The organism is Acinetobacter amyesii, from assembly GCF_023499985.1.
In the GTDB taxonomy this organism is placed as follows: domain Bacteria; phylum Pseudomonadota; class Gammaproteobacteria; order Pseudomonadales; family Moraxellaceae; genus Acinetobacter; species Acinetobacter amyesii.
The window spans coordinates 230,687-325,152 of sequence record NZ_JAMCOU010000032.1; the positions used below are offsets into that span (position 1 = coordinate 230,687).

General features: G+C 40.6%; 90 protein-coding genes, 6 tRNA genes, 1 other RNA gene, 3 pseudogenes and 1 riboswitch (1 of these 101 cut by a window edge). Of the genes and pseudogenes, 45 read left to right on the plus strand and 55 right to left on the minus strand.

All coding sequences use genetic code 11. The annotated features are described in order from the left end of the window. The 3 genes from M5F03_RS10975 to M5F03_RS10985 all read left to right on the plus strand — a co-directional run. Nucleotides 1–510 carry the 3' end of a glutaminase gene (locus M5F03_RS10975; RefSeq protein WP_249680436.1) on the plus strand. The gene continues 768 nt to the left of window position 1, outside the view, so the window shows 510 of its 1,278 coding nt (coding positions 769–1,278); the start codon falls outside the window, past its left edge; it ends in the stop codon at nt 508–510. A gap of 90 nt (nt 511–600) precedes the next feature. Then, a complete protein-coding gene (locus tag M5F03_RS10980) occupies nt 601–1,641 on the plus strand; it encodes a molecular chaperone DnaJ (RefSeq protein ID WP_249708334.1) in 1,041 nt (346 codons plus the stop codon). Between the two features lie 197 nt (nt 1,642–1,838). Next, the gene (locus tag M5F03_RS10985; RefSeq protein ID WP_249708335.1) at nt 1,839–2,213 is read left to right on the plus strand and encodes an endonuclease domain-containing protein; all 375 of its coding nucleotides are present in this window, start codon (nt 1,839–1,841) and stop codon (nt 2,211–2,213) included. A 106-nt stretch (nt 2,214–2,319) separates the two neighbouring features. Here M5F03_RS10985 and M5F03_RS10990 read toward each other — a convergent pair whose 3' ends face one another. From M5F03_RS10990 to M5F03_RS11000, 3 genes are all read right to left on the minus strand, one after another. Further along, nucleotides 2,320–3,315, minus strand: coding sequence for a 5'-nucleotidase (locus M5F03_RS10990; protein ID WP_249708336.1), 996 nt, complete (start codon nt 3,313–3,315; stop codon nt 2,320–2,322). Between the two features lie 2 nt (nt 3,316–3,317). After that, nucleotides 3,318–4,247, minus strand: coding sequence for a RipA family octameric membrane protein (locus M5F03_RS10995; protein ID WP_249708337.1), 930 nt, complete (start codon nt 4,245–4,247; stop codon nt 3,318–3,320). A gap of 63 nt (nt 4,248–4,310) precedes the next feature. Continuing rightward, nucleotides 4,311–7,205, minus strand: a complete 2,895-nt coding sequence (locus M5F03_RS11000; RefSeq protein WP_249708338.1) for a valine--tRNA ligase — start codon at nt 7,203–7,205, stop codon at nt 4,311–4,313. Between the two features lie 184 nt (nt 7,206–7,389). Between M5F03_RS11000 and M5F03_RS11005 the strand changes: the two genes are divergently transcribed. From M5F03_RS11005 to M5F03_RS11015, 3 genes are all read left to right on the plus strand, one after another. Continuing rightward, on the plus strand, nt 7,390–8,061 hold the full coding sequence (locus M5F03_RS11005) for a hypothetical protein (RefSeq protein WP_249708340.1): 672 nt from the start codon (nt 7,390–7,392) through the stop codon (nt 8,059–8,061). Nucleotides 8,062–8,105: 44 nt separating this feature from the next. Beyond that, nucleotides 8,106–8,912, plus strand: a complete 807-nt coding sequence (locus tag M5F03_RS11010) for an SDR family oxidoreductase (RefSeq protein ID WP_249708342.1) — start codon at nt 8,106–8,108, stop codon at nt 8,910–8,912. Between the two features lie 74 nt (nt 8,913–8,986). Then, nucleotides 8,987–10,003 carry a hypothetical protein gene (locus tag M5F03_RS11015; protein WP_180129190.1) on the plus strand — a complete coding sequence of 339 codons (1,017 nt, stop codon included), beginning with the start codon at nt 8,987–8,989 and terminating at the stop codon, nt 10,001–10,003. Nucleotides 10,004–10,036: 33 nt separating this feature from the next. Here M5F03_RS11015 and M5F03_RS11020 read toward each other — a convergent pair whose 3' ends face one another. The 8 genes from M5F03_RS11020 to sdsA form a co-directional block, all read right to left on the minus strand. Then, entirely contained in the window at nt 10,037–10,480 is a 444-nt protein-coding gene (locus M5F03_RS11020) for a YbjQ family protein (protein ID WP_249708344.1), read from the minus strand. Nucleotides 10,481–10,483: 3 nt separating this feature from the next. Next, on the minus strand, nt 10,484–10,840 hold the full coding sequence (locus M5F03_RS11025; RefSeq protein WP_078192212.1) for a YbjQ family protein: 357 nt from the start codon (nt 10,838–10,840) through the stop codon (nt 10,484–10,486). A 150-nt stretch (nt 10,841–10,990) separates the two neighbouring features. Then, a complete protein-coding gene (adeK, locus tag M5F03_RS11030; RefSeq protein ID WP_249708381.1) occupies nt 10,991–12,445 on the minus strand; it encodes a multidrug efflux RND transporter AdeIJK outer membrane channel subunit AdeK in 1,455 nt (484 codons plus the stop codon). Further along, nucleotides 12,445–15,624, minus strand: coding sequence for an efflux RND transporter permease subunit (locus tag M5F03_RS11035; RefSeq protein ID WP_111885287.1), 3,180 nt, complete (start codon nt 15,622–15,624; stop codon nt 12,445–12,447). The genes adeK and M5F03_RS11035 overlap by 1 nt, the downstream gene beginning before the upstream one ends. Nucleotides 15,625–15,636: 12 nt before the next feature. Then, complete coding sequence (locus M5F03_RS11040) at nt 15,637–16,902, minus strand: efflux RND transporter periplasmic adaptor subunit (protein WP_249708345.1); 1,266 nt, start codon at nt 16,900–16,902, stop codon at nt 15,637–15,639. Between the two features lie 42 nt (nt 16,903–16,944). Further along, the gene (locus tag M5F03_RS11045) at nt 16,945–17,541 is read right to left on the minus strand and encodes a phosphatase PAP2 family protein (protein ID WP_180025810.1); all 597 of its coding nucleotides are present in this window, start codon (nt 17,539–17,541) and stop codon (nt 16,945–16,947) included. Between the two features lie 152 nt (nt 17,542–17,693). Further along, a complete protein-coding gene (locus M5F03_RS11050) occupies nt 17,694–19,745 on the minus strand; it encodes a site-specific recombinase (protein ID WP_078192207.1) in 2,052 nt (683 codons plus the stop codon). A gap of 31 nt (nt 19,746–19,776) precedes the next feature. Continuing rightward, nucleotides 19,777–20,754, minus strand: a complete 978-nt coding sequence (gene sdsA / locus M5F03_RS11055; RefSeq protein WP_078191391.1) for an All-trans-nonaprenyl-diphosphate synthase — start codon at nt 20,752–20,754, stop codon at nt 19,777–19,779. 459 nt (nt 20,755–21,213) lie between these two features. Between sdsA and rplU the strand changes: the two genes are divergently transcribed. The 11 genes from rplU (at nt 21,214) to M5F03_RS11125 (ending at nt 29,995) form a co-directional block, all read left to right on the plus strand. Then, the gene (rplU, locus tag M5F03_RS11060; RefSeq protein ID WP_078191390.1) at nt 21,214–21,525 is read left to right on the plus strand and encodes a 50S ribosomal protein L21; all 312 of its coding nucleotides are present in this window, start codon (nt 21,214–21,216) and stop codon (nt 21,523–21,525) included. A gap of 19 nt (nt 21,526–21,544) precedes the next feature. Then, complete coding sequence (gene rpmA, locus M5F03_RS11065) at nt 21,545–21,799, plus strand: 50S ribosomal protein L27 (RefSeq protein WP_067764378.1); 255 nt, start codon at nt 21,545–21,547, stop codon at nt 21,797–21,799. A gap of 181 nt (nt 21,800–21,980) precedes the next feature. Beyond that, entirely contained in the window at nt 21,981–22,151 is a 171-nt protein-coding gene (locus M5F03_RS11070; RefSeq protein WP_180034466.1) for a hypothetical protein, read from the plus strand. 92 nt (nt 22,152–22,243) lie between these two features. After that, the gene (locus tag M5F03_RS16650) at nt 22,244–23,362 is read left to right on the plus strand and encodes a YadA family autotransporter adhesin (RefSeq protein WP_283773884.1); all 1,119 of its coding nucleotides are present in this window, start codon (nt 22,244–22,246) and stop codon (nt 23,360–23,362) included. 232 nt (nt 23,363–23,594) lie between these two features. After that, entirely contained in the window at nt 23,595–24,290 is a 696-nt protein-coding gene (lolA, locus tag M5F03_RS11095; protein WP_111885313.1) for an outer membrane lipoprotein periplasmic chaperone LolA, read from the plus strand. A 161-nt stretch (nt 24,291–24,451) separates the two neighbouring features. After that, entirely contained in the window at nt 24,452–25,243 is a 792-nt protein-coding gene (locus M5F03_RS11100; RefSeq protein ID WP_249680430.1) for an RsiV family protein, read from the plus strand. A 117-nt stretch (nt 25,244–25,360) separates the two neighbouring features. Next, complete coding sequence (gene serS, locus M5F03_RS11105; protein ID WP_249708346.1) at nt 25,361–26,632, plus strand: serine--tRNA ligase; 1,272 nt, start codon at nt 25,361–25,363, stop codon at nt 26,630–26,632. Between the two features lie 73 nt (nt 26,633–26,705). Further along, nucleotides 26,706–28,100: a siroheme synthase CysG gene (gene cysG / locus M5F03_RS11110; RefSeq protein WP_180171224.1), complete on the plus strand. Its 1,395-nt coding sequence runs from the start codon at nt 26,706–26,708 to the stop codon at nt 28,098–28,100. A 3-nt stretch (nt 28,101–28,103) separates the two neighbouring features. Continuing rightward, nucleotides 28,104–28,808, plus strand: a complete 705-nt coding sequence (locus tag M5F03_RS11115; protein WP_111885294.1) for a hypothetical protein — start codon at nt 28,104–28,106, stop codon at nt 28,806–28,808. A 38-nt stretch (nt 28,809–28,846) separates the two neighbouring features. Continuing rightward, nucleotides 28,847–29,326 carry a tRNA (cytidine(34)-2'-O)-methyltransferase gene (locus M5F03_RS11120; protein WP_111885295.1) on the plus strand — a complete coding sequence of 160 codons (480 nt, stop codon included), beginning with the start codon at nt 28,847–28,849 and terminating at the stop codon, nt 29,324–29,326. Nucleotides 29,327–29,494: 168 nt separating this feature from the next. Beyond that, nucleotides 29,495–29,995, plus strand: a complete 501-nt coding sequence (locus M5F03_RS11125; protein ID WP_078192201.1) for a hypothetical protein — start codon at nt 29,495–29,497, stop codon at nt 29,993–29,995. 92 nt (nt 29,996–30,087) lie between these two features. On the opposite strand, the gene M5F03_RS11130 is transcribed toward M5F03_RS11125, so the two are convergent. Together M5F03_RS11130 and M5F03_RS11135 are read right to left on the minus strand one after the other, a co-directional pair. After that, nucleotides 30,088–31,719, minus strand: coding sequence for a PT dipeptide repeat lipoprotein (locus M5F03_RS11130; RefSeq protein ID WP_249708347.1), 1,632 nt, complete (start codon nt 31,717–31,719; stop codon nt 30,088–30,090). A 70-nt stretch (nt 31,720–31,789) separates the two neighbouring features. Continuing rightward, on the minus strand, nt 31,790–32,185 hold the full coding sequence (locus M5F03_RS11135) for a hypothetical protein (protein WP_180129210.1): 396 nt from the start codon (nt 32,183–32,185) through the stop codon (nt 31,790–31,792). A 152-nt stretch (nt 32,186–32,337) separates the two neighbouring features. Here M5F03_RS11135 and M5F03_RS11140 point away from each other — a divergent pair, with 152 nt between their 5' ends. The 3 genes from M5F03_RS11140 to M5F03_RS11150 all read left to right on the plus strand — a co-directional run bounded on the left by M5F03_RS11140 (nt 32,338) and on the right by M5F03_RS11150 (nt 35,029). Next, complete coding sequence (locus M5F03_RS11140) at nt 32,338–33,534, plus strand: cupin-like domain-containing protein (protein WP_249708348.1); 1,197 nt, start codon at nt 32,338–32,340, stop codon at nt 33,532–33,534. Between the two features lie 66 nt (nt 33,535–33,600). Continuing rightward, a complete protein-coding gene (locus tag M5F03_RS11145; protein ID WP_249708349.1) occupies nt 33,601–34,413 on the plus strand; it encodes a DUF6502 family protein in 813 nt (270 codons plus the stop codon). Then, nucleotides 34,391–35,029, plus strand: a complete 639-nt coding sequence (locus M5F03_RS11150) for a hypothetical protein (RefSeq protein WP_180023220.1) — start codon at nt 34,391–34,393, stop codon at nt 35,027–35,029. The genes M5F03_RS11145 and M5F03_RS11150 overlap by 23 nt, the downstream gene beginning before the upstream one ends. Before the next feature lie 61 nt (nt 35,030–35,090). Here the strand turns inward: M5F03_RS11150 and M5F03_RS11155 are convergent, their stop codons facing one another. The 6 genes from M5F03_RS11155 to rpoD form a co-directional block, all read right to left on the minus strand. Next, complete coding sequence (locus M5F03_RS11155; protein WP_180106140.1) at nt 35,091–36,512, minus strand: APC family permease; 1,422 nt, start codon at nt 36,510–36,512, stop codon at nt 35,091–35,093. Nucleotides 36,513–36,777: 265 nt separating this feature from the next. After that, nucleotides 36,778–37,962, minus strand: a complete 1,185-nt coding sequence (locus M5F03_RS11160; RefSeq protein WP_249708350.1) for an iron-containing alcohol dehydrogenase — start codon at nt 37,960–37,962, stop codon at nt 36,778–36,780. Between the two features lie 3 nt (nt 37,963–37,965). Continuing rightward, nucleotides 37,966–38,499 carry a hypothetical protein gene (locus M5F03_RS11165; protein ID WP_180011534.1) on the minus strand — a complete coding sequence of 178 codons (534 nt, stop codon included), beginning with the start codon at nt 38,497–38,499 and terminating at the stop codon, nt 37,966–37,968. Nucleotides 38,500–38,574: 75 nt separating this feature from the next. Next, nucleotides 38,575–39,234, minus strand: coding sequence for a lipoyl(octanoyl) transferase LipB (gene lipB / locus M5F03_RS11170; protein WP_249708351.1), 660 nt, complete (start codon nt 39,232–39,234; stop codon nt 38,575–38,577). Between the two features lie 142 nt (nt 39,235–39,376). Continuing rightward, complete coding sequence (locus tag M5F03_RS11175; RefSeq protein WP_078192402.1) at nt 39,377–39,664, minus strand: YbeD family protein; 288 nt, start codon at nt 39,662–39,664, stop codon at nt 39,377–39,379. Nucleotides 39,665–39,791: 127 nt separating this feature from the next. Further along, complete coding sequence (gene rpoD, locus M5F03_RS11180) at nt 39,792–41,681, minus strand: RNA polymerase sigma factor RpoD (RefSeq protein ID WP_078192191.1); 1,890 nt, start codon at nt 41,679–41,681, stop codon at nt 39,792–39,794. A 399-nt stretch (nt 41,682–42,080) separates the two neighbouring features. On the opposite strand from rpoD, the gene M5F03_RS11185 reads away from it, so the two are divergent. Further along, nucleotides 42,081–42,290: a PA3496 family putative envelope integrity protein gene (locus M5F03_RS11185; protein ID WP_078191373.1), complete on the plus strand. Its 210-nt coding sequence runs from the start codon at nt 42,081–42,083 to the stop codon at nt 42,288–42,290. 67 nt (nt 42,291–42,357) lie between these two features. Continuing rightward, nucleotides 42,358–42,882, plus strand: coding sequence for a YecA/YgfB family protein (locus tag M5F03_RS11190; protein WP_078191372.1), 525 nt, complete (start codon nt 42,358–42,360; stop codon nt 42,880–42,882). 80 nt (nt 42,883–42,962) lie between these two features. On the opposite strand, the gene M5F03_RS11195 is transcribed toward M5F03_RS11190, so the two are convergent. From M5F03_RS11195 to trhO, 5 genes are all read right to left on the minus strand, one after another. Further along, nucleotides 42,963–43,379 (minus strand): ABZJ_00895 family protein, encoded by a 417-nt coding sequence (locus M5F03_RS11195; RefSeq protein WP_180023224.1) that lies wholly within the window; start codon nt 43,377–43,379, stop codon nt 42,963–42,965. Between the two features lie 124 nt (nt 43,380–43,503). After that, nucleotides 43,504–43,914 carry an ABZJ_00895 family protein gene (locus M5F03_RS11200; protein WP_078191370.1) on the minus strand — a complete coding sequence of 137 codons (411 nt, stop codon included), beginning with the start codon at nt 43,912–43,914 and terminating at the stop codon, nt 43,504–43,506. Nucleotides 43,915–43,935: 21 nt separating this feature from the next. Further along, the gene (locus M5F03_RS11205) at nt 43,936–44,547 is read right to left on the minus strand and encodes a DedA family protein (RefSeq protein WP_111885305.1); all 612 of its coding nucleotides are present in this window, start codon (nt 44,545–44,547) and stop codon (nt 43,936–43,938) included. 362 nt (nt 44,548–44,909) lie between these two features. After that, entirely contained in the window at nt 44,910–45,206 is a 297-nt protein-coding gene (locus M5F03_RS11210; protein ID WP_249708353.1) for a hypothetical protein, read from the minus strand. A gap of 194 nt (nt 45,207–45,400) precedes the next feature. Continuing rightward, entirely contained in the window at nt 45,401–46,333 is a 933-nt protein-coding gene (gene trhO / locus M5F03_RS11215) for an oxygen-dependent tRNA uridine(34) hydroxylase TrhO (RefSeq protein WP_249708354.1), read from the minus strand. Between the two features lie 188 nt (nt 46,334–46,521). Between trhO and M5F03_RS11220 the strand changes: the two genes are divergently transcribed. Together M5F03_RS11220 and M5F03_RS11225 are read left to right on the plus strand one after the other, a co-directional pair. Further along, the gene (locus tag M5F03_RS11220) at nt 46,522–47,010 is read left to right on the plus strand and encodes a DUF1289 domain-containing protein (RefSeq protein ID WP_168378110.1); all 489 of its coding nucleotides are present in this window, start codon (nt 46,522–46,524) and stop codon (nt 47,008–47,010) included. Nucleotides 47,011–47,072: 62 nt separating this feature from the next. After that, nucleotides 47,073–47,683, plus strand: a pseudogene (locus M5F03_RS11225) (LysE family translocator). Nucleotides 47,684–47,771: 88 nt separating this feature from the next. On the opposite strand, the gene ribB reads toward M5F03_RS11225, so the two are convergent. Continuing rightward, entirely contained in the window at nt 47,772–48,431 is a 660-nt protein-coding gene (ribB, locus tag M5F03_RS11230; RefSeq protein WP_249708356.1) for a 3,4-dihydroxy-2-butanone-4-phosphate synthase, read from the minus strand. A 103-nt stretch (nt 48,432–48,534) separates the two neighbouring features. After that, nucleotides 48,535–48,688: riboswitch (FMN riboswitch) on the minus strand. A gap of 171 nt (nt 48,689–48,859) precedes the next feature. Between ribB and M5F03_RS11235 the strand changes: the two genes are divergently transcribed. Further along, nucleotides 48,860–50,701: a DUF2157 domain-containing protein gene (locus M5F03_RS11235; RefSeq protein WP_249708357.1), complete on the plus strand. Its 1,842-nt coding sequence runs from the start codon at nt 48,860–48,862 to the stop codon at nt 50,699–50,701. Next, nucleotides 50,701–51,312 (plus strand): GDYXXLXY domain-containing protein, encoded by a 612-nt coding sequence (locus M5F03_RS11240; RefSeq protein WP_249708358.1) that lies wholly within the window; start codon nt 50,701–50,703, stop codon nt 51,310–51,312. The genes M5F03_RS11235 and M5F03_RS11240 overlap by 1 nt, the downstream gene beginning before the upstream one ends. A 131-nt stretch (nt 51,313–51,443) precedes the next feature. On the opposite strand, the gene panD is transcribed toward M5F03_RS11240, so the two are convergent. The 11 genes from panD to M5F03_RS11295 all read right to left on the minus strand — a co-directional run bounded on the left by panD (nt 51,444) and on the right by M5F03_RS11295 (nt 57,585). Then, on the minus strand, nt 51,444–51,824 hold the full coding sequence (gene panD, locus M5F03_RS11245; protein ID WP_078191363.1) for an aspartate 1-decarboxylase: 381 nt from the start codon (nt 51,822–51,824) through the stop codon (nt 51,444–51,446). A 150-nt stretch (nt 51,825–51,974) separates the two neighbouring features. Next, nucleotides 51,975–52,550 carry an aminoacyl-tRNA hydrolase gene (gene pth / locus M5F03_RS11250; protein ID WP_078192180.1) on the minus strand — a complete coding sequence of 192 codons (576 nt, stop codon included), beginning with the start codon at nt 52,548–52,550 and terminating at the stop codon, nt 51,975–51,977. Nucleotides 52,551–52,570: 20 nt separating this feature from the next. Beyond that, entirely contained in the window at nt 52,571–52,867 is a 297-nt protein-coding gene (gene rplY, locus M5F03_RS11255; protein ID WP_249708359.1) for a 50S ribosomal protein L25, read from the minus strand. Nucleotides 52,868–52,965: 98 nt separating this feature from the next. Continuing rightward, on the minus strand, nt 52,966–53,919 hold the full coding sequence (locus M5F03_RS11260; RefSeq protein ID WP_078191360.1) for a ribose-phosphate pyrophosphokinase: 954 nt from the start codon (nt 53,917–53,919) through the stop codon (nt 52,966–52,968). A gap of 37 nt (nt 53,920–53,956) precedes the next feature. Then, nucleotides 53,957–54,031, minus strand: a tRNA-Gln gene (locus M5F03_RS11265). A 91-nt stretch (nt 54,032–54,122) separates the two neighbouring features. Continuing rightward, nucleotides 54,123–54,197: transfer RNA gene (locus M5F03_RS11270), tRNA-Gln, on the minus strand. Nucleotides 54,198–54,225: 28 nt separating this feature from the next. Further along, nucleotides 54,226–54,300: transfer RNA gene (locus M5F03_RS11275), tRNA-Gln, on the minus strand. Between the two features lie 38 nt (nt 54,301–54,338). Then, nucleotides 54,339–54,413: transfer RNA gene (locus M5F03_RS11280), tRNA-Gln, on the minus strand. Nucleotides 54,414–54,416: 3 nt separating this feature from the next. Continuing rightward, nucleotides 54,417–55,256 carry a 4-(cytidine 5'-diphospho)-2-C-methyl-D-erythritol kinase gene (gene ispE / locus M5F03_RS11285; protein WP_249708382.1) on the minus strand — a complete coding sequence of 280 codons (840 nt, stop codon included), beginning with the start codon at nt 55,254–55,256 and terminating at the stop codon, nt 54,417–54,419. A 28-nt stretch (nt 55,257–55,284) separates the two neighbouring features. After that, nucleotides 55,285–55,863 carry a lipoprotein insertase outer membrane protein LolB gene (lolB, locus tag M5F03_RS11290; RefSeq protein ID WP_180034449.1) on the minus strand — a complete coding sequence of 193 codons (579 nt, stop codon included), beginning with the start codon at nt 55,861–55,863 and terminating at the stop codon, nt 55,285–55,287. A 9-nt stretch (nt 55,864–55,872) separates the two neighbouring features. Then, complete coding sequence (locus M5F03_RS11295; RefSeq protein WP_249708360.1) at nt 55,873–57,585, minus strand: tetratricopeptide repeat protein; 1,713 nt, start codon at nt 57,583–57,585, stop codon at nt 55,873–55,875. Nucleotides 57,586–57,663: 78 nt separating this feature from the next. On the opposite strand from M5F03_RS11295, the gene hemA reads away from it, so the two are divergent. After that, nucleotides 57,664–58,947 carry a glutamyl-tRNA reductase gene (gene hemA, locus M5F03_RS11300; protein ID WP_249708361.1) on the plus strand — a complete coding sequence of 428 codons (1,284 nt, stop codon included), beginning with the start codon at nt 57,664–57,666 and terminating at the stop codon, nt 58,945–58,947. Nucleotides 58,948–59,002: 55 nt separating this feature from the next. Here the strand turns inward: hemA and M5F03_RS11305 are convergent, their stop codons facing one another. Together M5F03_RS11305 and M5F03_RS11310 are read right to left on the minus strand one after the other, a co-directional pair. Beyond that, nucleotides 59,003–60,931: a DNA primase gene (locus tag M5F03_RS11305; RefSeq protein WP_249708362.1), complete on the minus strand. Its 1,929-nt coding sequence runs from the start codon at nt 60,929–60,931 to the stop codon at nt 59,003–59,005. A gap of 211 nt (nt 60,932–61,142) precedes the next feature. Further along, nucleotides 61,143–62,135: an outer membrane protein assembly factor BamD gene (locus tag M5F03_RS11310; RefSeq protein ID WP_249708363.1), complete on the minus strand. Its 993-nt coding sequence runs from the start codon at nt 62,133–62,135 to the stop codon at nt 61,143–61,145. A 71-nt stretch (nt 62,136–62,206) separates the two neighbouring features. Here M5F03_RS11310 and rluD point away from each other — a divergent pair, with 71 nt between their 5' ends. From rluD to M5F03_RS11330, 4 genes are all read left to right on the plus strand, one after another. Beyond that, nucleotides 62,207–63,259, plus strand: coding sequence for a 23S rRNA pseudouridine(1911/1915/1917) synthase RluD (gene rluD / locus M5F03_RS11315; RefSeq protein ID WP_249708365.1), 1,053 nt, complete (start codon nt 62,207–62,209; stop codon nt 63,257–63,259). Between the two features lie 44 nt (nt 63,260–63,303). Then, nucleotides 63,304–64,044 carry a peptidoglycan editing factor PgeF gene (gene pgeF / locus M5F03_RS11320; protein ID WP_180183103.1) on the plus strand — a complete coding sequence of 247 codons (741 nt, stop codon included), beginning with the start codon at nt 63,304–63,306 and terminating at the stop codon, nt 64,042–64,044. A 40-nt stretch (nt 64,045–64,084) separates the two neighbouring features. Beyond that, entirely contained in the window at nt 64,085–64,636 is a 552-nt protein-coding gene (locus M5F03_RS11325; protein WP_249708366.1) for a flavodoxin family protein, read from the plus strand. A 229-nt stretch (nt 64,637–64,865) separates the two neighbouring features. Then, entirely contained in the window at nt 64,866–66,215 is a 1,350-nt protein-coding gene (locus tag M5F03_RS11330; protein ID WP_249708367.1) for a hypothetical protein, read from the plus strand. Between the two features lie 54 nt (nt 66,216–66,269). Here the strand turns inward: M5F03_RS11330 and smpB are convergent, their stop codons facing one another. Continuing rightward, nucleotides 66,270–66,743, minus strand: coding sequence for an SsrA-binding protein SmpB (gene smpB / locus M5F03_RS11335; RefSeq protein ID WP_078191351.1), 474 nt, complete (start codon nt 66,741–66,743; stop codon nt 66,270–66,272). A gap of 137 nt (nt 66,744–66,880) precedes the next feature. On the opposite strand from smpB, the gene coaD reads away from it, so the two are divergent. The 4 genes from coaD (at nt 66,881) to M5F03_RS11355 (ending at nt 68,193) form a co-directional block, all read left to right on the plus strand. Then, the gene (coaD, locus tag M5F03_RS11340; protein WP_078191350.1) at nt 66,881–67,372 is read left to right on the plus strand and encodes a pantetheine-phosphate adenylyltransferase; all 492 of its coding nucleotides are present in this window, start codon (nt 66,881–66,883) and stop codon (nt 67,370–67,372) included. Nucleotide 67,373: 1 nt separating this feature from the next. Next, on the plus strand, nt 67,374–67,637 hold the full coding sequence (locus tag M5F03_RS11345) for a YfhL family 4Fe-4S dicluster ferredoxin (RefSeq protein WP_078191349.1): 264 nt from the start codon (nt 67,374–67,376) through the stop codon (nt 67,635–67,637). 26 nt (nt 67,638–67,663) lie between these two features. After that, nucleotides 67,664–68,043: RNase P RNA component class A (gene rnpB, locus M5F03_RS11350), an RNA gene on the plus strand. Nucleotides 68,044–68,116: 73 nt separating this feature from the next. Further along, nucleotides 68,117–68,193: transfer RNA gene (locus M5F03_RS11355), tRNA-Met, on the plus strand. 67 nt (nt 68,194–68,260) lie between these two features. Here M5F03_RS11355 and M5F03_RS11360 read toward each other — a convergent pair. Further along, a complete protein-coding gene (locus M5F03_RS11360; RefSeq protein WP_249708368.1) occupies nt 68,261–68,839 on the minus strand; it encodes a hypothetical protein in 579 nt (192 codons plus the stop codon). A gap of 163 nt (nt 68,840–69,002) precedes the next feature. Here M5F03_RS11360 and M5F03_RS11365 point away from each other — a divergent pair, with 163 nt between their 5' ends. Next, nucleotides 69,003–70,427: a KAP family P-loop NTPase fold protein gene (locus tag M5F03_RS11365; RefSeq protein ID WP_249708369.1), complete on the plus strand. Its 1,425-nt coding sequence runs from the start codon at nt 69,003–69,005 to the stop codon at nt 70,425–70,427. Nucleotides 70,428–70,431: 4 nt separating this feature from the next. On the opposite strand, the gene M5F03_RS11370 is transcribed toward M5F03_RS11365, so the two are convergent. The 5 genes from M5F03_RS11370 to carA form a co-directional block, all read right to left on the minus strand. Next, entirely contained in the window at nt 70,432–71,052 is a 621-nt protein-coding gene (locus M5F03_RS11370; protein WP_249708370.1) for a CatB-related O-acetyltransferase, read from the minus strand. Nucleotides 71,053–71,127: 75 nt separating this feature from the next. Next, nucleotides 71,128–72,000 (minus strand): class I SAM-dependent methyltransferase, encoded by an 873-nt coding sequence (locus M5F03_RS11375; RefSeq protein WP_249708371.1) that lies wholly within the window; start codon nt 71,998–72,000, stop codon nt 71,128–71,130. A gap of 191 nt (nt 72,001–72,191) precedes the next feature. Continuing rightward, nucleotides 72,192–72,668: a transcription elongation factor GreA gene (greA, locus tag M5F03_RS11380; protein WP_078192164.1), complete on the minus strand. Its 477-nt coding sequence runs from the start codon at nt 72,666–72,668 to the stop codon at nt 72,192–72,194. Between the two features lie 107 nt (nt 72,669–72,775). Then, nucleotides 72,776–76,006, minus strand: coding sequence for a carbamoyl-phosphate synthase large subunit (gene carB / locus M5F03_RS11385; RefSeq protein WP_078192163.1), 3,231 nt, complete (start codon nt 76,004–76,006; stop codon nt 72,776–72,778). Between the two features lie 13 nt (nt 76,007–76,019). Then, nucleotides 76,020–77,162 (minus strand): glutamine-hydrolyzing carbamoyl-phosphate synthase small subunit, encoded by a 1,143-nt coding sequence (carA, locus tag M5F03_RS11390; protein ID WP_078192162.1) that lies wholly within the window; start codon nt 77,160–77,162, stop codon nt 76,020–76,022. A gap of 309 nt (nt 77,163–77,471) precedes the next feature. Here carA and M5F03_RS11395 point away from each other — a divergent pair, with 309 nt between their 5' ends. Further along, complete coding sequence (locus M5F03_RS11395) at nt 77,472–77,957, plus strand: hypothetical protein (protein WP_249708372.1); 486 nt, start codon at nt 77,472–77,474, stop codon at nt 77,955–77,957. Between the two features lie 238 nt (nt 77,958–78,195). Here the strand turns inward: M5F03_RS11395 and M5F03_RS11400 are convergent, their stop codons facing one another. Further along, nucleotides 78,196–78,735: a DOMON-like domain-containing protein gene (locus M5F03_RS11400; protein ID WP_111883891.1), complete on the minus strand. Its 540-nt coding sequence runs from the start codon at nt 78,733–78,735 to the stop codon at nt 78,196–78,198. A 6-nt stretch (nt 78,736–78,741) separates the two neighbouring features. After that, entirely contained in the window at nt 78,742–79,065 is a 324-nt protein-coding gene (locus M5F03_RS11405) for a YhbY family RNA-binding protein (RefSeq protein WP_078191340.1), read from the minus strand. 195 nt (nt 79,066–79,260) lie between these two features. Here M5F03_RS11405 and rlmE point away from each other — a divergent pair, with 195 nt between their 5' ends. The 4 genes from rlmE to M5F03_RS11425 all read left to right on the plus strand — a co-directional run bounded on the left by rlmE (nt 79,261) and on the right by M5F03_RS11425 (nt 83,315). Continuing rightward, complete coding sequence (rlmE, locus tag M5F03_RS11410) at nt 79,261–79,911, plus strand: 23S rRNA (uridine(2552)-2'-O)-methyltransferase RlmE (RefSeq protein ID WP_078192159.1); 651 nt, start codon at nt 79,261–79,263, stop codon at nt 79,909–79,911. Nucleotides 79,912–80,047: 136 nt separating this feature from the next. Further along, nucleotides 80,048–81,946 (plus strand): ATP-dependent zinc metalloprotease FtsH, encoded by a 1,899-nt coding sequence (gene ftsH, locus M5F03_RS11415; RefSeq protein WP_078191443.1) that lies wholly within the window; start codon nt 80,048–80,050, stop codon nt 81,944–81,946. 112 nt (nt 81,947–82,058) lie between these two features. Continuing rightward, complete coding sequence (gene folP, locus M5F03_RS11420; protein WP_218946127.1) at nt 82,059–82,913, plus strand: dihydropteroate synthase; 855 nt, start codon at nt 82,059–82,061, stop codon at nt 82,911–82,913. A gap of 87 nt (nt 82,914–83,000) precedes the next feature. After that, nucleotides 83,001–83,315 (plus strand): DUF5713 family protein, encoded by a 315-nt coding sequence (locus tag M5F03_RS11425; protein WP_078191338.1) that lies wholly within the window; start codon nt 83,001–83,003, stop codon nt 83,313–83,315. A gap of 219 nt (nt 83,316–83,534) precedes the next feature. Here M5F03_RS11425 and M5F03_RS11430 read toward each other — a convergent pair whose 3' ends face one another. The 3 genes from M5F03_RS11430 to M5F03_RS11440 form a co-directional block, all read right to left on the minus strand. Next, nucleotides 83,535–84,044 (minus strand): hypothetical protein, encoded by a 510-nt coding sequence (locus M5F03_RS11430; protein WP_249708373.1) that lies wholly within the window; start codon nt 84,042–84,044, stop codon nt 83,535–83,537. An 88-nt stretch (nt 84,045–84,132) separates the two neighbouring features. Then, nucleotides 84,133–84,218: transfer RNA gene (locus M5F03_RS11435), tRNA-Leu, on the minus strand. 169 nt (nt 84,219–84,387) lie between these two features. Then, nucleotides 84,388–85,122, minus strand: a complete 735-nt coding sequence (locus tag M5F03_RS11440) for a hypothetical protein (RefSeq protein ID WP_180076754.1) — start codon at nt 85,120–85,122, stop codon at nt 84,388–84,390. Between the two features lie 195 nt (nt 85,123–85,317). On the opposite strand from M5F03_RS11440, the gene M5F03_RS11445 reads away from it, so the two are divergent. Continuing rightward, a complete protein-coding gene (locus M5F03_RS11445) occupies nt 85,318–85,824 on the plus strand; it encodes a hypothetical protein (RefSeq protein WP_078191335.1) in 507 nt (168 codons plus the stop codon). Nucleotides 85,825–85,917: 93 nt separating this feature from the next. Here M5F03_RS11445 and M5F03_RS11450 read toward each other — a convergent pair whose 3' ends face one another. The 4 genes from M5F03_RS11450 to M5F03_RS11465 all read right to left on the minus strand — a co-directional run bounded on the left by M5F03_RS11450 (nt 85,918) and on the right by M5F03_RS11465 (nt 90,308). Further along, nucleotides 85,918–87,258: a CitMHS family transporter gene (locus M5F03_RS11450; protein ID WP_180132946.1), complete on the minus strand. Its 1,341-nt coding sequence runs from the start codon at nt 87,256–87,258 to the stop codon at nt 85,918–85,920. 266 nt (nt 87,259–87,524) lie between these two features. Then, entirely contained in the window at nt 87,525–87,803 is a 279-nt protein-coding gene (locus tag M5F03_RS11455) for a hypothetical protein (protein ID WP_078192154.1), read from the minus strand. Between the two features lie 54 nt (nt 87,804–87,857). Next, complete coding sequence (paeA, locus tag M5F03_RS11460; protein ID WP_078192153.1) at nt 87,858–89,186, minus strand: polyamine export protein PaeA; 1,329 nt, start codon at nt 89,184–89,186, stop codon at nt 87,858–87,860. Nucleotides 89,187–89,315: 129 nt separating this feature from the next. Then, nucleotides 89,316–90,308, minus strand: a complete 993-nt coding sequence (locus M5F03_RS11465) for a LysR family transcriptional regulator (RefSeq protein WP_078191331.1) — start codon at nt 90,306–90,308, stop codon at nt 89,316–89,318. Between the two features lie 682 nt (nt 90,309–90,990). On the opposite strand from M5F03_RS11465, the gene M5F03_RS11470 reads away from it, so the two are divergent. Further along, nucleotides 90,991–92,595 (plus strand): isocitrate lyase, encoded by a 1,605-nt coding sequence (locus M5F03_RS11470; protein ID WP_078192152.1) that lies wholly within the window; start codon nt 90,991–90,993, stop codon nt 92,593–92,595. Nucleotides 92,596–92,734: 139 nt separating this feature from the next. On the opposite strand, the gene M5F03_RS11475 is transcribed toward M5F03_RS11470, so the two are convergent. Continuing rightward, nucleotides 92,735–93,109, minus strand: a complete 375-nt coding sequence (locus M5F03_RS11475) for a diacylglycerol kinase (protein WP_180076757.1) — start codon at nt 93,107–93,109, stop codon at nt 92,735–92,737. 372 nt (nt 93,110–93,481) lie between these two features. Between M5F03_RS11475 and M5F03_RS11480 the strand changes: the two are divergent. After that, nucleotides 93,482–94,213 (plus strand): annotated as a pseudogene (locus M5F03_RS11480) (MBL fold metallo-hydrolase); the annotation flags it as partial. A gap of 132 nt (nt 94,214–94,345) precedes the next feature. Then, nucleotides 94,346–94,466, plus strand: a pseudogene (locus tag M5F03_RS11485) (hypothetical protein); the annotation flags it as partial.

The following is a 94,466-nucleotide window of genomic DNA, read 5'->3' on the forward strand; positions in this document are numbered from 1 at the left end:
AGCGGTGTGGCCGGTGGCATCATGGGGGCTTTGCCAGGGCAGGTTGGGTTGGCAGTCTTTAGCCCGAAACTCGATACACATGGGAATAGTGTTCGAGGCGTCGAAATATTTGAACGACTGTCTAAGGACATGGGACTGCATGTGATGGAGGGAACACCTTCAGCGCAAACGATCGTCCAAAGTCGCTATACCTGCGGGATAGATCATTCTGTGGTGGTGTATGAACTGCGTGGTGTATTGCAATTTACTGAGTCGGAAATGTTGCTGCGGATCTTAGAAGATGAACCTGTTGCGACTAACCATATCGTTTTAGATCTGACCAATATTTCTTTGATACACGATGTTGGTGTTCGAATGCTCTTTGAAGGCGTAGATCGTTTAATTGCGGATGGTCATCGCGTGGTGGTGATCGACTCAGAGCATCTCTTGGAACAAAGTCGAAGTCATGCAGGGCATGAGGTGGTTGTTCGGGAAGAGTTGAGTCAATATTTACAACGGTTTGAGCGTTAATGGACCAAAATCCATTGTTGAGTCATATAAGGTGCTCATAAGTTTAGTACTTAGATCGGCTATAATTTTCTTTTTGCGTTAAATTTGCTTATGTCTTTTGAGTTAAAAGTCAGTTTACTCCCGAATGTTGAAGCTTTATCCTCGCAGCATAAAAAGCTGAATAAACTGATTGAGCAAATTGAACAGCAAAAACAAGACTTAGCGCTTTGGCAAAATGCCAAAAGTGAGTTTCAGAGTTATATTCAGTTAAAACTTGTACCGATCTATCGTGATTTGCATGCGGTGTACTACCGTCAACTAACTCAGCTTTGGCAACATCTACAGCAAGAAGACTTCGCCAAAGCAGATTTAGCTCAGCTGGATGCAAAGCTTACGAAACTGGCAAAGCAGTTGAAAAAATCCAATTACTTAAATACTGCCGAACTTGAAAAAGTCTCGGAGGTCGATGCTTTTTATCAGCAGCATCATGCGCATAATCAAAAGCCGAATAAAAAGGGCAAGTCAGCACAAGCAGAACAGCTAAACACATATAGTCATGTTGATATAGAACTGGACGCTGCAGAACAACATGAGTCTTATGGAGCGTGGGACAGCGAACAATATCAACGTGAGAAAGAAGAGCATCAGCGCAGACGCTTAGCGCAAAAGCGCGAGCAAGCTGAAAAGTTAGTGAACCAATCACTGAAAACCGTGTATTTAAAAATCACAGCCATGATTCACCCAGACCGTGAACCTGATGAAGCTAAAAAAGCGGAAAAAACTGAATTGCTGCAAGTGGTGAACCAAGCCCATGAAGCACAGGATTTATTTTATTTATTAAAGCTGCAATTACAGCTTGAGACCAATAAAGGCAAAAGCCCAAAAGCCTTAACAGATGAACATTTAAAGTTTTATAAAATGGCGCTTGAAGCGCAAAGTCAACGCTTAGCCAGTCAGATCGATGACATCACGGATAGTTTCCACTGGAGTGAAAAACCGAAGCCGAAAAATATGCAGGTGAAAGATGTGTTTAAGGTGATTGATGGCGATGTTTCGGTATTGAAAGAACAAGTGAAGTGGGAAAAAGAACGGCTGAAATATATGGAGAAGGTGAAAGGGTTGGAGGTGTTGCTGGAGAATGGGGTGCTTTGATACTTTTTTTATTAAAAGCATGTTTCCCTCATCCGCCTTGCGAAGCAGTGCTTCTCATCCCATAGGGAGAAGGAGCTGCATCTAATTAAATACCGTCAATCGGCTTAATAATGAATATTCCCTCTCCTTGTAGGAGAGGGCTAGGGAGAGGTTATAAAATTTGATAATCTAAATAAAATAATAAAAAGCAAAATGCAATGAACAATAAACTCGACCCCCAACTTTTAAAATTCGCCAAATCCATGCGACACACCGCCACCGATGCAGAACACCTGATGTGGCAAATTTTACGTGCCAAACGATTTATGAATCTTAAATTTCGTCGTCAGCATGTGATTCAGCCCTATATTGTAGATTTTTACTGCCATGAAATTGGTTTGGTGATTGAGCTAGATGGCGGTCAGCATGGAATGGATGATGCGATTGAATATGATGCTGAACGCACCAAGTTTTTAGAGGCTTTGAATTTAACGGTGGTGCGGTATTGGAATCATGATGTGTTGGATAGGAGGGATGTGGTGTTGGAGGATTTGTGGAATGTGTGTACTGAATTAAAAAATACCTCTCCCTAACCCTCTCCTAAAAGGAGAGGGAACTCACCTTTAAAATTTATGCAGGTATAAAATCAAATGCCGCTCCCTCTCCCTATGGGAGAGGGTTGGGGTGAGGGGAGAAAAATTAGTTTTCTTCCCTAGCAAGTTTTTCAGTGTTATTAGATACAGTAACTTGTTTAGATTCAGTTTTTTTATTAGCTATTCCAAATGGAATGTGAACAGAAGCAATACTTTCAGCGGTTCTTTCAAGATGAGTAACTTGATCATCAAAGAATATATGAGGTTGCAAAATTTCTAAAACTTTACGTTTTTCAATTCCACCTAAGAAAAAGGCTTCATTTACTGTTTCTATGCCCCAAGAGCGTAAAGAATTGATTACTCGTTTATGGGCAGGTGCATTGCGAGCAGTAACAATAGAAATTCGTAAACGACTTTTATAATCTAAATTTTGGGACTGATATTTTAGTTCCGCTTTTTGTAGAGTAGAGAGTTCTTTCAAAAGTTTATGTAATGGGCCTTTATTAGCAGGTTGATCCGCAAGGTTTTTTTCATTTTCAATAAATGCGCCAAGTCCACTTTCTTTGTAGACTTGTTCTGATGAGTCATCAGCAATAACTCCATCAAAGTCGAAAGCAATACGAAGTTCTTCATCATGCGCTACATCAAATATTTGTCCTTTTAGAATTAGACCAGCCGGATAGCCTGCTGTAATTGCTTGATTCACATCTGTTTCATTTGCTGAAAGAAATAAACTAATATTTAAGGCATCAATATATTTATAAGGCGTACGACCTTGCAAGAATATAGCTCTTTTAATACCTAGCCCATAGTGTTCTATTGAGTTCATAACACGTAAACCCGTGTTAGGATCATTTCGAGAAAGCAAAATGACTTCAACAAATGGTTTATCTTTCGGAAAAATACTATTTAAACTAAGTAAACGTTGAATAAATGGGAACGCTACACCCGGATCTAAAAGAGTATTTTCATGTTCACGTTGGTATTCTCGATACGCTAACTCGCCCTGAGTTCTATAAACTGTATCTGAGTCATCTAAGTCAAATAAAGCACTTGAAGCTAAACCAATAACAAGCTTTTGTTCTAAATCATAACCACTCATATTTATTTCTCTATGTTTTCTTTGCACCATTTAAAGATGCAATATGCTGAATCTTCTTCTTTATATCTATTATCATCGTAACCATCATCTCGATTAGGCGGTAGATTTTGATTGCGAATATCTATACTAGCTACGGATTTACCTGGGAAGCCCGTGAAGATACGATGTGATATCGTATTGTTATAAATCCAATCACCAATAAACGTAGACGATATAAATAAGAACAACCAGCTAATTAATAGTAATCTTCCGGTTTGTACAGGGATTTTACTAACCGATGGTTTTGTTAAAATTCGAGTTTTTGATCTAGTAAAAGGAAAGTATTTTATAAGAAAATCGACTATAAAATTTTTTTTCCAAAATTCGGCAGGCGCTTTAAAAGTTTTAATTGTAGTACCATCTATTATTTCTTCTTTCCAATATTTTGATTTTTTTTCTTTATCTTTATAGAAATTCGTATAGATACTATTTTTAACTTCAATTAAATCTTTATTGAATAGAGTATGAAAATCTGTAGTATTTTTTACATCTGCATAAAATTTTCTTAATCTTTCCTCAGCTTCATATACTTGAATCTCCCAATATTCTTGCCAGAATTTTGCCCCAGCGGCGATTTGCATTTGAAAAAATGATATAAAAACACCTACAAAACAAACAGCTGTATGTATAAATGGGACGGTATTATTTGAATAAATAATACAAGCAATTAGAACACCTTGAAAAATCATAAAGAAGTTATTTCGTTGAACTAATTGAGTAATCTCAAAATTACGGGTTTTAACAGCAATATAATAGAGTTTCTTTAGTCTTTCTTCCTGCTCTTTTTCTTTATCTTCGTTTGTTTCCCTTAACTTAGTAATTATTGTGAGTAAGTTATTTCCTTTTTTGAAAAATGGTGAGCTGAGATTAGATAAAAATTCAAATTTTTTCATTTAAAAAATAAAGGACTGAATAATCAGCCCTTTATACACAAATTAGATCAAACTAACAACACATTAAAGCGCCGCAATCTGCTCCATATTCGCTTTAATCTTCGCTAACTGGTCAGCAAATTCAGCAAGTTTCACTTTCTCACCTTCAACTACAGCAGCAGGTGCTTTCGCAACAAAACCTTCGTTAGAAAGTTTAGTCGCAATTTGGTCATGCTGTTTTTGAACCTTGTCTAAGTCTTTTTGTAGACGACCCAATTCCGCTTTAGGGTCAATTAAACCCTTCATTGGAACAAATACAGATACATGACCGACTACAGAAGATGAAGACAATGGCGGTTGTTCGCCGTCAGCAAGGAAAGTAATGCTTTCAACTTTAGCCAACGCAGTGAACAACGCTTCAATACGTGTGATCTGTGCTTTTTCAGCATCAGTCGTGTTTTGAAGTAGAACAGGCAACAAGCGAGCATTACCTAGACCCATCTCACCACGGATGTTACGCACCGCACCAATCAAACCTTGAAGCCATTGCATATCTGCTTCAGCTTGTTCGTTGATTTTCGCTTCATCTGCAACAGGGTACTGAGCCAACATGATGGTTTCGCCAGAAATGTTGAGTTTCGGCGCAAGTGTTTGCCAGATTTCTTCTGTTAGGTAAGGCATCAACGGATGAGCCAAACGTAAAGACGCTTCCATTACAGCAAGTAGGACTCGACGCACTTCAGCTTTACGCTCAACCGATACGTTTTCATCATTTAGAACAGGCTTAGTCAGCTCTACATACCAGTCACAGTATTCATTCCAAATGAACTCGTAAATCGCTTGTGCAGCCAAGTCTAAACGGTAAGTCGCAAATGCTGTTTGCACCGCTTGTTCCGCTTTTTGCAGACGGCTCACGATCCATTGTTCAGGCAATTCCCAAAGGTCTTGACGTACTTCTTGACCAATCACTTGCTCTTCGCAGTTCATCATCACGAAACGGGTAGCGTTCCAGATTTTGTTGGCAAAGTTACGGTAACCTTCAACACGTTTCATGTCGAACTTGATGTCACGACCTGTGTTTGCAAGCGCACAGAATGTGAAACGAACAGCATCTGTACCGTAAGATTGAATACCTTCAGGGAATTCTTTACGGGTCGATTTTTCAATCTTCGCGGCTTGTTTCGGGTTCATCAAACCTGTGGTACGTTTTTGTACTAAAGTTTCAAGATCAACACCGTCAATCAAATCTAATGGGTCAAGCACGTTGCCCTTAGATTTAGACATTTTCTGACCTTCGCCATCACGAACCAAACCATGTACATACACAGTTTTGAACGGAACTTGCGGTGTGCCATCTTCATTTTTCATGAAGTGCATGGTCATCATGATCATGCGGGCAACCCAGAAGAAGATAATGTCGAAACCTGTTACCAGTACATCAGTCGGGTGGAAAGTATTTAAGAAATAGTTTTCTTTATCTTTCGCAGCGTCGCCAGTCCAACCTAGAGTTGAGAACGTCCAAAGACCAGAAGAGAACCATGTATCAAGCACGTCTTCGTCTTGTTTCAATTCAACTTCAGGCGCAATGCCATTTTTCGCACGAACTTCAGCCTCGTCGCGACCGACAAATACGTTGCCTTCAGCATCGTACCAAGCAGGGATACGGTGACCCCACCACAATTGACGTGAAATACACCAGTCTTGAATGTTGTTCATCCACGCCATGTACATGTTGCTGTATTGCTCAGGTACAAATTTGATGTCGCCATCTTTAACCGCTTTAATTGCAGGCTCAGCAAGTGGTGCAATTTTTACGTACCATTGGTCTGTTAGAAGTGGCTCAACGATCACGCCTGAGCGGTCACCACGAGGTGGCTTCAAGGTATATGGTTGAATTTGGTCTAACCAGCCTTCAGCTTCCGCTTGAGCAACCAATTTTTTACGTGCTTCAAAACGGTCTAAACCAATGTAGTCCGCAGGTGCAGGAATGGTTTTAGAAATTTGCTCGCCCGCTTTTGCGATGTATTCAAACTCAGCAAGAACTTCAGCATTTTTGTTGAAGATGTTGATGATTGGAAGTTCACAGCGTTTGCCCACTTCATAGTCATTGAAGTCGTGTGCAGGCGTGATTTTTACACAGCCTGTACCAAATTCTTTGTCTACATATTCGTCTTTAACGATTGGAACTGCACGGCCTGTAATTGGCAAGATAATGTTCTTGCCAACAAGCGCTGCATAGCGTTCATCATCCAGTGCAACTGCAACAGCGGTATCGCCAAGCAATGTTTCAGGACGTGTTGTCGCCACAACGATGTGGTCTTTACCATCGTGGGTGCGGATTGATTTGTCTTCAAAGAAATATTTGAAGTGCCAAAGTGAACCTGCTTCTTCTTTATCAGACTCAACTTCTAAGTCAGAAAGGGCAGTTTGTAGTTTAGGGTCCCAGTTTACAAGGCGTTTACCACGGTAAATTAAGCCTTCTTCATGTAGCTTAACAAAGACTTCTTTAACCGCGTTAGAAAGACCTTCGTCCATGGTGAAGCGTTCACGTGACCAGTCTACAGATGAGCCTAGACGACGAATTTGACGGGTAATGTTCCCGCCAGATTGTTCTTTCCATTCCCACACTTTTTCGATGAACTTTTCACGGCCTAGGTCGTGACGGCTGATGCCTTCAGCGCCCAATTGACGTTCAACAACCATTTGCGTTGCGATACCGGCATGGTCAGTACCCGGCTGCCAAAGGGTATTTTTGCCAGACATACGGTTATAACGAGTCAACGCATCCATAATGGCATTGTTGAAACCATGACCCATGTGCAAGCTACCAGTGACGTTTGGTGGCGGAATCATAATACAGAATGAATCACCTTTTTGAGATGGCTTGAAGTAGCCTCTCTCTTCCCAAGTCTTGTACCATTTTTTTTCGATCTCGGTCGGATCGTAGGTCGTAGCAATATTTTGCGCTGAATCAGTCATAGTCTAAACAGATCAAAAGTGGATAAAAAATTAGATCTATTGTAGCAAAAAAAATGGTGAATTAGGGATGTTGGGCGAATGTTAACTTTTAGGATTTGGCAGTAAATAAAAGAGTCCGTATGATAGGACCTAAGATAAGAAGTATCCATTGATCCCAAAACTAAGATAAAAGGAGCAATATCAAATGACTTATTCTATTTCGTTAAAGATTCAACCTACGACATATCAACGTTTTGAGATGATTCATCAAAAACTCAATGCAGGTGAAACAGAAAGTCAGTCCAAAGCCTTAGGGGATAATTTAGCGGATATTGCATGTGAAATTTTAGATCAAGTTTTTGGCCAAATGGCGCGCATGAATAAGTCTGGAGACAATGAATCCGAAAAAATTATTCAGCAAATACGTGAAACGACCCGTAAATATATGCCGTGGTCGGTGTCTTTTTTCAGCAATGACCGCCTTGTACCGATGGTAAATTATTTATATGGACGTTTTTACAGCGAAGATGGTCAGCATTATATGCATTATCCGATCGATGCCTCTTTAGCCACCGACTTGCTTGCCTATGTCAGTCAAATGAAAGAAGGGCAGAATCAATATGTCCCACTCGCATTGAAGGCATTTACACAAGTGGTCGATGCCGGGGTGACGCATTTGGTGCGAGAACCGAAAAAAATGCTGAAATTTAACATGGTGGTGGATAAAACTTTAACCGGTGTCATCAATCTCACCACGCAACTCGGATATAAACGCTTCGATAAACTCGGCAAAATTTATGATGCACAATCGATGAGTCAGTATTTTGACCATTTTATGGTGTTTTTGAACAATGAGCCTGTACTACGTAAAGCATAAAATACATATAAATGAATAAATTAGTTATTTAAAAGGATGTCAAAATGGCAAAACGTGATGATTTGAACGGAAAAGTGGTATGGATTACTGGGGCATCGTCAGGTTTGGGTGAAGCTTTAGCAAAAGAATGTGCTTTGCAAGGGGCGCAGGTCATTTTGACCGCACGTCGTTTTGAAGAGTTGGAAAAAGTCCGGGTTTCATTATTACATCCAGATAAGCATCTTTCAGTGTGTGCAGATATTACCAATGAAGAACAAGTTCGCCATGCTTATGAACAAGTCCTTGCGCATAAAGGTCGAATTGACTGGCTAATCAATAATGCGGGATTGAGTCAGCGTGCATTGATTACGGATACGACTATGCAAACTGAACGTGCCATCATGGAAGTAGATTATTTTTCGCAAGTCTATTTAACCAAAACCGTTTTACCGACATTTTTAGCACAAAAGTCTGGTCGAATTGCTTTTGTTTCAAGTGTTGCAGGCTTATTAGGGACACAATACCGCGCGACCTATTCTGCTGCAAAAGCTGCCATTCATATGTGGGCGAACAGTCTACGTGCGGAAGTTGCGGATCAAGGGGTGGGCGTATCGGTGATATTCCCCGGATTTGTCAAAACCAATGTTTCATTTAATGCACTCAATGGTGTAGGCAAGCCACAAGGGCATCAGGATGAAGCCATTGAAAATGGTCTAGAAGCCAATGAGTTTGCCGAAACGGTGGTGCAATCTTTGCAACGTGGGGAAGAATACATCGTGGTGGGTGGTTCTAAAGAAAAGCTCGGTGTTTGGGTATCTCGATTATCACCGACAACGTTATATAAAATGATTCGTAAAACCAAAGTGAAGTAAATTTTATCAAGTTTAAATAGTTTAAAAGTCACTCTTAACAGTGACTTTTTTAATGAGTAACGAGATTATAAGAAATGAAAAAGAATAATTTTAACAAATGGGGAATAGCCATCAGTTTGTGCGCAATCATTGGTGCAATCGGTACAATGGCATATTTTTATTTTAAACAGAAAACTCAAAAAATTGAGCAGAAGTCAACGCTCGAAAAGCCTGAAAAAGAAATAGGAACTGTATCAGAACCCGTTATTGAATCTGTTGAGATTGAACCTAAAGTTGAAGCGGCGAGTGCAGAAGTTGTTATGCGAGGACCAAATGAGGGGTGGTTACCGATCGAAGCACTGTTTGATGAAAAAGGATTATTGAAGTCTGAGTATTACAGTCAAAATCCTCAAGATTCAGATGTTGATAAATTACCTTATAGCTCGAATAAAATTGGTGATTTTAAATGGCGAGCTGAATTTCATCCTGTTGATGATTTTAAAGGCGATCAGGCTAGATTCAAAGATCAATGTTTTGGATATTGTGTTTTAGTGAAAGGTAAGTTGCTGACCAGTGTTGAATCGACTGTATTTACGGGCGCATTTATTGCGAAAGATCATTTGATCGAAGTGATTGCACATAAGGGGAGTGGCGCATATATGCCTGTCAACTATAGCTTTATCAAAATCGATAAAGCTGGTAATGCAGAGTTAATCTCAGATGATCATAATTCTTACAAAGATCAATTGGCTCGTATCAATCATTCGGGACTCGAGATTGACTTAAAACCATTTAGAAAACTTCAATATTTTCTTCTAATGAATGAAAATGGTTTAAATGTGTCGATGCAAAAACCCAATAAGGTGGATGTCGAACCGACTCAGTGTAAAGAGTATTACGAAGGAACATTAGAGGCATGTCCAACTTTATATGGATGTAAAGCTGACATTGTGGTGCAAGATCTGGCACGTGCTTATGCTGGAGATGTTGCATTTAGTTATCATGATCCAAATATTGATGAAAAGAAATTTAATGAAGTTTGCTTTAAAGTTTGTCGCAATGAAAATGTGAGTTATGAAGAGTTTGAAAACACATTGTGTAAAGTAAATTAAATAGTAAAAATGAATTGGGGAGAAGTAGAGAGATCAGATGTCTCTCTTTTGAATTGCTGTTCCATACGCAAAGACTTCGACCATGCCGCCTTGCATACCCAACTCAGTGGTGCTTAAACGCAGGCCCATAATTTGGTTTGCGCCCATCTTTTCAGCTTCTTGCTTTAAACGCACCACGGCTTCACGACGTGTCCGATCGACGATGCTTTCATAACTGGTTAAACGTCCGCCAAAGAAGTTCTGAATATTGGCAATCACATATTTAAAATAATCATGTGAAATCACTACATTACTTGAAATCAGTTGTCCGAAATGTTCAGTAGTTTTAAAGCGGTTGTTGTCTATGCGAATATGCGCCAATCGCTTTTCTTGAGCTTCGAGTTCTTTGAGATGCTTTTGTTCGATATGGCGACCGAAGCCCCAACCAATACAAAAGAGCACCACAAAGATCAGGACTTTAAAAATAAAGGCATCCATGACTTAGTCCTGAGTTGGAAATGGGTCTGGGAGTTTTGCTGAGTTGGCTTCTACGCGAACTGCCGTGCCATACACAAATAATTCAGAGGCGCCTTGAGCAATATTTGAGGTTGAAAAACGGATACCGACGACCGCATTCGCGCCTAAGGCACGTGCTTTGTCAATCATACGGCTCATAGCTTCTTGACGGGATTCTTCGAGTAGTTCTGTATAACCTTTGAGTTCACCACCCACGATATTTTTTAGGCCAGCCATAAAGTCACGACCAACATGTTTACTGCGGACAGTACTGCCATAAACGACATCAAGTTGTTGTGTAATGGTATGACCCGGAACAGATTCAAGATTACTTAAAAGCATTTTTAGTTATCAATATAAAAAGGTGAATTGAAGATAGGAAACTCTTCAGCAAAAAGCAATATGTTCATTTTTATTTTGTAGCTCCGATCTAAAAATGAAAAAGCCCACCGAAGTGAGCTTTTCAAATATTACGGGCTAGGCTAAATCAAATTATTGTTTTGATGCAGCTTTACGCTCAGCAGTAGAAGGTTGGTATTGCACAGCATCAGAAGTGTTGGCTTTGATACCACCACCAAGTGTTTTATACAATTCAACTTGGTTGTTGAGATTTGCTTGTTCAAGCAACAACAAACCTTGCTCAGCTGCATAAGATGCACGCTGCGCATCCAGCACAGTTAGGTAGCTATCAATACCAGCACGGAAGCGGGCATTTGATAGTTTGTACGTTGTATTGGTTGCATCAACTAAACGGCGCTGTGCTGCAATACGGTCACCAATGTTTTGGCGAACTGCAAGCGCATCATTCACTTCACGGAAAGCTGACTGAACTGATTTTTCATAATCAGACAATGCAATTTTCTGGTCAGTTTCAGAAACTTTAATATTGGCCTGACGTGTACCCCAGTCGAAGATTGGAATATCTAGGCTAGGGCCAGCAGACCATACAAAGTTGCCTGATTTAAATAGATCACCTAAGTCCGTTGAAGCATAACCCGCAGAACCTGTCAGACTAATCGTAGGGAACAGACGTGCTTTAGCTGCACCAATGTTCGCACCAGCAGCAGACAGTTTATATTCAGCTGCACGTACATCTGGACGGTTGTTCAACAAGTCACTTGGAATACCAGAACCAATGGTATTGGTCGAAGTAATTCGACTGACACGTTGATTTGGCAGCAAGTTCGCAGGCACTTGTTGACCCACTAATAGGTTCAATAAGTTTTGCGCTTGAGCAATTTGAGTCTTGTAATTCGCAACATCATTACGTGCAGTTTCTACAGAAATTTGAGCCTGACGAACAGGAACTTCACTGTCAATACCGACATCAAAACGCTTTTTGTTGAGGTTGTAAGATTCAAGCTGAGCCTTTAAGGTTTGATCCGCAAGCTTCAAGTTTGAGTTAGCGTATGCATAGTTTAACCATGCTTGAGCCACTTGACCGATCAACGCAATTTGTGTTGCATCACGGGCACTTGCAGTTGCAAGGTAACTGTCTAAAGCATTGTCTTTTAAGCTACGTACACGACCCCAAAAATCAAGTTCATAGGCAGTGACACCTAAACCGACATTGTAAGAAGTTACAGGCTTTTGCGTATTCAACGTGTCTTGACGAAGTACGCTACCACTTGCACCAATGGTTGGTAATTGACCATTGGCAGTGATTTGATACTGTTGCTGTGCACGTTCAATATTTAAAGCTGCGGTACGCAGGTCACGGTTATTGGCTAAAGCTAAGTCAAGAACTTGTACCAGACGTTGGTCAGCAAAGAAATCTTTATATCCTTGTTCAGCAACAGAAGTACCAGAAGCACTTGCTGTGTAGCTTTCGGGGATATTGGTCTGAACAACCGGCTCTGGACCACGCATGCTTTGGCAGGCAGCCAAAGCAAGCGCAAGTGAAGAAACCGCAATGCTACGACCTGCAATAGACCATACATTTTGCATCACGATAAATGCTCCTGATTATTTTGTTGTTTTGGTTTGTACTTAAAGATACTTCGGATCCATACGTAGAACACAGGAATAAAGAAGATACCAAGTAGGGTAGAACTGATTACGCCACCCAATACACCATAACCTACAGAGTGCTGGCTACCTGCACCTGCACCCGAAGAAAGCGCAAGAGGAAGTACACCAAAACCAAAGGCTAAAGTGGTCATGATAATTGGACGTAGACGCATTTTAGCGGCATGCAAAGTTGCGTCAAACAGATCTTCACCTTTTTCTTGAAGTTCTTTGGCGAATTCTACGATCAAGATCGCATTCTTCGCGGACAAACCAATGACGGCAATAATAGCCACCTGGAAGTAAATGTTATTCGCCAAGTTTGGATTTTTGAAGAACACCATTCCAAGGAAAGTCAGTAATAACGCACCCAATACACCTAATGGTACAACCAGTAATACTGAGAACGGAATAGACCAGCTTTCATACAAGGCAGCAAGACATAGGAAGACGATTAACAATGAAAGTGCGTATAGGAATGGTGCTTGTGCGCCAGACTCACGTTCTTCTAGAGATAAACCAGTCCATTCATAGTCAAAGCCTTGAACGCCCATCGAAGGAAGTTTTTGTACAATTTCTTCCATCGCTTTCATCGCGTCGCCCGAACTTACACCTACACCCGGTGAACCTTGAATGTTCACAGATGCGATACCGTTATAACGTTCAAGACGTGGTGAACCATAAGTCCATTCGCCAGTAGCGAAGGTCGAGAATGGAACCATTGTGCCTTGGTTGTTACGGACATACCACTGGCTCAGGTCTTCAGGCATCATACGTGCCGCAGCTTCACCTTGTACATAGACTTTCTTCACACGACCACGGTCAACGAAGTCATTGATGTAAGAACCACCCCATGCCATACCCATTGTGGTGTTAATCTCAGAAATACTCACACCCATTGCACCAGCTTGAGCTTGGTCAATCGTGATTTTGTACTGTGGTGTATCTTCTTGACCGTTAGGACGAACACCCATGAGGCGTTTATCTTGAGCAGCCATACCGAGCACCATATTACGGGCATCGATAAGTTGTTGATGAGTTTGACCTGCAGAAGCTTTTAACTGCAAGTTGAAGCCGGCAGTTACACCCAATTCAGGCATTGCTGGTAATTGGATTGGCATGATGTATGAAGCATCCTTCACGATCATGTTCAATGCCATACCACGTTGAATAATCGCACCTACTTGAGATTCAGGTGATGTACGGTCTTCCCAATCTTTTAACTTGATGAATGCAAGACCTGCGTTTTGACCTACACCTGTGAACGAGAAACCGGCAACACTGAATACAGAATCGACATATTTTTCTTCGTTTTTCAGGAAGTAATCGGTCATTGCAGTGACAGTTTTATCCGTACGCTCAAGTGAGGCATTCGGTGGTAACTGTACCAGTGTCATTACAACACCTTGGTCTTCTTCAGGTAAGAATGATGATGGTAACTTTTGGAATAAAAGCACTAATAAGCCGATTACAACTGCATAAATCACACCAGAGAAAATCTTGTGGTGTGTCATGAAGTTCACGCCGCCTTGGTATTTATGCGCAACTTTATCAAAAGAGCTGTTAAACCAACGGAAGAAACGGGCAAAGATATTGTTGCTTTCAGGTTTGTTTGGATCATGTTGTTTCAACATGGTCGCACATAGGGCAGGGGTAAAGGTCAATGCCACAATCAATGACAGAATCATTGCTGTTACCAGCGTGATTGAGAACTGACGATAAATTACACCTGTCGTACCACCGAAGAATGCCATCGGCACGAATACAGCGGTTAACACAGAGGTAATACCGATTAAGGCACCCGAGATCTGTTTCATTGAGATTTCAGTTGCAGTCACTGGGTCAAGATGATCTTCAACCATAACACGTTCAACGTTCTCTACGACAACAATCGCATCATCCACGAGGAGACCAATCGCCAGTACCATCGCGAACATGGTGAGTGTGTTGATCGAGAAACCAAACATGTTAATGACAGCAAAAGTACCCAATACCACTACAGGTACAGCCAATGTCGGAATAATCGTTGCGCGCCAGTTCTGTAAGAATAAGAACATCACAAAGAATACAAGAATCACGGCTTCTACAAGGGTATGTACAACACTTTCAATCGATAACTTAATGAATGGAGTCGTATCAAATGCAAGCGTGTCTTCTAAACCTTCAGGGTAGTTTGGACGTAGTTCTTTTAAACGTGCTTCAACAGCTTCGGCTGTGTCTAATGCGTTTGCACCAGTTGCTAGTTTGATCGCTACACCACCAGCAGGTTTGTTGTTGAACTTAGAGTCGAACTGATAGTTGTCAGCACCTAATTCAACACGTGCAACATCACCTAAACGTACCTGAGCACCATCACTACTGTTACGCAGGAAAATGTTTTTAAACTGCTCTGGTGTTTGCAACAAACTTTGTGCTGTAACTGTCGCGTTCAGTACTTGACCTTCAGTTGCAGGCGCACCACCTAACTGACCAACAGCAACCTGAGCATTCTGTGTACGGATAGCCGCAGCCACATCACTCGGTGTAACTTTCAGGTTTGCCATTTTGGCTGGATCTAGCCAAATACGCATCGCATAAGAACCACCGAATACTTGGACTTCACCTACACCTGCCACACGGCTGAGAGGTTCAGAAATATTCGAGTTTACATAGTCCTTAATGTCGTCCGCAGTCAACTTACCCGATGGTGAGTGGAATGCTACAACTTGTAGGAAGCTTGCGCCAGATTTGGTGACTTTTACACCTTGACGTTGTACGTCTTCAGGTAATAGCGCTGTCGCAGACTGGAGTTTGTTTTGGACTTGAACTTGGGCGATATCTGGATCGATCCCTTGTTCAAAGTTCAATGTAATAGATGCCTGACCGTTACCCGCACTGTTTGACGAAATATAACGTAAGCCATCCAAACCATTCATTTGTTGTTCAATGATTTGGGTTACGGTGTTTTCAACTGTTTCTGCAGATGCACCAGGGTAAGTCGCAGAGATTGAAACCGTTGGCGGCGCAATGGTCGGATACTGTGCAATTGGCATATTTGATAGCGTGAGTACACCCGCCAACATAATCACCAATGCAATCACCCATGCAAAAATGGGGCGATGAATAAAGAATTGAGCCATTCAGTCTACTCCCTATGCGTTTGAAGTAGCTTTTTGTTCAGTTTTAGGCGCTGCTTGTTCTGCGGCTTTAGCGTTTGGCTTTGCTGCAGCAGGTTGTTGAGCACCTTGAGGTGCAGCAGCCTGAGGTTGATACGGTTTGGCTACAACTTGTTGCTCTGGCTTAACTTTCGCAATACCGTCAACAATCACTTTATCGCCAGTGTTTAAGCCTTGAGTCACGATCCAATTCGAACCTTGCGTACCAACAGTGGTTACAGGACGAGATTCAACAGCACCTTTTGCATTCACAATCATTGCAATCGCTTGACCTGTTGGGGTACGCGTAATGGCAGCTTGTGGAATGAGGTAAGCGTTTGGAATCACACCTTGAACGATGCGAGCATTGGCAAACATACCCGGAAGTAATAAATGGTTCGGGTTAGAGAACACAGCGCGAAGCGTAACCGTACCTGTATCTGGGTTTACACTCGCATCAGAAAATGCAAGACGACCTTCAATTGGGTATTCGCTACCATCTTCAAGACGTAATTTCACTTTGGTGTTATTACTGCTGTCCAAGTTGCCTTTGCTTAACTGTTGGCGTAGACGAAGAAGTTCAGCACTTGATTGGTTAATGTCAACGTACATTGGATCAAGACGTTGAATTGTGACTAATGGATCAGCTTGAGATGCAGTAACTAATGCACCAGCAGTCACAGTTGAACGGTTTGTTTGACCCGAAATTGGCGCACGTACAGTTGAATAACCTAAATTAATTTCTGCATTTTTAAGTTCTGCCTGAGATGCAGCAACGTCTGCTTCAGCCAGTTTAACTTGAGCAACAATATCGTCGTATTCTTGTTTTGAAATCGCATTTGAGCCAACAAGCTGACGGTAACGACCTTCTTTAACACGTAACACGTTTAGGTTTGCTTGTTGACGTGTTAAAGCAGCACGAGCACTGTCAGCTGAAGCACGGTTTGTACGCGAGTCGATCTCGTACAAGGCTTGTCCTTCGCGAACATAGCTACCTTCTGCAAATAGACGTTTCAGTACTACACCACTGGTTTGTGGGCGTACTTCTGAAATTTCATAGGCAGATGTACGGCCTGAAAGTTCAACAGATTGTTCAACGCTTTGCGGTTGGGCAACAATGACACCGACTTCAGTTGGTGGCATTTGCTGTGCAGCAGCAGCTTGCTGTGCATCTTTAGGATCTTTGCTACAACCAACAAGTGCAATACTTGTTGCCAATGCGCAAGCAGTCAGGGCAGGAGCCCAAAGCTTTGCAGACATCATTGTTCCACCTCAATTAGATATTTATCTAAATTATTCATTTGTTTACGCTTTACTGATTTTGATGTAACTCAAATAAAGTAGCGCGATCCAAATAAAACTTATGCTCCAACCGGATAAGACATCTGTCGGAAAATGAACCCCAACATATACTCGCGAAACACCCATACACAGCATCCATAACAATGCCAAAATGGTGATCAAGCGATGTTGAGCATGTTGTCGGTAAATCAAGATCATCAGACACGCAAGCGATGCAGCATAACAACTGTGTGCACTTGGGAATGAACTCCCGTAAGACGCTACAAGATAGTACATTTCTGGGGGACGCGGTCTGGTGAACGTAAATTTAAGCAACCATGCAAGGCCGATACTTCCGAAGATCCCTATACTGATAAAAACAATCTCTGTATATTTTTTATACCACGCAAAGTGTAAACACCATAGCGTGGTGAAAAATAATACAAAAGGCATGCCGCCTAGCGCCGAAAGTCCGATGGCAATTTGATTAAAAACAGCAATACGGTGCTGACTCATCCATTCCACGATACTTAAATCTAATAGATTTAAATAGCTAGAATAAAGCGACAACACACTGATAATTAATGCAAAAAAACCAACAAACAGTAGCGTTCGTGGCATATTTTATTCCTTGTCATTTTAACCGGTTTGAGCTCGGTTAATTAATGGACTAAAGTGTACTCATCAGTACACTTTATTTCAAGTATGTGTAAATCATACTGATTTTATTTTTTGTGTTCATTTACATCTTACTAAAATAAAACACAAATCTGCTAATGATTGTTCTTACTGGCTTGTGTGCCATCTTCAACTTCAAGTGGGGTTTTCGGTGGCCAGAAAAAATCACTTGGTCGCGTTAGAAAATGAGTCATCACCAGTTTAGCCAGTGGTTTCCATTGTTCAAATCTTACGCGACGTGCCCGTAGTGCCACAATAATGGTTAACGTGAAACTGACGAATAAGTTAGTCAGACCGATCAGAATAACCCCTAAGAATGACACAATGATTAAGCCAATGTCTGGTGAACCATTAATATTGATGAGGCCTTGTATGAAGTTGGCCGAGGCGAAGGCGATATGGCGAATATCTAAAGGTAAACCAAAAATAAATCCAATTGTTCCCATACTGCCCAGCATGATCCCGAATAAGAAGTTACCTGCTAAAGCACCTAAGTTTCGCTCAATGTAAGCGGCAAGCTTATCCAGTCTCTCTTGACCCATGATGCGTTTTAACTTTGGATGTGCTTGAATCCGTGGTCCAACTTTGCGATAGATCGCCATGTTGTCAAAGTACCCAGCAAGCAAACCTGATAAAAACAAACATACTCCAGCTATCGCAGCATGTGGCACAGCCAGTGAGGTAAATGGATTGAGGTCGTGTAAGGTTTTAGCTGCTTTTGCATGATTCATTAATGGCTCATGTAAAGCCATATCCCAACTTAAGGCGATCAATGCCGCGACCGGAATCGCAATACTGATGTTGCCTAAGATTGCAATAAACTGGGTTCGAATGATGTTAATAATTAGCGCGGCAAGTTCGGCAATCTGCGCCATTTTCGAGCCTTTACGATGCTGAACCGTCGAGGCAAGGGCGGCAGCTGTCATCGCAGGCTGTTTAGTGGCAACAGTAAAATGTAAGACATGAATCAGCATAAAGCCGAAAGAGTAGTTCAGACTATATGAAATGGCTTGCATGAGCGGTGCCATGCTGACACGGGCCATCAGCACTTTTAAAGTTGCCATACATGCAATGATCACACCGGCACCTGCCGCAGATCGGTACATGCTCATAAAGCCTTGTTTGTCCGTACTTACATAGTGTTCGCCGGTTTTACTTGCGTTTTCGGTGACTTGTAGGGCAACCAATTCACTATTGGTGGCGAGCAAATCGCGCACACTGCGCTCGCTATAAATCGCTGACGTCACATCACTGAGTAAACTACCCATAGACACATAGCGGACATCATCTTCTTCAACAATCAGGTTGAGTAAGATTTCTAAGCGATCTAAACACTGTTCTAAAAGCGACAATAAGTAAGTCAGGCTGACACTTACACCAATTCGTTTGGTCGCACGCCGAATCTTCAGCACCACATCACGACATTGTTCCAGCATTACCAACGCTTGAGAAGCATCTGGCGGTAGCACAGCACTCATTTCTTCAGCACTTTGATGGAGCTTTTTATACTGCTGAATAAAATCATTTATTTCACGGTTTTGCACCAAAAAAGGTGATTCATATTCGGTCAGTTCAGGCTGTGCATTAATAAATTCAGGATATAAGCCAATACCACTTACCCGATAGGACAAAACGGTAATAGCTTTAATTAACTCACGGCGAATTTTCTTTTTTTCTTCCTGATTGCTATGACCTTGGTTAAACAATCGAAAGAGCTGCATCCATTGCTGATCATCAATACTGTCCAGCCAATATTTGTCGCTATGACGATAAAAAACTCGACGGACTAAATCTTGTAATTGAGTTTCGTCATTGATCAGAGGAAGAAAATGTGCGCCAAGCCGTTGGAACAGTTGTCCCCAGAAACCATCGAGAGACAAAATACCCGTGTCCGCATATAAACTGGTTTGTTTATATCGGCTAATGAGTTTTAGGACAAAACTTTGCAGGGTAGAGGCTGCATCTGGCGTGATGAGTAAAGCTTGGATGAAAGCCTGAAATTTTTTCTTAATTTCGTCGGTATTTTTTGTATCTTCTGGTCGAATTCGGTTGACCAATTCGATCAGCAAGTTTTCATCCAGCACAGCCCGAGGGGTATCGAGCTGTTGCTGCATGGTCAAAAAGATATCATTGAGTTTTATATGCATAGGCAAGGGGAATTACGATGAATATTGTTAATTATTGAATTCGGTGTAATGCCAAGTTTGCGAGGTTGATTAAAGCTTGACGATATTCAGTATCTGGTAGCGCTGCTAAAGCGGCTAGTGCTGCCTCAGTTTCTTCAGTCGCTCGTTGGCTACAATAATCAAGTGCCCCAGAGCTTTGTACAATCTGAATAACACGCTCTAAATCTGCCGTACCACCTGTGGCAATACTGCGGCGAATAATGTCATGTTCTTCGCCAGTGGTATTCTTTAAGGCAGAGATTAAAGGTAAAGTTGGTTTACCTTCCATCAAATCATCGCCAATATTTTTACCTAATGTTTCAGCATCTGAGGTGTAATCTAAAATATCGTCAATAATTTGAAAGGCATTTCCAAAGTGTCCCGCAAATTTTCTAAGCGGTTCACGGTACTCTGGTGTACCAGTCAGAATCGCTGCACCTTCGGTAGCGAGCTCAAATAAACGCGAAGTTTTACCGTGAATAATATCTAAATAGGTTTGTTCAGTAGTTTCGGGTTGGTGCTGTGATTGAAGTTGTAAAACTTCACCTTCAGCAATTTCACAGGTACCCGTTGAAAAGTCTTTGAGTAATACTTTGCTGTCTAGATCCACCAATAAATCAAAAGCTCGTGAAATTAGAAAATCCCCCACTAGTACGGCAGTTTGATTATTCCATGTCGCATTTGCGGTTGGGCGACCACGGCGTAAACCCGATTCATCGACTACGTCGTCATGTACCAAGGTTGCGGTATGTAGCATTTCAATAATTGCTGCAAGTTTACGGTGTTTTTCTAAATCTTCTGCGCCACATGCCTTTGCTGCAAGTAAGCACATAATGGGACGCATGCGTTTACCGCCTGCTTCAACTACATGTTTACTGACTGCCATGACCAAGGCAACTTTAGACGTGATCCCTTCATTAATAAATTTGTCCATCGCAGCAAAGTCAGTAGCAACAGGCGCGAGAATATCTTGCTTAAAGTCGATGGTCATATGAAGAGAAACCTCAATAATTTTTGAATTACAGACGTAGTGTAGCAATTTGTTATATGAATAACAGATAAGAACTTACTCAATTGACTTAATCTTAAGTGATTTTTTTCATCAAGCGTAAGTATTGTACTTATTTTTTAACAGACTTTTATCTTTAGCATGTTGTTTGAACAGCATGTTGTTGATGTCAGTCCAGTGTATATTAGCGAATTGTTGCTAAAAATCTATGTCAAACCTTGCCAAAAGCATGGTAAGTGAAATAGAGCACTCATTTTAATGGTTTTAATGACACTGTTTATATAATAAACGCATACTCATCTAATATTTTACGGAAATGACTTGTTGTTTTTCGGGTTATCCCTTAAAATCTTTGCCTTTGCGAAACCCCAGTGACGATCGTTTTAAGATCGGTATATCCCTTTACCGGCACGACAACACGGGCATGTTTGGAGTACTTAAATGTACGCAGTAATCCAAAGCGGTGGTAAACAACACCGTGTAGTTGAGGGTGAAACCCTTAAAGTAGAATTATTGAAAGCTGAAACTGGCTCAACTGTTACTTTTGATGACGTGTTGATGCTTGTTAACGGTGACAGCATTCAAATTGGTGCACCAGTAGTAGCTGGCGCTAAAGTAACTGCTGAAGTAGTTAGCCATGGTCGTCACGACAAAATCCGCATCATCAAAATGCGTCGTCGTAAACACTATCGTAAACAACAAGGTCACCGTCAATGGTTCACTGAGTTGAAAATTACAGCTATTTCAGGCTAATTACGAGGAGTAAGTAGACATGGCAACTAAAAAAGCCGGTGGTTCGACTAAAAACGGTCGTGACTCGAACCCAAAAATGTTGGGTGTTAAAATCTACGGCGGTCAATCTGTGACTGCTGGTAACATCATCGTTCGTCAACGTGGTACTGAATTCCACGCTGGTGTAAATGTAGGTATGGGCCGTGACCATACTTTATTTGCAACTGCTGACGGCGTTGTGAAATTCGAAGTGAAAGGCCAATTCGGTCGTCGCTACGTATCTGTTGAAGCGTAAGCTTGAATAGAAAAAAACCCGCATTTTTGCGGGTTTTTTTTCGTCAGAATAAAATGTGAGGTATTTTTTAGATTGTTACAAATGATGTACAAATCAATAAATTCACTATAAATAGTGATTTAAACCACAAAAAAATAAAGAGCGTAATAGAGGAGTACAAATACAAAAAAAGGATAAGGACATGAATAAAATATTGAATACAGTTTTTATCGGTGCTGACTATCAGAAAAGGAATTGTCCTGATAAAAGCCAACAAATTGCATTTGAAAAGACACTAGGACTTGGTGAAATAACTTCAATCGCTATTAAAGCTGTACCAAAATTACTAGCTGTGAGTATTTTATTTTCTTAGGTTCAATTGCATGGGCTGGTGGGAGTGGCTCGTCATATCCTGAGCATACTTGTAATCGTTGCAATAGTGGAATTCCTGGCCCAGAAGGGCCAATGGGACCTCAAGGTCCTGCTGGTGACAAAGGCGATACAGGAGCAACAGGTGCAACCGGAGCTAAAGGTGACAAAGGCGATACAGGAGCAACAGGCGCTACTGGTAAAGATGGACTCAATGGCCGAGACGGCATCGATGGTAAGGATGGGTTGAACGGTCTGAATGGCAGCAATGGTCTAGATGGTGCAAGTGCTTATCAAGTTGCGGTGAGCAATGGTTATGAAGGCAATGAAGACCAATGGTTAGAAAGTCTACGTGGTGCAGTTGGCGCACAAGGACTAACTGGTGAAAATGGTTTCAGTGCGTATGAACTTGCGATAAAAAATGGATTTGTCGGTACTGAAGTTGAATGGTTGTTGAGCTTAAAAGAAACAGATCCGTACATTAAAATTCAATCAAACGTTGCCAATACAGCACCTAAACCAACTGCGAATGGACAAGATGCGATTGCAATCGGTGCAGGTAATAAAGCTGATGGTAATCAGTCTATTGCCCTCGGTGTAAACAATACAGTCAGTGGTGATGGATCTGGTGCTGTAGGTTCAAATAACACAGTCACAGGTAATAATACCTATGTGGTTGGTAACAATATCAACACCTCTGCAAATAATGCTGTTGTACTTGGCAATGGTTCAAGCTCTGACCGCAATAATACGGTTTCCGTTGGCCCGGCTGGTGCAGAGCGGCAAATTATCCATGTGGCAGCTGGTACGGCAGACACCGATGCGGTAAACGTGAAACAAATGCGTCAAGCAGATCTAGAAGTGTTAAATAGTTCAAAAGCATATACAGATCAGCATGGGGCAAATGTACTCAACCAAGCCAATAGTTATACCAATCAACGTGTGAATGAATTGAACCATAATTTCAATAAATTTAAAGATAATGTTTACGGTGCTGTTGCTTCAAGTATTGCAATCGCCTCCTTACCTCAACCCACAGATGCTGGATATAACATGTTCAGTGTAGGTATGGGGACTTGGGAAGGTTCACAAGGCTATGCAGTAGGTTTTAGTGGAGTAACTGAGAGCAATAAATATGTGTATAAATTGGCTGCAATAGGGAACTCTGAAGGTGACTTTGGCGCTGGTGCATCGATCGGTTGGCAATGGAAATAACTCAATATTGGATTATTAAAATTGCTAAATCGTTGTTTAATTATTTGAAAGGCATTTGAATCAAATCAAGTGCCTTTTTATTTTATATTTCTCCATCATGATGAATAAAAAACAGCAATTTGCATTAATAACCATACAAAACTTCTTTTTTTCTCTAAATTTAGTCAATGAAAGTGGTTTAAGATGGAGCCATCTAACAAATTGCGTTGATGCAAATATAAAAGGTGAATCTATGAAAATGCTTCGTAAAACCATCTGTGCTATGGCATTAGGTGCAGCGACACTGGCACCGGTTATGAGTACGACAGTATTCGCGGCACCAGTTGCAGCGTCGGAGCAGCAGGCAACTGCCAATTTGGTGAAACAATTATCGGGTATTAAAAGTTTTACAGCTAACTTTCAGCAAACTACAAAAGTGACCAACCCGAAAGCTACTCAAAAGAAAGGTTTAAGTGCGCAGCATATGAACCAAACTTTTACTGGGGTCATGAAAGTTCAGCGTCCGGGTAAATTCTATTGGGAAACAACCAGCCCATCTAAGCAAACCATTGCGACTACAGGTAAAACAGTTTGGATTTATGACCCAGACCTACAACAAGCGGTACGCCAAAGCTTAGATGACCAAGTTGCGAATACACCAGCATTATTATTGTCAGGTAATACGGCTCAAATCATGAAGTCTTATCGTATTACACAGCCGAATAAGACCAAAACTTATTACACTTTATATCCAAAAAGTGATGATGGTGTGTTTCAAAGCTTAACCATTAGTTTTGGTGCGAAAAATGCGCCGACTTTAATGATTCTCCAAGACTCATTAGGTCAAACAACCCATGTACGTTTCAATAATGTGAAGGTGAATGCGTCTATTCCAGCGTCAACCTTTAATTTTGTACCTCCAAAAGGTACGGACATTATTGATCAATAATTCTCATAATCGAAAAAAAGCAGACATCGGTCTGCTTTTTTTATGGAGAAATGTAAAGCCAGCAAGCTGAATATAAGAGAAATTTAGTAGTATGCTGATATTCACAGTTTGCTTAAATGAAGTGACTTGTGGTTTTGACTGTTGCTATAGGGAATTTTGGGATGAAAAAAAATCATATGAATAATATAGCTTGGGCTGTTTCAGCTGTGGTTTTAATCGGGTCATTAACGGCCTGCCATCCTCGAAATGAACCTGTTGAAGGTGAAACAACGGAACAGAAGCCAGCAGTCGTCGCTGATGCGATTCCACTTATTCAATCTAAATCAGTTGCGATGCAATTACCAAAAGCACAGGCTTGCGATGCGGAAGGCTGTACCCAATATACGATTCAAACGGTTGAAACCAATGTTGATTGGATTAATCAATATTTTACTGATCGGATTAAAAAAGCAGACCCGATTGCATTTTCAACTGAGCCGAATCAAAAAATCGATTTATCAGACAAGACGGATGCAGGCCTAAGTCAAAGTACCACTTCTGTTCGATATATTAGTCAGTGGGGACATATCGCAACTTTTGCAATCGAAAGCTATACCTACGCAGCGCATGCGGCTCATGGTATGTCCCATGTTGAATATGTCAATTTTGATTTAAAAGCCAAAAAACGTTTGGCTTTACAAGATGTATTGGTCAAAGGTGCAGATACGAAAGTGATTAGCGCACTTTTTGATGCCAACTATATGTGGTTAGATAGTCATGATATTGAACGTTCAAAACTTCAGTTAAGCGATAATTTTTATTATGGTGCGAACGGGATTGTATTTGCTTATCCACTGTATGAATTGGCGAGTTATGCAGAGGGCATGCCTGAGCTAAAACTTCCATATTTTACGGCTAAAGGACTATTTAAACCTGAATATTTACCAAGTTTGCCAAATTACGACACCAAATAAGACAATTTGAAGCAAGATTATTGGTTTAATAAGGGGCAGCTGTAAGCTCGGTCACTGTATTTTTGAGTGTTAAGAGCTTACACTATAGCCAGTTTTTTTCTTTACTTAAGATTGGCTATGATCGACCCGAAATTACTCAGAAATAATATTGAGGCTGTAAACTTAGCCTTAGCAAAACGTGGTGTTCAACTTAACGTAGCAGAGTGGGCAGACCTTGAAGCTCGCCGTAAGGGAATTCAGTCTAAAACTGAGTCGTTACAAGCTGAACGTAATGCTGGTGCAAAACAAGTTGGTCAAATTAAAAAAGCTGGCGGTGATGCATCTGAAATCATGGCACGTATGTCTGCTATTGGTGATGAAATTAAAGCCGCAGAAGTTGCACTTTCTGAGCTTCAGGCTGAACTTGAAGCCAAATCTTTATCGATTCCGAATTTACCTCATGAGTCTGTGCCAGAAGGTAAAGACGAAAACGACAATGTTGAAGTTTTCAAATGGGGTACACCACGTCAGTTTGATTTTGAGATCAAAGACCATACTGACTTGGGTGAAATGATGGGCGGTTTAGAATTTGAAACCGCAACCAAATTGACAGGTACTCGTTTTAGCGTACTCAAAGGCCCATTGGCGCGTTTACAGCGTGCAATTACCCAATTTATGTTAAATACACATACCTTGGAAAATGGCTATACAGAAGCGTATGTACCTTATTTGGTTAATGCAGATTCTTTACGGGGTACAGGCCAATTGCCTAAATTTGAAGAAGATTTATTCAAACTTCAAGGCGAAAAAGAATATTACTTGATTCCTACAGCTGAAGTTCCTGTAACCAACTTCGTGCGTGATGAAATCATTGACCCAGAACGTCTACCTTTAAAATATGCAGCACATACGCCATGTTTCCGTAGCGAAGCGGGTTCGTATGGCCGTGATACACGTGGTTTGATCCGTCAACACCAATTTGACAAAGTAGAAATGGTTCAGATTGTAAAACCTGAAACTTCGATGGATGCTTTGGAAGAATTAACGGGTCATGCCGAAGGTATTCTTCAAGCATTAGGCTTACCATACCGTAAAGTCGTTCTGTGTGGCGGAGACATGGGCTTTGGTGCAATCAAAACTTATGATTTAGAAGTTTGGGTGCCAAGTCAAAATACCTACCGTGAAATTTCATCTTGCTCATGCATGGGTGACTTCCAAGCACGCCGTATGAAAGCGCGTTACCGTGCTGACCAAAAGAAAACTGAGTTTGTACACACGCTGAATGGTTCAGGTTTGGCAGTTGGTCGTACTTTACTTGCCGTGATGGAAAATTATCAACGCGCAGACGGTTCAATTGAAATTCCAGCAGTACTTCGTCCATATATGGGCGGTGCTGAATTTATCGATTAATAGTCGATAAAGTGCATACATTTGTGCACAAAAATTGCTTAAGACAATCAGATTTAAACTATTGAGGTCGTGTGTGGATATCTTTCCAATCTCTTTGAAGTTGCAGCAGCAACCTTGTCTGATTGTTGGTGGTGGTCGAATTGCATATAGAAAGGCTGTGCTGCTTGCAAAAGCGGGCGCTCAGCTGACAGTTTGCTCACCCGAAATTGAAGATGATTTATTGACCTTGGTTAATAAAACCCAAGGTCAATATCTCAACTCGATTTATCACGAATCGGTTTATCAAGAAAATGCCATTGCGCTGCGTCAGTTTCGTTTAGTGATTGCAGCAACCAATGACAAAGCGGTCAATCAGGCGGTTTTTGAAGCCTGCGAAGCTGAAAATGTCTTGGTTAATAGTGTCGATGATCCGCCGCATTGCCGTTTTATGGTTCCTGCGATCATTGACCGTTCTCCACTGGTCATCTCCGTTGCATCTAATGGCACATCGCCAGTACTCTCGCGCCAAATACGCACCCAGTTAGAAAGCTCGATTCCGCATGGCATGGGCAAACTGGCTGAGTTCTCAGGCCAATGGCGCGCGGCCGTTAAAGCCAAAATCGTCAATCCAGATGAACGCCGTATTTTTTGGGAAGACTTGTATGCAAGTCCGCTCAAAGAGCAGGTATTCAATGACAATTTGACTGAAGCCAATCGTTTGATTGAACAGGCCTTATTGGAATGGAAACAGCCGAAAGGTGAGGTGTATTTGGTGGGTGCAGGGCCGGGTGATCCTGAACTACTGACCTTAAAAGCCCTACGTTTAATGCAGCAAGCGGATGTGGTGATCTATGACCGTTTGGTTTCTCAGCCGATTATGGATCTTTGCCGCCGAGATGCTGAAAAAATCTATGTAGGTAAAGCGCGATCTAATCATGCTGTTCCGCAAGAAGGCATCAATGCCTTACTGGTGAAATATGCCAGTGAAGGTAAACGCGTCTGCCGCTTAAAAGGCGGAGATCCGTTCATCTTTGGCCGCGGCGGTGAAGAAATTCAAGAACTCTTTGCGGCAGGCGTTGCCTTCCAAGTTGTTCCGGGAATTACTGCTGCCTCTGGATGTTCGGCTTATGCAGGGATTCCATTAACACATCGAGATTATGCGCAAAGTGTACGCTTCTTGACAGGACATCTCAAAGAAGGTTCACCGGAGCTACCTTGGAATGAGTTGGTTTATCAAAATCAAACGCTCGTGCTGTATATGGGCTTGGTCGGTCTAGAAAAAATTTGTGAGAAACTCATCGCGCACGGGCAGCGTCCGGATATGCCAGTTGCATTGGTATCGAAAGGCACAACCCCAGAGCAAAAAGTCGTGGTCGGTACATTGGCAGATATTGCATCTAAAGTCAGTGAATACCAAATTCAGGCGCCTACATTGACGATTATTGGTGATGTGGTGAGTCTGCGTGAACAACTTCAATGGCTGGATTGATGGATGGCCTATTATTTTGCTGGCTATTATTTGTTGCGGCTTAAACAACATGCATTATTGAACAGGGCTAATCAATTTATTCGTACTTGCAGTTCTTGCATTAATGATCATTTGATTAGCGATTGGTCTTATTCATGCGTTAAAAATGCTCATTTTAAAATAGAAGATGTACAAAGCAAGTTTAATTTGTCTAATTTGCAATTGAGTAACTTGCGGAAGTGGGCTGATCAACATAGTTTGCAAGATCAGGTTGGTTGGATCAGCCTCTTTTACGATATTGAAACTGCTTTAGAATATAAGCATAAATTCTTTGAGCATTGTCAAAACGTTCACTTATTATCAATGTATATTGATGAAGAATATAGACAGGATATTCTTGAAATTTATAAACCTGCTTTTCCTAATATAGGAGAGGTCGGCCTTTATTCATGTTTGAAGAAGGTAATTGTTGAACCTGAAGATACTAATGAATTACTTTTAGGCTATGACTATATTGGCATAGAACCTTGTGGAGATTTTCACAGTTTTCATTGTCACCATCTTGCAGATAGGCTTTGTGAGAAATTCAATTTAGACCTTAACTACAATAATTTATTTGATGATTCTTCAAGGCAGTCTGAAATTGAAGATTTTCTAAATGATGAATCGTCAGGACTTGAAGCAGTCCCATGGGGGATTGCAAAAGTGAAGTTGGTCAAATCTTGGTAAATATGTATTTATCAAATAATTTAATATAGAGAATATACGTGATACATGTTGTTTTATACGAGCCAGAAATTCCTGCAAATACAGGGAATATCATTCGTTTATGTGCCAATACTGGAGCGCAGTTGCATTTGGTCAAACCATTAGGTTTTGAGCTAGATGATAAAAAACTTCGCCGCGCTGGTTTGGATTATCATGAATGGGCACACATGAAAGTGTGGGAAAACTTTGAAGAATGCCTTGCGGGCTTAAAAGCGCAAGGTATTGAGATGGATGCCATTTATCCATTAACCACCAAAGGTTTTGAAACACCGCATACTTCTAATTTAAATCGTCCTGTGGCACTGTTGATGGGGCCAGAAACACGTGGTTTACCGGAAGATGTTCGTATGATGTTCCCGAAAGAACATTGGATTCGCCTACCGATGGCACCAAATTCACGCAGTTTAAACTTGTCTAATGCTACTGCTGTGATTTTATATGAAGCTTGGCGTCAGCAAGACTTTAAAGAATTGGTCTAAGTGTGATATGTTCAAAAAGCCGCTCTATCGAGCGGTTTTTTATTGGGAGTGAACACAGTGAACCGTTTACAGCAATGAAGTTTTGTAAAATAAGGGCTTAAAAACTTCAGCATCAATATAAAAATGTGTATAAGAACACTGTGAAGAAATAAAACGGGTACTTAAAACTTGAAATCTATAAATTTAAAAGCTTTTGGTGTCGTGATTGCGACCGGATTCATTTCATCAATGAGTTGGGCTAATCCAACCGTATCGAACACAACAGAACAGACACCAGTGACCGTCACTGCAACTACAGAAAATGTTCCAGTTGTACCGAAGGTTGAGGTGATCAAGCCTTTTACTAAGGCTGAAATCCAGCAGGGCATGCTGGAAATGCAGCAAAGACAAAATCAGCGTATTGAGGAATGGGGAAAAACACTAAAAGCCGACGATTTTGAACGTTCATGGTATGGTGGTCGTCAATTGAAAAAGTCCAAGCGTCAGGAAGTTTGCGGGATCTATCAGGGTTTAGTGAATGAAACCTATGCGTTGGCACAAAAAAATAAAGCAAGATTGAGTCAAGCGGATCAAAAACAAATATCAGACCGCAATCAATTTATTCAAAGCTTAGGTTATGAAAATAATATCGTTGATACCAAGATGGGTTTTAATTGCCGCTTAAAATAAGTGATTTTTATCACTGCTTTGATTTATGTGAATGATCCATGTCCTTGATGTAAAAAATAAAGGACATGGAAAAGCTCGAGATACCTCATGAATTAATCAATTAAATTAAAGTCACTCAGTTCTGTTTGTAGATGTTTTGGATTATTTGCAAACAGCAGTTGACCACTGGTGTATAACCAACCCAATTGACCTTGCTGCTGAAGACGTTTCAGTAAGACGTCGTTAAACGTCGACGTTGCAAAGACAGTTTCGCTAAAGACTTTAAACTCACCGACATTGGTGTTTTCACTGTCTTTCATAAACAGCATGCCGTTTTTGGTGGTTGAACTCATATCTAAAGCACGGCTGACTAAGCGGTAACCGTCTTTAGCTTGCTCATCAATCAACTCCTGTAATTTTAAGCTGCGCTCTACACTATTGCTGCCGGTTGGGTGAGTTTTATAGCGATAGCTGTAAGTGCCATGGTGTGCGCTGCTATTTATACAGGTTGCAACTTTAGGACTGTTTTGATTGCCGTTAAGAATTTCAGGACGAAAACCTGTGTAATAGCTTTTGAATTGAATAATACGGCAGCCTTGGGCACCCAGTGTATTGAGCATAGTTTCCAGTTGCACTGGGTCTACGAGCGGGGAAACATAGCCGCTGTCGTAAGTATATGTCGCGGTATCATTTTCTTTTTTAATGAAATAATCTTTGAAATTCAGGGCATTGGTTGGTCTGACGCTATGCAGGTATTGATAGCCTGATTTACCTTTTTCATTTAACTGATTACGCCATGTAAAATATATGTCAGCGGTAGAGGGTGCTGTACGGTCTGCCACAATATGATTGAAACGCGTATTTTCATTGGCAAGTTTCATGTAGCTATTAACATTACCATTGTCCAAAGTTTTAGAATCATAGCCAATTAACTTATAACCACTTTGTCCCATTGTATTGAGCTGAGTTAAGAAGTTTACTGTGTCGGTGGTATTAATAAAATTCTCAGACTTAAAGTCCGCAGCTGTGATTTTGGTTTTAGGTTTTAAATTGGTGAAGAATTCATTGGAATTTTTTGTATAGCAGCGGCTGTCCTTGAGTGGGTCAGTAATTAGTCCGCGTTGCATGATGATATAGCTTGGATTTGAAATCGTCGCGTTAATTACACAGAAAGAATTATTATTTAAAAAAGTTAAGACACGGTTGCTCGTCGCGCCACCTCTGACTGGTTGAAACTTAATCGAATGATATTCAAAGTTATTTAGTGTTGCAGCCGGCTGTATTTCACTTATAACCATGTCATGAAGTAATTGATAGCGTTTGGAAATAAATTCACCGCTGCAAGTTTTACTTGAACTATTGTGTACCGCATATTTTAGTTCTTCGTTCACTGCACTGACTGAGTTTTCACTGGTTTTATGAATTGAAATTTGTGGTAAATCGCAATTATTGTTACCGAGGGCAGAATTCCCTTGAATCCATTCTCCTGTGAATTTATTCGCTACAGTTGTTGGTGTTGGTGTTGGTGTTGGTGTTGGTGTTGGTGTTGGTGTTGGCGTTGGCGTTGGCGTTGGCGTTGGTGTAGGTGTAGGTGTAGGTGTAGGTGTAGGTGTAGGTGTAGGTGTAGGTGTAGGTGTAGGTGTAGGTGTAGGTGTCGCGCCATCATCATTGGAGCTTGATCCACCACAGCCCACCAATGTCGTAAATACAGCAGCGATAATGCTGATTTTGTGATTATTATTCATGACTAGTGCTCAATAGAGTGAAGTTGTTATGTACGGCTGATGCGGTTGTATAAACATTTAAAATCAAGATTTATTGAACAAGGTGTGATTCAATCCAGCCATTGCCATGTTCTGTAGTGACTTCGATCAAACCTGTTTTAGTCATGTTTCCCGCAAAAATAATATCTGCATTTTTTGACAGTTTATTAATGACTTGGCTCGATTTATCGGCAGTTTGATAAAGCGGTAGATTATTAATTTTAGGTCTGAGTTGCTGTCCCATGCTGAAACCATTTGCAGCATAATTTGAGTTAGTCGTGGCCCGACTACCTGTCCATTCTTTTGCGGTATTCGATACTTCTTTGGATGTTTCATTAAATTGATTCAGTGTATTTCTTAAATCACGCATGGTATCGGCAAAACCTGCATATACTGATATTGAAGCTAAAGACAGACTGCTAACGATGACTAAATGACGAATTTTCATGAACTTTCTCCTTTACTTTGTTATGTCATTCCGCTTTATATCTGACGGATTCATAACATTCGCGGTGTTTAAATAATTATAAAATGCGAAAATTTAGCATTTTTAAAATAGATCATTTATACTTCACTTGTAAAGAGGGTGGAGTGGTGAAAATGAATGTAGAAAGCCAGAGTGTACATCTAAAACAAAGTAAAAATTGGTATCAGTCCTTACCGACGGAATGGCAAAATTGGTTGAATGAAAATATTGAAAATGGTTGCGATGTACAGAAAATAAGTGAGATTTTACAATTACATGGATTAAGTCCACGGGTGGATCAATACTTATTTTCTGATGCAGACCAACTTTCAGAACAGCTGCAAAATGAACTTTTGGAATACAGTCTTGAGGGCTTAGAGACAGATGAAATTTTAGAAAAAATTAAGCAAAAAAATATTTCAAATCATTTGATCATTCAGTTTTTAAAGCGTGTAAACAATAACGTAATTTTTAAAAAACTGAAGCAAGTACAGCAACAGCAGAATAAACAGCGTTGGCTATTACAGGTGATGGGTCAATTGAATCAATTGAACGACCACATTCCATCCACAATCGATTGCATAGAAACACCTGATTTTGAAACATTTATAGAGCGGTATTATAGCCAGATGCGACCGGTCATTTTAAAAGGTGGGATACAACATTGGCCTGCACTGCATAAATGGAGTCCTGATTATTTTGCACAGCATTTTGAAAATGAGTTGGTTGAAGTCCAGATGCATCGTGAGCAGCATCAAGAATTTGAAAAAAAATCGGTACAATTGAAACGTATTATTTTGATGCAAGATTTTGTCGCACAAATCAAAGCCACTAAGCGCAGCAATGACATTTATTTAACTGCGAATAACGCCGCTCAAAATAAGCAGTTCATGCAAAAGATAAGTGAAGATCTAGGTGACTTCGCCAATGGTTATTGTCAAAAAGAGATCAAAGATCGACATTTTTTATGGTTTGGTCCTGCAGGCACATTTACGCCACTGCATTATGACTTGACCAATAACATGTTGGCACAAATCTATGGACGTAAGAAAGTGACTTTGATTCCTGCATGGCAAATGCCGTATATGTATAACGATCAGTGGGTATTTAGTGAAGTTACAGATTTAAAAAAGGCTAATTTTTCTCAATATCCATCGTTGAAAAAGGTCAGACCTATTGAGTGTACATTGAATCCAGGAGAAACCTTATTTATCCCAATTGGCTGGTGGCATAGCGTTGAAAGTTTGGATATATCGATCAGCGTGTCATTTACGCATTTTAATGTAAATAATCATTTTTTTACTGAATATCCTCAAGATCTCATCAGATAAAAATTGTGAAGTAGATTAAATAATGCGAAAATTTCACTTATGCAGTCTAATTTTCATGGCAATTCAATGAGCAAACTTCTCACCAATGAGGCAGATCAAAATTTACAGCAAGTATTGGTGCTGATGAATGAGTTGAGCCAATGGTTGATACGATCAGGTGTTGGATATACTGAGTTTACTGCTGCATTGAAGCCTATATTTTTTCAACAAGCTTTACGTGAGTTAGAGCGCATCGATCAAAAACCCACGATTTCTGCGATCAGTTTACTTTCAGGCCTACACCGTAAAGACGTGACAGCTTATAAAGAAGTGATTTCTGAAGGTAAGGATTTGACCGAAGCGACTGTTTCAGAGCCGATTAGTGTGCCATCACGTGTGATTGGTTTATGGTTAGCAGAAGGTTGGGGGGATTCTTTACCATTTAGCAGTGAGTCAGAAAATAGCTTTGAAATGCTGGTGAAAAGAATTTCAACAGAACGTCATCCGCGTTCAGTACTCAACGAGCTTATAAGGCTTGAAATTGCCACTGAAAAAGATGGGCAGGTGTATTTACAACAACGTCGTTTTATTCCTGATCCTTCGCAGTTAGAAGCACGTAAAATTTTAACACGAAATGTTCAAGCGCATTTAGAAGCGGGTTTGCATAATTTATTGAATCCTGATGAAATACCTTATTTAGAGCAAGCCATTTGTGCTGACGAATTAACAGAAGAATCGATTAATAAATTACATGAAATGAGCTTAGAGCTTTGGCAGAAATACTCACTACAACTTTTAAAACTTGCCGCGGAGCGTTGCGCAATGGATGACGGGAATCCTGAAGCAAATCGTGTATTTCGCTTTGGAGTTTATCAACATGATACGAAAATTAAACTTTAAGACTTTAACCCTTTGTGGCTTGATCAGCGTTTTAGCGGGTTGTGACATAGAGTTTTTTCGAAGTGGTGGGGTTACAATTGAAGGTACAGGTGATCCAATCATTGATATCGGTCATGCAGGGGATGGCCGCGGAACAATTATCTTGGGGACACGATATTTAGAGTTTTCAGCTTCCGTGCAGGATTCTTGTTATGGCGTGGAACGTAAATTAGCCTTCCTCAATCCATTTGATCGTCAGTCGATTGACACAAAAACGTATGTAGAAATACCTGCTGCCCAAGCGGATCTTAATTCGCAAAATGTTCAATTGATCTTAAAAAATACCAATAGCGTACCAGTCACCATTCATTTGCAATGTGATATGCCATTAACCATGCAATTATTCGAGCAGGTTAGACCATATTTTCCAAAACAAGTATGTGATACACCTATAGATATCAAACTCTATCCACAACAACAGCATATATTTGAAGCAGCTGTAAATTTAGAGACTGTTGAAGATGGTATATGGTCACACGGTGATGGAGCATCGGTTGAATTAAAAGGCAATACACCAGACAAGTGTGAAGAAATTTCAATTCAATTTCAGCAATCTAGAAAATCCATACAACCTTAATTGGTATATTTAAAACAAAAAAGGCGCTTTAAGCGCCTTTTTTGTTTAGAGATAAACTTGATTAGAATTTATCATCAAATTCGTTATGTTGCGGTGCAGGGTGTTTAAAACCTTTGGTTTTGTATGCTAAATAACCAACACCAATAACAGCCCAAGCTAGTCCTAGTTTAAGTGCCATCTCATCAATTTCTAACCACATTAGGAATACACTGGCAAAACCAAGTGTAGGAATAATCACATAGTTAATGATTTCCTTTAATGATTTAGTTCTTCCATCACGTAATGCATAACGTGAAATTACAGAAAAATTGACAAAACTGAATGCAGTTAATGCACCAAAGCTGATTAGGTTAACAATATGCTCAAGATCAAGGAAACCCGCAGTAAGTGCAACTACACCAACAATTAAAATATTATAAGTTGGTGTGTGGAGTTTAGGGCTAATATGACCAAAAATCTTTTTGTTAATTACACCATCACGGCCCATGACATACATTAAGCGTGATACACCCGCATGTGCCGAAATACCTGAAGCAAGAACGGCGATAACTGCAAAATAGAGCACTAGATTTTTGAATGCAATACCAGTAATTGCGGTTAAAATTGTTGTGTTGCCAAGCGCTTCCAGCATTACCGGTTGTGATTCATCCAATGGATTAAAATACAAATTTGCATTGCTAGGGAAAAATAGCTGGATAAAATATGTGCTGACAATAAATATAATGCCGGCAATTAATGCGGTTGAGAAAATTGCTTTAGGCAAGGTTTTTTCAGCATCTTTGGTTTCTTCCGCAAGTGATGATAATGCGTCAAAACCTGTGAAAGAAAAACACAAAATTGTCGCACCGCCAATTAAAGCACCAATCGTGGTCATTTCATTCCAAAAAGGAGAAAGTGACCAAAGTCCAGCTTTATCTGGATTTAAAGTGCCATCTGCATAAACACCTTGGGTAAGGAGTAAGTAAACTTCATAAACAAAGTAGAAGATTACCCCTAACTGTACGAACACTATAGTACTGTTAAAGCGAGCGACAAAACGTGAACCAAATAAATTGATGACCGTCATAATTACAGTCAATCCAATTACCCAAATCCAGTTATTTACATCTGGGAATAAGGCTCTTAGATAAATATCTGCCAAGATAATGTTGACGAGAGGTGAAAGTAAATAATCTAGCCAAGATGACCAGCCAACCATGAAGCCAACGTTTGGGTGAATGGATTTTTGAGCATAGGTATACGCCGAACCCGATGATGGATAGCGGCGGATCATATGTCCATAACTGATTGATGTTAAAAGAATGGCCACAAGTGCAAAAATATAAGAAGTTGGGACATGTCCTTGACTTCCGTCTGATACCAAGCCAAAAGTATCAAATAAGGTTAGAGGCTGAATATATGCCAGACCAATAATGATGATATGCCACAGCACAAGATTTTTTTTCAGTTTTGCTGCAGATTGAGTCCCAGAGTAATTTGTCAACGGCGTTATCCTCTTATCGTTGATCAAGGATCAGTCATATTCTAAGGATCGTTTGAGACGAACGATCCCCCCTACGTTTTAAAACAAAAGTGCGCCAATCTACTCCAAATTGGTACATTTTGTCAGTAACTTTGAAATTATTTTTAGCAGAAATTATGCCAGTTTGATTAAAAAATAACTGATATTGCATTCTGCAAGTGAAAAGCCCGATGTTTAAAAAAACATCAGGCTTAATTTTTCGCTATACTCGCTTATTTTTCAGCAATTACCAAGCTTTTTTTAGAATAGTTTTAAGGTCTTCTAAGCTGGCTTCTTTAGGATTATAAATAATAGATCCATCATTCAGTGCTTTCTCTGCCACTTCATCTAATTGAGCTTCAGTCACTTTACCTGTTTCACTCAAAGTACGTGGTAATTTGGTCAAACTAAACAAGCGGTCACGCATGGCTAAAAGCGTTGAAATGGCTTTTTCAGCGCGGAGGTTGGCCGGTGTTTGTGCATAAATATCAGGACCAGCCAGTGGTAATAGCAATTCAGCAATCTTATAGCCATTCACTTCTTTGTTGTATTCCAACACATACGGCAAGAATAAATTCATGCATAATCCATGGGGCAGGTGAGCAACAGCACCTAAAGCATGACCCAATGAGTGGACTAATCCAACCATCGAATTCGAAAATGCAATTCCTGCCATTGTAGAAGCTTGTGCAAGTTCTAAGCGCCCATGTGCATCGCTGGTATTATCTAATACACCAAATAAGCTATTGCTAATTTTCTTGATTGCGGCAGTTGCATATGCATCTGAAATCGGGTTCGCCGCCATGCACGTATAGGCTTCAATGGCATGCGTCATCGCATCCATCGCTGTCATTGCTGTAAGATGAGGTGGCAAAGTTTGCGTCATACGTGGGTCAAGAATTGCTGCATGTGGCATCAAATAATTCGATGCAAAAGCCATTTTAACATTCTTTTCAGGGTCAGAAACCACAGCGACCATAGTCACTTCTGAACCTGTACCCGAGGTTGTTGGAATCACAAAAAATGGTTTTAAAGGTTTAGGTAAGTTGTGCGCACCTGAGTATTTCAGTAGGTCATCGCCACCTTCAGACACCAAGATATTGGTTGCCTTGGAGGTATCAATCACTGAACCACCACCGACTGCAATAATGGCATCACATTGGTTGTCACGGTAAAGTTGAGCCGCTTTACGTACGGTTTCTAAACTTGAGTCTGGCGGAACATCATCAAAAATATAGCCAATTACTGTCTCGGTACTTTCAAATGCCGCTTCAATCGGTGCAAGTAATTGATTACTGCGAACGCCTTTGTCAGTAATGATCATGGGGCGTTTAGCACCCAAAGTAGACAGTTCGAATGGAATGTGTTCTAAAGCAGCATGGCCAGCAATCACTTTTACAGGACAGAAAAATTCGTAATATGGTTTAGCCATGTGTTATGCGCTCCGTTTTAAATAAGACTGGGCTACTTTTAAATAAATATTTGCAGCACCGCTCAGTTTTTCTTTTAGGCTTAAATGTGTTGGATATTCTTTGACAGCCAATTCAGCCACCAATTTAGGTAAAATTAACGCTTCCATTTTGTTGAGACAACGCACCAGTCGGATGGCATAAGACAAATCACCATCGGCGATCATGCGGTCATTGGCAAAGGCTTGTGCGGTACTTTCTTGAAATGAGAAGACCAAAAAGGCATGATTCAAATGCTTAAACGTAATGGTTAAGTCAGGCTTTTGAGTGCCGGGTGTGAGGAGTTTGAGTTGGTGGTCTTCCGTGACTTGCGCGACAAATGCAGCACCATTAGGAAAAACATTCATAGATAAAATAAAATTAACTGGAAATTTAGCAACTTCTTGTTTAATTTCTTCATCGACCTGGCTCGCCATGACCAGACCTCTGCCAATCACATCCATCATGAGTTTGACATAGGCCTGCTGGAGCGCGGGTTTAACGGATTTAGTTGCAATCACGTGTACATCCCTTATCTATAATTATTAATTTAGAGCTTTTACTCTAAATTATTTTATTTGAGAAAGCAAAGTCTTTTATAGTTGTTTGACTGTTACGTCTTTAAAGTAACCACTGTTTTTCAAAGTATCAATGATATCGACGCATAAGTTTTCAAATTTAGGGTAATCTTGCACCAAATCTTGTATACGAACCATTTCTAAGCCAGCATAGCCACATGGATTAATGGTATGAAAACCAAATAGATCACAATCGATATTCAGTGCCAAACCGTGATAACTGCGGCCTTTACGAATTTTAAAACCGAGAGAACCAATTTTGCGTTCTGCAACATAAACACCGGGTGCATCAGGCTTGGCATAAGCGTCGATGCCGTACTTTTTCAGCAGTTCGATCATCAAGTTTTCTGCATAGGAAACCAGCGTACGCACGTTCCAACCTAAGCGATTTAAGTCAAACATGAAATAAGCGACCAACTGACCCGGTCCATGCCAAGTGACTTGTCCACCACGGTCTGTTTGTACCACAGGGATGTTACTTTGCACCAAAATATGTTCAGGTTTGCCAGCTTGCCCCTGAGTTAATACATCGGGATGTTGCAATATCCACAGCTCATCGGGTGAGTATTCATTTCGCTGTTCAGTGAGAGTTTTCATCTCTAAAAAGCGGTCTGCATAAGGGGTAAGGTGGTTATATTGACGAATGATTAATTCGGGTTTTTGAACAGTTTCAGTCACGCGTGTTGCGTCCTTTATGGTCAAACGTAGAGTTTTATTATAATGAATTGGCAGAATAATGGGGGCGTTGAACGGTTTGAGTTGTAATTTAATGCTCTATTTTCACATAAAAAAACACGCTCGAAAGCGTGTTTTTCAGTACTTACAGCGCTGTCTTAATTAATGGACAAGCTGCAAGGTCTGCATAAACTGCGTGAACTTGTTCAAGCTCTTCAAAACGAAGATTTGCTGTTACTGAATGGTATTTACCTGTACGTGAAGGCGTTACAGTCATTTCACTGCCGTCAAATTCAGGAAAATGTTTAACGAAAATATCATTTACTGCCTGACGGAGTTCCGCGCCTGCAAGACCAATCAGTTTAATTGGATAATCCATCGGGAACACCCAAAGATGCTCTTGCAATTCACGTGAAGGAGCGCGATTAGTCATATCAGTCATGGGACACCTCATTAGAAAAAATACCTGCAATGAGCAGGTATTTTGTATTGTTTTGCTACATGCTCATATTATGGGGGAGAACCCCCCATATTCAAGCCTGCATTATCCTATAGATAGATTAGTCATTCTCAAGGAAAGAACGTAAGTGTTCAGAACGAGAAGGATGACGTAATTTACGTAAAGCTTTTGCTTCAATCTGACGAATACGTTCACGTGTTACGTCAAACTGTTTACCCACTTCTTCCAAGGTATGGTCGGTTGGCATATCGATACCGAAACGCATTTTCAAGACTTTCGCTTCACGTTCAGTCAAGTTTTCAAGAACTTCACGTGTTGCTTCTTTTAAGCCTTCTGACGTTGCAGCGTCAATAGGAGAGGTGATATTACCGTCTTCAATGAAGTCACCAAGATGCGAATCTTCATCATCACCAATTGGTGTTTCCATTGAAATTGGTTCTTTCGCGATTTTAAGCACTTTACGAACTTTCACTTCGTCCATTTCTAGACGTTCACCTAATTCTTCTGGTGTAGGTTCACGACCCATTTCTTGAAGAAGTTGGCGAGATACACGGTTGATCTTGTTAATGGTTTCGATCATGTGTACTGGAATACGAATAGTACGTGCTTGGTCGGCAATCGAACGCGTAATCGCCTGACGAATCCACCAAGTTGCATAAGTAGAGAATTTATAACCACGACGATACTCGAATTTATCCACCGCTTTCATCAAGCCGATGTTACCTTCTTGGATCAAGTCAAGGAATTGCAAACCACGGTTGGTGTACTTTTTCGCAATCGAAATTACCAAACGTAAGTTAGCTTCAACCATTTCCTTTTTCGCACGGCGAGCTTTCGCTTCACCAATCGACATACGTTTAGAAATGTCTTTGATGCCTTTAACATCTAAACCAAGTTCTTTCTCGATGTCAGCGATTTTTTGTTGGAATGCCAGAACGTCAGGGCGGACTTTTTCAAGATAGCCTTTCATTTCTGCAGGTGCTTTAGCAATTTGTTCATCCAACCAAGCAAAGTTAGACTCTTGGCCTGGGAATGACGTACGGAATTGAGTACGGTCCATACGACCACGACGTACTGCATAGCGCATAACTTCACGTTCAGAAGTACGGATTTGGTCATGGGTGTTACGAATCAAATCAGAGATGATGTCGAATAAACGTGGTGTGAATTTGAACATCATGAACACAGTTGCAAGTGCTTCAAGTGCAGCAGCAGCTTCTTTACTGTTACGACCATGTTTTTCAATCGCGGCTTTAGTGACTAACCATGCTTGTTCAAGCTCAGTGAAACGTGCTTTAGCAATTTCAGGATCTGGACCAGATTCGCCTTCAGAATCATCATCACCTTCTGACTCTTCTTCTTCATCGTCATCATCAAGTTTGACATCTTTAGTTGGCTTGTTGGTTGACGCTTCATCTTCATCGATCTCAGAATCATCTTCATCGATCACTTCTGGGATGGCTTCGTCAGATTCTGGATCTAAATAACCAGAAAGAATATCAGCTAAACGGCGTTCACCCGCTTCATAATCTTTATATTCTTGTAATACAACTTCGACTGCATTTGGCCAATAAGCAATAGAATGTAAAACGTCACGAATACCTTCTTCGATGCGTTTTGCAATGCTAATTTCGCCTTCACGTGTCAAAAGCTCAACTGTACCCATTTCACGCATATACATACGCACAGGGTCAGTGGTACGACCGGGTTCATTTTCAACAGATGCAAGTACAGCAGCGGCTTCTTCTTCAGCAACTTCGTCAGTCGCTTCGCTGCCACCTTCAAACATTGTATCGTCAGTTTCTGGTGCACGATCATGTACCGGAATACCCACGTCATTCAACATCTGAATGATGTCTTCAATCTGTTCACTTTCAGTGATTGAGTCCGGGAGATGATCGTTAACCTCGGCGAAAGTTAGGTAACCTTGCTCTTTGCCTCGGCTAATCAGAGCCGCTACTTGAGAAGTAGGGGAAGTCATATCGCTCATCTTTGCTTACTCTTCGTTGAATCTGTGGCAGTAAAAAACCGTGCATTTTAGCACGATCGTCTCATTAAATCTTGTTAATAGCTGGCTTATCCCATTAGGACGGTACAGCATCAAGCTGTCCAATGAGATATTAAAAATTTAAATTCAGTAATTTAGGTGGGGCTGAAATTGTTGTTTTCAAGTTCATCCCATGCATCGATTATTTTACGAGTCATCTTTGACTGTCATAAAAATGAAGGACGCAGGGTGGATTATATCATGCCACAGGTTTTGGTAAGAAAAAAAGACCTATTTTTAAAGTTTAGTTGTTAAAAAAACAAATAAAACTTGACAATATTTTATATCCCATATAAATAGCGGCTAGACCCCTTCAATTTTTTTCATTATGAGGTAGTTTTGGTGTCTTCTACAGATTTTGAACTAGATGATAACTACGGTGATGATGATGTGAATTTCGATGAGGCCAGTGCAAAAACTAGCGCGAAAGAATCGTTAGAAAAGCGCCGACTTATTGATGACCTTCTGGCTCAGCGCCGTCTTGAACGTGAGCTTAAAGATTTTGATTACGACATCGACGATGACGATGATTTTGATGACGAAGAAGACTAAATAGCGATTTAGCATAGCGTTTGAAAATGCTATGCTTACGCATTAAGTTTCTAACTCTGGATTTGAAATGAGTGCTTTAGATTTAGACCTTTTGAGTGACTATCTAGACGGCGATGACAACGAGCATGGTCTAGATTTTGCAGCGACTCATGGTTTTTTATGTGCAATTGCAGTAGGCCCAGCTTTTGATAAATGGCTAGACGAACTTTTTGATAACAATCAGAAAAAAGTACCTGCTGAAATTATAGCACAAGTAAAAGCATGGCTCGAATCGATTCGTCAGAATCTTGCCAATGAAGATGGTATTGAATTTCCATTTGAAATTGAAGAAGCCGATGTTGAATCAAGTCTTGGTGACTGGAGTGTTGGCTTCGTTGATGCCATGTTCCTAAACGAAGATGCATGGTTCACCGATGAGTTTGAAGAACAATTGGTAGATTTAACTTTGCCAATCATGGTGTTCAGCGGCATTGATGAAGAAGATCCACAAATGGAATCTTTCCGTCGTAATGGTCAGTTGATGGATGAACTTGCAGAAGAAATCCCAACCAATTTGAACGAATTATATTTGATGTATCACACACCAAATTAATTTCGACGAAATTTAAAAAAAGCACCTTGGGGTGCTTTTTTTAGCGCTATACCTTTTCAATTCAAAGTTAGTCTAAAGGCTTAACTACGTTTGGCTTTTAAGAAGCTCTTTGCCATCCATCCAAAAGATAAAGCCAACATGAGATAATGGATGAATAAGCTAAAGCTGATAGCAAGCAGCCAGACCCAAGCGGGTAATTGCGTTAGCGCCATTTGAATAAAGGCTTGGGTTTCAGGGAAGATCAAGAGACAAATGACAGTCGCGACGACACTAATCAGTACGGAAGCTAAAATACAGCTCCAAATCAAAGTTCGCTTTTCTAACTTATTTGGCACTCGCTGATGGTCTTTAACAAAGCTAGATGCTGCAGCAAGACCGCCAACGATGAGACAGGTAATAGATGAACCACCAGGTAAATCAAAGAAAGATTCGATGGCTGCGACAGCAACCATGGCGAGTGCATAAGCAATGCTAAATGTGATGATGTATTTTTTCATTATTTAATGTTCATGTTTTCATTATATAAAGTGCGAGTATAACTTACCTGAAGTGTCTTCACTGAATTTTAACTTTCATTGAAGTGGTGATGATTTAAATTTTAACGCAATACATTGAAAAAATTTATAATTTTTTAGCGCAATAGTCTGCATACCAACCATAGGCAATATGAAATATTGTGCCATGAATGGCGACCAAACAAAGCATAACCACAGCAGTTAGCCCAATGCCTGCATTATCCACAGACTTCATAATGCTTTCGGCATTGGGATTCATCAGCACCAAGAACAGCACAAAAAAGCTACCAATGATGATTGCAACGGCACTGGAGCCCCAAACCAGTTGGATCTTTTCATGGTTGCTAGGCACACGTTGTTCTTTCTTTACAAAATGCCCAACGCTGATTAATGCACATGCCACCAATGTAGGAATTAATGTAATACCACCAAGATTTAATCCAAAAATTAATACGGTAATCAAAAGCACCAAGGCGATGCTATAAACAGCAGCAAAGTGTAGGAGATAGTGTTTCATTTAAGCCCCAAAAACAAAAAATTAACGAGGTCGACGTTGATGTCGACGGTACAAAATCCAAGCAATAATGATGACTGTGATCAGAATAATCACATGGCCAACTTTACTAAATATTTGCTGCATTAACTGCTGATTTTCACCTAAATAAAAACCCATACAAGCTAAAAAAGTGGTCCAAATAATCGTACCTAAACCACTATAAAACATAAACTTCCAAAATGGCATGCGGCTCATTCCAGCAGGAATACTAATGAGAGAACGCACAGCTGGAATCATTCGTCCGAAAAATACAATGCGGTGACCGTATTGCTCAAACCATGCTAGAGATTTTTTTACATCTGCCGATTTGATAAATAAATACTTTCCATAGCGATCGACGAAGTGAAAGATGGATTCATGCTTAAATTTATAACCAATCCAATATAGCAATGCAGCCGCCAGTAAAGAACCGACACAACCTGAAATAATGACACCAATGAGGAGTAGTTGACCTTGGGAGGCAGAATAGCCAGCCGAGGGCATGATGATTTCTGAGGGGATTGGGGGGAAGACATTGTCAAGGAACATGAGTAGGGCAATACCGAGATAACCCAATTGTTCCATGATTGAAATGATCCATTCAGTTAAAGTCATGGTAGCTAAGGCAGAGAAAAGGTGTATTTATCCTATGTTGAAAAGCGCAGTGGGTAAAGTTCCGTTTTAAATATTCCTGAAACCACCTAAGTAAAACAACAAATATTGAGTTCATCTTGTCTTAAGTAGCACGTAGGCTCAATGAGAAGGAAAAGTATGAATACGTGATGGCATTAAGCAATGCTGAATGATATAAGGTTGAATAATTGAAAGGCTTGAATCATAGTTTTTATAGTATTGAGTGTACGCTGTTCAGTTTGGATTTTATTTAGATTTCGGAGCTTTAGCAGCTTTAAAAATCGTTTTATGTACTGAACAGCGTAGGACAAAGTTGCAATAAGTAGCGTTGCAAGGTGCATAAATTAATCATCATGTTCCATATTTAATAGTGTGTGAATATAGACTTGGCGTAAGCTCAGAGATAAAGCAAATGGAATCACACAAAGTCCAAGAATGTTGAGCATAGTGGGGTGTAAGTGCAATGTATAAGCAATAAATAAGGCAAAAATTGCACCAATGCATGTAGCAACACTGACTATCAAAATATGCGACTGTTGGTTAAGAAGGTGTTTTAATTCTCCTACACTTTCTTTTACACGGGGAGCGGGTAAAGCAAGGCGCCTTGAGGTTGCAATTGGAGAGTTGATTAATTTTGGCATAATGCTTTCCTTTTCAATTATCTATAATGATTTTCTCGGATCAATTGATCAGAATAAGCATAAATGCGCGAACTGATTCTCGTAAATAACCAGATATAGTTATTTTGTCAAAAAAATTAAGTCACTGTTGAGAATGCGTAAAAAAAGCCCTAAAAATAGGGCTTTTATTTATATATCGTTACAACAAATTTTTCTTAGAGACGCTTACGTTTTGCTGCCACAATTTGTGATTGACGCATACGGAAGCCTGCTTTTTGCTGTTCAGTAGTTTTGTCGATACAGTATTTGCATGATACGCCGTGTTCGTAGCTCGGAAGTTCAACTTCAGCAGGAGCCAGTGGCCAACCGCATGCGTGACATTTGATATTTTCGCCTTCTTCCATACCGTGAGTGACAGCAGTACGACCGTCAAATACGAAACATTCACCTTCCCACAAGCTTTCTTCAACAGGGGTTTCTTCTAAATATTTTAAGATACCGCCTTTAAGGTGATAAACCTCATTAAAGCCTTCTTGAAGTAAAAGTGAGGTTGATTTTTCACAGCGAATACCGCCTGTACAGAACATGGCAATTTTCTTATCTTTATGCTGCTCAAGCTCTTTTTTCACGTATTCAGGAAATTCACGGAAAGTCTCAGTTTTCGGGTCAATCGCACCCTTAAATGTACCTGCTTTGTATTCATAGTCGTTACGTGTATCAATTAGGATTACGTCATCACGTGCAATTAGTTCATTCCATTCTTTAGGATCAAGATAGTGACCGACTAAATCACGTGGTTTCACTTCCACACCTAAAGTCACGATTTCCTTTTTCAGTTTGATCTTCATTTTACGGAATGGTTTATCCGTACTATGCGATTCTTTGTATTCCATCGCATTAAAGCCTTCATTGAGAAGGAATTGATGGATGATATCTACAGATTTACGGTCACCGGCAACAGTACCGTTAATACCTTCACCTGCCACAATTAGAGTACCGCAAAGGTTGATGGTTTTTACCAAGTCTAAAAGACGTTGTTGAAGATCGGCAGGATCTTGAACTTCTTTGAATTGATAAAGTGCGGCAACAACCCAACCAGAGGTCGCTTGCTGTTCTACAGGTGCAAGCTGTTCTACAGTAGCGTTCATGGAGTACTCCAAATGAATAAACAGGATAAAAATTAAGGCGCACATTCTACCGTGATTTGGATGAATAAGCGAGTAAAGCGATGGCTTTTAACCACACATTTGATCATAGCTTCATTTCAGTAGTTTTAGCGTGTATAGTCATGCCGACTTGTTTTTATCCCATAAATATTGATTGAATGGAGCCGGTTTTGAGTACTGATCGTCGAATTGCCTCGTTAACCCCATGTGCAGGGCGTTGTTCTACGGTATTTGGTGATTCAGTCTGTCGTGGTTGCCGCCGCTTTAACCATGAAGTCATAAAATGGAATACCTATACAGCAGAGCAACACACGGCCATTTGGTGTCGTTTAGATGCACAATTAGATCAAATTTTAATACCGATGTTGCCTCAAGCAGATATCATCCATGTCGAAGGCTTTGTCTTGTCTAAGCGAGTTCGCTTACGTCCAGATGCAAGCAAAGGCCGTAAACTGTATCACGCACTCAAGCTCTGCGAAAAAAACCGTCATTTCACAGATGAAAGTGGACTCGGGATACATTACAAACAGGTGCGACCGTTGTGGGATGAATTTGAGCGTCGTGTTTTGGCACTCGCCACAGCCAGCTATGATTTGGCATTTTTAAGAGCAGATGCCATTCGCTTGCATTTATTGCAAAACATGGATGAAGAGGACTAAGTCCTCTTTTTTTATGTATGAAATTTATCGTGATGTAAAAAAATAAGTGAAGGAATCTCAGCGTGAATTATTCGGAGTACTTTTTATATTGTGTGGCAGTCATCGTGATGATTGCAACACCTGGACCTGTCATGCTGTTGGTCGCAAGTTCAGGTTTACAAGGTGGATATAAAAAGGCATTTCAAACCATTGTCGGGACAAATTTTGCGTCACTGATTTTGATTGTGCTGTCAGTGTGTGTTTTAAAAGGCATTTTAAATGTTAATGCGCATTGGCTCGATGGTATCAAAATACTGGGTTGTTTATATATTGCTTATATTGGATTTGATATTTTAAAAGAAGTAACTATACAGCCCACTGCACAATCTCTGCAGTTAAAAGCAGCACAAGGGGGGGTAAGCAAGGACTAATTGTGGGGATTTCAAATCCTAAGGATATTATTTTCTTCGCGTCATTTTTTCCGCAGTTTGTAGGAATTACTCCTCATCTTAATCTGAGTTTAATTGTGTTGACCCTGAGTTGGATCGTTTTAGATTTCGCAACCTTGTCTTTGGTGTATTTGTCTTTTCATCGATTGTCGAAATCACGCTGGTATAAAAAATTGTTGGCACTGTGTGGGTTGATTTTAGTGGTAGTTGCCATCTACGGGATCTATAGCATATTCACGGTTTAATTCTTAACTTGAAATGTGCAGTAAAAAATAAAAAAGGCTGATTCAATCAGCCTTTTTTATGAACGTGTAGAGCTTTAATTAATTCGCACTAGAGATTGTGCTGTAAACGATATTGCACAATTTCTTCAATGGTGAGTACAGTCAAATGATGGGTTTGTGCATACGCTAAAACTTGTACGCCATTCGCCATTGTGCCGTCTGGGTTGGTTAATTCACACAAAACACCTGCGGGTTTTAAACCGGCCAGACGTGCCAAATCAATAGTCCCTTCAGTATGCCCACGACGGGTCAATACGCCGCCTTCACGCGCACGTAAAGGAAAAACATGACCCGGACGGTTTAAGTCACTAGCCACAGCACCATCTTTAATTGCGGCTTTGATTGTAGTTGTTCGGTCTTTTGCTGAAACGCCAGTAGTAACACCTTCCGCAGCTTCAATGGTGACAGTAAAGGCAGTTTTAAAATGGCTAGAGTTATCAGACACCATGGGTGGAAGTTCTAAATGATTGGCTTGAGCATCGGTTAAACACAGGCAGACAATTCCTGAACCGTCACGAATCATACGTGCCATGGTTTCTACAGTGAGTGTTTCTGCAGCAACAATCAGGTCGGCTTCATTTTCACGGTCAAAATCGTCCATGACTAAAACAGGCTTGCCTTGACGAATGTCTTCTAAGGCTTGCAGCATGCGCTGTTCTGCAGGTGGAAGGGCAGAAAAGAAAATTTCGGGTTGAATTAAACTAGACATTGAAACGCTCGCGTAAATTTTAGATACGGTTGAACATTTCAGGACATGTGAAATAGTGGCGTTACGATATATATTGAAAATGATCAATGATATAGAGATGTGACGTCGTCTTCTTTCATCCGGACTATACCGTCGGCTCAGGTATTGCACCTGATCTGCGAATCGCGTTTAAACGATTGGCTCGTGGGCTTTTTTCAGGGCTTTCAACCCAGCAAATTTACCACCGGTGGGGAATTTCACCCCGCCCTGAAGCGATGTGTCTTTAGTATAGACCTGTTTGAGTGATGATGGGGGGATTATTGCTTAGAATCATTTGCAAAATTTTAGATAAGTAAAGTTATAAGATTGGATTTGTAAGCATTTATATAAAGTGTGTCAAAGCATGCTATCGTGCCGATAAATCAACCATGATTGCATAATGATAAAAAATGACCGTTCCTCAGCATTCTCAGCAGCAGAATATAAAGCTGCATCGTTCACAGTTAGATCAAGAGTTTTCAACAGATCTGTTTCAAGATGTACAGGTTATTCGGTATCTGCAAGTGATTGGTGTTGCACTGATAGCTGCCAGTTTCGTGTATTTGATCGCGGCAAACTGGTTGATGTTGCCAAAATTCATTCAATTGGCAATTCCAATGTTGCTGTTGCTACTGAGTGCTGTGATGAGTGTATATTTTGCAAGGCATGCTTGGATTCAGCAAAGTTTAGATGCTTTAAGTGCTTTGTTGCTCGGATTGAGTTTGGCTGTGATTGGGCAGGTCTATCAAACAGGTGCAGACAGTTATCTGTTGTTTTTGGTGTGGGTTTTGCTGCTTTTACCTTGGTTATATCGACCGAATATCGGAGTCTTTGCGGTACTGTGTTTGATCAGCCAATTGGCATTATTTTTATATTTTAAACAAAGCTATTTAATCGTTGATCATTCATGGTGGTATTTACTTTGTATGAATATATTGACGGCAATATGTGTGACCTTGTGTTTGAAATATTATGCTGCACTGCGCTTTGTATTTATTGCATTCATTACATTAATGTCGATGTATTGCATGTTTTTATACTGTGGAAATGGGGCAGATCAGTATCAATGGCAATATTTAATTTTTGCATTGTTGCTTCCAATTTATCTGATTATCTATTTTTATCGACAACATCGTGCATTAGAAACCAGTTTACAAGCTGCAGGTCTCGCCGCGAGTTTCAGTATTTTGATTTTCCAATGGGCAGAACATATTTTATCTGACTCGAGTGCAGGATTGTTGGTTTTTGCCTTGCTGATATTTGCTTGGTTTGCGGTGATCAGTTGGGCACTGATGAAATTTCTGCCACAGACTAAATTTGCGGTTATTCCTTTAGCGATTGGGGCATGGTTGGCAGGCATTATTTTATCGAGCTTATTGCTGACCTATTGGAAAGCGTTTTCGATCGTCATGGGCTTAGTTTTTGTGGCTGTGGCTTGGTGGTTGATTCGAAGTGCTAAAATTGTCTTTAGTCGCCAATTTGCTTACTGCTTATGGGTATGTGGCCAATCTGCGGTCTTCATACATACAGAGAGCTTAACCAATAGCATTTCGTTTATTTTAGTGTTGCAAATTGGCGTTATCTTGCTCTGTTTGTTTAGTCGAATGCATTGGTTTATTGTTTTTATTCAACTCATTGCAGGATACGGCCTTGCAGTGGCCACACTATTTGATGCCGATCTTTTTATGAGCGATGAACATGTCATCTTAGCTGTGATTGGATTGAATTATATTCTACTCATTTTCTTGCTCGGGAGTGCAACAGCTTGGTTGCACACGATGTATCGAAAAAGTGTTGTGTTATGGATGTTATGCATCGTATTGGCGGGTGTGGTGTTGCAGACGTTGTCAAATAACGTTCTACAGTTTGAACAGACCCAACATGGTGTTCTTGACCTGTTTATCGGTTATCTGTTGCCTGTAGTTTGGCTTGGCCTTTACATCGCAAATCAGAAAAAACAGGCGGGGAGCGAAAAATGGCCGTTACTGCTATTGGGTCTTGTGCTGATTGCGATGGGCTATTTTGGAATTTTCTTGTTATTGGTTTTATTGGCATGGGCGCAGGTCTATCAGCAATCTTTGGTTAAAGCCCTGAGCATCGTGTTGATCATTTTTAGCTTATGGATGCTGTACTACAATTTGGGTCTGAGTTTTTTATTGAAAAGTTTAACGATTTTGATCTCTGGCCTTTTGCTGCTTGGCATTACCAAGATGTTATCTGCGATACAGCTTAAACAAGGGGGAGATGTGTGATGAACATACTCAATAAAAAAATGCTTCCTATTGGTTTGGCTGTACTCAGTATTCTTTTATTTGTGCTGATGATTGCACGTCATGAATGGTATCTGGCAAACAGTCAGAGTATTTATGTAAAGCTGCAGCCTGTCGATCCACGCTCTTTGATTCAAGGGGATTATATGGCCTTGAATTATCAGCTCTATTTTGGGGGTCAGTCATCAAAAGAGCAATCTGCCAATAGGCAGACAGCCAAAGTGAACGATGCTGAAAATTTACACCGTGATTATTTTGTCGATCAAAAAAGTATTGTGAGTTATGTGCAGCTTGATGCACAGCGTAGAGTGATTCGAACCAGTTTCAACCCAGAGTTGTTAGCGCAGTATCCAAGCTCATCTACAAAACTGGTGCTCAAAAATCCTGACAATAGATTTGAGGGTTTATATCCCGCTGCGAGCAGCTTTTTATTTGCTGAAGGCTTGGAGTCGTGCTATCGCGATGCGCAATATGCAGAGCTAAAGGTACAAGAAAATGGTCAGCCTTTGTTGGTGGGTTTGGTCGGAGAGCATTTACAGCCCTTTGATTGTAAACAAAACCAAGCATGGTGGAAGGGCCCGAGAGCAGGGTAGATAAATTGAGCTGTTGAGTTATATGTAGTGATATGCGTCTAATACTGAATTTTTGCAGTCAATAATGCATAGTTCAGCCATAAAAAAGCCCGCAAATTTTGCGGGCTTTTTAGAATCTTTAAATGCTTGAATTAAGCGACTTGAACTGGAATACAGTTCGCTGTGTGGTTCACCGTGTTGTTTGGGTTCGCATAGACTAAGCGTGGCTTATGTGCATTTGCTTCAGCTTCTGTGAAATCACCAAAAGTTGCGATAATCAACAAGTCGCCAATATCTGCTTGGTGAGCAGCACCGCCATTTACAGAGATAATGCCAGAACCTTCTTCACCACGAATGGCATAAGTGGTAAAACGCTTACCATTAGTCACGTTCCACATATGAATTTCTTCATATTCACGGATACCGGCTAAATCTAGAAGAATACCGTCAATTGCACAAGAACCTTCATAATGTAATTCTGCTTGTGTAACGACGCAACGGTGGATTTTAGCTTTTAATAAACGAGATAGCATGGCTAGCGTCTCCTTGGTAGACCTAAGATCGTATCTTATGGTGGAACAATCTCTTGAATGCTGGGTGAGCAGTCAAATGCAAGCGCATTTTGCTCTGAAATCATTCAGATGGCAATAAGTATTGTTCAACAATTTGTGGAATTGTCAGTTCTATTTGTAAGCGTTGATCTGGTTCATGGCTTGCTGAATCTCACCACTTACCAACAATTTAGTACGTGATAAGGCATGTGCAATAGCATCATCCATTAAACCTTGTTCACTACTTGGTGCTTTACCTAAGACATGGCCTGAGACACGTTCTTTAGAACCAGGATGCCCAATACCAATACGTAAACGATGGAAATTTGGACCAATATGCGGGACGATATCGCGCAAACCATTATGACCACCATGACCACCGCCAGTTTTCAGGCGAATGACACCAGGGTTCATATCAAGTTCATCGTGTGCGATAAGTATTGCTTCAGGAGCAATTTGATAGAATTTGGCGAAGGGAACAACACTTTGACCAGAGAGGTTCATAAAGGTTGTGGGTAACAGCAGACGAACGTCTTGACCTTCGATATTACCACGACCACTGATGCCTTTATATTTAGGATCAGCTTTGAGTTGGATGCCATATTGTTCTGCAAGGCGTTCTACAAACCAGAAGCCTGCATTATGGCGGGTTTGGGCATACTCAGAACCTGGGTTACCCAAACCAACAATCAGTGAAAGTTTACTCACTCATTTACACCATTTAACACTTATGCGCGTTTGAAGTCAGCGTGCATAGGAGTGTTTTTAGCTGGGTGACGTTGTAAAGCTTGGATTTTAACGCTTTCAACTTTACCGTCGATGTTGATTTCAACAACTTCTTCAAAGAATGCGTTGTTTTCTAAAGCTTTAACAAGTTCGCGAAGTTCCAAAGTAACTGCTACAGGTTCAGCTGCACCACCGTAGATGATTGCTGGTACTTTATTTTGAAGACGAAGGCGGCGGCTCGAACCTTTCCCTTGTACTGCTTCTTCACGTGCTACTGCATTTAATACGAAGTTTGCCATGATAGACATTCCTATTTAAGTTTAATTGACTAGACCTTCGACCAGTCTAGTGATAGAAAGCCCCACCAAAAGGCAGGGCTTTTAAATTTAGCGCTATATTATAGATAAGAATCGAACATTGCGCTAATAGATTCTTCGTTGTTAATACGACGAATTGTTTCAGCAACCATACTTGCAACTGAAACTTGGCGAATCTTACCAAGAGCTTGAGCTTCTTCTGAAAGCGGAATAGTGTCTGTTACAACCAATTCGTCAATCACAGAGTTTTTCAAGTTTTCTAAAGCTTTACCAGAAAGTACAGGGTGAGTTGCGTAAGCAACAACTTTGCGAGCACCAAAAGTTTTTAGTGCGTCAGCAGCTTTACACAATGTACCTGCTGTATCCACCATATCATCAACGATGACACAGTCACGGCCTTTAACGTCACCGATCAAGTGCATTACTTGAGATTCATTCGCTTTTTGACGGCGTTTGTCGATGATCGCAAGATCGATATCACCCATTTGCTTAGCTACAGCACGCGCACGTACTACACCACCAACGTCAGGAGAAACAACCATTAAGTTGTCGTGTGACTGTTGACGAAGATCTGCTAAAAGTGCAGGAGTACCGTAGATGTTGTCTACAGGAATATCGAAGAAACCTTGGATTTGGTCAGCATGAAGGTCGATCATGACAACGCGGTCAATACCAACAGTTGTGAGCATATCTGCAACAACTTTTGCTGTAATTGGCACACGGCTTGAACGTGGACGACGGTCTTGACGAGCATAACCAAAATAAGGAATGACAGCAGTGATACGACCAGCACTTGCTCGACGCAAAGCATCAGCCATAACTAAGATTTCCATAAGGTTATCGTTAGTTGGAGCACAAGTTGGTTGTACGATGAATACGTCTTTACCACGAACATTTTCAGTAATTTCGACAGCGATTTCACCGTCAGAAAATTGACCTACAGATGCAGCACCTAGAGGGATGTGAAGGTGGCTAACGACTTTTTGGGCGAATTGTGGATGTGCAGATCCACTAAAAACGACAAGATTGGGCATGAAGCACCCTTGGCGGTTGGCAAATTGGAGAATTAGATGGCAGGGGCGGCTGGATTCGAACCAACGGATGCCGAGATCAAAACCCGGTGCCTTACCACTTGGCGACGCCCCTAATGCGGCAGAACTTTAATATTTTTACAGTATTTTGTCAAGTTGAAACAACAAAGATACTGCAAATTATGCTCTGTCTTTTTTGAAGTAAATGGCAGGGGCGGCTGGATTCGAACCAACGGATGCCGAGATCAAAACCCGGTGCCTTACCACTTGGCGACGCCCCTAAATTGATGAAATAGCGAATAAAGTAAATGGCAGGGGCGGCTGGATTCGAACCAACGGATGCCGAGATCAAAACCCGGTGCCTTACCACTTGGCGACGCCCCTAATACTTTACAGCAATTACATCTACAGGTGAAAAATGATGGCAGGGGCGGCTGGATTCGAACCAACGGATGCCGAGATCAAAACCCGGTGCCTTACCACTTGGCGACGCCCCTATATCAAACTTCAAAATGACGTAATGGTGATTCTTGCAAACTGCGAACCAAGTAAGATTTACATGGTGCATTTTTCAATATGTCATCAATATTCATATTTTCAGTCACTTCAGTAAATACACAAGCACCTGTACCTGTAAGCTTTGCTGTACCGAACTGATCTAAGTACCGCATTGCTTCATCGACTTCGGGATATAAGCTTCGTGCCACAGGCTCAAAGTTATTTCCAAAATCAGATGGCGTTTCCTGATAGCCGCAAAATTTAGTGGGCTTTGAGTCTCTTGTCAACGTTTTTTGTGAAAAAAGCAGTTGAGTGCTGATAAAACAGTCAGGTTTTAACACAATGTACTGTTTTTGAGCTAAATCTATGAATGTTAAGTGTTCACCGATGCCTTCTGCCCATGCATTTAGACCATGTACAAACACGGGAACATCTGCCCCAAGTTGTAAGCCGAGCTCTGCAAGTTGTTCGGTATTTAAACCGCATTTCCATAGTTGATTAAGCACGATTAGGGTGGTGGCTGCATTGGATGAACCACCGCCGAGCCCTGCACCCATCGGAATATTTTTTTCAATGTGGATTTTTTGTGCAGTCAGTGCTTTAGCAAACGGTTTGAGTATTTGAGCAGCACGATAAATTAAATTGTGCTCTAGATTGACGCTGTTTAAGCCCTCAATTTGAATAAAATTTACATCAGCAGAATTTGCAAGTGGGTGAAATTCCATCCAATCCGATAAATCGATGAGCTGAAAAATCGTTTGTAATTCGTGATATCCATTCGGACGTCGGCCAGTAATGTGCAAAAACAAATTGAGTTTTGCAGGAGAAGGTACACGAATCATGGAAGTCATAGTTCAGCTTTTAGGCAAATTAACGATTTTGAATCACCATTGTAATACGGTTTTCCTGACCGGATTCAAGTGCTTGTTTTAAAATTAACTTGTTCGGTACCGTTGCAGTTTCATTATAACTCAGGTCTACGGTCCAACCATCTTCAATAATCTGTTGTGGGCGCTGCGCAGTATCGCGTTGAATTTTTGCTTGTGTGGTTGCAGGGCGCGCCTGTACCCAGTCGATGAGGTGGGTAATGGGAGCTTGCCAACCGGTAGCACGCTCGAGTAATTCTTCTGGTGTTGCTGCTTCAATCAAACCGGTTTTTGCACTATTGAGTTGAACTTGACCGGGTTTACCGCTGATTTGAGTTTTTCCAACACCTAATATGCCACTCAGTTCAATGTCATATTCATTGCGGTCTTGAACCCAAGTAAAAAAAGCACTTCCTGACTGTTGTGGCGTGCGCACACCAATCTTACCTTGTAAGTTGAATTGATTTGCAGCGACCTCTTCAGGGCTGGGTTGAGCGGGTGTTTTGACATATTGCTGACAACCGGTAAAAAATAAAGCACAGCAGGTCAGGGCAGATACCCCAAATTTTGAAGATACTTGCATAAAGTCTTTTTAACTCTTTTTCATGGGTTGGGGTAACAATAACGAATGTAGTTGCTCTAATTGCGGATCATTCGGATGTTTTTGTTGGAGTTGTTGTAACAACGCGTCAAATTTATTCATATCACCTTGCATGAAGACTGATCGTGCATAGCGAATGCCAATTTTTAAACTATTACTCAGTTCATACGCTTTGGCTAAAACAGATGCAGATGTACTAAAATCATTTTGCAAATAACAAATATAACCGAACGTATCTAAAATTGAGGCTTGCTCAGGAGCATATTCTAAGGCATGTTCGACGTATTTTCGGGCTTCATCTAAGCGTCTATTTTGTACCGCCAAGGTATAGGCATATGCATTTAAATAGGTCGGGCTATTGGGTTCAATTTTAAGTAATTGTTTTAGTAATTGGTCGAGTCTATCTCTATCTTGATGGGCGTCGAGCAGTAGAACTTCGGCATAAATGAGCTCTGGATCTTCAGGTAAGTTTTTTACCGCTTCATCAAGCAAACGGACTGCTGCTTTTTTATTGTTCATGCGTTTTAAAATATCTGCCTGAGCAAGATATAAGAAACTGGCATGTTGAGGATAATTAACCCGCTCTTGGGTTAAAAAGCGCAGTGCATCATGCAGCTTATTTTGCTGGCTAAAAATGCTGATCATATTGCGACGTGAAACCGTATAAAGACTGCCATCAACAAGGCGATAATAGGCTTTCGCTGTTTCATAATGCTGTTTGCGTTCAGCATTTACTGCGAGATAGTAATACGCTTCATTTTGGTATTTGCTTGAATAACGTAACTCCACCAAATACTTTTCGGCTTTTTCATAAAGCTCTAAGTCAATACTGGTCAAACCTGCCATAAATAGCGGTTCTTCAGCAGATGGCCATTTCTTTAGTATATCTTCGAGTTTTTCTAGACCTAATTCTGACTGATTGATTTTAATTAAATATTTTGCTTCTGCTAAGCGAACTTCCATATTGTTGCGGTGTTTACGGCTGGATTTTTCGAACCATTTTAAGGTTTCTTCTTCATCACCTAACGACATAAGTAAATTGGCTTTCATTAAGATATAACCAGTCACTTTCGGGCGTTTTTTCAGTGCTAAATTAATGGTGTCTAAGGCATCAGCAAAGGCACCATTTTGAGCTTGTAAACCTGCGACTAAGACCAAAATAGAAGGGTTGGTTTTTTCCTTGCTAGCGGTCAGTGCTTGAATCAGATAAGCGCGATCTTCCTCTGATTCAGGGGAAATACCCGCCAAAATTTGTTCTAAATCTGCATTTGGGTCAATGGTTAAAATTTTATCAAGTGTTTCGGCGGCAAGCTCATATTCATGGGCTTTCAAAGCAATATGTGATAAATAAAATAATGCAGGTACATCTTCAGGTTCTTGCACAACCCAATGTGTAGCAATATCTAAGGCTGCTTGTAAATCATTTTGCTCAATAGCAACGTTTAAAGCACGCTGTTTGACCATGGTGGATTTACTTTTGATTGCAAGCACGGTGTAATTATGAAGCGCGGTTGGGATGTCGTTATAAGCTAAGGCAAATTCTGCAATCATACTTTGTTTAATTGCATCATATCCTGAATTTGCATGGTAAACTTCTCCCACGGCCCGAATTGGGGCAGTAGAAGCCATGCTACCAACAAGTAAGAATGTGGTAGAATACTGCTTTATTGTCTGGCCGTTCAGTCGGCTATTTGTTAGACGCAATTTTTCTTGATCCAAGTAATGCTTTTTATGACGCCGATAATGCACAATAGCATAAATTTAGCGAAATGATGATCTGATATGTCTTTCTTTGCATTGGGTGTCAACCATCAAACCGCCTCTGTAGAACTGCGCGAACAGATTGCATTTAACCCTGAAAAGTTAACAGCGCTGCTTGAACAGCAAAGCCATGCACCTGAACTCAATGACATGGTGGTGGTATCTACATGTAATCGTACTGAAGTCTATGCGATGTCTGAAAATGCAGACATGGTATTGAATTGGCTTGCCCAATCAAATGGTATTGATGTAAAGCAATTGTCAAATCATGTGTATCGTTATGAAAATGCACAGGCGGTGACACACCTTATGCGTGTGGCTAGCGGCTTGGATTCGCTCATGCTTGGTGAGCCTCAAATCTTAGGTCAAGTTAAAACGGCTTTGTCCTTAGCCAAAGATGCCGAAACTGTCTCCCCAAATTTAAACCGTATTTTTGAATATGCCTTTTATGCGGCAAAACGAGTGCGTTCTGAAACAGCGGTAGGAAGTCATGCGGTGTCGATGGGCTATGCCGTTGCTCAGCTCGCTTTACAGGTTTTTAGTCAGCCTGAAAAATTGACGGTCATGATTGTTGCTGCTGGTGAAATGAATAGCTTGGTTGCGAAGCATTTGGCCGAAATGGGTGTGGGTAGAATTATTATCTGTAACCGTACACGTGCTCGTGCCGAAGCTTTATCGCAAGAGATTGCTCATCGTGTAGAAGTTGAAATTATTGATTTCGCAGATTTGGCAGACAATTTACATCGCGCAGACGTAATTTCAAGTTGTACCGGAAGCTTACATCAAGTGATTTATTTTGCGGATGTTAAAGCAGCATTGAAAAAACGCCGTTATAAACAAATGTTGTTGGTCGATTTGGCGGTACCACGAGATATTGAAGCCAAAGTCGAAAGTTTAGATGGCGTTTATTTATATGGTGTAGATGACCTGCAAACTGTCATTGAAGAAAATTTGGCTCAGCGTCGTCAGGCGGCAGTTGAAGCCGAAGTCATGGTCAATCAGCTTGCGACAGATTTAATCACACAGCAAAAAGTGAATTTGGCTGGCTCGACGATTCATGCATACCGTGAACATGGTGAGTCATTGCGTCAAGAAGAGCTGGCTTTGGCCTTGAATCGTCTACAAAAGGGTGAAGATGCGGCTACAATTATGCAAGAAATGTCGCATCGTTTAACCCAAAAGCTGTTGCATCCGACCTCTATCGTGCTGCGCAATGCAGCGATGGCGGAAGACCCTGCTTATTTTGAAATGTTAGAACAAGATTTAGTTAATGTTGCTGAAAATCGCCGTAAACCAAAGAAATAAATAAGCTGATTCATTGAAAAGTATGTTGTTCACAGTTTGAAATTGAAGTTAAAACTTAATCTTCAAGGAGCGTGAGCGATCTTTTTTTATCAATATCATAAATACGTTGTTTTAAATTACGCATTTCTGCAAGACTAGAAAACTTATTCGACTTGATCTTGAGTTGTAAGAATTGATATTGCAATTTTGTCGATAAATCTGCTGCAAGTTTATCTGCCTGTTCAGGTGATGACGTATAGTCACTGATATTGGCATGCTCTAAAATATGTTGTAATTCATGATGATGTGCTGCACAAGCACCGAGTACATAATAGGTTGATAACTCTGGATCATCAGGCAATTCATCAAAAATCACATTGAAAATATTTAACACATGATAAAGCAATAGGTCTTGTGAAACTAAGGCGCGTAAAGGCTCAAAATGAATGTAAAGATAAGGATGATTGATTAAAATCGCAATCACATATTCTTCAGCATCTATTTTTGTACTAAAGCTCAATGATGCATCATTATTGACTTGAGGCTGCCACTTTCGGCTAAACCCTAATTTTTCACGGAAATATTGTTGTAGCAAATAACGATATGAACCACCTTTCGGCAACAGTTCAGTGAGCTGTCTGAGTTCACCCATCACCTGACTTTTACCTTCAGGTGAACTGACATCATGATTTTGCGTTAAATGTGCAAAAACAAATTCAGAAAGAAGCGGTGAGGTGTGCAGTAACCGTCGAAAATTTTCAATACCTTCACGACGGATCAGTGAATCTGGGTCGTGGTCATTCGGCAAAACAAAGAATTTAAGTTCACGTCCATCATTCAGTAATGGAAGGGCAATTTCGAGCGTACGTCGAGCTGCTTTTTGACCTGCGGCATCTCCATCAAATGCAATGGTAATGCGGCTATTTTGCTTAAATAAAATGTTTAAATGTTCAGTATTACTGGCAGTCCCTAAAGTCGCTACAGCGCCATGAATGCCATATTGCTGTAGGGCAATCACATCCATATAACCTTCGACCATTAACCAATCTTGGGCTTTTTGTTTACGGCCTTCATATAAACCATAAAGTAACTGGTTTTTATGGAAAACTTCAGAGTCTGGGGAGTTGATGTACTTCGGTTTGATTTCATCATTTAGGGCACGACCACCAAAACCAACCACACGACCTTTCGCATCTCGAATCGGGAAAATCACCCGCTCACGCAGTAAGTCAAAGTCACGACCACTATCACTGGTGCGAATCAAACCGAGGAGTTTGAGTCCTTCGATATCTTGTGGAAAGGCTTTTTCCAGATGTTGCCAATCTTCGGGGGCATAGCCTAAACGCCAATAGGCAATGGTGTCTGCACTGAGACCCCGTTGTTTAAAATAAGCTTGCCCGATTGGACTGAGTGGTAGTTGTTGCTCATAAAACTGTGCGACATTTTCCAGCAAGTCATATAAGTTTCCGTCTTGCGGCACATCTTCAAAAGCATTTGCAACTTGGTCAAAGTGAGCAAAGGGATCGTTCCCATAAAACGCATCTTCGTTATTTTGAAACTCAGCAAATGGGTCGTGTTCGAAATTTACTGCAGCAGGATTTATGTCGGTTTCGCCTGTTTTGGGCGGCAGAGCTTTTGCTTCGATTGGAGGTTTTTGTACAGGTTTGGGTTTAGATTCGCGTTTATATTTGAGTTTATTGGAATCGTTATTGTCTTTCGGTAGTTCAATACCCGTTTGGCTTGATAAATCCTTCATTACTTCGATGAAGTTACGGCTACCAATATCCATTAAAAAACGGATGGCATTACCATTGGCCTGACAACCAAAGCAGTGAAAATATTGTTTATCACGATAGACATGGAAAGATGGCGATTTTTCCTGATGGAATGGGCAGCATCCTGAGTAGGTGCGTCCAGTCTTTTTCAATTTCACAAATTGACCAATCACATCGACAATATCGGTGCGATCTAAAATTTGATCAATTGTATGTTGAGGAATGGCCATGCTGTTTTATCTGTCTATCTATTGAATTTGGGCAGTTCGTGAAATATGTTGAAATCAGCAATGCTGTAAGTTTAGTGGGGATGCAGTACAGCATCGTCCATCGAACTATTGTATACCTTTTAATCTAACCGAATCTGTAGATCCTGAAAAGATAAAAGGGCAAGTATTCTAACTTGCCCTTTGTGAAAAATCGACCTTCGTTGCGACTATATTATTCAGCTGATTCTAACGACTCAGTTTTTTCGCTATGAGGACGATCCAATAAGCCAAAGCTTAAACGATTGGTTAAACTGCGTTTTTCTTCATCAGTTTCAACCGCGTCTGTAGAGGTTTGCTCAGACATCGTTTGTGCTTCTTTACCGAAAATACCCAACGTTGCACGGTTAAGGAAGCTACCTTCACTACGTGCAGCACGCATATTGACCGTACCGTCTGACTTCACAAGTTTTGGATAGTTCAGTTTAAGCACTTCGATGTATTGCTGAGACGTGGTTTTATCACCAAGTTTGTCATAACCATAGGCAACCGTCGCTAGAGCTTCTGGAACTTGTGGTGATTGAGGATAATGTTCGATCACCCAAAGTGAACGTTCAACAGCAGCTAACCATGCTTTACGTTTCACATTAAAACGTGCCGCATTCATTTCGCTTTCAGCCAATTCTTGACTGATGAACTTCATACGTTGTGCGGCATCGACTGCATATTCGCTCGATGGATAGCGACGGATAAAGTCGACAAAGTTTTGATATGCCACTTTGAGATAGCTCACATCACGATGCGATTGTTTTAAAGAGGTATAGCGAAGCAAACCATTATAGTTTTGCTCCATGTTTGAAACACCACGCACGTAGTACGCATAATCAACTTGCGGATGCTGTGGATTCATACGAATAAAACGGTCTGCAAGTGCAATCGCACCTTCATAGTCTTTTTGCTGAAACTTTACATACAATAGTTCAAGTTGTGCTTGCTGCGCATAGTTACCTGTAGGGTAGTAGGTCTCTAGAGCTTCAAGGTGTTTTGCTGCATCTGTATATTGGTTACGTTCAAGCGCTTTTTGTGCTTTTTCGATATAAATCTGTTCGCTTGATTGTGGACCTGTGTCGACCACTTCTTTCTTTGGATTACTGCTACAGCCTACCATTGCCGATGCAATGCCTATTGTTAGAGCAAGCATTGTCATTTTATATTTTGGTAGCGACATAAAAATTCCTCTGTTAATACGGGCAATGAGCTACAATTGAACTATTAAACCACTTTTGTCTGAATGAGCAAATGAGTCAAGCACAATCTTCCAATTCTAATTTCCCTGAAACTGATTTCAATTTACTTGAAGATTCTGAGGATGCAGATAACCATACTTCAGACTCAACTGCAACACGTTTATCGTTGCAATTTCAATTGGATGAAAGCTATTTAGGACAACGTATTGATCAGGTTTCAGCACTGGTTTGGACTGATTTTTCTCGTGAAAAGCTAAAACAGTGGCTCAAAGAGGGCCATTTGTTGGTCAATGGTAACACTGTGAAACCAAAGTACAAATGCGAAGGCACAGAGTTACTGACTTTAGACGTCGAGTTAGAAGCACAAACCCGTAGCTTACCCGAAGATATTCCACTTAATATTGTCTATGAAGATGACGATATTATGGTGATTAATAAACCTGTCGGTATGGTTGTTCATCCGGGCGCTGGAAACAGTACAGGCACATTGGTGAATGCAATTTTGCACCATTACCCAAAATCTTCAGAGTTGACCCGTGCAGGTTTGGTGCATCGTATTGATAAAGACACCTCAGGTCTGTTGGTTGTTGCGAAAAACCTCGAATCCCAATTTTCTTTAAGTAAACAATTGGCGAAGAAATCGGTTTACCGTATTTACGATTTGATCGTATATGGCAACATTATTGCTGGCGGTACAGTGGATGAGCCAATTAAACGTCATCCTGTCGATCGCATTAAAATGGCAGTCTTGCCGGGCGGTAAAGATGCGGTGACTCACTACAATGTGAAAGAACGTTTCCAAAACTTTACCCGCGTTCAAGCACGTTTAGAAACGGGTCGTACCCATCAAATTCGTGTGCATTTTACTTATATCGGTCATGGTCTTGTGGGCGATCAAGTGTATGTACCACGTGTACGTATGCCTGCAGGCGCGTCGATGTTATTAGATGACACTTTACGTGGCTTTAAACGTCAGGCTTTACATGCGGTTAAATTGGGTCTCGTTCATCCACGTACAGGTGCAGACATGATGTTTGAAGCACCATGGCCTGAAGACTTTAATCAATTGGTTGAAGTATTACGTAGCGAAAACAAAGCTTATTAAGTTTTAACCTGATTTACACGCCATAGATAGAAAAGGACGGCAACATGCAATTTGTTCAGGGACTTCCACAGGGTGTTTTTGTGGGACAAACTCGAGTTCATCATGATCAGACGCAACCCGCTGAACAACCTGAACTAGCAGGATTTAATCTGGCATTGCATGTGGGAGATGATGCAGCGCGTGTGCAAAAGCACCGGATGCAATTGCTCAAAGACTTTGCTGAATATGGCGTGAATAAAATCAGTTGGATGAACCAAACGCACAGTACGCTATGCCATCGCATTGATGAACAGATCAACTTTGTTGCACCCGAAGGCGATGGTATGGTCACGCAGTCAAAACACCATGCCCTGATGATGATGACCGCAGACTGCTTACCCGTGGTTTTGGGTAATGCTGACGGGACAGAAGTTGCCAATCTGCATGCAGGTTGGAAGGGCCTGGCTAATGGTATTGTGGAAAACACCATTGCAGCCATGCACACTCAGCCAACATGGGCGTGGTTGGGGGCAGCCATTTGCCAAGAGAGTTTTGAAATTGGCGCAGAAGTCAAAGCTGCCTTTTGTTCCAAATACCCAGAACTTGAAAGTGCATTTAAAGCTGGTGTAAGGGAAGGCAAATATTATGCTGATCTTTATGCGATAGCGCGTTATATTCTTGCATTACATGGGGTTAAAGCCGTAACAGGTGGCGACCAATGTACCTTTTTGCAAGCTGAAGAATATTTTTCTTATCGCCGCGAAGCGAAAACAGGACGTATGGCAACATTCGTCTTTATGCTTTGAAAATGCTAAACTTGACTGAATCTATCGACTTTTAAATGTTATGTCTTTGACTGCTAAATCTCTTGCTGTTGTTTACCACAGTCCCTACGGGCACACTGCCAAAGTGGCGAATTTCATTGTACAAGGTGCAGAAAAAGCCGGTGTAAAAGTCCATCTCATGAATGTAGAACATGTGGATTGGGATGTGTTGGACAGCGCAGATGCCATCGTTTTTGGGTGCCCAACCTATATGGGCAGTATGAGTGCGGCAATGAAATTATTCATGGAGCAATCATCTAAACGCTGGTTAGCACGGACATGGCAAGGCAAGTTGGCCGCTGGTTTTACCAATGGTGGCGGCTTAAGTGGAGATAAATTGGCAGTATTGCAGCAAATCAATTTATTCGCCATGCAGCACGGCATGTTGTGGAGCGGTCTTCCATTGATGCCAACTGGACGAAGCACAACAGATTTAAATCGGATGTCGAGCTTTTTGGGTTTAATGACACAATCGGATAATGCACCTGTTGAAGTCACGCCACCTGAGGGTGATTTAGAAACCGCTATTTGGTTTGGTGAATATCTGGGGTTGTTGTTAAATAAAGTTAATTAATTTGTAAATAAATCGTTTGAACTATCATTTATAAATCTTTGAAAACCCTAGTGATGGAAATGTTACTGGGGTTTTTATTGACCTAAAATTCGTGAAAATTGGCATTTTGTATAATTGAGTTGTGATGCGTGTCACAAATTGCCATTCATTTACGCCAACGCTATTGATTTAATCTTCTCATAAATTTCACTCGGGATGAGTGACGAATATTAAAAAGGATTAAATAATCGTGAAAAAAACAATAGTCGCAATGGCATTGACCTTATGTGTTTCTGACGTTGTTTTTGCAGCAGAAGGATTGGTGGGATTAGCCGATGAAGAATTGTCTGCCATCAATGGTGCTGCATTGATGAATATGTCCTATACCGATCCTATTTTGGTCAACCAACAAATGGTCGATGAAAATATTGGTTTCTACAAACTCAGTTTAGATGCCGTCATGGATCTAAATGTCAATGTCAAAAGTTTGCAACTCGGCTGTGGTGGGGTAAATGGGTCAAATGGCTGTGATATTGATATTCGTCATCTAGCGTTGAGTGGTAATGCAACGTCAACGGATGCCAACGGTAATCCAGTCTTTAATGGTGATCGAGCGTCAACAAGTGCCGAACTGAAAAATCCGTTTATTGAATTTGCAATTAAAAACCCAAAACAAGCCGCTTTACGTGAAGTTAAAGGCTTCCGTGTCAGTGCTGAATCAATTACAGGTTTATTGACCACAGGTATTCAAAACACGGGTGCGCCGACAGATGGGATTAAGTCGCTAAGCGGTTATATGAAAATTGCACCGACTACAGGGATAGCAAAGACCCAAGCAGCGATTTTTGGTGATAGCAGCAGTGAGACTTTATCCGGTAACTTGGTGATTAATACGATTTGGAACAATGATCGTAGCTTTGTTAGCCAACCCGAAAATAGTAAGGGTTTAAAAATTCCTTCAATGAATGTGCCATTTACCGTCCCTGAAATTACTATTAATGGAAAACGACAAACTCAAGCCGTTGCCAAAAATATCAGTGCGACTGTACCGTCGATTCAACTCAACCGTGATAGTGGTAGTTTGCAGGTCAAACTTGACCGTAATTTGTTATGGGTAGAAGGGGCGCAGTTCTTTATGGATTCGGGTTCATCAATTGATGGTTTGAAAATGAACATTACCTTTGAGCAAGCCTTAAATATGATTCATAACATCCCATTAAATGGCACAGCCGGTTATTTATCACTTCAATCTCAAGATATCAGTTGGCCAGATGCCAATGCCGATGATATTGCACGTACAGGTTGGTGGATGTCATTTAAAGACCCGATCAATATTGGCAAATTGAATCCAACATCTGAAGTGGATATCTCAGGCGTCTTGCCACAAGTTGCTCAAAAAGTATCGCAAATTTTAACCAATGAACCGATTTATATTCCCTTAGGTTCTGCTGTTGGTGCAGCATTTGGTTTACCGATTTATAAAAATGTCGGTTCAATTAACCTTAGTAATGCCGGTGCGGCCAATTTAACGTTAAAAAATCAGGTATTGGGAAATCAGGAAGTTCGGACCAACTGTTTTGGTGGATTGAAATTCTGCTAAATCTGCAATTTAAAAATAAAAAAACCTCCAAAAAGGAGGTTTTTTTTAATGAACTTATTTATGAAAAATACGGGCTTTATCGCGTTGCCAATCACGGTCTTTTTCCGTTGCACGCTTGTCGTGAAGCTGTTTACCTTTTACTAGGGCGATTTCAAGTTTGGCATGAGGACCTTTCCAGTAACATGCCAAAGGCACACATGAATAACCTTTTTGGTTAATCGCACCTTGTAGTTTTTCAATTTCACGGCGGTTCAGCAATAATTTACGAGTACGTGTTGCTTCAGGCACCACATGTGTCGAAGCACTCAGTAAAGGTTGCACTTGAGCGCCGAATAAAAATGCTTCACCATTTTTAAACGTAATATAGCTCTCTACGATAGTCATACGACCCGCACGCATTGATTTGACTTCCCAGCCTTGTAATGAAAGACCCGCTTCAAATTTTTCTTCAATGAAATAATCGTGACGCGCACGCTTATTTAGGGCAATCGTACTGCTACTATTTTTTTTAACTACTGCTTTCGTCATAATCAAAAACTTCCAAACTTAGCACTATTGTACCCGAACTTTGAATAAGATGAAGTTTTTAAATTTACAAGCTGACTTCACCTATAAATCAAGATTTTGTTAAAATACCCATCTACAAAATAACAGAGTACAACTGGATGTCTAAAACTCGTGTAATTTATCCGGGCACATTCGATCCAATTACTAATGGTCATATCGACTTAGTGACACGTGCATCACGCATGTTTGACGAAGTTGTCGTGGCAATTGCAATTGGACATCACAAAAACCCTGTGTTTAGTCTGGAAGAACGTGTTGCACTAGCGCAAGAGTCTTTAAGTCATTTGTCAAATGTTGAGTTTGTAGGTTTTGATGGGCTGTTGGTCAACTTCTTTAACGAGCAAAAAGCAACAGCCGTGTTACGTGGTTTACGTGCAGTTTCAGATTTTGAATATGAATTTCAATTGGCAAATATGAATCGCCGTTTGGACAGTAAATTTGAAGCCGTGTTCTTAACCCCATCAGAGCAATATTCGTTTATTTCATCTACGCTCGTGCGTGAAATTGCACGTTTAAATGGTGATGTCACTCAGTTTGTACCACAAGCTGTTGTGGAAGCCTTTAAGCGTAAACAACAGCAAGGTTGGTAGAGTGTCTTTATATATCACTGATGAATGCATCAACTGCGATGTCTGTGAACCTGTATGCCCCAATGAGGCGATTTTCATGGGGGAACTCATTTATGAGATTAACCCTGATTTGTGTACGGAATGCGTTGGGCATCACGATAAACCGCAGTGTCAGTTGTTCTGTCCGGTGGATTGTATTCCATTGGATCCGGCTCATCCTGAAACTCAGGAACAGCTTCAACAAAAGTACGAAAAACTAACTGCTCAAAAAACATCAAGCAATTAGTTGTCAGATTTGTTAGAATGCGCCCGGAAGTGAACCAGACGATCGCTGCTGTGTATAGGTCTCCGTGACTAAAGCAGGGGAGGAAAGTCCGGGCTTCATAGGGCAAGGTGCCAGGTAACGCCTGGGCGGTGTGAGCCGACGGAAAGTGCAGCAGAGAGTAGACCGCCTTCATTATGGTTTCGAGCAATCGAAATCGGAGGTAAGGGTGAAAGGGTGCGGTAAGAGCGCACCGCATGACTGGTAACAGTTCATGGCATGGTAAACCCCACCGGAAGCAAGACCAAATAGGGATCCTTTAGGCATGGCCCATGCTGGATCCGGGTAGGTCGCTTGAGCGTATGAGTGATTGTACGCCTAGAGGAATGATCGTCCTCGACAGAACCCGGCTTATCGGTTCACTTCAACAAATTTTGATCAAATACGCGCATTATGGGCTTGACGATATTTAAATATCCCTCCATAATGCGCGCACAGTTTAAGGCTATGTAGCTCAGTTGGTTAGAGCACCGCACTCATAATGCGGGGGTCACAAGTTCAAGTCTCGTCATAGCCACCATATTCAAAAAAAGACCACTCCGATTGAGTGGTCTTTTTTTATGTCTCAATTTTCCAAATTTAAAAAATTAACGATAAACAAAACGACGCATACCTGCACGTAAGGCAAATGCGCCATGCATATATACGCCCCCGAGCCAATACGGCACATTAAAAACTTCTGAATAGCGATATTTGACTAAACCAAATTCAGCTAATAGTCCTTCAAAGAACATGCCGCCAATGGCGAGCATAATGGCCAAAATCAGTAACCATGTACGCTCATAGCTAAATAACCAGCGAATAAAAAAGCTAATATAGAAAATCCAGCACAATGCTTCAGGGTGGAAGTTACCAAAACCACTGAGTATGTAGACAATCGCAAAGAGTACTAAAGCCTCAACTAATGGAGCTGTACCGTCGTGATGGCAACTGAGCTGAGTCATCACATAGTGTTTGAGTAGTTGTGTAAATTGAATATAGCTAAATGCCATGAAAGCAAAGGCAATAAAAAAGCCAGGGAATACCCACCAAGCTTGATGGAAAAATAATGGGTTGGGATAACTAAGCGTCTGGGTATAGACATGAATCGCATCGCAAAAAGTTGCGACGACTGCTGCCAGTAGGGCAAGTATAAATATGCCTGAGAATTGAGTGGTTCTCGTCATCATTCATCCTGAAAAGTAGTGATCTTTTTATTTTGTGAGTTCTTTATAGAATGAATTTGGAGAAAAGGCTATGACAAGTTACGAGATGCTCATGTGTTAAATGTTAATTTATAGCGCTACTGCTATACTCAATACATAGTTAACTTAATGAATATAAATAGAAATGATAGATAACCAATTAAACTGGCCTAAAGATAATTTTGAGAATATTGAAACTGCATGGGAAGGTGATCTTTGGGATCGCCGTCGTTTAGGAGAGCAGCTTACAAGTTATGTTGATCGCTTAAACTGCGGTGCTGTTCTTGCTTTGGATGCACGATGGGGTGAGGGTAAAACGTGGTTTGTCCGTCATTGGGCGAAGCATTTAGATGATACTCAGCATAACGTGATCTATTTGGATGCATTTACTAATGATTATTTGGAAGATCCATTTTTAACGATTGCAGCTGAAATAAGTCAAACTTTTAAAGAGTCAGAAGAAATTGATGATGATGAAATTAAAGATTTTAATGCTAAGACTGCTTCAGTATTAATATCGTTGGCGGCTGTCATACCAATGATTGCGGCTAAAGCGGGCATGCATTGGGTTGGCTTGGGTGGAGCTGGAGAAGCATTTAAAGAGGTATATGAAGAAGGAAAAGCGTTGTATGACACAGCAAGTGAGGAAATAGCTGCAAAAGTTAAGGAGAAAATCGAAAAGAAAATTGAGAATCATCAGGTTGAGAAACAAACAATTCATGACTTTAAGAAAGAACTTGCTGTATTAGCTGGAAAATTAGATAAACCTTTAGTTTTTATTATTGATGAATTGGATCGTTGTCGCCCTGATTTTGCAATTCGTCTAATTGAAAGAATTAAACACTTTTTTGATATCCCTAAAATTGTTTTTGTTCTAGTGATGAATAAGCCTCAATTATTACAATCAGTCAAATCATACTATGGCTATGATTCAGAGATGAATGGAGATTATCTTGAAAAATTTGTGGATTTCACAATTCATCTGTCTAACGAGAGTGATATATATGATTTTGAAGAAGTCATTAAGTACCAGTTATTCAGAATTGGTGAGTTGAAATCCCTTGATGATAGGAATGAGTTATTTTATTGGTTATTGGGGCTGCAGTTAGATAAAAGATTAAATAGTCGAGAGTTAATAAAAAAGCTGAATAAATATGCGTTGTTGCGAACACACAATCAAAAGAAGAATTTAATATTACTTAGTTTGATCATAGGGCAGAATCCTTACACAAATTATCATATTTTTATTAGTTCAATTGTCAAAAAAATAAATGGATATTTATGTATTGATAAAAGCAATTTTATGCAAAGACATAATTTGAATACATGGGGTACTAATGGTGTTACTGGTATTGAAGAAGCAGAGTGGTATAGATTAATCTTGGAAAAAGATTTGGGAATTACAGATACATTAATTGATAAGATTCTTTCAGCTTATGATAGAGCTAAACAGAGTAAAGATCCTGAATATCAATTGATTAATGTATTGAAAGATGTATCAATCTCTGAGCTAGATCATTCAAATAATTTTATTAAAGATTGGCAGTCATATGTAGATAAAGGGCTTTAAAAGATCATAGATTAAAATACTGAGCTAATTTCCCAATATCATCCGTCTGCAACTGTTCCCGCATCTTTAAAAACTGCTTTTCATCTAAGTCATAGAGCTTAAGGGAAAGCAGTTTTTTGATATTTTCTTCAGAAAAGCGATATTTAATAATTTTAGCAGGGACTCCGCCTACAACAGCATAAGGCGGTACATCTTTGGTTACCACCGCGCCTGTAGCCACCACAGCACCTTCACCAAGAGTCACACCTTGCATAATCATCGCACGTGAGCCGATCCAGCAGCCATCACCAATGATTGTGTCACCCGCAGGGACAAAACTACGTGTATCAAACGGAAAGGCTGAAATCCAGTCTGTTCGGTGGAGTTGGTTGCCGCCCATCATAATCACGCATTCTGCGCCAAAACAGACAAAATTACCGATATGTAGCTGGTCTATCGGCTTCTCTAGAGTCGCAGGTTTATCATGCAGATAACGCACCACACAGCGCTCAAAACCTTGATCCCAATATGCAGAATAATATGAATAATTACCTTTGATGTGAATATTAGGGTTCTTCACTGTTTTAGAGATGAACTCAAACTCACACCAATGATTTACAGGTGAATTAATCAATTTTTCAGACATAACGTTTAAATAGCAATAATGATTCGCGTGACCATTCTAGCTGACTCACTATAAATGTCGACTATAGATAAATGCTTAAGTACGTTTTAAATGCAGCAAATGCGTGGCTTGAGTATGTCGTATTCCATCATTACGATTTGCAAAATAACGCTGTGTAATGTCATGTGCAGATAAATCTTCCAAGACTATATAACCCAGTTTTGTCACGGCACGGTGTAACTCATCACTGTGAAATGTCCCAATAATGGGTTCACTTAAAAAATTAGTAAATTTGGAAACAGCAAATGATCCGACACGCTCTATACCAGTTAAATCTTGATAGGGAATGGAATAGTCTAAAACCAATTCGCTACCTGAGGCTGCAAATTCGGCAATGGTTTGCAAGGTGCTCATAGTTATTTCTGGTTTTAAATAATGCGTCGTTCCAAGCCAAGAAAAGAAAGCGGGTTGCTCGGTATTATAAGAACTCCGTTTTAAGGCATACGCTAAATTTTCTTTCTCAAAATCAATCGAAACAAACTCAACATGGTCTGGAATATGCCCGAGTTTCTGTAGACTTTGTATTTTTAATGCCTGAGTATCAGGGTGATCAACTTCAAAGATTTTAATATCGGAGTATTTCTGAGCTAAACGGAGGACAAAAGAATCTAAACCTGCACCAATCAGCACATATTGTTTAATTCCTTGTTGTACTGCCTTTTCTAATTGATCTTCGGCATAGCGTGAACGTGCCACCACCTGTGCAGTAAGTAATCCAAACGTTTGATTGGGTATTTTGCTATTCAACGCTTTTATACATGCACGACTTGAAAGCAGTCGACGCCAAATTGGACTGGTGAAATGAAAGGCATAAGGGTCGGAAAAAACAGGTTCGTTCGCATATAGATAATGATTTGCGCGAATGGCAGCAGCAGCTTGTGCTGTTCGGCTTGCATGTCCAAATTTCATCGTGTTTTATGACTCTTTTTGTTTAGATAATACTTTAATGAAATAAGCCATTTGAACAATGACGTATTCAGTCGACAATTAGTGCTGAACGTACATTTTGGTCATTCGATAGCATATATTGGGCTAAGCAAAAACATAGAACAATAAAAAACCCCTCAAAAGAGGGGCTTAAAATTGCTTATCTTAATGAATTAAAGATATTCAACTTTAGAAATTTCATACTCAACTTCACCTTGTGGTGTGTTGATTTTTACATCGTCGCCTTCGTTTTTACCCAAAAGACCACGCGCAATTGGTGAATTCACAGAGATTTTGTTGATTTTAAAATCTGCTTCGTCATCACCAACGATTTTATAAGTCTTTTGTTCTTCAGTATCTAAGTTTTCAATGGTCACAGTCACACCGAAAACCACACGGCCATTTTGCTCAAGTGATTTAACATCAATTACTTGGCAAGCACCCAATTTACCTTCGATATCTTGGATACGGCCTTCACAGAAACCTTGTTGCTCGCGAGCAGCGTGGTATTCAGCGTTTTCTTTCAAATCCCCATGTTCACGCGCTTCAGCAATTGCTGCAGTAATACGTGGACGATCAACACTTTTAAGTTGCTGTAATTCTTTCTCTAGGGCAATTTTGCCTTCGGGAGTCATAGGATAACGTTGCATTGTTGTCCCTCATGTTTGTAAAAAGAAAAAATCAGTAAAATTTTTACTGACCTAGAAATGAAAAAAAGCCCGCCACCGAGAGGTGGCGGGACTTCTCGGTAACTTAATTAACCTTTAGTAAGGTCTTGTAAGCGGTATACATCCATTGGCAATTTGATTGCTAAAGCTTGGCATACTGCATCAGCACCGTTAAGGGTAGTTGTGTAATACACTTTACCTTGTAATGCAGAGCGACGGATCGAGAATGAATCTTCTTGAGCCTGTTTGCCTTCAGTTGTATTGATAATGAGGTGAACTTCGCCATTTTTCAAGCGGTCTACGATATTAGGACGGCCTTCAGTCACTTTGTTCACACGTTCACATTCAATACCAGCATCTTTAATCACATCATAAGTACCGCCAGTAGCGATGACTTTGAAGCCAAGATCTGTTAGCTGTTTCGCAATACCAACAGCACGAGGCTTGTCAGAATGACGAACAGATAAGAATGCATGTTTAACTTCGCCTTCTGTTGGTAGGCCAGGTAAACGGTCATTAGAGCCTAACACAGCTTTATAGAACGCTTCACCAAATGTTTTGCCTACACCCATCACTTCGCCTGTAGATTTCATCTCAGGGCCAAGAATTGGGTCAACACCAGGGAATTTGTTGAATGGGAACACTGCTTCTTTTACAGAGAAGTGTTCAGGAATAATCTCTGTAGTGAATCCTTGAGATTCTAAAGATTGACCAGCCATACAACGCGCAGCAACTTTCGCTAAAGATTCACCAATGCACTTAGATACGAATGGAACAGTACGTGATGCACGTGGGTTCACTTCTAGAATGTATACGTCAGTGCCTTTAACAGCAAACTGTACGTTCATTAAACCAATTACGCCAAGCTCTTTCGCCATAGCGATGGTTTGACGGCGCATTTCGTCCTGAACTTCTTTAGATAAAGAGTAAGGAGGAATAGAACATGCTGAGTCACCTGAGTGAATACCAGCTTGTTCGATGTGCTGCATGATACCGCCGATCACAACGTCTTTACCGTCAGATACGCAGTCCACGTCAACTTCAATCGCATCATCTAGGAAGTGGTCAAGAAGTACTGGCGCTTCGTTAGATGCTTGAACCGCATCACGTAAGTAACGTTTCAATTCTTCGTCGTTGTACACGATTTCCATCGCACGGCCACCAAGCACGTAAGATGGACGTACTACAAGTGGGTAGCCAACTTTAGCTGCTTCAGCCATACCTTCTTCAGCAGATTTAACGATGCTGTTGTTTGGTTGACGAAGTTGCAGACGTTGAATCATTTGTTGGAAACGTTCACGGTCTTCCGCACGGTCAATCGCGTCAGGTGATGTACCGATAATTGGCGCACCTGCTTCTTCCAAAGCACGAGCCAATTTAAGCGGAGTTTGACCACCGTACTGAACGATAATGCCTTTAGGCTTCTCGATACGTACGATTTCAAGTACATCTTCCAAAGTGATTGGTTCGAAGTACAAACGATCTGATGTGTCGTAATCCGTAGAAACCGTTTCAGGGTTACAGTTCACCATGATAGTTTCATAGCCGTCTTCACGCATTGCAAGGGCAGCGTGTACACAGCAGTAATCGAATTCGATACCTTGACCAATACGGTTAGGACCGCCACCGATGACCATGATCTTGTCGCGAGTAGACGGATTCGCTTCACATTCTTCATCGTAAGTTGAGTACATGTAAGCTGTATCAGATTCGAATTCAGCCGCACATGTATCTACACGTTTGTAAACAGGGGTCACGCCCAAGTTCCAACGGTGTTTACGGAATTGTTTTTGTGAAATACCCATCAATTTCGCAATACGAAGGTCAGATAAACCTTTGCGTTTGAACGAACGGATGTTGTCAGCGTTTAAGTCACCAAAACCTAAAGATTTGATTTTCTCTTCAGTTTTGATGATGTCTTCGATTTGGATCAAGAACCAACGGTCAATATTCGTCGCAGCGAACACTTCATCTAACGTGAAACCATGACGGAATGCATCGCCAACGTACCAAATACGCTCAGGACCAGGCACTTTAAGTTCTTGAAGGATTTTCTCTTTCGCACCTTCAGTACCCACTTCGATTTTTTCATCAAAGCCAGCAGCACCCACTTCAAGACCACGAAGCGCTTTTTGTACTGACTCTTGGAAGTTACGGCCAATTGCCATGACTTCACCCACAGATTTCATCTGTGTAGTTAAAGTTGCATCAGCTTGTGGGAATTTCTCGAAGTTGAAACGAGGAATCTTAGTCACAACATAGTCAATCGCAGGTTCGAATGATGCAGGAGTTGTACCGCCAGTGATGTCATTTTTCAATTCATCAAGGGTATAACCGACTGCCAATTTCGCTGCAATTTTTGCAATTGGGAAACCGGTTGCTTTAGATGCCAAAGCAGATGAACGAGAAACACGAGGGTTCATCTCGATCACAACCATACGGCCATCTTTCGGGTTAATACCGAACTGAACGTTCGAACCACCCGTTTCTACACCAATTTCACGAAGTACTGCTAAAGAGGCATTACGTAAAAGTTGGAATTCTTTGTCTGTTAATGTTTGTGCAGGGGCAACAGTGATTGAGTCACCTGTGTGCACGCCCATTGGGTCAAAGTTTTCAATGGTACATACAATGATACAGTTGTCGTTTTTGTCACGAACAACTTCCATTTCGTACTCTTTCCAACCAATCAATGATTCATCAATTAAAAGTTGGTGAGTAGGAGAAAGGTCGAAACCGCGTTCACAGATCTCGATAAATTCTTCTTTGTTGTATGCGATACCACCGCCTGAACCACCCATCGTAAATGATGGACGGATAATCACAGGGAAACCGAAGCGTGCTTGAATTTCTAACGCTTCTTCCATTGATTCAGCGATGTCAGCTTTTGGACATTCAAGACCAATTTTACGCATTGCTTGGTCGAAGAGTTTACGGTCTTCGGCTTTTTCAATTGCTTCTTTAGTCGCACCGATCAATTCAACATTGTATTTTTCTAAAATGCCGTGCTCATCAAGGGCGAGGGCACAGTTCAATGCAGTTTGACCACCCATTGTTGGAAGAACTGCATCTGGGCGTTCTTTCTCAATGATCGCTGCAACAGTTTGCCACGTAATCGGTTCGATATACGTTGCATCTGCCATTGCAGGGTCAGTCATAATCGTTGCAGGGTTAGAGTTAACAAGAATAACTCGGTAACCTTCTTCACGAAGCGCTTTACACGCTTGCGCGCCTGAATAGTCAAACTCACACGCCTGACCAATCACAATCGGACCAGCACCAATAATTAAGATGCTTTTAATGTCTGTACGTTTAGCCATGATGCTTCCTTAATTACTTCTTAGATGCTTCGATAAGTTCGATGAAATGATCGAACAGTGGTGCGCAGTCATGTGGACCAGGGCTTGCTTCTGGGTGACCTTGAAAACTGAACGCAGGTTTGTCTGTACGATGAATCCCTTGAAGGGTTTGGTCGAACAGCGATTTGTGCGTAGCTTTCAAGTTTGCAGGAAGAGTTTCTGCATCCACTGCGAAGCCGTGGTTTTGAGAAGTAATCATCACTGTACCATTTTCTAAGTTTTGTACAGGATGGTTAGCACCGTGGTGACCGTGAGGCATTTTCACAGTTTTTGCACCTGATGCAAGTGCAAGAATTTGGTGACCTAAGCAAATACCGAATACAGGTACATTACGTGCGTCTTCTACAATTGTTTTTACAGCTTCAATTGCATAATCACATGCTGCTGGATCGCCGGGACCGTTCGATAAGAACACGCCATCTGGATTCAGCGCAAGTACATCAGCAGCAGGAGTTTGCGCAGGCACGACAGTCAATTTACAACCGCGGTCTGCGAGCATACGTAAGATGTTGGTTTTGACACCGTAATCGTATGCTACAACATGGAATTTAAGTTCTGGTTGAGCGAAACCTTTACCAAGCGCCCAAGAGCCTTCAGTCCACTCGAAACCGGTCGGATCACAGCATTCTTTTGCAAGGTCTAAACCATTAAGACCACCAAAAGCACGTGCTTTAGCTAACGCTTCTTCTTCAGTCGCGTTTTCACCAGCAAGGATACAACCGTTTTGCGCACCTTTTGATCGCAGAATACGCGTTAATTTACGAGTATCAATATCTGCGATAGCAACAACATTGTGTTGTTTAAGGTAATCACTTAGTGATTGCTCAGCACGGAAGTTGCTATGCAATAAAGGTAGGTCACGAATGATCAATCCGTTGGCCCATACTTTATGAATTCGACCTGACTCAGCGTCTTCATCATTACAACCTGTGTTACCGATATGTGGGTAAGTTAGGGTCACAAGTTGTTGTGCATAACTTGGGTCAGTCAAAATTTCTTGATAGCCAGTCATGGCAGTGTTGAAAACGACTTCACCAGTCGTACTACCCGATGCGCCAATTGAAGTACCTTTAAAAATAGTACCATCGGCAAGGGCTAAAATTGCTGGGGTGCTCAAACCAAAGCTCCTGAAATTTAGGCTGTAAAAAAGCGAGAAGACGAAAAAAAAGGAAGGCTGCTTAAAAACCTACCCTCCTTACATCTGCTCGCTTGAACTTAACACGGCATTATACGCAGAAAGCCACTGAAAGTCCATTGTAAATATTAGGAATAAAGCAGATAAAGCGCTTGCATTTTAGAATAAAGTTTGGTTTTGCAAAATCGTAGAAAAATGTAAGCAATTAATTATTGTCAGACAAATCATAAATTAAAATTTATCAATAAGCGCTATTGTGGTTCGGTCAGCAAAAACTATAGGTACAAAGTCATGGCAACACAACAAAAACAAACAGCGGCTAAATACTCCCTGAAAGAAGTCGTTATCGAAGGTGCTGAAAAGCTTGAACAAGTTGCAAAAGAAGCGAGTGTCCAAGCCACAGAAGCGGTCACTGAAAGCAAAGAAAAGATCGGAGCAGAGGCAAAGCAGTTGAATGCCAGTGTGCAAGATCAATTGCGTCAGTTGAAGCAAGATGTGTTGAATAAACTTGATCAGCTAAAAGTTCAATTTGGTTCATCGCAAAAAGATTTTAGTGAACTCAAAGAATTTGTGAAAACTGAGTTTAATACGGTTATTGATGATCTTTCAAAACTTGGAAAAGAGCTGAAAGAAGATGTGACCCAAATTTCAGGAAAACACAAAGATCATCTAACAGAAACATTTAAGCGTTCTAAGGAACATACTTTGGAAGCGTGGAAAAAAATTTCACCAGTGAAAGCTGAAGTTACGGATCAAACCACAGATCTTAAAAGTTAATTGTGAATGACATGAATTTTAAAACGCTTAAGTTAAATCTAGTCATTCCAGGGAGCTGGATTGGGTGAGAGCGAATTAAACTTAAAGTTAACGCTATATATGCATAAGGGAGCCATTAATGGCTCCCTTATTGTGAATGGTACATTTAATTCCAAAGCAGTTATTTAAAATAAACAGGCAATAAAAAAGCAAAAGATCGTACTTTTGCTTTTTATCGAAGATCAAAACATTAAAAAGTTTAGAACTGATGTAGCCAATCACGTTTGTTGTGAAAGTCAGCATTTGGACTACTATGCTGCATGGCATAGTACTGTTCACCTTGAGGGGTTTTCAGTACAGCAGTTAGACCAATATAGAGATCTTCCCATTTAAGTTTGTACTTCAGCATAAATTCTGTCAGATCAAGACTGACATTTAAACCATAGTGCGTCCGTTTCAACTGATTCAGTTCGATATCGTAAGCAGCTTGTGGCGGCATATCTTCTGGATAGCGATATTCTTCAAACTGGTAAACCTGCCAAGCTTGTGAAGGGGAGAGGTTGATTTCACGATAAAAGTCTTCGTTGCGTACACCAATAAAAACTTCTAAGCAGGTCTGTTCCCACAAAAAATCGATTCGTGGGTGAGATGATACCAATTCAGGCCATTGAATCAGTTGGTTTGGGTCTCGAATCCAATAACCCACATTTAAAGTATATGGGCTTTGTTGTTCGATAGCACCAACGACTGATACAGCCTGAAAGCGACGATCAAAAGCGCTGAGTTCGAAACTTGCCATAAATGCTTAGTTAGACAGGTGTGCGTAGCGAACAAGGTTAGACAGTTTTGCATTTTGTTTTGCCGCTTTGCGGTAAATCAAAGCAATCTTACCAATCGTTTGAACAACTTCAGAACCTGAAACAGTCGCAATTTCAGTAATCATTGCAGCACGAGCTTCACGGTCTTCTGCCACAACTTTCACTTTAATTAACTCATGGTCGTTTAACGCACGGTTTAATTCTTCAACAACGCTTTCTGATAAGCCTTTGTCCGCAACCATTACAACTGGGTTTAGGGTGTGACCAATTTGACGTAAGCGTTTACGTTCTTGAATAGATAAAGCCGCCATAAATATAACCTAATTTTAAAAACGACCTAGTATAGCAAAATCAAAGTTGAAGCGCTGTATTTAATCGGCATTTTCTCGATGAAGATTATTGAAAAAAACATGATTTAAGATGCTTTTTAGATACACATGTCTACTGCAAAAGTGCTGAATTTCACGTACAATCAAGACTGAGAAGTTTTTTTTATTTAGAGAGTTATGGCTACCCGCATTACTAACCAGAAATTATCCAAAAGTAGTCGTGACTGGATGCGCGAGCATCTTGATGACCCCTTTGTGAAAAAAGCACAAAAGGAAGGATATCGTGCGCGTGCCGCTTATAAATTGCTTGAAATTCAAGAAAAATACAAATTGATCAAGCCAGGCATGACCGTTGTCGACTTAGGTGCTGCACCAGGTAGTTGGTCGCAAATTGCCGGTAAACTTGTTGGCGACAAAGGTTTGGTGATTGCTTCTGATATTTTACCAATGGATGCTTTACCCGATGTGACCTTCTTGCAAGGTGACTTTCGTGAACAAGAAGTGTTCGATGAATTGTTAAAAATTTTAGATGGACGTACTGTAGACGTTGTAATTTCAGATATGGCCCCCAATACATCAGGTAATAAGGCTGTAGATCAACCGCGTCAGATCTATCTTTGTGAATTAGCAATCGACTTTGCTCAAAAGGTTCTTGGACCAAATGGACAATTTGTTGTTAAAGTGTTCCAAGGTGTTGGATTTGATGAATACCGTAAGCAAGTTGTAGACACATTTGATGTGCTGAAAACAGCAAAACCGGCGGCTTCACGTGCTCGATCTAAAGAAGTGTTTTTAATCGGGCAGGGACGTAAGAAAGCTTTCAAGTAAAGTTTACTTGCCAACTCGTTAAAAATTGTGCATTTTGTACGTTTTTAAATTATTGCGAAGCTACTCTGCAGCGTAAGTATTAGAGTCACCCATGTAAATGGGATTGAACGAATTAGATAGAAATGGGAATAAAGCTTTGAGCGATCTTTTTAAGAATGCCGTGTTGTGGCTGGTTATCCTAGGCGTGCTGGTTTTAATCTTCAGCAACGTCAGTGACCGCAATCAACCGACCGCGATGAACTATTCTGAGTTCGTGGCAGCCGTAAATGCGGGTCAGATTAAACAAGTCACCATTGATGGCGAAAGAATTCGTGGCGAAAAATCAAACGGTTCTGAGTTTGAAAGTATCCGTCCTGCGGTTCAAGATCCTGAACTTATGCCGAACCTAATCAAGAACAATGTTGTTGTTGAAGGTACAGCGCCACAGCGTCAAAGTATTTTGATGCAACTTCTGATTGCAAGTTTCCCTGTTCTTTTAATCATTCTGTTATTCATGTTCTTTATGCGCAACATGGGTGGTGGAGCTGGTGGTAAGAATGGCCCAATGAGTTTTGGTAAGTCAAAAGCAAAAATGCTTTCTGAAGACCAAATCAAAGTGACATTTACTGATGTTGCGGGCTGTGATGAAGCTAAACAAGAAGTTGTTGAAATCGTTGACTTCCTAAAAGATCCATCTAAGTTCAAACGACTTGGTGCAAGCATTCCGAAAGGTGTGCTTATGGTTGGTCCTCCGGGTACGGGTAAAACTTTACTTGCTAAAGCGATTGCGGGTGAAGCGAAAGTACCGTTCTTTAGTATTTCGGGTTCTGACTTTGTTGAAATGTTCGTGGGTGTGGGTGCGTCTCGTGTCCGTGACATGTTTGAACAAGCAAAGCGTCATGCGCCATGTATCATTTTCATCGATGAGATCGATGCTGTTGGTCGTCACCGTGGTTCAGGTACAGGCGGTGGTAATGATGAGCGTGAGCAAACTTTAAACCAAATGTTGGTTGAGATGGATGGTTTTGAAGGCAACGAAGGTATTATCGTCATTGCTGCAACAAACCGTGCTGACGTATTGGATAAAGCTTTACTTCGTCCGGGTCGTTTTGACCGTCAAGTGATGGTATCTCTACCGGATATTAAAGGTCGTGAGCAAATCCTGAATGTACATTTGAAAAAGTTACCTTCTGTGACTGGTGTAGATGTTAAAGTCTTGGCGCGTGGTACACCGGGCTTCTCGGGTGCTCAGTTGGCTAACCTTGTAAACGAAGCGGCACTGTTTGCTGCACGTCGTAACAAGAACACGGTCGATATGCATGACTTTGAAGATGCAAAAGACAAGCTTTACATGGGTCCTGAACGTAAATCGATGGTGATTCGTGAAGAAGAACGTCGTGCGACGGCTTATCATGAAGCTGGTCATGCGATTGTTGCTGAAATCTTGCCGGGTACAGACCCTGTGCATAAAGTGACAATTATGCCGCGTGGTTGGGCACTGGGTGTGACTTGGCAGTTGCCTGAACATGACCAAACCAGCCATTACAAAGACAAAATGTTGAATGAACTTTCAATTTTGTTTGGTGGTCGTATTGCAGAAGAAGTCTTCATTAACCAAATGTCGACTGGTGCTTCAAATGACTTTGAACGTGCAACGAAAATGGCACGAGCAATGGTTACTAAATACGGTATGTCCGATAAAATGGGCGTCATGGTTTACGAAGATGATTCACAGCAGTCATTCATGGGTGGTTTAGGAAGTCGTGTGATTTCTGAAGCAACGCAGCTTGAAGTTGACCGTGAAGTTCGCCGCATTTTAGATGAACAATATAAAGTTGCACGCGATATTCTTGAAAATAACAAAGATATCGCACATGCCATGGTGAAAGCATTGCTTGAATGGGAAACCATTGATCGTGATCAAATCCGTGACATTATGGAAGGTCGTGAACCTCAACCACCAAAAGTGTACATCGCTGAAAATCCAGTGATTGATGTTACACCAACGGATGGTCCAGATGTTCCACCACCATTACCGTCATTGCCAAAAGCATAAAATTTTAAAACCACCTTCGGGTGGTTTTTTTATATAAAAATAAATGCATGTGAGCGCAATGCTGAGCAAACTTAGCGTTAAAATAAGCGCAGCAAAATCTGGGATGTGTAATATGAAGTTGGTGTCTTTGCCTAATAAAATTTTAAACTGTGGTAATTTGCAATTAGATTTGTCAGAGCCACATGTGATGGGGATTTTAAATGTCACACCGGACTCTTTTAGTGATGGTGGCAAACATAATGGTAAAGACCAAGCTATAGCACATGCCTTACAAATGATTGCTGATGGCGCGACAGTGATTGATGTCGGTGGTGAGTCAACACGTCCAGGCGCATCTGTTGTTGAGGTTGAAGAGGAAATTCGACGGGTCGTACCCGTCGTTGAAGCCTTATCCAAACACAATGTGGTGATTTCTATTGATACCTCACAACCTGAGGTGATTGAGGCAGCGGTTCAGGCAGGTGCGCATATCTGGAATGATGTACGTGCATTAACTCGGCCGAATGCCTTAGAAACCGCTGCAAAACTGGATATTCCAGTGATCATTATGCATATGCGCGGCGAACCCACCACGATGAATAATCTAGATCAGTATCAAGATGTTGTGGCTGATGTCATTGATGAATTAAAGCAACGCGTGCAAAATGCATTGGACGCAGGCGTGCGTGCAGAAAATATTATGATTGATCCGGGTTTTGGTTTTGCTAAAAATGCGCAGCAAAACTTAAAACTTTTACAGCAATTCTATCAATTGAATGACATGGGCTATCCGATCCTGTCAGCATTATCTCGTAAGCGTTTTATCGGTGAAGCACTTGGCGGTGCAGATGCACAAAATCGCGCTGTAGGCTCGGTTGCAGCGCATCTACTCAGCATTCAACAAGGTGCATGTATGGTTCGCGCACATGACGTCAAAGCGACGGTAGATGCGATACGTGTTTGGCAAGCCATGCAGAATGCAGTGTGATTTGAAAATACTGAATCCCAATAAATTTGGTGAATTGTAGTATTTGTGTTATATAAGCGCCCTGAATGTTTTGTGATAGAGTTTTGTATGTTTGCAGATTTACTGCTACCCATGTTTGATGATGAATATTACCCAGATGTGTTGGTTGCAGAGGTGAAGTTATTGGTTGTTCAATTTGCGAAGAAAATTGCAAAAGCAGATTTAAGTTCAACTGATATCTACCATTTTGCCAATGAAACGGTTGCACAGCTCAATAAGATGAAACCTCAATTTGAAGATTTAGATTCGTCTTTGGATGATACTGCTGCAGATTATATTGCAGAAGCCATGATGATGGTGCTGCAAGATGAAGGCCATATGGATATTGAAATGGAAGAGTTGGTTGCTAACCGAGAATGGTAATTGAACTTTAAAAAAAGCCCTGTAGTGACAGGGCTTTTTTGTGTCTAGGGATTTAAAAAATTATTTAGCTTTGTCTATAAAATCTTTAAAGGATGATTTGATCGATGCTGATAGTTTCTGTTCTTCTTGCATGGCTTGTAAGTGTAGGGCGTAGAAATACGTTTGATGCTCTTTTTGTTTTAAGGATTGTTGATAAGACCAAAATGCCAGTTGGCGAAGCTATTGTAGTTTTACTCGTTCAATGGCACTGCTATCACGTTTATAAAACAATTCAGTAAATACACATAAAAAAAGACTGAAAAAAAGTCCACAGAGACTGATGAGGTTTAATACATCTGTTTGTAGATATTTAAAGTTAGTAGCGAGGATAAGTGTGAATCCCCCAAGGAGATACAGCTGTATTTGCAGACGTTGAACTGCAAACTTACTGCTAAAACGTGCTTGATAATGTGCATACCAAACATAGCAATAGATCAAAGGAAGAATAATCAATACACCAAGATTGAACGCCATTTTGGGGACGTGAATTGAAAGTGCCGTTGAAAGTATATGCCCAAGTGCGGCGCTGCCAAGTGAGATAAAAAGTATCAGGCAAAAGCTAAAGATTAAAACGGGTGCAGTGGGCGTTAGATTGATAATTTTGAAATGCGCAAACAGCAGCCGTTGATAAAAGGCATCGGGATGCTTGAGTTGTAGTGTAGGGAGATCAAAATCTGAAGATATTGGCATTGAATAATAATAGATTTATAAATTTTAGGCATAAAAAAACCAGCAAATTGCTGGATCTTTTATTGCACCAATCTTAAAAGTATAAGAATGGTGCCCGAGGCCAGACTCGAACTGGCACGCTTTGTGGGCGGGGGATTTTAAATCCCCTGTGTCTACCGATTTCACCACTCGGGCATGTGCGCAATAATAGAGGACGAAATGGACCTTGGCAAGTGTATTTGATGGTGTTTGTTTTAAAATCAATCAATTCATGCATATAAGTTGAAAATATTCAAAAATATTGATGTATTGAATGACATTTTGAGCAGTGAATTAAAGTTTTTTTCACTACACCAAAGTCAACTTATTTCATTAACTCATCAAGATAATGTTCAACATTTTGGTGCTTTAGCTTTTTACATAGCTGATTTTCCTGATGTAGCATTTGTATGTGCAAATTTTGGAACTGTGTAAAGCGCTCAGATAACTGTTTATGATTTGCTTGATTTGGATTGCTGAGTGTTAAACGTAATTTTGCTTTAAGCATTTGTTTATACGACCAATAAGCAATACGACGTGTCTCTTGCAGAAAATAGTATTCTTGGGTGTTACTTCCACCTTTGAATAGATTTTCTTTATAAAAACGCACAAAGCCGAAACTCATGGCGAAAAAGAACAATACAGATTGAACGAAGGTGCTTTGTAAAAAGGCGATATTGAGTAATTGTAATAAAATCACGATCGCAAGTCTGAATGGCGTATTCTTCAAACTTTGATACAGGGACATTGAACTGTGTTTGATTTGCTTGATGACTAAGGGCACAACCAGCATGAAAAACAGCATAATACTCAGTACAGCAATACCATGAGCTCGAAACTCACTCATATCAGGAAAATACAGTTGCACTGCATGACCAATACTCATGCTCAAAGAAATAAAAATTATCGCCGCCAAAACCCAAGGAATGAGTTCTTTGAGTTCGTCTAAAATGCCTTGAGTTTTCAGTTGGCTATAAAATAAATAATTATGTTTAAAGGCTGCTGGATATTGCTGTTTCAGTTGTTGAAGGTAAAGCGCAGCCTGTTTCTTTTGAGTCATATTGTGACGTTAATATTAAAGCGTGAAAATAATATAGTTGATTTCGATATTTTTAACAGAACTTTTTTCTAAATCATGTTGTATATCTGAACATTATAAGAGAAATCGCAATTTCTATAGTGAAGGTCGCAGTTTTCATCCTTCTTTTATGCGAAAATACATACTTATTGAATATTAAGTTTTTATAGGCAGTTTATGACTGATCATTCTCCTGAAACATTAAGCGATATCGAAATTCTAGACATTCTTCAGTCGATGAAATCAGATGTTTTAAATACTGAAGCAAATGAAGTGATTCGTAGTGGGGGGAAAGCTGGTCGTCAAGAGGCTCATAAACAAGCTTTGGTGAAATTAAATCAAGCATTTGAAGATAAATTTGTTGAAGCTGTGACTCTGGCTTTAGGCTTAAATGAAGGCCAAAGTAAAAAAATTCGCTATAAGAAAGACCGTATCCGTATTTTGAAAGTTCGTGGAATTGATTATTTAGCGATTGATGGTGCTGAAACTGCACAAGTATTGTCACAAGTTGCACAAGCAATTGTACGTGAAGACGCAACGGTGACTCATGACCTGCATAATATTTTCCCATTTTGGAAAGAAGGCTGGCCAATGGTGCAATTCGACAATGTTTATAAAATTTTAGAAGATGATATTCGCATTCATTATGAAGCAGTTCTAGAAGCATTAATTTCAAAGCATTAATTACTACAAATGAACCTGTGAGTGTAAAGCACTGGCTAGTTCTATTGTTAAGCATAAAAAAGCACCTGATGGTGCTTTTTTATCTTTAAAATTTTAAGTTAAGCTCGAATAAAACGGAAACATTCCAAAGATTAGACCCGCGGCTAACATGACAAAACACGTGATCACAGCCCAGATAATGGTAAATTTCTGATGTTGTCCAAACTCGATACCCGCAAGTCCACAGAGTAAATAGGTCGAAGGGACAAGTGGAGAGAGTAGGTGTACAGGTTGCCCTACGATGGAGGCACGTGCCATTTCTACAGGTGCAATTCCATAATGAGCTGCTGCATCTGAAAGAATTGGCAAAACCCCAAAATAGAAAGCATCATTCGACATAAAGAAAGTCATCGGCATACTGATGACAGCGGTAATCGGTGCTAAATAGGGACCCATACTTTGAGGGATAATCGCCACAAGCTCTTTTGACATGGCTTCTACCATACCTGTTCCGGCTAAAATTCCCGTAAAAATACCTGCAGCAAAAATAATACCGACCACGTTTAAAGCACTACCTGCATGGTGTGCGATTAACTTTTTTTGCAAGTCGACATTTTTGTAGTTGACGACTAGCGCAATACATAAAGCCACCATGAATAAAATAGGCATAGGTAAAATACTAAAAACCAGACAAATCATCAGAACGACGGTTAACAGTGCATTAAACCAACGTAGATCTGCGCGGTTGGCTTCTGGATTATCGGAGATTTGAATGTTTTCACCATGACTGATATCCAATTGGACAATTCCCAGACGCTTTCTTTCCATTCGACCATACATGGTTCCCAAAAAGTACAACCAGCCGATGGCAAATAGCATCGGTAAAACCATCGGAACAAAAACATCACTTGGGTCGACATGAAGTGCGCTGGCGGCGCGGGCTGTAGGCCCACCCCAAGGTGTAAGATTCATAATTCCACTAGAGAGCATAATCAAACATGCCATAATCAGTGGGCTCATACCTAAGCGCTTATAGAGTGGCAGCATGGCCGCAACACAGATCATATATGTTGTAGAACCATCTCCATCCAAAGAGACAATTAACGTCAGGGTAATGGTTCCAAGAACGACTTTTAAGGGATCACCTTTGACCATTTTTAAAATAAATTTCACCGAAGGGTCGAACAATCCGGTATCAATCATGATGGCAAAATACAGAATCGCAAAAAGCAGCATGATGCCAGTCGGTGCAAGTTTTTTTACACCTTCAATCATCATGTCGCCAATTTCATTTATTTGTATGTGTGACAAGCTGTCAAAATAAAAACCAAGTAACCACGCAATCAAGGCAAAAAGTAGGGGAATTAAAGTCAGTGCGACAAGTGGGCTTAAGCGTTTCGACATGATCAAATACATAAAGCACAAGATCATGCCCAAACCGAGTACGGTTAACATGGTTCATTCCTTTGAAATATAAAGCTGTTTTTAAATCCAAGGGCAGAGCATAAAGAGAAATTTCATCAGTCAAAACAAAGGTGGGAAAATGTGAAATACATCACTATTTTGATGAAAAATAGTCATTAATAATGAAGGTATTAAGGAGGGGTAGTTTTTCGATTTATTTTAATTTTTATTCAAAAAAAGTGGTCTGTTTACATATATTCAACATCTGTAGAGAACTGTAAGTGCGTGTAGATCCAGTTTGATCACAATAAGTGCGCTTAAGCAAAAATAGACAGTAGCGTCCGAATCGGCCAACTAAAAAATCGGAACCAAAAAATTAAGGGATTATAAAAAAAAAGACCAAAACGCATGGTTTCGTCATATTGTTGTCTGCCACGTTCATAAGGATAAGGTGTTAAAAACCAAGCAGTGACGATCAGTGCAACACCGAGCAATAGAAATAAAGGTTGCGGATGAGCTTTGAAAAAATAATAGACTAAATAAGCCCCAGTATAAAAACTAAAGCAAGTCAAAATCGCTTTAAGTGAAAAAGACATCTTCGTATTCCATCGTATTTATATTTTATTGTTTTAGAAAAAAGAAGAATCGAATTAATCCGATTCTTCTGGTGTATCAAGTTCAGTTTCAGCCTGTTGTAAGCGGGTCACTAATAATTGGTCAATTTTAAAGTGGTCTACATCCACAACTTCAAATTTGTAGCCATGATAAGTAACAAAGTCAGCTGGACGTGGAATTTTACGTAGTTTAAACATCATAAAGCCCGCAAGGGTTTCATAGTTTTCTTCATCGGGCATTTCATCTAAAGCGAGGGCATGCTTTAAATCTTCAATTGGTGTACTGCCATCGATAAGCCAAGAATCTGCATCACGTTTAATAATTTGTTGTTCTGCTTCAATCGGTGTTACCCAGTCGCCCATCACGGTAATCATAATGTCGGAGAGGGTAATAACGCCGACAACCAACGCGTATTCGTTAATTACTACGGCAAATTTTTCTTTGGTTGAACGAAAGCGATCGAGTAATTCAGACAGTGTTAATGTATCTGGAATCGTGAGGACATTACGAATAGTATTTTCATTGAGCTGTAGAAGTGACTGATTGTTGAGGATACGAACCAAAATATCTTTGGCATCCACATAGCCAATCACGTCATCAATATTTTCACTACAGACCAAAAACTTCGAATACGGAAATTCAGCGAGTTTTTGACGAATACTGGCTTCTGATTCTTTTAGGGTAAAGTACACCACGTTTTCACGTGTAGTCATACTTGAAGGGACGTTACGTTCTTCCAGCTCAAATACGTTTTCAATAAAGTGGTGTTCTTGCTTTTGAAGTACACCAGCTTGAGCACCGGCATCCATCACGGCTGAAATGTCGTCAAAGGTAATATTGTCATCACGTGTTGTGTTCACTTTGAATAAACGAAACAACAAATTGGCAATGGCATTAATCACCCACGCCATTGGCTTACACACCTTAATAAAGATTTGAATCGGGTCAACAACAGCAACGGCAATTTTTTCAGGTGCGATCATCGCCAAACGTTTTGGCATCAAATCAGCAAATAGAATGAATAAGGATGTGACTAAAGTAAACGACAGGGTGAAACCGATAGTTTCAGTCCACGGGCCCTGATAAAAACGAGTGACTAAGCTAATGAAGTAAGGACGAAAAGCACCTTCACCCAAAATACCGCCAAGAATTGCCACAGCATTTAAGCCAATTTGTGATGCGGCGAAAAAGTCTGCTGAGTTGGCTTGTAAGTCAAGCACACGTTGTGCACGTGAATCTCCAGATTCAGCCAAAATTTTAAGTTTTACTTTTCGTGCACCCGCAAGGGCAATTTCTGTTAATGAAAGAAAACCCGCACCGACGATCAGGAGAATAATAATGACAATATTTTGGAAAAGGCTCACGAATACACCTGTTTGTGATTCATTCTATTTTTCTGTATTTCTAACACAAAAATGGGCAAGGTAGTAGTCTTAACTACTACCTATATAGTGACAGTATACGTTTGAATTAATAAGGAATTAAAGAATTAATTACTGATACTGTGAAAACTGAGAGTTATTCATTAAGTATTCGCGGTTTTCTTCTTCAATCATTTGACGTGCAACATACAATATAAGTTGACGTAACCAGCGATGAGCAGGGTGATGATGAAGTAATGGACACCAAGCCATTTTTAATTCAAATTCAGGAATATAGAATGGTGGATCGCGAAGTAACAGGTTTTGACTTTTGGCTTGAAGGCGAGCGATACGGCTTGGCAGAGTCGCAACCAAATCAACATTCGAGGCCAATAAGCCAGGCATTTGATAATGACGAGTAAAAACTGAAATTTTACGTTTTTGGCCAATACGTTCTAGAGCCTGATCAATCCAACCTAGACCCGCTTGTTTTTCAGGATTGACACCAAAACCGACACCCATACCTGTTTTAGATACCCAAATGTGTTGTGCATCTAGATAGCTTTTCAGGTTTAAATTATTTGCAGCAGGATGCTTGGCATTTAAAAGGCATGAAAAACTGTCACGCCAGACCAAAACTTGGTGGAAACTTTGCGGAATTTCATTAAAGCGGTTAATCGCCAAGTCGACTTTACCTTGTTCCATATCTCGATAAGACACATCACTAGGCGTTAAAAAGTCCAGAACCACATTTGGCGCTTCTGAGCGCAAAGCTTTTACGAGGCGCGGCACCAGTGTTGCTTCAGCATAATCTGAAGTCATGATGCGGAAGACACGATTTGAAGTGTAAGGTCGGAACTCGGTACGGGGTTCCAAAATCATCGAAAGGTCAGAAAGTGCATCACGGATACGTGGCTGTAATTCAAGCGCACGTTCAGTAGGTGTCATACCTTCTGAAGAACGAATAAGAAGTGGATCATTAAATAAGTTGCGTAGACGACGTAAAATATTACTCATCGCAGGCTGAGTTACACCCAATTGCTCGGCAGCACGAGTCACATTTTTTTCACGAAGAAGTACATCAAGATAAATTAATAGATTGAGATCGACCCGCTCCAGATTCATAAAATAAATACCGACAATAAAATCATGAAATTTATCTGATTATGCCATAACTACTAAGGCTTGTGTAAAAAATGGATGAAAAAATGACGTGTACTTTTGTACTAAAATTTGGCAGTTTTAAGACAAATTTGTTGAAGTCGTAGCACATACTTCTTAAATACTTATTACCTGTTTAGACCGATATTTTTAAGTGAATGAAATAAAAATACGGGGCAATCTTGTTTATGCGATGTGATGTTCATAAAACAAAAAATTAGATGAAATATCTCATTTACATGATCATTTGAAGACGGAATAACCGAGTATTTAGCTCGGTAAATTTGGGCAAAAATGGCGTAAAAAATGTTGTTTTTTTTTAAAGTGAATGCTCAGTCGACTTAAGTCTAATGAAGAATAATTCATCAAAATGTTTGAAAAATAGACAAAAAATTCAGCAAAATAAATTAATAAAAGTATTTAAATACAAGTACTTATATATATTGGTTAATTATTATAATACGACTTTAATCTACATATTTTTTAAATAAATACCGAAAATTAATGCAGAATATTGGATTAATTTTTTTAGTCAATCTACTCTGTGTCTATCGCAACGAAGTGTTCTAAATCTGAACAATCATTCGAGGGTATGATTTTAGCCTTACGTTGCAGAAAAATCCTAATATTATTACAGGAACATATCATGTCTACATACTTAACAGCGATTGATGCAATCCGTGAATTAAAAGCAAAATTCGGAAGCACTTGGCGCGATATTAGCCCAGAAGATGCTGCACGTATGCAAATGCAAAACCGTTTCAAAACTGGTTTAGACATTGCGAAATATACAGCTGCAATTATGCGTCGTGATATGGCTGCTTATGATGCTGATTCTAGCAAATACACTCAATCATTAGGTTGCTGGCACGGTTTTATCGCACAACAAAAAATGATTGCGAACAAAAAATACTTCGGTACAACTGAACGTCGTTATATCTACCTTTCTGGTTGGATGGTTGCAGCTCTTCGTTCAGAATTCGGTCCACTTCCTGACCAATCTATGCACGAAAAAACTTCAGTTCCTGCATTGATCGAAGAAATCTACACTTTCCTTCGCCAAGCTGATGCGAAAGAATTAAACGACTTATTCCGTGCGCTTAAAAAAGCAAACGAAGCAGGTGATACTGCTAAAGCTGCAGAAATCACTGCTCAAATCGACAACTTCCAAACTCACGTTGTGCCAATTATTGCGGACATCGACGCTGGTTTCGGTAACGAAGAAGCGACTTACTTACTAGCTAAGAAAATGATCGAAGCGGGTGCTTGTGCACTACAAATCGAAAACCAAGTATCTGACGCTAAACAATGTGGTCACCAAGCTGGTAAAGTTACAGTTCCACACGAAGACTTCATCGCGAAAATCCACGCTCTTCGCTATGCATTCTTAGAAATGGGTCTTGATGACGGTATCATCGTTGCTCGTACTGACTCTGAAGGCGCTGACTTGACTCAAAAAATCCCAGTGGTTAAAGAGCCAGGCGACATCGCTTCTCAATACATCAGCTACTTAGACACAACTGAAATTGACATTTCAGAAGCTCAAGAAGACGAAATCCTAATCAAGCGTAACGGTAAACTTCACCGTCCAAAACGTCTTGCTTCTGGCTTGTATCAGTTCCGTCCAGACACGCAAATCGACCGCGTTGTACTTGACTGTGTATCTAGCCTTCAAAATGGTGCTGACCTTCTTTGGATCGAAACTGCGACTCCAAACGTTGAAGAAATTGCTCACATGGTTAACCGTGTACGTGAAGTTGTTCCAAATGCGAAACTTGTTTATAACAACTCTCCATCATTCAACTGGACATTAAACTTCCGTCAACAAGCGTACGATCGTTGGGTTGCTGAAGGTAAAGACGTATCTGCATACGACCGCGCTAAATTAATGAGCGCTGAGTACGATAACTCTGAATTAGCTGCTGAAGCTGACGAAAAAGTTCGTACATTCCAAGCAGATGCTTCTCGTGAAGCGGGTGTGTTCCATCACTTAATTACACTTCCGACTTACCACACAGCTGCGCTTTCTACACATGAACTTGCTCAAGGTTACTTCGGTTCTGAAGGTATGTTGGCTTATGTTGCTGGCGTACAACGTAAAGAAATCCGCGGTGGTATTGCATGTGTGAAACACCAAGCAATGGCTGGTTCAGACATCGGTGACGACCACAAAGAAATCTTCGCTGGTGACAACGCGCTTAAAGCGGGTGACGATGCGAAAAACACAATGAACCAATTCGCTGCTCACTAAGCATTGAACTGATTCGAAAAAAGCCCAGCGAAAGCTGGGTTTTTTTATGGCTTTAAAATCTTCTTAAATCCATTTATTGAAGTGTGTCGATATAAAAAAGCAGGGCATAACCCTGCAAATATAATGAGACCCCCTTTATTTAGGGCCAAAGGATAATTAACCAAGTAAAAAAAATAATTGCTAAAGCGACAAATTGAGCGGCACTTCCCATATCTTTGGCAATTTTAGAAAGTGGATGCTTGTCTAGAGATACCCGGTCGACCACGGCTTCAATGGCAGAGTTAAATAACTCAACAATCAAGGCAAATAAACACACCACTACCATAAGGGCATGTTCAACACGACTCACATCGAGTAAGCAACTGGTGGGAATAAGCACAATATTCATCCAGACAATTTGTCGAAATGCAGCTTCATTTTGATAAGCAGCTTTGAATCCGTCGAGGGAATATTGCGTTGCATTAAAAATTCGTTTAAGTCCAGATTTACCTTTAAACGGGGAAATTTCACTCATAGCACTGTACAGACGTATAGATTTAAAAACTGGCGAAAATATAGCATGCCAAGCTTAAAGTTTTCTTGCATTCAGTTTTTATTTTATTGAGCATTAAAGTTTAGGATGATTTACATAAGCCTGTATTAAGTTAGTGCTATGTTTATCCAGTATTAGACTTAAAATTTGCCTGAATTTCAGGCACAATACAGGCGTTTAAAATTTTTAATTTTGAAGCCTTTGCTTCATTGCATGAAATAATAAAAGTGATATAGGTCAACAATGAAAAACTTTAGTTTTGCTGTGCTTGCAGCAACACTTTTAACCAGCCAGTTTGTCAGTGCAGAGCCGGCAGTTATTCAAACGGAAATCAAAACGAATGTGACACAGCCCATGGGATTTTATCCTTTCCAAGTGGGTGCATATAAAGTCATTGCTTTAAAAGATGGGACACTCGAATTAAGTCCTGATTTGTTTAAACAAAATTTAACTCCAGAAGAAGTCAGTGCCTTATTTCAAAAGCTTGCGGTTGATCAGAGTAAAGGTATACAAACCAGTGTCAATGCCTATCTGATTGATGATGGACAAGGCGGCATCAGTCTTGTCGATAGTGGTGCAGCCAGTTGTTTTGGACCAAACTTAGGTTCTATTGCACAAAACATTGAAGCGGCCGGCTATAAGCTTAATCGTGTACGCAGTGTTTTCTTAACCCATTTACATCCAGATCATGCATGTGGCATTGCGAAACAAGGTAAGGCCGTGTTTCCAAATGCAACGATTTACGTCAATGAACAAGAAAGTCAGTATTGGTTAAGTGAAAGCACCGTCAACACTTTAGCTGCCGAAAAACGTGACGGTTATTTAGCAACCGTTGCAAAAATTAAAGCTGCGATTGCGCCTTATCAGACCATGCGGAGTTTTAAGACTTTTAGCGTTGGTTCTGTGATTAATGGATTAGAAGTACTACCGAGTGTTGGGCATACACCAGGGCATTATTCTTTTATCTTAAAGTCGCAAGCTAAAAGTTTTGCTATCCTCGGCGATGTGGTTCATTCCTATCATTTACAGTTTGAACAACCCAAGTTATCTGTTGATTTTGATGTCGATCCGGTCAAAGCCAGTGAAACTCGTTTAGCAATTTTTAAACGTTTTGCTCAAGAGCAAACCTTCGTTGCATTTGCACATTTACCATTTCCGGGTATTGGTAAAATTAGTGAAATAAATGATGGTCAGTTCCGTTGGAACCCGCTAAATTTAGCTCCGACAGCTCCGACAGCTCCGACAGCTCCGACAGCTCCGACAGCTCCGACAGCTCCGACAGCTCCGACAGCTCCGACAGCTCCGACAGCTCCGACAGCTCCGACAGCTCCGACAGCTC

What these genes read in the sequence shown, in the direction of transcription:
- M5F03_RS10980 (WP_249708334.1), top strand. Translation starts at nt 601, where the DNA reads ATGTCTTTTGAGTTAAAAGTCAGTTTACTCCCGAATGTTGAAGCTTTA.
- M5F03_RS10985 (WP_249708335.1), top strand. Translation starts at nt 1,839, where the DNA reads ATGAACAATAAACTCGACCCCCAACTTTTAAAATTCGCCAAATCCATG.
- M5F03_RS10990 (WP_249708336.1), bottom strand. Translation starts at nt 3,315, where the DNA reads ATGAGTGGTTATGATTTAGAACAAAAGCTTGTTATTGGTTTAGCTTCA.
- M5F03_RS10995 (WP_249708337.1), bottom strand. Translation starts at nt 4,247, where the DNA reads ATGAAAAAATTTGAATTTTTATCTAATCTCAGCTCACCATTTTTCAAA.
- M5F03_RS11000 (WP_249708338.1), bottom strand. Translation starts at nt 7,205, where the DNA reads ATGACTGATTCAGCGCAAAATATTGCTACGACCTACGATCCGACCGAG.
- M5F03_RS11005 (WP_249708340.1), top strand. Translation starts at nt 7,390, where the DNA reads ATGACTTATTCTATTTCGTTAAAGATTCAACCTACGACATATCAACGT.
- M5F03_RS11010 (WP_249708342.1), top strand. Translation starts at nt 8,106, where the DNA reads ATGGCAAAACGTGATGATTTGAACGGAAAAGTGGTATGGATTACTGGG.
- M5F03_RS11015 (WP_180129190.1), top strand. Translation starts at nt 8,987, where the DNA reads ATGAAAAAGAATAATTTTAACAAATGGGGAATAGCCATCAGTTTGTGC.
- M5F03_RS11020 (WP_249708344.1), bottom strand. Translation starts at nt 10,480, where the DNA reads ATGGATGCCTTTATTTTTAAAGTCCTGATCTTTGTGGTGCTCTTTTGT.
- M5F03_RS11025 (WP_078192212.1), bottom strand. Translation starts at nt 10,840, where the DNA reads ATGCTTTTAAGTAATCTTGAATCTGTTCCGGGTCATACCATTACACAA.
- adeK (WP_249708381.1), bottom strand. Translation starts at nt 12,445, where the DNA reads ATGCAAAATGTATGGTCTATTGCAGGTCGTAGCATTGCGGTTTCTTCA.
- M5F03_RS11035 (WP_111885287.1), bottom strand. Translation starts at nt 15,624, where the DNA reads ATGGCTCAATTCTTTATTCATCGCCCCATTTTTGCATGGGTGATTGCA.
- M5F03_RS11040 (WP_249708345.1), bottom strand. Translation starts at nt 16,902, where the DNA reads ATGATGTCTGCAAAGCTTTGGGCTCCTGCCCTGACTGCTTGCGCATTG.
- M5F03_RS11045 (WP_180025810.1), bottom strand. Translation starts at nt 17,541, where the DNA reads ATGCCACGAACGCTACTGTTTGTTGGTTTTTTTGCATTAATTATCAGT.
- M5F03_RS11050 (WP_078192207.1), bottom strand. Translation starts at nt 19,745, where the DNA reads ATGCATATAAAACTCAATGATATCTTTTTGACCATGCAGCAACAGCTC.
- sdsA (WP_078191391.1), bottom strand. Translation starts at nt 20,754, where the DNA reads ATGACCATCGACTTTAAGCAAGATATTCTCGCGCCTGTTGCTACTGAC.
- rplU (WP_078191390.1), top strand. Translation starts at nt 21,214, where the DNA reads ATGTACGCAGTAATCCAAAGCGGTGGTAAACAACACCGTGTAGTTGAG.
- rpmA (WP_067764378.1), top strand. Translation starts at nt 21,545, where the DNA reads ATGGCAACTAAAAAAGCCGGTGGTTCGACTAAAAACGGTCGTGACTCG.
- M5F03_RS11070 (WP_180034466.1), top strand. Translation starts at nt 21,981, where the DNA reads ATGAATAAAATATTGAATACAGTTTTTATCGGTGCTGACTATCAGAAA.
- M5F03_RS16650 (WP_283773884.1), top strand. Translation starts at nt 22,244, where the DNA reads ATGGGACCTCAAGGTCCTGCTGGTGACAAAGGCGATACAGGAGCAACA.
- lolA (WP_111885313.1), top strand. Translation starts at nt 23,595, where the DNA reads ATGAAAATGCTTCGTAAAACCATCTGTGCTATGGCATTAGGTGCAGCG.
- M5F03_RS11100 (WP_249680430.1), top strand. Translation starts at nt 24,452, where the DNA reads ATGAAAAAAAATCATATGAATAATATAGCTTGGGCTGTTTCAGCTGTG.
- serS (WP_249708346.1), top strand. Translation starts at nt 25,361, where the DNA reads ATGATCGACCCGAAATTACTCAGAAATAATATTGAGGCTGTAAACTTA.
- M5F03_RS11115 (WP_111885294.1), top strand. Translation starts at nt 28,104, where the DNA reads ATGGCCTATTATTTTGCTGGCTATTATTTGTTGCGGCTTAAACAACAT.
- M5F03_RS11130 (WP_249708347.1), bottom strand. Translation starts at nt 31,719, where the DNA reads ATGAATAATAATCACAAAATCAGCATTATCGCTGCTGTATTTACGACA.
- M5F03_RS11135 (WP_180129210.1), bottom strand. Translation starts at nt 32,185, where the DNA reads ATGAAAATTCGTCATTTAGTCATCGTTAGCAGTCTGTCTTTAGCTTCA.
- M5F03_RS11140 (WP_249708348.1), top strand. Translation starts at nt 32,338, where the DNA reads ATGAATGTAGAAAGCCAGAGTGTACATCTAAAACAAAGTAAAAATTGG.
- M5F03_RS11145 (WP_249708349.1), top strand. Translation starts at nt 33,601, where the DNA reads ATGAGCAAACTTCTCACCAATGAGGCAGATCAAAATTTACAGCAAGTA.
- M5F03_RS11150 (WP_180023220.1), top strand. Translation starts at nt 34,391, where the DNA reads ATGATACGAAAATTAAACTTTAAGACTTTAACCCTTTGTGGCTTGATC.
- M5F03_RS11160 (WP_249708350.1), bottom strand. Translation starts at nt 37,962, where the DNA reads ATGGCTAAACCATATTACGAATTTTTCTGTCCTGTAAAAGTGATTGCT.
- M5F03_RS11175 (WP_078192402.1), bottom strand. Translation starts at nt 39,664, where the DNA reads ATGACTAATCGCGCTCCTTCACGTGAATTGCAAGAGCATCTTTGGGTG.
- rpoD (WP_078192191.1), bottom strand. Translation starts at nt 41,681, where the DNA reads ATGAGCGATATGACTTCCCCTACTTCTCAAGTAGCGGCTCTGATTAGC.
- M5F03_RS11190 (WP_078191372.1), top strand. Translation starts at nt 42,358, where the DNA reads ATGAGTGCTTTAGATTTAGACCTTTTGAGTGACTATCTAGACGGCGAT.
- M5F03_RS11195 (WP_180023224.1), bottom strand. Translation starts at nt 43,379, where the DNA reads ATGAAAAAATACATCATCACATTTAGCATTGCTTATGCACTCGCCATG.
- M5F03_RS11200 (WP_078191370.1), bottom strand. Translation starts at nt 43,914, where the DNA reads ATGAAACACTATCTCCTACACTTTGCTGCTGTTTATAGCATCGCCTTG.
- M5F03_RS11205 (WP_111885305.1), bottom strand. Translation starts at nt 44,547, where the DNA reads ATGACTTTAACTGAATGGATCATTTCAATCATGGAACAATTGGGTTAT.
- M5F03_RS11210 (WP_249708353.1), bottom strand. Translation starts at nt 45,206, where the DNA reads ATGCCAAAATTAATCAACTCTCCAATTGCAACCTCAAGGCGCCTTGCT.
- trhO (WP_249708354.1), bottom strand. Translation starts at nt 46,333, where the DNA reads ATGAACGCTACTGTAGAACAGCTTGCACCTGTAGAACAGCAAGCGACC.
- ribB (WP_249708356.1), bottom strand. Translation starts at nt 48,431, where the DNA reads ATGTCTAGTTTAATTCAACCCGAAATTTTCTTTTCTGCCCTTCCACCT.
- M5F03_RS11235 (WP_249708357.1), top strand. Translation starts at nt 48,860, where the DNA reads ATGACCGTTCCTCAGCATTCTCAGCAGCAGAATATAAAGCTGCATCGT.
- M5F03_RS11240 (WP_249708358.1), top strand. Translation starts at nt 50,701, where the DNA reads ATGAACATACTCAATAAAAAAATGCTTCCTATTGGTTTGGCTGTACTC.
- panD (WP_078191363.1), bottom strand. Translation starts at nt 51,824, where the DNA reads ATGCTATCTCGTTTATTAAAAGCTAAAATCCACCGTTGCGTCGTTACA.
- rplY (WP_249708359.1), bottom strand. Translation starts at nt 52,867, where the DNA reads ATGGCAAACTTCGTATTAAATGCAGTAGCACGTGAAGAAGCAGTACAA.
- M5F03_RS11260 (WP_078191360.1), bottom strand. Translation starts at nt 53,919, where the DNA reads ATGCCCAATCTTGTCGTTTTTAGTGGATCTGCACATCCACAATTCGCC.
- ispE (WP_249708382.1), bottom strand. Translation starts at nt 55,256, where the DNA reads ATGATTCGTGTACCTTCTCCTGCAAAACTCAATTTGTTTTTGCACATT.
- lolB (WP_180034449.1), bottom strand. Translation starts at nt 55,863, where the DNA reads ATGCAAGTATCTTCAAAATTTGGGGTATCTGCCCTGACCTGCTGTGCT.
- hemA (WP_249708361.1), top strand. Translation starts at nt 57,664, where the DNA reads ATGTCTTTCTTTGCATTGGGTGTCAACCATCAAACCGCCTCTGTAGAA.
- M5F03_RS11305 (WP_249708362.1), bottom strand. Translation starts at nt 60,931, where the DNA reads ATGGCCATTCCTCAACATACAATTGATCAAATTTTAGATCGCACCGAT.
- M5F03_RS11310 (WP_249708363.1), bottom strand. Translation starts at nt 62,135, where the DNA reads ATGTCGCTACCAAAATATAAAATGACAATGCTTGCTCTAACAATAGGC.
- rluD (WP_249708365.1), top strand. Translation starts at nt 62,207, where the DNA reads ATGAGTCAAGCACAATCTTCCAATTCTAATTTCCCTGAAACTGATTTC.
- pgeF (WP_180183103.1), top strand. Translation starts at nt 63,304, where the DNA reads ATGCAATTTGTTCAGGGACTTCCACAGGGTGTTTTTGTGGGACAAACT.
- M5F03_RS11325 (WP_249708366.1), top strand. Translation starts at nt 64,085, where the DNA reads ATGTCTTTGACTGCTAAATCTCTTGCTGTTGTTTACCACAGTCCCTAC.
- smpB (WP_078191351.1), bottom strand. Translation starts at nt 66,743, where the DNA reads ATGACGAAAGCAGTAGTTAAAAAAAATAGTAGCAGTACGATTGCCCTA.
- coaD (WP_078191350.1), top strand. Translation starts at nt 66,881, where the DNA reads ATGTCTAAAACTCGTGTAATTTATCCGGGCACATTCGATCCAATTACT.
- M5F03_RS11360 (WP_249708368.1), bottom strand. Translation starts at nt 68,839, where the DNA reads ATGACGAGAACCACTCAATTCTCAGGCATATTTATACTTGCCCTACTG.
- M5F03_RS11365 (WP_249708369.1), top strand. Translation starts at nt 69,003, where the DNA reads ATGATAGATAACCAATTAAACTGGCCTAAAGATAATTTTGAGAATATT.
- M5F03_RS11370 (WP_249708370.1), bottom strand. Translation starts at nt 71,052, where the DNA reads ATGTCTGAAAAATTGATTAATTCACCTGTAAATCATTGGTGTGAGTTT.
- M5F03_RS11375 (WP_249708371.1), bottom strand. Translation starts at nt 72,000, where the DNA reads ATGAAATTTGGACATGCAAGCCGAACAGCACAAGCTGCTGCTGCCATT.
- greA (WP_078192164.1), bottom strand. Translation starts at nt 72,668, where the DNA reads ATGCAACGTTATCCTATGACTCCCGAAGGCAAAATTGCCCTAGAGAAA.
- carB (WP_078192163.1), bottom strand. Translation starts at nt 76,006, where the DNA reads ATGGCTAAACGTACAGACATTAAAAGCATCTTAATTATTGGTGCTGGT.
- M5F03_RS11395 (WP_249708372.1), top strand. Translation starts at nt 77,472, where the DNA reads ATGGCAACACAACAAAAACAAACAGCGGCTAAATACTCCCTGAAAGAA.
- M5F03_RS11400 (WP_111883891.1), bottom strand. Translation starts at nt 78,735, where the DNA reads ATGGCAAGTTTCGAACTCAGCGCTTTTGATCGTCGCTTTCAGGCTGTA.
- M5F03_RS11405 (WP_078191340.1), bottom strand. Translation starts at nt 79,065, where the DNA reads ATGGCGGCTTTATCTATTCAAGAACGTAAACGCTTACGTCAAATTGGT.
- rlmE (WP_078192159.1), top strand. Translation starts at nt 79,261, where the DNA reads ATGGCTACCCGCATTACTAACCAGAAATTATCCAAAAGTAGTCGTGAC.
- folP (WP_218946127.1), top strand. Translation starts at nt 82,059, where the DNA reads ATGAAGTTGGTGTCTTTGCCTAATAAAATTTTAAACTGTGGTAATTTG.
- M5F03_RS11425 (WP_078191338.1), top strand. Translation starts at nt 83,001, where the DNA reads ATGTTTGCAGATTTACTGCTACCCATGTTTGATGATGAATATTACCCA.
- M5F03_RS11430 (WP_249708373.1), bottom strand. Translation starts at nt 84,044, where the DNA reads ATGCCAATATCTTCAGATTTTGATCTCCCTACACTACAACTCAAGCAT.
- M5F03_RS11440 (WP_180076754.1), bottom strand. Translation starts at nt 85,122, where the DNA reads ATGACTCAAAAGAAACAGGCTGCGCTTTACCTTCAACAACTGAAACAG.
- M5F03_RS11445 (WP_078191335.1), top strand. Translation starts at nt 85,318, where the DNA reads ATGACTGATCATTCTCCTGAAACATTAAGCGATATCGAAATTCTAGAC.
- M5F03_RS11450 (WP_180132946.1), bottom strand. Translation starts at nt 87,258, where the DNA reads ATGTTAACCGTACTCGGTTTGGGCATGATCTTGTGCTTTATGTATTTG.
- M5F03_RS11455 (WP_078192154.1), bottom strand. Translation starts at nt 87,803, where the DNA reads ATGTCTTTTTCACTTAAAGCGATTTTGACTTGCTTTAGTTTTTATACT.
- M5F03_RS11465 (WP_078191331.1), bottom strand. Translation starts at nt 90,308, where the DNA reads ATGAATCTGGAGCGGGTCGATCTCAATCTATTAATTTATCTTGATGTA.
- M5F03_RS11470 (WP_078192152.1), top strand. Translation starts at nt 90,991, where the DNA reads ATGTCTACATACTTAACAGCGATTGATGCAATCCGTGAATTAAAAGCA.
- M5F03_RS11475 (WP_180076757.1), bottom strand. Translation starts at nt 93,109, where the DNA reads ATGAGTGAAATTTCCCCGTTTAAAGGTAAATCTGGACTTAAACGAATT.